This window comes from Aquimarina macrocephali JAMB N27 (assembly GCF_000520995.1).
GTDB classification, from domain to species: Bacteria; Bacteroidota; Bacteroidia; order Flavobacteriales; family Flavobacteriaceae; genus Aquimarina; species Aquimarina macrocephali.
The window spans coordinates 57,672-173,014 of sequence record NZ_JACA01000005.1 but is presented as its reverse complement, the minus strand read 5'-3'; the positions used below and the strand labels follow the sequence as shown (position 1 = coordinate 173,014).

At 32.4% G+C, this 115,343-nt stretch carries 100 protein-coding genes and 1 tRNA gene (2 of these 101 cut by a window edge); 54 read left to right on the top strand and 47 right to left on the bottom strand.

From position 1 onward, the window contains the following. The 21 genes from Z054_RS0105925 to Z054_RS0105825 all read right to left on the bottom strand — a co-directional run. A protein-coding gene (locus tag Z054_RS0105925; protein WP_152538479.1) for a hypothetical protein crosses the window boundary here: on the bottom strand, nt 1-223 show its 5' portion. Its footprint begins 668 nt before the window's first position; 223 of the gene's 891 nt are visible here — the first part of the coding sequence; its start codon is at nt 221-223; its stop codon lies beyond the left edge, outside the window. Between the two features lie 56 nt (nt 224-279). After that, a complete protein-coding gene (locus tag Z054_RS0105920; protein ID WP_024769161.1) occupies nt 280-1,692 on the bottom strand; it encodes an MBOAT family O-acyltransferase in 1,413 nt (470 codons plus the stop codon). A gap of 18 nt (nt 1,693-1,710) precedes the next feature. Next, a complete protein-coding gene (locus tag Z054_RS0105915) occupies nt 1,711-3,114 on the bottom strand; it encodes a phenylacetate--CoA ligase family protein (RefSeq protein WP_024769160.1) in 1,404 nt (467 codons plus the stop codon). A 2-nt stretch (nt 3,115-3,116) separates the two neighbouring features. Beyond that, complete coding sequence (locus tag Z054_RS0105910; protein ID WP_024769159.1) at nt 3,117-4,259, bottom strand: glycosyltransferase family 1 protein; 1,143 nt, start codon at nt 4,257-4,259, stop codon at nt 3,117-3,119. Continuing rightward, a complete protein-coding gene (locus Z054_RS0105905) occupies nt 4,259-5,149 on the bottom strand; it encodes a glycosyltransferase family 2 protein (protein WP_024769158.1) in 891 nt (296 codons plus the stop codon). Before Z054_RS0105905 ends, Z054_RS0105910 begins: the two co-directional genes overlap by 1 nt. Nucleotides 5,150-5,206: 57 nt before the next feature. Next, nucleotides 5,207-6,301 (bottom strand): EpsG family protein, encoded by a 1,095-nt coding sequence (locus Z054_RS0105900; protein ID WP_024769157.1) that lies wholly within the window; start codon nt 6,299-6,301, stop codon nt 5,207-5,209. 20 nt (nt 6,302-6,321) lie between these two features. Beyond that, nucleotides 6,322-7,260 carry a hypothetical protein gene (locus tag Z054_RS0105895; protein ID WP_024769156.1) on the bottom strand — a complete coding sequence of 313 codons (939 nt, stop codon included), beginning with the start codon at nt 7,258-7,260 and terminating at the stop codon, nt 6,322-6,324. 3 nt (nt 7,261-7,263) lie between these two features. Then, on the bottom strand, nt 7,264-8,712 hold the full coding sequence (locus Z054_RS0105890) for an MBOAT family O-acyltransferase (RefSeq protein ID WP_024769155.1): 1,449 nt from the start codon (nt 8,710-8,712) through the stop codon (nt 7,264-7,266). Between the two features lie 8 nt (nt 8,713-8,720). After that, a complete protein-coding gene (locus tag Z054_RS0105885) occupies nt 8,721-8,963 on the bottom strand; it encodes an acyl carrier protein (protein WP_024769154.1) in 243 nt (80 codons plus the stop codon). A 14-nt stretch (nt 8,964-8,977) separates the two neighbouring features. Beyond that, nucleotides 8,978-10,462 (bottom strand): AMP-binding protein, encoded by a 1,485-nt coding sequence (locus tag Z054_RS0105880; RefSeq protein WP_024769153.1) that lies wholly within the window; start codon nt 10,460-10,462, stop codon nt 8,978-8,980. A 30-nt stretch (nt 10,463-10,492) separates the two neighbouring features. Beyond that, a complete protein-coding gene (locus Z054_RS32625; protein ID WP_035090740.1) occupies nt 10,493-11,068 on the bottom strand; it encodes a hypothetical protein in 576 nt (191 codons plus the stop codon). Then, nucleotides 11,065-12,180: a glycosyltransferase family 4 protein gene (locus Z054_RS0105870; RefSeq protein WP_024769151.1), complete on the bottom strand. Its 1,116-nt coding sequence runs from the start codon at nt 12,178-12,180 to the stop codon at nt 11,065-11,067. Before Z054_RS0105870 ends, Z054_RS32625 begins: the two co-directional genes overlap by 4 nt. After that, complete coding sequence (locus Z054_RS0105865) at nt 12,177-13,289, bottom strand: glycosyltransferase family 4 protein (RefSeq protein WP_024769150.1); 1,113 nt, start codon at nt 13,287-13,289, stop codon at nt 12,177-12,179. The genes Z054_RS0105870 and Z054_RS0105865 overlap by 4 nt, the downstream gene beginning before the upstream one ends. A gap of 31 nt (nt 13,290-13,320) precedes the next feature. Beyond that, nucleotides 13,321-14,331 (bottom strand): acyltransferase family protein, encoded by a 1,011-nt coding sequence (locus tag Z054_RS0105860; RefSeq protein WP_024769149.1) that lies wholly within the window; start codon nt 14,329-14,331, stop codon nt 13,321-13,323. 78 nt (nt 14,332-14,409) lie between these two features. Continuing rightward, nucleotides 14,410-15,369 carry a class I SAM-dependent methyltransferase gene (locus Z054_RS29920; protein ID WP_024769148.1) on the bottom strand — a complete coding sequence of 320 codons (960 nt, stop codon included), beginning with the start codon at nt 15,367-15,369 and terminating at the stop codon, nt 14,410-14,412. Between the two features lie 24 nt (nt 15,370-15,393). Continuing rightward, a complete protein-coding gene (locus Z054_RS0105850) occupies nt 15,394-16,359 on the bottom strand; it encodes a polysaccharide pyruvyl transferase family protein (RefSeq protein ID WP_024769147.1) in 966 nt (321 codons plus the stop codon). Between the two features lie 8 nt (nt 16,360-16,367). Beyond that, nucleotides 16,368-17,642: a hypothetical protein gene (locus Z054_RS0105845; RefSeq protein ID WP_024769146.1), complete on the bottom strand. Its 1,275-nt coding sequence runs from the start codon at nt 17,640-17,642 to the stop codon at nt 16,368-16,370. A gap of 6 nt (nt 17,643-17,648) precedes the next feature. Then, a complete protein-coding gene (locus Z054_RS0105840) occupies nt 17,649-19,169 on the bottom strand; it encodes a lipopolysaccharide biosynthesis protein (RefSeq protein WP_024769145.1) in 1,521 nt (506 codons plus the stop codon). Nucleotides 19,170-19,221: 52 nt separating this feature from the next. After that, the gene (locus Z054_RS0105835) at nt 19,222-20,505 is read right to left on the bottom strand and encodes a nucleotide sugar dehydrogenase (RefSeq protein WP_024769144.1); all 1,284 of its coding nucleotides are present in this window, start codon (nt 20,503-20,505) and stop codon (nt 19,222-19,224) included. A 31-nt stretch (nt 20,506-20,536) separates the two neighbouring features. Beyond that, a complete protein-coding gene (locus tag Z054_RS0105830; protein WP_024769143.1) occupies nt 20,537-21,535 on the bottom strand; it encodes an SDR family oxidoreductase in 999 nt (332 codons plus the stop codon). A gap of 314 nt (nt 21,536-21,849) precedes the next feature. After that, complete coding sequence (locus Z054_RS0105825) at nt 21,850-23,856, bottom strand: alpha-ketoacid dehydrogenase subunit alpha/beta (RefSeq protein WP_024769142.1); 2,007 nt, start codon at nt 23,854-23,856, stop codon at nt 21,850-21,852. Between the two features lie 256 nt (nt 23,857-24,112). Between Z054_RS0105825 and Z054_RS0105820 the strand changes: the two genes are divergently transcribed. The 6 genes from Z054_RS0105820 to Z054_RS0105790 all read left to right on the top strand — a co-directional run bounded on the left by Z054_RS0105820 (nt 24,113) and on the right by Z054_RS0105790 (nt 28,957). Beyond that, nucleotides 24,113-25,063, top strand: a complete 951-nt coding sequence (locus Z054_RS0105820) for an isopenicillin N synthase family dioxygenase (RefSeq protein WP_024769141.1) — start codon at nt 24,113-24,115, stop codon at nt 25,061-25,063. Nucleotides 25,064-25,071: 8 nt separating this feature from the next. Further along, a complete protein-coding gene (locus tag Z054_RS0105815) occupies nt 25,072-25,401 on the top strand; it encodes a translation initiation factor (protein ID WP_024769140.1) in 330 nt (109 codons plus the stop codon). A 15-nt stretch (nt 25,402-25,416) separates the two neighbouring features. Then, nucleotides 25,417-26,355, top strand: a complete 939-nt coding sequence (locus Z054_RS0105810) for a DUF1835 domain-containing protein (protein WP_024769139.1) — start codon at nt 25,417-25,419, stop codon at nt 26,353-26,355. Between the two features lies 1 nt (nt 26,356). Then, complete coding sequence (locus Z054_RS0105805; RefSeq protein WP_024769138.1) at nt 26,357-27,235, top strand: nucleoside phosphorylase; 879 nt, start codon at nt 26,357-26,359, stop codon at nt 27,233-27,235. Between the two features lie 384 nt (nt 27,236-27,619). Then, a complete protein-coding gene (locus tag Z054_RS0105795; RefSeq protein ID WP_024769137.1) occupies nt 27,620-28,471 on the top strand; it encodes a substrate-binding domain-containing protein in 852 nt (283 codons plus the stop codon). Between the two features lie 300 nt (nt 28,472-28,771). After that, entirely contained in the window at nt 28,772-28,957 is a 186-nt protein-coding gene (locus tag Z054_RS0105790) for a hypothetical protein (RefSeq protein WP_024769136.1), read from the top strand. Nucleotides 28,958-28,963: 6 nt separating this feature from the next. Here the strand turns inward: Z054_RS0105790 and Z054_RS0105785 are convergent, their stop codons facing one another. Continuing rightward, nucleotides 28,964-29,629 carry a uracil-DNA glycosylase gene (locus tag Z054_RS0105785; RefSeq protein WP_024769135.1) on the bottom strand — a complete coding sequence of 222 codons (666 nt, stop codon included), beginning with the start codon at nt 29,627-29,629 and terminating at the stop codon, nt 28,964-28,966. Nucleotides 29,630-29,717: 88 nt separating this feature from the next. Between Z054_RS0105785 and Z054_RS0105780 the strand changes: the two genes are divergently transcribed. From Z054_RS0105780 to Z054_RS0105760, 5 genes are all read left to right on the top strand, one after another. Then, nucleotides 29,718-31,889, top strand: coding sequence for an endonuclease MutS2 (locus Z054_RS0105780; RefSeq protein WP_024769134.1), 2,172 nt, complete (start codon nt 29,718-29,720; stop codon nt 31,887-31,889). Between the two features lie 7 nt (nt 31,890-31,896). Beyond that, nucleotides 31,897-33,213 (top strand): sodium:solute symporter family protein, encoded by a 1,317-nt coding sequence (locus tag Z054_RS0105775; protein WP_024769133.1) that lies wholly within the window; start codon nt 31,897-31,899, stop codon nt 33,211-33,213. Nucleotides 33,214-33,343: 130 nt separating this feature from the next. Beyond that, nucleotides 33,344-35,842, top strand: coding sequence for a PIG-L family deacetylase (locus Z054_RS0105770; RefSeq protein WP_024769132.1), 2,499 nt, complete (start codon nt 33,344-33,346; stop codon nt 35,840-35,842). A 213-nt stretch (nt 35,843-36,055) separates the two neighbouring features. Beyond that, nucleotides 36,056-37,735, top strand: coding sequence for a sodium:solute symporter (locus Z054_RS0105765; RefSeq protein WP_024769131.1), 1,680 nt, complete (start codon nt 36,056-36,058; stop codon nt 37,733-37,735). Further along, nucleotides 37,735-38,715 (top strand): Gfo/Idh/MocA family protein, encoded by a 981-nt coding sequence (locus tag Z054_RS0105760; protein ID WP_024769130.1) that lies wholly within the window; start codon nt 37,735-37,737, stop codon nt 38,713-38,715. Before Z054_RS0105765 ends, Z054_RS0105760 begins: the two co-directional genes overlap by 1 nt. Nucleotides 38,716-38,919: 204 nt before the next feature. Here the strand turns inward: Z054_RS0105760 and Z054_RS0105755 are convergent, their stop codons facing one another. The 4 genes from Z054_RS0105755 to Z054_RS0105735 form a co-directional block, all read right to left on the bottom strand. Beyond that, nucleotides 38,920-41,703, bottom strand: a complete 2,784-nt coding sequence (locus Z054_RS0105755) for a zinc-dependent metalloprotease (RefSeq protein ID WP_024769129.1) — start codon at nt 41,701-41,703, stop codon at nt 38,920-38,922. Then, complete coding sequence (locus Z054_RS0105750; protein ID WP_024769128.1) at nt 41,700-42,164, bottom strand: hypothetical protein; 465 nt, start codon at nt 42,162-42,164, stop codon at nt 41,700-41,702. Before Z054_RS0105750 ends, Z054_RS0105755 begins: the two co-directional genes overlap by 4 nt. A 318-nt stretch (nt 42,165-42,482) precedes the next feature. Continuing rightward, nucleotides 42,483-43,367: a tail fiber protein gene (locus Z054_RS29915; RefSeq protein ID WP_024769127.1), complete on the bottom strand. Its 885-nt coding sequence runs from the start codon at nt 43,365-43,367 to the stop codon at nt 42,483-42,485. A gap of 819 nt (nt 43,368-44,186) precedes the next feature. After that, a complete protein-coding gene (locus tag Z054_RS0105735; protein WP_024769126.1) occupies nt 44,187-45,029 on the bottom strand; it encodes a DUF2911 domain-containing protein in 843 nt (280 codons plus the stop codon). 121 nt (nt 45,030-45,150) lie between these two features. Between Z054_RS0105735 and Z054_RS0105730 the strand changes: the two genes are divergently transcribed. From Z054_RS0105730 to Z054_RS0105700, 6 genes are all read left to right on the top strand, one after another. Continuing rightward, nucleotides 45,151-45,810, top strand: a complete 660-nt coding sequence (locus tag Z054_RS0105730; RefSeq protein WP_024769125.1) for an MIP/aquaporin family protein — start codon at nt 45,151-45,153, stop codon at nt 45,808-45,810. Between the two features lie 473 nt (nt 45,811-46,283). Further along, entirely contained in the window at nt 46,284-46,640 is a 357-nt protein-coding gene (locus tag Z054_RS0105720) for a hypothetical protein (RefSeq protein ID WP_024769123.1), read from the top strand. 82 nt (nt 46,641-46,722) lie between these two features. After that, nucleotides 46,723-47,217 (top strand): SRPBCC family protein, encoded by a 495-nt coding sequence (locus tag Z054_RS0105715; RefSeq protein WP_024769122.1) that lies wholly within the window; start codon nt 46,723-46,725, stop codon nt 47,215-47,217. Between the two features lie 10 nt (nt 47,218-47,227). Beyond that, nucleotides 47,228-47,926, top strand: a complete 699-nt coding sequence (locus Z054_RS0105710) for an SDR family NAD(P)-dependent oxidoreductase (protein WP_024769121.1) — start codon at nt 47,228-47,230, stop codon at nt 47,924-47,926. Between the two features lie 3 nt (nt 47,927-47,929). Then, nucleotides 47,930-49,237 (top strand): cryptochrome/photolyase family protein, encoded by a 1,308-nt coding sequence (locus Z054_RS0105705; RefSeq protein WP_024769120.1) that lies wholly within the window; start codon nt 47,930-47,932, stop codon nt 49,235-49,237. 96 nt (nt 49,238-49,333) lie between these two features. Further along, complete coding sequence (locus tag Z054_RS0105700; RefSeq protein ID WP_024769119.1) at nt 49,334-49,702, top strand: nuclear transport factor 2 family protein; 369 nt, start codon at nt 49,334-49,336, stop codon at nt 49,700-49,702. Between the two features lie 50 nt (nt 49,703-49,752). On the opposite strand, the gene Z054_RS0105695 is transcribed toward Z054_RS0105700, so the two are convergent. Then, a complete protein-coding gene (locus Z054_RS0105695) occupies nt 49,753-50,631 on the bottom strand; it encodes a LysR family transcriptional regulator (protein ID WP_024769118.1) in 879 nt (292 codons plus the stop codon). A gap of 80 nt (nt 50,632-50,711) precedes the next feature. On the opposite strand from Z054_RS0105695, the gene hutH reads away from it, so the two are divergent. The 30 genes from hutH to Z054_RS29910 all read left to right on the top strand — a co-directional run bounded on the left by hutH (nt 50,712) and on the right by Z054_RS29910 (nt 78,173). Then, nucleotides 50,712-52,292 (top strand): histidine ammonia-lyase, encoded by a 1,581-nt coding sequence (gene hutH / locus Z054_RS0105690; protein WP_024769117.1) that lies wholly within the window; start codon nt 50,712-50,714, stop codon nt 52,290-52,292. Between the two features lie 51 nt (nt 52,293-52,343). Beyond that, complete coding sequence (gene hutI, locus Z054_RS0105685; RefSeq protein WP_024769116.1) at nt 52,344-53,585, top strand: imidazolonepropionase; 1,242 nt, start codon at nt 52,344-52,346, stop codon at nt 53,583-53,585. A 112-nt stretch (nt 53,586-53,697) separates the two neighbouring features. Then, nucleotides 53,698-55,698 (top strand): urocanate hydratase, encoded by a 2,001-nt coding sequence (locus tag Z054_RS0105680; RefSeq protein ID WP_024769115.1) that lies wholly within the window; start codon nt 53,698-53,700, stop codon nt 55,696-55,698. 12 nt (nt 55,699-55,710) lie between these two features. Beyond that, nucleotides 55,711-56,295: a HutD/Ves family protein gene (locus tag Z054_RS0105675; protein WP_024769114.1), complete on the top strand. Its 585-nt coding sequence runs from the start codon at nt 55,711-55,713 to the stop codon at nt 56,293-56,295. A 14-nt stretch (nt 56,296-56,309) separates the two neighbouring features. Next, nucleotides 56,310-57,113, top strand: coding sequence for an N-formylglutamate amidohydrolase (locus tag Z054_RS0105670; RefSeq protein WP_024769113.1), 804 nt, complete (start codon nt 56,310-56,312; stop codon nt 57,111-57,113). A 16-nt stretch (nt 57,114-57,129) separates the two neighbouring features. Continuing rightward, nucleotides 57,130-58,512 (top strand): formimidoylglutamate deiminase, encoded by a 1,383-nt coding sequence (gene hutF / locus Z054_RS0105665; RefSeq protein WP_024769112.1) that lies wholly within the window; start codon nt 57,130-57,132, stop codon nt 58,510-58,512. A gap of 411 nt (nt 58,513-58,923) precedes the next feature. Continuing rightward, on the top strand, nt 58,924-60,165 hold the full coding sequence (locus Z054_RS0105660; RefSeq protein WP_024769111.1) for a serine hydrolase domain-containing protein: 1,242 nt from the start codon (nt 58,924-58,926) through the stop codon (nt 60,163-60,165). A gap of 74 nt (nt 60,166-60,239) precedes the next feature. After that, a complete protein-coding gene (locus tag Z054_RS0105655) occupies nt 60,240-61,121 on the top strand; it encodes an RDD family protein (protein ID WP_024769110.1) in 882 nt (293 codons plus the stop codon). Nucleotides 61,122-61,133: 12 nt separating this feature from the next. Continuing rightward, nucleotides 61,134-61,682: a hypothetical protein gene (locus Z054_RS0105650; RefSeq protein WP_024769109.1), complete on the top strand. Its 549-nt coding sequence runs from the start codon at nt 61,134-61,136 to the stop codon at nt 61,680-61,682. A 142-nt stretch (nt 61,683-61,824) separates the two neighbouring features. Further along, on the top strand, nt 61,825-62,247 hold the full coding sequence (locus tag Z054_RS0105645; RefSeq protein WP_024769108.1) for a helix-turn-helix domain-containing protein: 423 nt from the start codon (nt 61,825-61,827) through the stop codon (nt 62,245-62,247). 11 nt (nt 62,248-62,258) lie between these two features. After that, nucleotides 62,259-62,654 carry a VOC family protein gene (locus Z054_RS0105640; RefSeq protein WP_024769107.1) on the top strand — a complete coding sequence of 132 codons (396 nt, stop codon included), beginning with the start codon at nt 62,259-62,261 and terminating at the stop codon, nt 62,652-62,654. Between the two features lie 155 nt (nt 62,655-62,809). Continuing rightward, nucleotides 62,810-63,685, top strand: coding sequence for an isocitrate lyase/PEP mutase family protein (locus tag Z054_RS0105635; protein WP_024769106.1), 876 nt, complete (start codon nt 62,810-62,812; stop codon nt 63,683-63,685). 22 nt (nt 63,686-63,707) lie between these two features. Beyond that, a complete protein-coding gene (locus Z054_RS31285; protein WP_024769105.1) occupies nt 63,708-63,902 on the top strand; it encodes a hypothetical protein in 195 nt (64 codons plus the stop codon). A gap of 314 nt (nt 63,903-64,216) precedes the next feature. Further along, nucleotides 64,217-64,456, top strand: a complete 240-nt coding sequence (locus Z054_RS0105625; RefSeq protein WP_024769104.1) for a hypothetical protein — start codon at nt 64,217-64,219, stop codon at nt 64,454-64,456. Nucleotides 64,457-64,632: 176 nt separating this feature from the next. Next, nucleotides 64,633-65,070 (top strand): hypothetical protein, encoded by a 438-nt coding sequence (locus Z054_RS0105620; RefSeq protein WP_024769103.1) that lies wholly within the window; start codon nt 64,633-64,635, stop codon nt 65,068-65,070. 35 nt (nt 65,071-65,105) lie between these two features. Further along, nucleotides 65,106-65,555, top strand: coding sequence for a hypothetical protein (locus Z054_RS0105615; RefSeq protein WP_024769102.1), 450 nt, complete (start codon nt 65,106-65,108; stop codon nt 65,553-65,555). Nucleotides 65,556-65,733: 178 nt separating this feature from the next. Further along, nucleotides 65,734-66,348 (top strand): hypothetical protein, encoded by a 615-nt coding sequence (locus tag Z054_RS0105610; protein WP_024769101.1) that lies wholly within the window; start codon nt 65,734-65,736, stop codon nt 66,346-66,348. 199 nt (nt 66,349-66,547) lie between these two features. After that, complete coding sequence (locus Z054_RS0105605) at nt 66,548-67,378, top strand: DUF1963 domain-containing protein (RefSeq protein ID WP_024769100.1); 831 nt, start codon at nt 66,548-66,550, stop codon at nt 67,376-67,378. A gap of 53 nt (nt 67,379-67,431) precedes the next feature. Continuing rightward, complete coding sequence (locus Z054_RS0105600; RefSeq protein WP_024769099.1) at nt 67,432-67,899, top strand: hypothetical protein; 468 nt, start codon at nt 67,432-67,434, stop codon at nt 67,897-67,899. 31 nt (nt 67,900-67,930) lie between these two features. After that, nucleotides 67,931-68,503, top strand: a complete 573-nt coding sequence (locus tag Z054_RS0105595; protein WP_035090732.1) for a hypothetical protein — start codon at nt 67,931-67,933, stop codon at nt 68,501-68,503. Nucleotides 68,504-68,608: 105 nt separating this feature from the next. Further along, on the top strand, nt 68,609-69,169 hold the full coding sequence (locus Z054_RS0105590) for a hypothetical protein (protein WP_024769097.1): 561 nt from the start codon (nt 68,609-68,611) through the stop codon (nt 69,167-69,169). 145 nt (nt 69,170-69,314) lie between these two features. Then, entirely contained in the window at nt 69,315-70,238 is a 924-nt protein-coding gene (locus tag Z054_RS0105585; protein WP_161635247.1) for an SMP-30/gluconolactonase/LRE family protein, read from the top strand. Between the two features lie 108 nt (nt 70,239-70,346). After that, entirely contained in the window at nt 70,347-71,513 is a 1,167-nt protein-coding gene (locus tag Z054_RS0105580; protein WP_024769095.1) for an FAD-dependent monooxygenase, read from the top strand. Between the two features lie 103 nt (nt 71,514-71,616). Continuing rightward, a complete protein-coding gene (locus Z054_RS0105575) occupies nt 71,617-72,177 on the top strand; it encodes an FEKKY domain-containing protein (RefSeq protein WP_024769094.1) in 561 nt (186 codons plus the stop codon). A gap of 168 nt (nt 72,178-72,345) precedes the next feature. After that, complete coding sequence (locus Z054_RS0105570) at nt 72,346-72,852, top strand: RNA polymerase sigma factor (RefSeq protein ID WP_024769093.1); 507 nt, start codon at nt 72,346-72,348, stop codon at nt 72,850-72,852. A 1-nt stretch (nt 72,853) separates the two neighbouring features. Further along, nucleotides 72,854-73,495 (top strand): hypothetical protein, encoded by a 642-nt coding sequence (locus Z054_RS0105565; RefSeq protein WP_024769092.1) that lies wholly within the window; start codon nt 72,854-72,856, stop codon nt 73,493-73,495. 383 nt (nt 73,496-73,878) lie between these two features. Continuing rightward, nucleotides 73,879-74,154: a hypothetical protein gene (locus Z054_RS0105560; RefSeq protein ID WP_161635246.1), complete on the top strand. Its 276-nt coding sequence runs from the start codon at nt 73,879-73,881 to the stop codon at nt 74,152-74,154. Nucleotides 74,155-75,030: 876 nt separating this feature from the next. Continuing rightward, nucleotides 75,031-75,507: a hypothetical protein gene (locus tag Z054_RS0105555; protein ID WP_024769090.1), complete on the top strand. Its 477-nt coding sequence runs from the start codon at nt 75,031-75,033 to the stop codon at nt 75,505-75,507. A 207-nt stretch (nt 75,508-75,714) separates the two neighbouring features. Beyond that, nucleotides 75,715-75,906: a cold-shock protein gene (locus Z054_RS0105550; RefSeq protein ID WP_024769089.1), complete on the top strand. Its 192-nt coding sequence runs from the start codon at nt 75,715-75,717 to the stop codon at nt 75,904-75,906. Between the two features lie 374 nt (nt 75,907-76,280). Continuing rightward, on the top strand, nt 76,281-78,173 hold the full coding sequence (locus Z054_RS29910) for a PAS domain-containing sensor histidine kinase (protein WP_051473680.1): 1,893 nt from the start codon (nt 76,281-76,283) through the stop codon (nt 78,171-78,173). Nucleotides 78,174-78,326: 153 nt separating this feature from the next. Here the strand turns inward: Z054_RS29910 and murA are convergent, their stop codons facing one another. The 8 genes from murA to Z054_RS0105505 all read right to left on the bottom strand — a co-directional run bounded on the left by murA (nt 78,327) and on the right by Z054_RS0105505 (nt 86,921). Continuing rightward, on the bottom strand, nt 78,327-79,643 hold the full coding sequence (gene murA, locus Z054_RS0105540) for a UDP-N-acetylglucosamine 1-carboxyvinyltransferase (protein ID WP_024769087.1): 1,317 nt from the start codon (nt 79,641-79,643) through the stop codon (nt 78,327-78,329). Between the two features lie 47 nt (nt 79,644-79,690). Beyond that, nucleotides 79,691-80,347, bottom strand: coding sequence for a DUF4290 domain-containing protein (locus tag Z054_RS0105535; protein ID WP_024769086.1), 657 nt, complete (start codon nt 80,345-80,347; stop codon nt 79,691-79,693). A 324-nt stretch (nt 80,348-80,671) separates the two neighbouring features. Continuing rightward, entirely contained in the window at nt 80,672-80,956 is a 285-nt protein-coding gene (locus Z054_RS0105530) for a DUF493 family protein (protein WP_024769085.1), read from the bottom strand. An 86-nt stretch (nt 80,957-81,042) separates the two neighbouring features. Beyond that, nucleotides 81,043-81,660 carry a nucleotidyltransferase family protein gene (locus Z054_RS0105525; RefSeq protein WP_024769084.1) on the bottom strand — a complete coding sequence of 206 codons (618 nt, stop codon included), beginning with the start codon at nt 81,658-81,660 and terminating at the stop codon, nt 81,043-81,045. Further along, entirely contained in the window at nt 81,638-82,693 is a 1,056-nt protein-coding gene (locus Z054_RS0105520; RefSeq protein WP_024769083.1) for an XdhC family protein, read from the bottom strand. The genes Z054_RS0105525 and Z054_RS0105520 overlap by 23 nt, the downstream gene beginning before the upstream one ends. A 7-nt stretch (nt 82,694-82,700) precedes the next feature. Then, nucleotides 82,701-84,866 carry a xanthine dehydrogenase family protein molybdopterin-binding subunit gene (locus Z054_RS0105515; RefSeq protein WP_024769082.1) on the bottom strand — a complete coding sequence of 722 codons (2,166 nt, stop codon included), beginning with the start codon at nt 84,864-84,866 and terminating at the stop codon, nt 82,701-82,703. 20 nt (nt 84,867-84,886) lie between these two features. Beyond that, nucleotides 84,887-85,348 (bottom strand): (2Fe-2S)-binding protein, encoded by a 462-nt coding sequence (locus Z054_RS0105510; RefSeq protein ID WP_024769081.1) that lies wholly within the window; start codon nt 85,346-85,348, stop codon nt 84,887-84,889. A 280-nt stretch (nt 85,349-85,628) separates the two neighbouring features. After that, nucleotides 85,629-86,921 carry a PepSY-associated TM helix domain-containing protein gene (locus Z054_RS0105505; protein WP_084050119.1) on the bottom strand — a complete coding sequence of 431 codons (1,293 nt, stop codon included), beginning with the start codon at nt 86,919-86,921 and terminating at the stop codon, nt 85,629-85,631. A gap of 367 nt (nt 86,922-87,288) precedes the next feature. Between Z054_RS0105505 and Z054_RS0105500 the strand changes: the two genes are divergently transcribed. The 5 genes from Z054_RS0105500 to Z054_RS0105480 all read left to right on the top strand — a co-directional run bounded on the left by Z054_RS0105500 (nt 87,289) and on the right by Z054_RS0105480 (nt 91,856). Beyond that, nucleotides 87,289-87,846, top strand: a complete 558-nt coding sequence (locus Z054_RS0105500) for an AAA family ATPase (RefSeq protein ID WP_024769079.1) — start codon at nt 87,289-87,291, stop codon at nt 87,844-87,846. Between the two features lies 1 nt (nt 87,847). After that, the gene (locus tag Z054_RS0105495; protein ID WP_024769078.1) at nt 87,848-89,755 is read left to right on the top strand and encodes a RecQ family ATP-dependent DNA helicase; all 1,908 of its coding nucleotides are present in this window, start codon (nt 87,848-87,850) and stop codon (nt 89,753-89,755) included. Then, the gene (gene fmt, locus Z054_RS0105490; protein WP_024769077.1) at nt 89,755-90,702 is read left to right on the top strand and encodes a methionyl-tRNA formyltransferase; all 948 of its coding nucleotides are present in this window, start codon (nt 89,755-89,757) and stop codon (nt 90,700-90,702) included. Before Z054_RS0105495 ends, fmt begins: the two co-directional genes overlap by 1 nt. Before the next feature lie 187 nt (nt 90,703-90,889). After that, nucleotides 90,890-91,162 carry an HU family DNA-binding protein gene (locus Z054_RS0105485; RefSeq protein WP_024769076.1) on the top strand — a complete coding sequence of 91 codons (273 nt, stop codon included), beginning with the start codon at nt 90,890-90,892 and terminating at the stop codon, nt 91,160-91,162. Nucleotides 91,163-91,295: 133 nt separating this feature from the next. Continuing rightward, nucleotides 91,296-91,856, top strand: a complete 561-nt coding sequence (locus Z054_RS0105480) for a YqgE/AlgH family protein (protein WP_024769075.1) — start codon at nt 91,296-91,298, stop codon at nt 91,854-91,856. Here the strand turns inward: Z054_RS0105480 and Z054_RS0105475 are convergent. Beyond that, a complete protein-coding gene (locus Z054_RS0105475) occupies nt 91,853-92,701 on the bottom strand; it encodes an aminotransferase class IV (RefSeq protein WP_024769074.1) in 849 nt (282 codons plus the stop codon). The genes Z054_RS0105480 and Z054_RS0105475 overlap by 4 nt on opposite strands. Before the next feature lie 60 nt (nt 92,702-92,761). Next, the gene (locus Z054_RS0105470; RefSeq protein WP_024769073.1) at nt 92,762-93,154 is read right to left on the bottom strand and encodes an START-like domain-containing protein; all 393 of its coding nucleotides are present in this window, start codon (nt 93,152-93,154) and stop codon (nt 92,762-92,764) included. 198 nt (nt 93,155-93,352) lie between these two features. Here Z054_RS0105470 and Z054_RS0105465 point away from each other — a divergent pair. Beyond that, nucleotides 93,353-93,426 (top strand) — tRNA-Met (locus tag Z054_RS0105465). A 61-nt stretch (nt 93,427-93,487) separates the two neighbouring features. Then, nucleotides 93,488-93,634, top strand: a complete 147-nt coding sequence (locus Z054_RS31585) for a hypothetical protein (RefSeq protein ID WP_161635245.1) — start codon at nt 93,488-93,490, stop codon at nt 93,632-93,634. Here Z054_RS31585 and Z054_RS0105455 read toward each other — a convergent pair. From Z054_RS0105455 to Z054_RS0105410, 10 genes are all read right to left on the bottom strand, one after another. Continuing rightward, the gene (locus Z054_RS0105455; protein ID WP_084050116.1) at nt 93,631-94,518 is read right to left on the bottom strand and encodes an AraC family transcriptional regulator; all 888 of its coding nucleotides are present in this window, start codon (nt 94,516-94,518) and stop codon (nt 93,631-93,633) included. The two genes, Z054_RS31585 and Z054_RS0105455, sit on opposite strands and share 4 nt — an antisense overlap. Nucleotides 94,519-94,572: 54 nt before the next feature. Then, a complete protein-coding gene (locus Z054_RS0105450) occupies nt 94,573-95,037 on the bottom strand; it encodes a DUF3291 domain-containing protein (RefSeq protein WP_035090726.1) in 465 nt (154 codons plus the stop codon). A 154-nt stretch (nt 95,038-95,191) separates the two neighbouring features. Next, nucleotides 95,192-97,573 (bottom strand): hypothetical protein, encoded by a 2,382-nt coding sequence (locus Z054_RS0105445; protein WP_051473679.1) that lies wholly within the window; start codon nt 97,571-97,573, stop codon nt 95,192-95,194. Nucleotides 97,574-97,862: 289 nt separating this feature from the next. Beyond that, on the bottom strand, nt 97,863-98,369 hold the full coding sequence (locus Z054_RS0105440; RefSeq protein WP_024769069.1) for a hypothetical protein: 507 nt from the start codon (nt 98,367-98,369) through the stop codon (nt 97,863-97,865). Continuing rightward, complete coding sequence (locus tag Z054_RS32405; RefSeq protein ID WP_024769068.1) at nt 98,369-100,282, bottom strand: ADP-ribosyltransferase; 1,914 nt, start codon at nt 100,280-100,282, stop codon at nt 98,369-98,371. The genes Z054_RS0105440 and Z054_RS32405 overlap by 1 nt, the downstream gene beginning before the upstream one ends. A 62-nt stretch (nt 100,283-100,344) precedes the next feature. Then, nucleotides 100,345-105,501 carry a hypothetical protein gene (locus Z054_RS0105430; protein WP_152538477.1) on the bottom strand — a complete coding sequence of 1,719 codons (5,157 nt, stop codon included), beginning with the start codon at nt 105,499-105,501 and terminating at the stop codon, nt 100,345-100,347. Nucleotides 105,502-105,544: 43 nt separating this feature from the next. Further along, nucleotides 105,545-106,888 carry a PKD domain-containing protein gene (locus tag Z054_RS0105425; protein ID WP_035090723.1) on the bottom strand — a complete coding sequence of 448 codons (1,344 nt, stop codon included), beginning with the start codon at nt 106,886-106,888 and terminating at the stop codon, nt 105,545-105,547. Nucleotides 106,889-106,930: 42 nt separating this feature from the next. Beyond that, nucleotides 106,931-110,341: a T9SS type A sorting domain-containing protein gene (locus tag Z054_RS0105420; protein ID WP_024769065.1), complete on the bottom strand. Its 3,411-nt coding sequence runs from the start codon at nt 110,339-110,341 to the stop codon at nt 106,931-106,933. A 3-nt stretch (nt 110,342-110,344) separates the two neighbouring features. After that, entirely contained in the window at nt 110,345-112,426 is a 2,082-nt protein-coding gene (locus tag Z054_RS0105415) for a fibronectin type III domain-containing protein (RefSeq protein ID WP_024769064.1), read from the bottom strand. Next, on the bottom strand, nt 112,426-115,343 hold the 3' portion of the coding sequence (locus Z054_RS0105410; protein WP_024769063.1) for a hypothetical protein. 1,822 nt of this gene lie beyond the right edge of the window; the window shows 2,918 of its 4,740 coding nt (coding positions 1,823-4,740); the start codon falls outside the window, past its right edge; its stop codon occupies nt 112,426-112,428. Before Z054_RS0105410 ends, Z054_RS0105415 begins: the two co-directional genes overlap by 1 nt.

Here is a 115,343-nt window from a genome sequence, read left to right as displayed (position 1 = left end):
GTAACTGTTGCCCCTCTGCCCCAGCATTGTAAGATATTTCACCTAACTCTTTTTCAAAAACTTCGGATACATAATGACGATGCGCATGTGAGCTTCCAAATATCATTACATCTGCATTGGAATCTTCAATGACATGTGTAGTTCTAGCATATTTACCAGTTTTTTGACTATAGAATATTTTATGAGAAATACTCCCCGTTATAAAATCGACAATAAGCACCATAATTGTAAATTTTATAACCTTAAAAAAGGATGTCTTATATGCACTTAGGTTTCTCATTAAAACTGAAAATAAATAAACTGACTTTCTCCAAAGACTCCCAAATATAGGATAAGAAATACAACAATGGCATAACCGCCTAATCGTATGATTTCAAGTCTATTGTTCGATATTGAAAACAGTTGGTTAAAATATTCTTTTTTAATTTCTACCATTACTAGAATGGCAATGGCAACTGCAGCATATATAGAAGCTGCAATATCATCTCCACTACCAATGTACAATCTTCCTGGCGAGGTAACGATAGTTTTGATCATAGACAACGCTTGTTCTATGGTGTTGGCTCTAAAAAAAATCCAAGCAAAATTAATCAACATAAATGTCATCAATACATTAAGGATTCCTTTTCTGTTTTTTGATCCAATAAGTACTTCTATAATAAGATATATACCATTAAGCCCTCCCCAAATAACAAAAGTCCAATTTGCACCATGCCATAACCCACTAATTAAAAATGTAATAAAAAGATTAAACAGCCATCTAGGTTTTACAACTCTATTTCCGCCCAGCGGAATGTATACATAATCTCGAAACCAAGTGGATAATGAAATATGCCATCGAGTCCAAAATTCACTTACTGAAGCAGAAAAATAGGGTCTATTAAAATTGGTCATCAAATCAAACCCAAAAAGTTTGGCAGTCCCTATAGCAATTAATGAATATCCAGCAAAATCACCATATATCTGAAAAGCAAAGAAAACTGTTGCTACAATGTAACTTAAACCTTCATGACTTTCAAAATTATTATAGACCGCATTTACATAAATAGCAGCCCTATCGGCTACCACAAGTTTTAAAAAGAACCCCCAGATCATTAACTTAATTCCGTACGAAAAGGTCTTATGTGTAAACTCTCTCTTGTTCAAAAATTGTGGAAGTAAATTTGTTGCTCTTTCTATCGGACCAGCTACCAATTGCGGAAAAAACGATACAAAAGCAGCGAAAGCAATAAAATTTTTGGTTGGTTTCAGTTTTTCTCTGTAAATATCTATAGAATACGACATTGTTTGAAACGTATAGAAAGAAATTCCAACCGGTAAGATTACTTGCAAGACCCACGTATTTTCTGATTGATAACCAAAATTAGATAACATTTGAATCCAAGAATCAACAAAGAAATTATAATATTTAAAATAACCTAACAGCCCTAGGTTAAAAATTATACTACCCCATAACCATCTCTTTTTTGTAGTTTTTGTATTCGACTTATATATACCAAAACCCACACAATAATCCACTAAAGTACTTAGACCTATTAATGATAAAAAACGCCAATCCCACCAGCCATAGAATATATAACTAGCAATTAATAATACCCCATTTTGAAGCTGAATATATTTATAAGCTATACCCCAATACAACACTAGTATTAATGGTAAAAAAGCTAAAAATTCAAAAGAGTTAAACAGCATGAGGTATTACAATTTGAATTACAGATTAATTGAGAAATTTCTTTTTACAGCATCAAACTTACCATTTGGTCCTAACGGAATATCATCTACTTTATTAATTTGATATTCAACTTTGGTCCCCAATCTATCTTGAAAATTATGTAGTAACATTTTTTCCATGTCGGCATTAAAATCTTCATTTGCAATTAAATTAATTACAATTTCTTTGGGGCTTTCCTGTATAATTTGGCTTTGCACTATACCTTTTAATCCTTTATAAGCGGTATCCATTCTACCAATATATCCTTTTTCTTCGGTCCATAAAATATCATCTTCTCTACCTGTTAATTTTTCAATCATTGGCATAGGACAACCACAATCACATCTTTTTCCTTCTGCAGCCAATAACACAGTATCTTCTATATTATATCGTATCAAAGGAGTCTTTAAATTGGTAAAACTTGTTACTACCAATTGTGCTACCTCTCCCGGTTTTGCTTCTTTGCCTTGGGTATTTATAAATTCAAATACTCCAGAATCCAAATTGAGATGCAAATTCCCTTTGGTACATTCTGTAATAAAAGGACTTCCTTCACTAGAAGCGTATTGATTATACACATGACAGTTAAACGCTTTTTCAATCTCGAATCGTTGATAATCATATAATGTTTCTGCCGTTACTGCAATCGCCTTTGGAGTAAAATCTATCGTATAGTTATTTTCATTAATATATCTACTAAGTATATATATTGCAGAAGGATACCCATCTAATAATATAGGTTTAAAATCATTTAGTTTTTTTATATAATGCTTAAGGTTTTCTTCTTTCAAGTGATAAGTAGACATCAACAATTGATTCTCAAAATAGTTATATACCCAAAATGGTGGTTTTTGCACATCGGGCTTTACCATTAATCTTCCTGAAAAACGAACTTGCTTAACTCTTTTTGTGTCCAAGCCAATAGCATGATGGAATCTACGCCATAATGCGAAAGAGCGATTAATAGACTCTGTATCCAAATAATTAATAGTAGGAGCTCCAGAGGTACCGCTGGTATGACCTATCCCATCGGTAGTACGTTTCGTATTTACAATTTGATCAGGATATGATTTTCTTTCTGATTTTTTAAGAATAGGCATGCTACGCAATACGGAAAAAGGATCTGTTGCTATATCCTTTTTTTCTATACCTAGATCCTTCATTATTTTGCCATACCAATCAGAATATTCTAATGCTTCAGACAACAACAAGGATAGTCTTTCTTTTTGGTACTTTTTAATCTCATTCACATCGGCATCCCATAAATCAATATATTCTTTTAGGAATTTATCAAATTCTTTGGTATATCGTTTCTTACTATTCTGATATGCTTTTACATTGAGCAATAAGAACTTAAAAGGATATGGTAAACTATTGTATATCTTTTCTTGTAATTTGCCCATAGCTATATCACGGTTTGTTTTGTATAAAAGGCTTCTATCATTTTTGTATTAGAAACAATATCATAGTTCCCTTTGATTATTTTATTGGTATTATCACTTTTTTGGGATGAACCATTTTTCAAAATAGTTTCTGCCCAAACAGTTGCTGATTTTTCCAAAGAAAGAAACGTAACATCCTCTGTCAAATGTACTTCTTCAGTGATGGTGTCTGATGCTACTATTTTTACACCTGCAGATTGTGCTTCAATTAATGCAACTGGAAGTCCTTCATAAAAAGAAGGAAATACAAACGCATCAAACATTTGAAATAACTTAGGAATATCTGCTCGTATTCCCAAAAAATAAACCTTATCAGCAATTCCCAATTCTTTTACTTCATTTTCAATTCCTTTACGTAAAGGACCATCTCCTACTAACATCAATACACTATTAGGTTTCTTTTTTACCAAGGAATTAAAAACTTCAACCAAGAAAGCATGGTTTTTCTGGCTGGCAAAACGACCAATATGTCCAATAACAAGTGTATCTTCAAGCTTAAACTGTTTTTTATATTCCAAAGCTATTGCTTCCTCATATACAAACTTACTAGTATCTATCGCATTATTCATCATTGTATACGAAGCACCTCTACCAAACAACCAATCCCCTGCTTTTTCTCCACAAGAAAACAGGTGTGTAGCATCTTTTTTCACTTTCTTTTTTAACTGCAGTTTTATCAACTTCTTAAATGTTTCTTTGATACTCTCTTTACGAGAAAACAGTGAAAAAACACTTATATCATCAATAGCAATATGAGCATGTGCAATCCTGCAAGGTATTTTAAATTCTTTTGCGATTTTTAAAGGGAAGCAACTAAAGGTATTTAAATGAGAATGTATAATTGCATACTCGTTATGTTCTTTTAAAAAGTTCCGTAATTGTTCATAATATGATCCTGGCATCATAGGGTTAATAGGGTTCATACGATAAACTTTGCCTCCTAGACTTTCAATTTCATCATCAAATGCAGCTTTTTCTTTTCTATGTACCAAAAAATCAAATTGTATTTTGTCTCGATTTATTTGTCGATAGTAATTCATAATCATGGACTCTGCTCCTCCTCGATTCATGATAGTAAAAACTTGTAAAACTCGTATTGTAGCCATTAAAATTCGCCTTTTGTTTTATATCTAATATATAGATTGAGTGCCACTCCAAATGGTATTGCAAATAGCGTAATCATTTTTTTGGGAGATTCTTTCAAAAAAGATCCGTTTTTTGTAAAAATAGCACTAGACACATAATGAACTGTATTTTTAAAACGGTCTTTAAAGTTTTTTGCCAATTTCATTCTGCTTTTACGAGAAAACGCAAAGCCTTTTGGATGTCTTCTATATTGTTTTAAGATATTAAGACTTGAGCCATCGGGCATATATTCTACATCACACAATACTTCATTAAGCGGTAGCAGTGTATAATCCTGATCTATTAGCTGATATAAATACCCTAATGGGACAAAACGTTCTCCTTCAAAAATGGGGTAAGAAGGATATTTTTTCACTACCTCTGTACGATATACCAATTTTTTATCTCCCAAAACCTTATGTACATTATATAAATCATATAAAGTAGTCTGTTTAATAGTTTCGGGGATTTTGGTTCCTATTATTTTACCATCTGGATCTGCATCCAACCCTACGATACCTGCATATTCAGGTTTATCTTTTATGGTTTCCCAAGCATCCATAATTTTTTGAATTGCCTCTTCGCCAATATTATCATCACTATCGATACAAATATTTAAGGTAGTTTCGGTAAGTCGGTACGCGGCATTATGTCCTCCATGCATTCCTAGATTTTCTTGGTAATGATATATGATATCAATTTTATTTTCTTTAACCCAAGAAGCGACTAGTTCTTCTGTTTCATCTGTAGAGCCATCATCTATAATCAACCAAACAAAATCCTGATTTGATTGTTTTACTAAACTATCGTAACATTTATGCAAGCAATACGCTCTATTGTATGTAGGTGTAAATACTGTAATTGTTTTCATTAATTCCCATTTTATTGTTTCCTAAATATTCATCTCAAAATACTTCAAAACACATTATCATTTATATATGTAATACATTAAATACGTAAATGAAAAATATGCTAACACTACTTTACCAAGCATAAAATGATGGTTTTTAAACATTTTTTGTTTCAAAAGCGGATAAATAATTATTAATCCCATCATAAACCAAGATAAATACGCAAATCTGTTTGAAAAATTGGCTCGTATCACCAAAACCCAAAATCCATTACATATTAGATATGTATTGAACAGTTGAAAATAGAATTTATCCTCAAATTTTTTCTTATAAATAAAATACCATCCTGCGAATACTGCAAATGCACTATGGAACAAAAAATCCCATCGAAAACCAGTACTTGCAAATGTTCCTTCTTTTACCTCTGCAGTTAAATATCCTGATAATCTATCATCGGCAAAACCAAGACTACTAAATAGTGCTATCCATACACTACCTAACGCCAGAGATAGCGGAATACAAGCCAACCAACCTTTTAAAAATACTTTTGGGTTGTTATAAAAATGAGTAACGATATATGCTAGGATTGGCAAAAACATAGTTTTATGAAAAGAAACAGCTAGTAAAAAAAATACTGCCATAATGACTTTATTTCTATGAAAACTTATACCCATTAAAAAAAGAGAAGTAGCTGCTCCATTACGTATTCCGTTTACGCCATATGTATAAAAAGAAAAAGAAACAATAAACATCAAAAAAGCATAGTACCAATAATCCTTGAATAAGGTTTTTGAAATCTTTGCCATTGGCAACATATAAATGGCAACGCAAACTGTAAAAAACATGGGACCAGATACAACATAAGAAAGGCTTTTCATGTACATATGAAAGAAAATATCTTTGGTACCTAATATTTCCCCTCCATTTTTATACCATTGAAAATATCCATTGTATGTCCTCATGTCCCCAAAATACCTTCCACTAACTGGTCGTTGGCCTAGGTATAGAATAAAAAAAACAAGAATGATGACCCCGACAACATTTATAAATATTACATTTTTTGGGTCATCAATTTTCAATATTAATGTATGTAATAGCGTAAATATTACAAGAAATAGTAATATATTAATATAAAATGGAAAATAGTGTTCTAATGGAATGAAATCAAACATTTCTTATAATATCAATTATTTTAATTACGCCCTTTGGATCTATACATTTGTATGCTATCACATAAAACTTTACTGAAATATGCGCCTCCTGTTTTATCAAGATGATGACCATCATACGTCTTAAAATTATGATGGTTGTTCATTGTATTGAAATTAATATATGGAATATCGTTACTTTTTGTTATTAAATCCATGTCTCTATTAAAGCCCTTATAAAACCGCTCCTCTACTTCAACAAAATCATAATCAATAGGCATTCTTACAACATATACTTCTCCATGATGTTTTAGTTTTTTAATCAGACTATCCAAGTTTTTTAAACGCACATCAGATACTTTGTATTTTTTCTGCATTCTCTCCAAAGACATTATTTGGTTTTTCTTCCATTGGTCAAAAACAGTTCTATCTTTTGATATATTAAGTTCTTCAAGCCACCCATCTTTATGCAAAATAGTATTTTTTCTAAACGCTCCTTTAAAATGGAAGAAGTTAAGATTTTTTATAAAATACTCATAATTAGGATTTACACTAACAAACTGCATATTATGAGGTGGCTGTCCTTTCTCTCTAAACTCGCCTTCCTTATTATTATTTTCTTTTTCTGAACCAAACATCCATGGAGTAACAGAAATGACAAAGAGTCCATTTTTGGTAGTAAGATTTAATTTTTTCTCTATACTTTTATTATACAAAGGGCCAATTGGTGCCTGCGCTATAGTAAAACTATAATTAAACATAGGTAGCTCCACATCAGAATCTTGAAAAAACGTATTAAAAACTCTTGGTTGTATACCTTGCATACTTCTAGAATCCCCAATGATCATAGACCTTGCATCTGGTGTTGTGAATTTTTCATAAAAAAAATCTACAGTGTTACCAGCATATATCAACACTAGAGTAACAATCCCCAAACAAATGAAGAAGAAAAGAGCTAATTTTATAAATACCTTTTTTATCATTTATTAAAATTGAAAATATATAAACGTATTTGCACTTCTTCCAAAGAATAATAATAACACAAAAATCCCAACATAAAAACTCCAACGTATGATTAGAGGATACTTACTAATCTCAAAATCATGTTTTCTTTCTCGATGTATCCATTCAACAACTATAAACAGTATCACTAATAATAGTACAATTAATGAAGTGCCATTGATCAATGCTCCAGGAATATGTATAATTGATGGGGATACTATTCTTCTAAGGTAATCAAATGCTTCTGAAACATTGTTTGCTCTAAAAAAAACATCGGTTAACATAATGAGAACAAACAATGCCATCATTTTACCAGTTTCTATAAACGTTGGATATTTTTTATCTTTTGCTACTGCATACGAGGTACTCATTTTACCAAAATAGACCAATGGTATAAAATATATCCCATGTAATAATCCATAAGAAATAAAGGTCCAATTAGCACCATGCCAGAATCCCACTAGAACAAATGTTCCTAACACAGCGATAATTATTCCTTTTTTTTGATATCGTCTTAAAATAAAAGATAAGGGCGTAAACACATAATCCATCATCCAAGTAGTTAAAGATATATGCCATTTTCTCCAAAAATCTGCAATGTTGGTTGAAAAAAATGGAGTAGAAAAATTACGTGTCAATTCAATTCCAAATAACTTACCTACTCCAATCGCCATATTTGAATATCCAGAAAAATCTGCATATAATTGTATCGCATAAAAAAATGCTCCAAATAGCAAGGTACTAGCTGGTTGATTTTCATAGTCTCCAAAAATGATATTCGTAAGAACTGCACAATTTTCTGCTACTACTATTTTTGTAAACAATCCCCATAAAATTTGCCGTAAACCATCGACAAAAACATCATAATCAAATACTCGTTTTTTTTGAAGCTGCCATATCATTCCTGAAGCACGTTCTATAGGACCTGATAGAATTTTTGGAAAAAACGCAACGAACACAGAAAACTCTAATAAATTCTTGTTTGGTTCTATTTCTTCATTATTAACATCTATTAAATACCCTAAAGTTTGAAAGGTAAAAAAACTAATCCCCAACGGTAATAAGATCTGTAGTGTATCATAATTCAGGTTAGCATCAAATACATTAAGTATATTATAAAATCCTTCAAAAAAGAAATTTACATATTTGAAGTATAGTAGAAGTCCTACATTAAAAACCAATCCAGTATACAAAAACAAATTTCTTTTTTTGTCATTATCACCTGCTTCATAAATCTTTAATCCCAAAAAATAATTAACTATTATGCTTGCTATTAATAGTAATAGAAACCTCCAATCTGCCCAACCGTAGAAAAACAAACTGGTCATAAGAAGCCAGATGTTCTGGTATACGGCTGTCCTTTTAAACACCAACCAATACAAAAACAATACTGGGATGACAAAAGCGACAAAATTAAAGGAATTAAAAATCATGTTATTCTTTAATTAAGTTTACTTTGAATTAAAGCAACTAAAGAGCCTAAATTTTTTAATTTATTTAATTCTCTAAGTTTAAAGCGAATACTAAAATGTTCTTCAATTTTGGTAATAATCATCATATGAGATAAAGAATCCCAACCATCCACATCGGTTGCTGTGAGTTCATCATGAATCTCAAAATTATCATGCTCCAGTACGGTTGTAAGAACCTTGCCAATTTTATCTTTAATTACCTGTATTTCCATAACATCACAATATTTTAATCAAACAACGTCATCAATCTGTTTCTATCTATTTTACCATTTGTATTCAAAGGAAAGTTTTGAACAAATTTGACCTTTGTAGGAATCATATACCCCGGTAATTTTGTTTTCAAATGATTCAAAAGATTTTTATGATCAAATTTCCCTGATTCGATCACTAATCCTATTTCTGTATTTTGAATAGTATTTGTAAAAGTTACTGCAACGGCATTTGTCTTATTCAACTTTTCTTTTACGTGAAATTCTATTTCTGATAGTTCTACTCTAAAACCTTGAATTTTTGCTTGAAAATCTACTCTTCCTAAATACAGAATATCTCCGACCTTATCTTTTGAGCATAAATCACCTGTCTTGTAAAACCTAACAGTATTGCCTTTATATTCTTTAAAGAAAAAAGCTTCTTTGTTTTTTTCTTCATTTTTCCAATATCCGGGAGTAAGTTGTTCCCCGCTTAAACATAATTCTCCGGGTTCTCCAACGGCAACTTCATGACCATCTGTATCTATAATTATAGTTTCCGTATTCTGCATATCTTTCCCAATAGTTAGCACACCGTTATGGGTTTTATTCTCTTCTTCTCTTTTATAGGTATAATCTGTACAAAAGATAGTGCACTCTGTTGGCCCATAAACATTAGTTATGGTAGCGTTAGGCAAACATTGACTCCATTCTTCCGTAACATCCAATGGCAATGCTTCTCCACAAAACAAACTATACTTCATGTCTGGACAGTCTATTTCATCAAAATAAGGCCTTAGATAATGTAATATCGATGGAACCATAAGAGTAAAAGTTAATTTATGATCCTCCATCAGTTCAAAAATATAACTGTACTTTATTTCATTTTTTGGAATTGTATATACACAAGCTCCATGTAAAATAGGACACAAATATGACATTACCGATAAATCAAAAGTAAGATCAAACATTTGAAGACATCTATCTTCTTTTTCTATTGGATATCCTAATGCCCAGAACGATTCTGTAAACGCATCCAAATTACCAAAAGTAATAGGGACTCCTTTTGGTGTGCCAGTAGTACCTGATGTAAAAAATATGTATGCTAGATTTTCTTTTGAAAGTTGTTTTGGTTTCAAGTTAATTTCTGAAGCATCTAATATTTTGGTCAAAACAGTTTTCTGATCATTAAAAATTGGTGTTTCAGAAGAATCAAAAACACAATCAATTGCTCCTATTTTAATAACCATTTTGAGTCTTTCTTCTGGAAAACTAGGATTTAGAGGCACATACGCTTTTCCTTCTAACCATAATGCAAATATCGTTGCATATGTCTCAATATCATCATTGGCAATAAGTCCAACGGTGATTTGATTTTCAGGGATATTACGTTGAATCTCAGAACGTATCCCAGATATTTTTTGTGCTAATTCTTTATATGTATAGAACCTTTGAGAAATACAAAATGCATTACAATTGTAATGTCTTTCTATAGAGTTTTGTATGTCAAAAATCAGATTCACTTTCTAGATACTTCAAATTTATTTTACTGTTCAGGCTATCTTTTCTCCATCTTTTTTGATGATTTTTGCAGGGTTACCAACTACTACACAATTATCTGGAACACTTTTAACCACAACGGAACCTGCTCCAATAATACAATTATCTCCAATTGTAATATCGCCAATAATAATTGACCCAGTATTAACAGACACATTATTTCCTATAGTAGGGCGTTTACCATCAACCTCGCCAACAGTTACTAAATGATTTACATAAAAATTATCGCCAATACTATCGGCATTTAAGATTGTACTATAGGGATGTCCTGTAAGGATTCCTCCTCCGAGCTTTGTGCTTATATCAATTCTAAAATATTTTTCTTTTTTACAATATATATTTAGGATAGCTGCTAGCATTCCATGGTTTCTATGATAGAATATTGACCTAAAATCCGGTGAAACTGCTAGAAACTTAAGCAATAAAGCACCATTTCCTCCTTTTATATTCTTTGCAGATGCCCAGCGTGCAATATCTTTATTTGTTAAATCTTTATTGGCACTCATATGATACATAATCAAATGAGGGATTAAGAAAATTTTGTAAATATTGATTATCAATGACCTCATACTACAGATGTTATATCATTAAACATTGTTTCCCATTGTGTCATAATGGTTTCTAAACGGTATTTATCGGCATTATCTCGTGCGTTTTTTCCTTTTTGATCAATCGTTTCTGGCTGATTCATTAATTCTTTTAATTGATCTGCAAATCTTTCATTTTCATACATCGTCACTAATATTCCTGTGGTCTCATCTATAATATTTCTTGGGCCATAAGGGCAATCAAAAGAAACAATTGGCAAACCACAAGCTTGTGCTTCTAGTAACACCAAAGGAAAGCACTCATTATGCGATGTCATCAAAAATACAGAAGAATCCAACATTTCTTTTTGTATTTTATCTGTACTTCCTTTTAATGTAACCGTATCTCCCAGATTAAGCTCATCAATCTGGCCTTGTAATTTTTGAACATATTCTGGAACTCCACTCCCATAAATATCAAGGTTCCACCCAGTTTCTTTCAATTCTTTCCAGATATCTATTAAAATATCATATCCTTTAACAGGAGCTATTCTTCCTGCAGTAATACACCTTTTATTGGATAGGTCAGAAACTGTATCGGGGTAAAAGGTTAATGGATTTGGAATTACTTGGATATTATTGCTTTTATAATATGCGGATTCATCTTTATTCAAAATAATCAATCGGTCATATTTTGTTTCTACATAATCTGTAAACTTAAAGAACAGTTTCTTAAAAAAGGAAGAAGAAGTACGTTTATTCTTTTCAATAAATCTAGAGTAATGAAACTCTTTAAGTTTTGGAACATTTTTAAAAATAAAAGGAACAAAATACGTATCGACACTATGGCTGCATACCACAACAACCTCAGGGTTAATTTTTTTTAACGCGGATCTAGTTTTGCGAATATGACCTGGCAATTTTAATAAATTAACCGGATGAAAGTAGGATTTTTTTCTATTGTAATTAACCTCCAAGTCTTTAAAAATCACATTATCATTAAATAAATAACATGGATTTTGTTTTTTTTGCTCTGTAGTAATAATATATACCTCATGCTCTTTTTGAGATGCAAAATAATTAGCTTTAATAGAAAGTACTCTTTCTATACCACCATGTAAATATACTTGATCGATGATAAAAGCTATTTTCATAAAGAAGAAGAATTAATTAAACCTTTAAATAATGTATCCCATTGCATTGCAATTTTTTCTGGTAAATATTGCTTTATAGCTTCTCTAGATTTTTTGCCCATTTCGATTCTTATTTTTTCATTCTGAATTAAATAAATAACCGCTTCTGCAAATTTATCAATATCATGATTTTCTACAAGAATTCCATCTTCTCCATCTGATATAATATCTGAAGGCCCATAAGGGCAATCATAAGAAACACAAGGCACTCCGTATGCCATTGCTTCGGTCAATACCATTCCAAAACCTTCATATCTAGAAGACATCGTATAGATAGAAGCTTCTTGATACTTTTCTCCTATATTTTTAACCGGAGGATAAAAATGTACTGAATCCAAAATATCCAAATCATCAGCTAGTTTTTCTAAGCCTTCATTTTCACTATATTTTCCATAAATATCCAGTGTCCAATTAGGATGTTTTTTAACAACTTGTTTCCAACTTTTAAGTAACCGATCATATCCTTTTTGAAAACTTTGTTTTCCTACTGCAAGTACCTTTTTATTAGTTTGTAAACTTTGTTTTTCTGGATAAAACGATAAAGGATTAGGTATTACCTTCAATTTTTTAAATTTCCATTCATTAAGGTTTCCCTTTGTAAGTACTATAAAATTATCATAGTGCTTTCCTCCTAGATTCATCAATCCAAATTTTATATTGCTTGATAATTTATTAAGCCAGGATTGTTTACCGCGTTGGTTTTCTATGTTTTTAGAAACATGCCTTTCATAGATCATAGGACATGGTTTTTTTATAATCAAAGGGACAAAAAAACCTTTTAATCCATCATCACAAACAGAAATTACGGTCGGATTTATTTTTTTTACCATCGTATTAAGTCCCTTGGTATATTTTCTCAAATAATTTATTGGATTACCCGAAACATAGATATTATGGTATTGTATTTTGGAATTGAACTCATAAAAAGGGTTTACTTCTTTTTGATTTAAAGTCAAAATATGCACTTCATAATCAAAATGCTCTGCCAAGTAACTTGCTTTGATAGAAAGTACTCTTTCAAGTCCGCCAGGTCCATTAATATTATTTGTTATGTATAGTAGTTTTATCAAATTCTTAAACTGTTATTTTATATCTATCTAATTATCTACTCCCTGTTATTAAGCGATATACTTTTGGGGTAAATTTTTGTATTAATCGACCCATACCAAAACATATGATCGTTGTAATCAGTGGGGTTATAAAAAAGAGCGCTATTAAAGCCAAATCATTTTCTCCTATTAGTTTTACATAGATTTTTGTGAAGTAGGTAATAGCTAATCCATGAGTGGCAAAAATAAAAAATCGGAATTCATAAATTGATTTGTTTGTAAAATTATACTTGCGATCCAAAAGATCGTATAAACACCAAATTGTTATAAAACCAACAACCATAGTTATTCTTTTAAAAACAATGGTTAACCAAAATGATTCTGCATACCATTCTCTAATATTAAAGTTAAGAACAAGACAAATTATCCAACTTAATAAAATAAGAACATATACTGGGGTTTTAAAACGCGAAATTAATTTAAATCCATGTATAGCGGCATATGCACCACAAGAGAACACAAAAAGGCCATAAAACTGGAATAAATTTATATTATTTATAGATAATATTGAAGGCGGGTCTATAAAGATGAGCCCTCCTAGAATAAGTAAAAAAAACACTCTTAAATATTTAATCCCCAAATAAACAAGAGGCGTTAAAAACACATAAAAGATTAATTCTCTTATAAACCAAAAAGGATAATTAAGAGGCTCTACCAATGCTAACCATATCTGTTTTGATATGGGCATATCATGAATTCGTTCTTTAAAAAATTGACTTACCTCTGGAATGTATTGAATAGCATATATCACAAAAAACCAAAACACGCACCAGATTACATATGGTAATACAAGGGTTTTACATCGTTTTTTTAGCTTTGCAATAAACGTTTTTACTTTTAAATCATGATTATAGAAAAATAGAAAACCCGAAATAAAGAAAAATATTCCTATAAAAGCCCTGGTCATTTCTATAGCAAACAAATATTCTATATAATAGATCCAATCTTTATTTCTTTCAATCCCTAAACCTGTTACATTATACGAATGGCAGATTACCACCATAAAGATTAGGTAAAATGTCAAAATATTTAATTTATTACTCAGGCTTTTTTCCATTTCCTTTTTAATTGAAACCTTTTTCTATTTCTTAATAATTATATCCAAATATGGATAACAAAAACCTTTATCCAATTTTTTATGCAATGATTTCAAAAATCGTATATATCGTAATCCCTTAAACCCTAATTTAAAAAATGAAGTTTTTTCAAATTTCATCAAACTACTTACTACTTTAAGATTGTCAAGCGGAGCAATTGCTACCTCCAGTTCGTGATAACTTGCTCCTCTTCCCCATCGTAAAAATTTCATCATATTTTCATCACTTAACTCACGATACGAATCCTTAAAATTTGCTCTATCCGAAAATTTTGAATAATAAAAGGCAAGGTCATCTGGTATCCAATCATAAAAAGGCATCGCAGCAGTATGAGAATCGTAGTACCACAATCTATTTGGAGTTTCAATAATAACGAGATAACCATCTTTTTTTAACATTTTCCATGCTTGTTCAAGTGATTTTAATCGTTCTTGAACAGTCATATGTTCCAATACGGCATAGTAGATCACATAATCAAAATTTTTATCTCCAAAACGATCTCCAATCTCATCTCCATTAACCAAATGTACATCAGGCTCAAAACCTGCTATTTTCAATCTATCCTTTGCTACTTCCAGCGCACCACCATCAACATCTACACCAGTAACTACAGCCCCTTGTTCCATCATTGCCAAGGTTGAAATACCTGTACCACAACCTATTTCAAGAACACTAGCTCCTTTCAAATCCTTAACTTTATTAAGCCATGGTGCTATTCTGTTTCTATTATAATCAAGGCGGTCAAAAACTTGTCCGCTAATTGCTTTGTTATATTCTTCTGCAGACAATCTATTTTTAGTATTTCCACGATCTAGATAGTTTTTCTCTAGAGAAGCAGTTAACGCTTTTACTTGTTCTTCAGAAAACACCAAATGATTTTTTTTCATTTTGCTCGGAGCTTTATAAAACCCTTCTTTAACAAACTTCTTAATTATTCTTTTCATACTGATCAGATATACTTTTTAAAACTATAATTTTTTTGCTACTTTATCTTTTAAAGCGTTTGCTAATTCATGATGTTTTTCTAGATTCTTTACCATAGTACCCTTGGTCACTTTTCCATTCAATCCAAAATTATCGGTAAACGTTCCTGTTTCACTATTAACATCAATTCTATTGAATAATTCAAGAATTCCATCAAAGCGACAAGAATCCACAAAACTATCAAAACCGTTCACAAAAATTACAGGTGTACCTAATGCCAAACATGGTAAGGCGCAATGAATTCTGGATGTTATTACCAATTTTGCTTTTGCATAATCATTTAACAATTTTTCTGCCATTGCAAACTTCTCCTCATCAGTATATAAATTAGATGGTGGTTCTTGATTTATAAAATGTGCAGATTCTAATAATTCTTTACTTATAAAGTTCTTTAGGTGCTTGTTCTTCTTACCTAACTTAAAAGCGGTTCCGTTAAGAATATTCTTTACAGTATGTTTTGCATTATAAAACACTTTTTCGGATCTAGGGTAATTATATAATGGATCTACAATATAAATATCGTCTCCCCGCTCAGAATCATCTACTTTATAAGAATCTAGTGTCAAGGTTAAACATCCAGTAAAAAAAGCATCTATTCCATTTTCTTGCAGTGTCTTTGCTGTAAACTTATCTCTACAACCTATAGGCTGATGTTTTTTCAAATAGGCAATTCCTTTCTCACTTAACATTGCAGGAGCTGCTGTATTATTCATATGAAAAGACACAAAAACGGGATCAATCTTGTCTGTTGGAACCCAATTATGGATATTGTGCGTAAACCATCCATTCATGATCAATTTTACTGGATCTCCCTCATATTCTCCCAGTTTTTCTCTATTTATAAAAGCATCTACCTGAGGTAAATACTGCTTTGCGGCAAGGCTTTGAATATTGTCACCAACATTAAAAAACCTATTATTCTCTGCATATGTTAATAATCCGTATTTCATACTTTTTATTATTTTATCTTTTTATAAAGATTAACAAGCCAAGGGAATTTATTTCTTATAATAAACCTTGCTTTTTGTTGTTTTTTTACTTTTTCTGAGTGTTTATTAATCATTTGACTAAGATTCAAATTAATAAACGTATTTATTTTTTTACTTTCCTGTTCTTTATCTTCTAAAACGAAAAAATCGTCTACTGCTGTTGCTTTCTCCTGAAGGCATTTCCATTCATGTTTTAAGCCTTCAGTCATTGAATTATTTTCATTAAAATTATTCAATACCAATTCGTATAAATTTGAAGGTGTCATAAATCCAAAATCATTTGGATTAGCTCCAGAAAGAATCAATCCCAAAATTGTTCGCTGGCATTTTGCACAAACATTACAGTTATATCCATCCCTTTTTTCAGAATAACATACTCTTAAATTAATGGATGTATTATTTTCTTTACAATAGGCAACAATATTTTCTATCTTATCTGTACGACGTAAATGATATCCATCATGAACCACCGCACTATTGGCCCATTTCATTTTTTCATCTATTTCTGGGCTCGAGCCCCATCCAAAACTAATCTCTTCGGTATTAGAAGATCCTATAAATATTTTGCTAATTCCTTTGTGATATCCAAGCGGAGCTATTGCTCCAATAAGCGCCATCCCGTGTTGAATTTTTCCCCACCAACCTATATCCACCAACAATTCTAATTGATAGGTATAAAAATCTCTCAAATTGGATTCTATATAAAAAAGGTTTTCATTTTTAACAATTTGTTCTTCTTCATTAAATCGAACAAAATCATTCCAACGTATTGTATCGTCAATAGCTACGTCTGCTCCATGAATAGAAACCAAAATAGGGTCCAAATCATAATTGCGAGTATATGATTCAAAAGAATCCAACCCTCCACTAAACAACAGACCGTTTTTATCACCATCAATAGTATTATTAACAACCTTCTTAACTTGCAAACTTCCTTTCAATTCTTTATCCGGGTGGTGTTTATCAAATTCTTGTTTTAACGCTTCCAAAGATTCCAAGAAAACCTTATCCACTTCTTCTATTTTAACATCGAATCCAACAAACCATGCAATAGGCATAATGTTAGATAAAAATGGAATTACAGCAATACTATAAGGTATATTACTAACATCAACCTGATATTTTGAATATAAAAATTCGTCATTTGTAAAATATTTTTGAACATTGTTTGAAACGACGTATTCATAATTAATCTTGGTTCCTTTATCAGAGTATACTACACGGTTAAGTTCTAGTGTTTCCATAATACGTTATTTTCGTTTCAATACTGAAACTATGGGTTTGACAAACAATCGTTTCTCGTATTCATGAATACCGAATGTATACATTAAAATTCCGAATATAATTGTATAGGAGGTGCCTTTATAAATAAAATTGAGCCACCCTTCTCCTGGTATGTAATTGATACAATACCCTATTGCGATAACAACGGTTAAGACCAGAATTGTTTTGTGGCCTAACTCTTTAAAAAATCTAAAAATGTTTAATTTAATTACTTTGTGATAATAAAAATTCATGACATTTTGCACTACTAACCAACCAATCATAGTACCTGCTATCATACCTATCGCAGCATATTCTCTTGCTAATAAGGCTCCTGCAGCTGTACCAACAATCATAAAACATACATATAACACTGCCTTAAAAGAAAGTTTATTTTTTGCTTCTAAGATGGAGTTCCCAAAATGTTGAACCAGTGGTAAGGTATAAGCGACCATAATCATTAATGCGATTGTCCATGATTGATAGCTTCCTTCTTTTCCTAATGTTTTACCTACCCAAAGGTGAACAAATTGGTTTCCATATAATATAAAAGCTATTAAAATATACATCAAAACAATAAAGGATAATCGACCAATTTTGATCATCATATCTGTTAATTGTTCTCCAGAAGCATTGTTTACAGACATTTGAGTTGCTCTTGGTAAAAATACTCCAGAAATAGCTGTAGAAAACCCTCCATAATAAGTTCCCAGTGTAATTCCGATACCATAAATCGCTAAAATTTCTGGTGGGTAGATACTTCCTAAAACCCAATGTCCAGCTTTCCATTGAAACAAGTTTACCAATGAAAAAATAAAGATCCAAAACGAATATTTTAAAATTTGCTTAATAAAGTTTTTATTAAATGAATGCAACTTAAATCGAACTTTAAGCTTTTTAAAAGTATAAAACGCTGTAACCCCAACCACACCTAAACCAAAAATAGTATCAACAATCACCAGCGCAATAGATCGGCCACCTAATAAAAGTATCCCGACCACTGTAATTGACCTTAAAACATATCGTGTGATGTTAAGCATTTTTGGAAACACAAAAGCCTCATAACCTGAACAAATACCTGTAAAAGAACCTCCTGGGAGGCGAATAGCTAGGTTAAAAACCAAGATAAGGAACATGATCTTGGCAATCCTAAGTTCTTCTGGATTCATTTGGGAGAAATAAGAGTCTATTTGTGTATAAAACACAAGACCTATTAAAACTACTAATATTGATATGATAGAATAAATAATCATTGTAGTAGCAAGAAAGTTTTCTTCTCCTTTTTTATCTTTCTCTGCTCTATATTTGGCGACAAAACGAACTATTGTATTGTTAAGACCAAAATCCAGAATAGAAATTGTACCAACCATTGCACCTATGGTTATAAAAATGCCATATTCATCTTTCCCGAGGTGTTTTAAGATAAAAGGAGTCATTACCAGTCCTACCACATTAATTAGAATAATTGTGATATAATTTAATATCGCTCCTTTTTTTAACTGGCTCAAAATAATTGGTATTAAGTTGTTATTTTATTATGCTACTGTTTGGATTCCCCAATTATAATCTTCCGTGTACGTTTTCTTTCAATATTCCCTTAACATCATATAGAACACCGTTTGGTGAAAGCATAGATTTTAAATCTATATCTAAAAATTCTTTATGTGCAACTGTTAATACCACTGCATCGTATTTTTCTTTTGGTAAATCAATTGTAGTTTCCAGGTTATATTCATGCATGACTTCGGCGGGGTTTGCCCATGGATCATATACAGTGACTTTGGTTCCAAAGTCGCCTAACTGTCTAATAACATCAACTGCTCGTGTATTACGTACATCGGGGCAATTTTCTTTAAATGTCACACCGAGCACTAATACTTTTGCTCCTTTTATATGAATATCGTGTTTCACCATAAGCTTAATTACTTCTGATGATACATATTGTCCCATACTATCATTTAATCTACGTCCAGCCAAGATTATTTCTGGATGATATCCAAATTCTTGCGCACGTTGAGCCAGGTAATATGGATCAACACCAATACAATGGCCACCTACAAGTCCTGGTTTAAAAGGAAGAAAATTCCATTTGGTTCCAGCTGCTTCCAGCACATCATTGGTATCTATATCCATTAAGTTAAAGATTTTAGCCAACTCATTAACAAAAGCGATATTAATATCTCTTTGCGAGTTTTCGATAACTTTTGCTGCTTCTGCCACTTTTATTGTTGGAGCAAGGTGAGTTCCTGCTGTAATAATCGAAGCGTATAAATCATCAACTTTTTTCCCAATTTCAGGGGTAGATCCTGCTGTAACTTTCAGGATTTTTTCAACTGTATGTTTTTTATCTCCTGGATTGATTCGCTCTGGTGAGTATCCTGCAAAAAAGTCTTCATTAAATTTCAGTCCACTTATTTCTTCCAGTACAGGAACACATTCTTCTTCGGTAACTCCTGGATATACTGTAGATTCATAAATAACAATATCTCCTTTTTTTAATACCTTACCAACAGCTTCACTAGACTTATACAAAGGTGTTAAATCTGGTCTGTTATTTTTATCTACAGGAGTAGGCACCGTGATCACATAATAATTACAACCTTTTATATCTTCTATATCAGAAGAACAATAGAGTCCGTTTTCATCTAAATCGTTATTATCCTTCAATACTGATTTTAATAACTCATCTTCTACTTCTAAAGTAGAATCGGTTCCTGAACGTAATTCTTTGATTCTTTTTTCATTGATATCAAAACCTATTACAGGATATTTGGTTGCAAATAATCTGGCTAAAGGTAATCCTACATATCCCAATCCAATGATGGCAATCTTAATATTTTGCATAGTTATTCTTTATTTACTAGAAATTTAGAGTCTATTTTAGATGCTTCCAGTACCACTTTACTGCTTCTTCTAATCCCGATTTAATATCAAATTTTGGAGCGTACCCCAAAAGTGTTTTTGCTTTATCAACAGACGCTAAAGAATGCGGTATATCACCCTTACGTTCTGGTCCATACACAATATCTACATCTGCAATAGCAGCATCATATGTAGATAAGTATTCTTTTAATAAAACCGTTAATTCGTTTAGTGTTGTTCTCTCTCCGTAAGCTGTATTATAGACGTTATTTATTGCTTCTTGATTATCAGAAACAATCGCCAATAAGTTCATTTGGATTACATTATCAATATAAGTGAAATCTCTTGAGAATAAGCCATCTCCATTAATTACCGGGGATTCATATTTCATAAACTGCATTACAAATTTTGGAATAACAGCAGCATATGCTCCATTAGGATCTTGCTTGCGACCAAATACATTAAAGTATCGTAACCCAACTGTATCTAAATCATATGTCCTTTTAAAATTATCAGCATACAATTCGTTAACGTATTTGGTTATAGCGTATGGTGATAATGGTTTACCTATATTTTCTTCTACTTTTGGTAAAGCTTCAGAATCGCCGTATGTCGAAGAGCTTGCGGCGTAGATAAAACGTTTTACTCCTGCATCTCTAGAGGCTACCAGCATATTAAGAAATCCTCCAACATTAACGTCATTAGTAGTAATAGGATCATTGATTGACCGTGGCACCGAGCCTAATGCAGCTTGATGTAATACAAAATCAACCGAATTACATGCTTTATGGCAATCATCAAGATTTCTAATATCTGCTTCAATAAAAGTAAAGTTAGAATTCTTTAGAAGTGGATCGATATTTTTTTGGTGTCCCGTTGCAAAATTGTCCAATCCGATCACAGTACTTCCAATTTCTAAAAGTGTTTCGCAAAGATTAGACCCTATAAACCCTGCTGCACCAGTCACTAGTATTTTTGAAGAACGAAGATGTTCTAGTTGTTTCGCATTCATGAATTATATTTTAACCCCCTGTTTTTTAGTCCAAAAGACTATGCTTTTGCTTAGTCAGCGCGAAATTAAGATTTACTTATAGAACATACAACATATGTTAAAGGGGATTTTACCCCTATTTAAAATTTATAATATTTTGTTAACCTTAAAAACCTCTAATTAGCACAATAATTATCAATAACTCACTGAATATCAGTATTTTAAAAACAAAACACATTGTAAAATTTTAGCAACTAAAATTTTACAATGTGTTAAAAAAAAATAAATGTAAGATTATGTACAGTATCTATTGATTAATACAACTTGTATTAAAACTAGAATTCTAATAGCAATAACAATTCTTCTTCAAATCTGTTTTTACCTAAATATTGGGTTTCTAGGTTAGTATCAAATGGAATTGGAGTTTGTAAACTTGCTACTCGTTTTACCGGTGCATCAAGAAATGTGAAGCAATTTTCCATAATTAATGCCGAAATATCCGAAGCTATACCTCCAAAAAGGGAATCTTCTTGCAAAATAATAACTTTGCCGGTTTTTTTCACTGATTGATATATAGCATCTGTATCCAAAGGTTGCAGTGTTCTTAAGTCAATAAGATCCGCATTGATCTGTGTATGTTTTTCTAACACATCCAATGCCCAATGCACACCCGCGCCATAACTTATGATAGTAATATCTTTTCCTTCTTTTAACATAGAAGCTTTACCCAATGGCAAATTATAATACCCTTCAGGAACTTCTTGACGAATACTTCTATACAGTGCTTTATGTTCAAAAAACAACACTGGATTAGGATCTTCTATTGCAGTAGTCAACAAGCCTTTTGCATCATACGGAAACGCTGGATATACAACTTTAAGTCCTGGTGTTTTGGTAAACCATGCTTCATTAGTCTGGCTATGAAACGGGCCTGCCGCGACACCTGCACCACATGGCATTCTAATTACAACATCTGCAGATTGGCTCCATCGATAATTTGATTTTGCCAACAGATTAACAATTGGATTAAATCCTGAAGACACAAAATCAGCAAATTGCATTTCGACAACAGCCTTATAATTATTAATAGACAGACCATATCCAGCTGAGACAATTCCTGATTCACAAATTGGAGTATTGCGTACTCGTTCTTTTCCAAATGCTTCTAAAAAACCATCTGTTATTTTAAAAACTCCACCGTATTCTGCTATATCCTGCCCCATGATCACAAGCTTATCATATCGGTGCATACTTTCTTTTAAACCATCAGAGATTGCATCAATCAACCTTAGTTCTTTTGTATTGGTATCAGGTTTTATTTCCTGATAATCAAATGATGTGTACACATCATTTAACTCTTTATCCAAATTAACATCAATCGCTTCTTCTGTATTTGCACGCTCCCAATTGGTTTCTATTTCAGTTTTTATAGTGGATTTTTTTTCAAGATCATCTTCTACAGAAATTAGTCCCTGATCAATCAGGTAGTTCTTATAGTTTTCTATAGGATCTTTAACACTCCAACGCTCCATTAATTCCTTAGGCACATATTTGGTTCCACTTGCTTCTTCATGCCCTCGCATTCTGAAAGTTTTAAATTCTAATAAAACCGGTCGTGGATTATTCCTTATACTATTAGCTAAATTACTAACCTTATCATATACTTCTAATATGTTATTTCCATCAATAATATGAGATTCCATACCATATCCCAAACCACGATCCGCCAGATGTTTACAATTATATTGCTCGCTGGTTGGAGTAGATAATCCATAACCATTATTTTCTATACAGAACAATACAGGTAAGTTCCATACCGAAGCAACATTAAGTGCTTCATGAAAATCTCCTTCGCTGGTTCCTCCTTCTCCTGTAAATACTGCAGTAACTTTATTGTTCTTTTTTAAGAGATTTCCCATAGCAATACCACACGCTATTCCCATCTGTGGGCCCAAGTGAGAAATCATACCAACAATATTATAATCCTGTGTTCCGAAGTGAAAAGAACGATCTCGTCCTTTGGTAAACCCATTTGCTTTTCCTTGCCATTGACTAAACAATCGGTATAGAGGAATTTCTCGCGTTGTAAACACTCCTAAATTGCGATGCATTGGCAATATATATTCTTCGCTTTCTAAAGCAGCTGTTACACCTATAGATATTGCTTCCTGCCCTATACCACTAAACCATTTAGATATTTTTCCTTGTCTTAACAACACAAGCATTTTCTCTTCAATAAGCCTTGGTTTAAGCATTTTGAGATATAATGAGATCAGCTGATCATCTTTGTATTTTTTTCGGTCAAAATGTAGTTCTATTTTTTCCTTTGAAATGTGCTTCATAGCAGAAAATTTGTGAAGTAAAAATACTTATTTTTACTTCACAACTCGCATCGCAATTATAATATTATTAAGTAGTTGTTAATTTACCCTAAACAATTCTACGAATTAGTTAAATTTACCATGAATTAAGGTTTATACGTTCTTAATTAACAAATTTGACCGATATTTTACAACAATAAATAAATTTGAAGTGCTATTAGGAGTTTTTGGTCAAATACACCTATTTTAGTGCTACTAATACACAAAGAATAGACTAATGAATAATATACCAAGCGTAGATTTGGCTGATTTTTTATCAAAAGACCCTTCGCGAAAACAAAAATTTGTCAACGAAATAGGAAAAGCCTATGAAGAAATAGGTTTTGTCGCATTGAAAAATCATTTTTTAAGTGACAAACTTGTAGAAAACTTATATCAGGAAATTAAAGATTTTTTTGCGTTACCAACAGATACTAAAGAAAAATATGAAATTGAAGGATTAGGTGGACAAAGAGGGTATACCTCTTTTGGGAAGGAACATGCCAAAGGTAAAAAAGAAGGAGATCTTAAAGAGTTTTGGCATTTTGGACAAGAACCAGATACAGATGCTAAATTAATTGAAGAATATCCTGATAATGTTATTGTCAATGAGTTGAAAGACTTTAATGCTACAGGAATGGAAGCTTATAAAATGCTAGAAAAGACAGGGATATATGTACTTAGAGCATTAGCTATATACATAGGTCTTGATGAGCATTATTTTGATCATTGGGCAAGCAATGGTAATAGTATCTTGCGCCCTATCCACTATCCTCCTATTAAAGAAGAACCTAAAGGAGCTGTGAGAGCTGGTGCACATGGAGATATCAATCTGATTACGTTATTAATGGGAGCTTCTACAGGAGGACTACAAGTACAACATAGAGACGGACAATGGATTGATGCTCTTCCAAAAGAGGACGAACTAGTTATTAATGTTGGAGATATGCTAGAACGACACACCAATAATAAACTTCGATCTACAATACATCGAGTAGTAAATCCTCCTAAAGATCAATGGGGAAAACCAAGATATTCTATTCCTTTCTTTATGCACCCTAGAAGTGATATGAAGTTAAATTGCCTAGAAGAGTGTGTTACCAAGGATAATCCAAAACACTATGAGGATATTACGGCTGGAGAATTCTTGCATCAAAGACTTGTAGAAATTGGATTAATAAAAAAATAGATTTCTTTATGGATTTACAAGATCAATTAAAAAATTTATTTCCTGATCACCAACCAGAAGAGGAAGAAAATGTGCAAGATCACCAAGATCAAATATGGATGCAGGATGATCCTATACTTTGTAAATATGAAAAACGAAAAGGAAAACCCATCACTATATTAGAGGGGTACACTGGTGCAGATGAAGATTTTAAAAAACTTGCTAAAGAATTAAAAACTCGCTTAAGTGTTGGTGGAAGTTTTAAAAATGATGCTATAATTATACAAGGTGATTATAGAAATCAAATTATGGAAATTCTTAAAGAAAAAGGATTTAAAGTAAAACGTGTTGGAGGATAATAATCAATAGATATTTTGGGGAAAAACATATTACATATTACGAATGGGGATAGTCTAACCCAAAGAATGAAAGAGTTAGATCTTGTTACCGGAGAATTTATGACCTGGCGCGAAATGCTTTGCGAAGGGCCTACAGAAATTGAAGTAGAAGCAGAAGATTCTATTAAAAAGCGAGAAGCTTTTCTAAAAAAATACTACAGAATCGATTCTTCTGATTATGAAGAAAAATTTGTTTCACAACTCAAGAAAATAGATAATCTTACTAACTATATCGAAATCATATTATGGTTCGAATATGATTTATTCTGTCATATTAATATGATTGCAGCTATTAGTTTATTACTTCGTAAAGGTATTAAAGACATCCCCGTTTATTTGGTTTGTAGTGGTAGAATTGAGCATGAGAAAAAACTATTTGGACTTTGTGAATTATCTGACAATCAATTAAAAGAACATTATAAAAACAAAGTTTTATTAACAACAGATGATCTTGAATTTGCTTCTCATATCTGGACCTTATACTGCGAATCAAAGCCTCAAAAAATTGCAGGGCAAATTAAGAGAGATTCTTCTTTTGAGTATATGTCTATATGCTTAAGAGCACATTTACAACGTTTTCCTAATATGCTAACGGGACTTAATATTTTAGAACATAATATTCTGGAAATGGTAAATAATTACCACATCAAAAATATTAAACAACTTATGGGATATGCTCTGGAGTATCAAGGATATTATGGATATGGCGACATGCAAATGAAACGTGTTCTTGCTAGACTTTTTCAGTTTTTGGATCAAACAAAAGATAGACTTTTACTGTCCGAGAGAGGAAAACTAGCATTACAACACAAAAAAAACTTTTATAATACACAAATATTAGATTGGTATTATGGAGGTGTCAAAAAATACGATTACTTGTATAATAATGAAACACACACACTGTTAAAACTATAATATGGCTATAGCCGAATCAGAACTTATTCTTAATGAAGATGGTAGTATTTACCACCTAAATCTTAAACCAGAACATCTCTCCCAGAATATAATAACTGTTGGGGATCCTGATCGTGTTGAACAGATAACACAATATTTCGATACTATCGAATATAAAATTCGTAAACGAGAGTTTCATACACAAACAGGGACTTATAAAGGACATAGAATCACTGTAATTTCTACAGGTATTGGTACCGATAATATAGATATTGTATTTAATGAACTAGACGCCTTAGTAAATATTGATCTTATTACTCGTGAAAACAAAACAGAACACACTACGTTACAAATTGTTCGTATAGGAACTTCTGGATCAATACAACCAGATATTCCTATTGATAGTTTTGTGGTTTCAGAAATTGCGACTGGTTTTGATAGCCTTTTACATTTCTATAAAAGTGATCATGTGCAATTACCCGAAATCTCAATAGCTCTGGCAAAACATTTAAACCTAAATCAAAATAAATCAATGCCCTATACAGTAACCTATGATAAAAGCCTGGGAGAACATATGCTAAGTAGTACTGTAGCAAAAGGTCATACATTGACCAATGTTGGTTTTTATGGTCCACAAGGAAGAATTTTAAGATTATCACTACAAGATAATGAGCTCAATACAAAAATAGCTTCTTTTACTTATGAGAATAAAAAAATAACAAATTTAGAAATGGAAACTGCCGGTATGTACGGAATGGCAAAACTATTAGGACACAAAGCTGTATCTATGAATGCAATTGTGGCTAATCGTGCTACTGGAGAGTTTAGTCAAAATCCAAAAGAAACTGTAGATAAACTTATTAAATATACTTTAGATAAAATAGCAAGTTATCGTCTATGAATAGTTTGTTTGTAAAATAAAAAAGAATGAGTAGTAGGTCCTCATTCTTTTTTTATTATTTGGTTAATAATTAGATACTTCTAAAATGTATTAGCCAAATAATATTTTAAGACTAATTAATAAATTAGTAAGCAACAATACTGCAATAAAGACTACGATGCCATTCTCAAGAGAATTATTTTTTAACTTCGCAACCTTTACATATGTATTTTTATTTTTTAAAAAATTCTTTTTCATAGCAATATTGTTTTTATTTGGGGTTAAAACTTTTTAAATATAAATTTCTTTAAAATAGTAATAGTTCAAATATATAAAAACCATTTGTTTTTATCGTTAAAAAACATAAATAATCGATGAAATACACATTTATTAATTTCAGATAGCATGCATACTATAAAAATAGGTGGTGTTCCTGAGCACTTCAATCTACCCTGGCATTTAACTATTGAAGACGGAAGCTATCTAAAAAACAATATACAATTAGAATGGACAGAATATCCTGGTGGTACAGGAGCCATGTGTGAAGCTCTAAGAAACAAAGATATCGATATGGCAATAATCCTTACCGAGGGTATTGTAAAAGATATTATAGCTGGTAATCCTAGTAAAATTGTACAAACATATATCCAAACACCTCTTATATGGGGAATTCATGTAAGTGTTCATTCTAAATACACCCATCTTTCTGAACTTCAGAATACAAAAGCTGCTATTAGCAGGTATGGATCAGGTTCGCATTTAATGGCATATGTAAATGCTCAAAACCAAAAGTGGGATACCTCCCATCTACAATTTGAAGTTGTAAAAAATCTGGATGGAGCAGTTGAAGCATTAACTAATGGAAAAGCTGATTATTTTATGTGGGAACATTTTACTACAAAACCATTGGTTGATAATGGGACTTTTAGGCGAGTTATAGATTGCCCTACTCCCTGGCCTTGTTTTGTGATAGCCGTTAGGGAAGAGGTACTTAATACCAAAAAAGAAGAAATAAAGGCAATTCTGGATACTATAAATACTACCACTACAGATTTTAAGCATATCCCAAGTATAGACAGAACTCTGTCTTATAGATATGATCAGCAATTAGAAGATATACAGAAATGGTTACAACATACAGAATGGAGCCAATCTCTTATCGAAAAGAAAACACTTGTTGAGGTTCAGGATTACTTATTCAATTTACAAATCATTAACAAAAAAATAGCTCCCGAAAAATTAATTTATGACATCTAAGGTCTACATATATTCATATCTAAATAAAAAAAGTAAAAATAAAGGGTAGGGATATCTTAAAATAAAACGTTACTACATAAAGGATATTTTAAAAATTAAGATTAAAAATATAATATACAAAATGCAAAGAATAAACCCTTAGCAAATAATTAATTCTTAAATATCTATAAAGCAAGCATCTATACAAATAAAAAAAATTGTACATTTGCCGGGCCTACCCCCAATGAAATGAACTAATTATTAGCGCATACGCAACCTTATAAGGTTAATTGCATCTAATAATTAACTAACAAATCAATTATGGTAACTTTTTTAATAATACTCGCAAGTCTTATTATCTTCAATTTTATTCTGCTTAAATTAAGTACGCAATCTGTTGATACAGATAAAAAGAAATCAAGAACACAAAAAGTTCAGATTAACTCGGTATCTAACCAGTCTTCAGATGATAAGTCGAAATCTTCTGAAATACCTAACGCGGCATAAGTATATTTACCAACTTATTTCAGTTTGATTGGTTTCAAGCAAATATGAATTGGTCTTACTAAAATGCTTATTTCCAAACCAGTATCCTCTATTAGCACTTAATGGAGAAGGATGCCCACTAGTTAAAACATGGTGTTTTGATCTGTCTATCTTAGTTCCTTTTTTCTTAGCATAACCACCCCATAACAAGAAAACAACATTCTTTTTTTTATCAGATATAGTTTGAATAACAGCATCGGTAAATTGCTCCCAACCTTTATTTTGATGAGATCCAGCCTGATGTGCTCTAACGGTTAAGGTAGCATTCAATAATAAAACTCCCTGTTTTGCCCAACGTTCTAAATTTCCATTTGACGGATATGGTAGTTCTAAATCTGCTTCAATCTCTTTAAAAATATTAATCAGTGAAGGAGGCATACTAATACCATCATTAACAGAGAAGCACAAACCGTTCGCCTGCCCTACTCCATGATAAGGATCCTGACCAATCACAACCACTTTAACATTATCAAAACTACAATGATCAAAAGCAGAAAATATCTCACTTCCATTTGGGTAACATGTGTTATTTTTATATTCTGTTTTCACAAAACCCGCTAATGAACCAAAATATGGCTTGTCAAATTCTTCCTCAAGTTGCTGATTCCAAGAGGGTTCAATATTTACATTCATATAGATGTCAAAAAATTATAGCAATTGTGTACTTTTGCCCTGTTCTAAAACTGATCGAATATAACCCAAAAATAGGGTAAAAAAAAGTATGATTCGTATTTCTAAAAAAACACTAGACGACCTAGAATTTGATACTGTGCAGAAACATGTTGCAGAACAGTGTAGTACAGATTTTGGTAAATTGAAAGCATTACAAATTGTTCCTTTCGATACTGAAGAGCAACTTCATATTGCCCTACAAGAAGTATTCGAATATAAATCTTCATTATTAAATGATACTCGTATACCCAATCATGGATTCGATAGTATTAATAAAGAAATTCAATTATTAAATATTGAAAATACATTTTTAGAAGCTTTAAATTTAAAACGATTGGTTTCTATTAGTACTACTGCTAATGATTTGCTATATTTTTTCAGGAAAAATGCAGAGCTATACCCCACGCTCTATCAAACATCTTCGAGAGTGGTATTTACTAAAGAAATTATTAATCTAATCGAAATCGTGATTGATAAGTTCGGAGAGGTTAAAGACAATGCTTCTCCTGTATTACAACGTCTTCGAAAAGATATTCATAGTGTGCAAGGGAAACTAAATGGAAGCTTTGGAAAAGACTTATCTCGATATAATAGCCTGGGATATCTAGATGAAATTAAAGAAAGTGTAGTAGATAATCGAAGAGTTCTAGCGGTAACTGCCATGTATCGGCGTAAAGTAAAAGGTGCCATCATGGGGAATTCTAAAACCGGAAGTATTGTTTATATAGAACCCGAGGCCACTTTACAATATAGTCGTGAACTTAGTAATCTTCAATATGAAGAACGAGAAGAAATCGTAAAAATACTGAAAGAACTAACTAATAAATTACGACCATTTACTGAGCTATTAGAGCACTATCAAGAATACTTAAGTGATATAGATGTTGTTTCTGCTAAATCAAAATATGCAGGCCAACTTAACGCAGTATTACCAAAAATCACTACAGATAGAGAGCTAACACTTAAAGATGCATATCACCCATTACTATATCATACCAATAGAATAAAAGGAGAGAAAACCTTCCCTCAAACCATAACATTAAATGAGAATAATCAAATCATTGTTATTTCTGGCCCCAATGCCGGAGGGAAAAGTATTACTTTAAAAACTATAGGTCTACTACAAATAATGTTACAAAGCGGGATGCTCATTCCTGTACACGAATACAGTAGAATGTGTTTATTTGACGTTATTCTTACTGATATTGGGGACAATCAATCTATAGAAAATCATCTAAGTACATACAGTTATCGTTTGAAGAACATGAATTATTTCTTACGAAAATGTAATAACAAAACGCTATTTCTAATTGATGAGTTTGGAACAGGTAGTGATCCAGAACTTGGTGGAGCACTAGCCGAAGCTTTCCTGGAGGTTTTCTATGAAAGAGGATCTTTCGGGATTATTACAACACATTATGCCAATTTAAAAATGCTGGCTAATGAGTTACCGGATATGAGTAATGCAAATATGTTATTCGATTCAAAAACATTAGAACCTCTATTTAAATTACACTTAGGTGAAGCAGGAAGCTCTTTTACTTTTGAAGTAGCTCAAAAAAATGGAATCCCTTATAGTCTTATCAATAAAGCAAAGAAAAAGGTAGAACGAGGGAAGATTCGTTTTGATAAAAGTATTGCCAATCTTCAAAAAGAGAGATCCAAATTACAAAAAACTACGGCTGGACTCAAAACCAAAGAACAAAAAGCAGAGGAAGAAAAAGATCGCCTAGAGAAGACCAACCAGCGTATTCAACGTAAGTTGGAAAGCTATCAGGAGTTATATGATGGTAATCAAAGAATGATCTATCTGGGGCAAAAAATCGATGATCTTAGTGAAAAATACTTTAACAATAAGAAAAAAAGAGAGTTAATCAATGAATTTATAAAAATCGTTGAAGTAGAAAACTCTAAACGAAAAAAACAGAGTGTAAAGCAACGAAAAGTAGAAAAAGCCAAAGAGGAAAAAGTCGTAAAAGAAGTTATCGAAAAAGTACAGGTTATTCGTAAAAAGAAAAAGGAGGAGAAAAAGAAAGAAGAAAAAATCGAAGCAGCAAAACCAAAAGTGACTTTAAAAATTGGTGATCGAGTACGAATGATTGATGGAAGATCTATAGGCACTATAGATACTTTAGAAAAAGGAAAAGCTATTGTTAATTATGGAATTTTTACTACTAATGTAAGCATTGATCAATTAGAATTTGTAGAAAGAAAAAAATAAGCTCTGAATGGAAATCTATCTTTACTTAAGTACTTATATTATCTTAATTATTGGTTTATCGATATATATATCCAGATCATCATCAAGTGAAGATTTCCTTATCGGAGGGAGAAATAAAAGTGCTTATGCCATTTTATTCTCTAAATTCGCAGGTGCAATTGGAGTGAGTACTCTAATTACATATACGGGTTATGCATATAAATTTGGCTGGGGGCTTTTTGCCATGTCTATAGGATCAGTAGTTGGTTATTTTTTATTTGCATTTTGGGCTGCGCCTAAAATAAAAAGATTATCCACACAAGGTAAATTCTATACACAAGGAGACCTACCCGCTTTTGTTACGAGTAACAAAAACACTGGTATCATTACCAACGTTATAACCATAGTAGTTCAGTTTTTCTGGATATTACTATCCCTGGCAGGTGGTGCAAAGATCATTGCATTTTTCGAAATTCTGCCTTATGAAACCGCATTACTAATTACAGCAATGGTAGTTATGGTGTATGTATTATTTTCTGGTTTTAAAGCTGTAATCGTTACCGATGTTTTTCAGGCAGTAATTATAATCGTATTTCTCTGTATATTAATTTACGGAATGTTTGATGTTAAGGATTTTGGTACTATTCTTAGCAGTTCTACAGGTCAAAATGTAACTATAGGTAGCATTATAGGTTTAGTTCTTTACGGAGGGTTATCTGTTTTTGGGTTAGCAGATCGATATCAGCTTTGTTATGCCGCTAAAGATGAAAAATCCTTAAAGAGAGGATTGAGTCTTGCCATTATTCCTGTCTTAGGTATCGTTTTCCTATTGCTTTTAATCGGACTATATACCTATATTCAAAATCCCAATATAGATCCCGATACTGTATTCGTTTATGCCATGCAAAACTTTATAACACAATCATGGCTACCACTTTTACTTGTACTTTTTTTTGCTGGTTTAATGAGTACTGCAGATACTTCTATTTTTGCAGTGGCTTCTCATATTGTATCTAATACTAAAAAAGAACAAAAAGTAAAATCTTTACGATATGCTACTATTATGACTGTTATTGTTGCTTTTATAGTTGCCTTATTTTGGAGAAGTATTGTAGATATTACCATTGTAGGGGCTGCATTGCGAATGACACTTTCAGTAGCGATGATCTATGCTATCCAGCAAAAAAGAAATAGCGGGCGATTTATCGCAAGTGCATTAGGAGGTATTTTAGGGTTAATAACCGGTATACTAGCCTTTGGTCCTACTCCTACCATTGCCATTACCGTACTTTTAGGATCATTACTAGGGTTAGTTTATAGATCCAAAAGTCAAAAAGAAATATAACTTTATAAAGTTATGTGTCCGAAAGATAATTGATACAGGACTTCCTGTTAAAGTATCCTTAAACCACAATTCTGAGAATTTTATCTTTTTATATTTGGAGAAATTCAACTAAAAATTGCACCAAGAAATTATGCGAAAATTATTTTTTATAGCCTGTATTGGTATACTATTCCCATATATTATACAAGGACAACAACCTAATAAACCCAATGCAGCAGAAATTCATCAAGCTATAAAAAAACTTAATTTTTTAGGATCTGTATTATATGTTGCAGCACATCCTGATGATGAAAATACACGACTTATATCTTATATGTCTAATCAGGTAAAAGCAAGAACAGCTTATTTATCTCTTACCCGAGGAGATGGTGGGCAAAATTTAATAGGCCCAGAGATTAGAGAATTATTAGGGGTAATTAGAACTCAAGAGTTATTAGCGGCTCGTAGAACAGATGGAGGAGAACAATTATTTACACGTGCTAATGATTTTGGATATTCTAAGCATCCCGACGAAACCCTTTCTATCTGGGATAAAAAAGAAGTATTAAGCGATGTAGTTTGGGCAATACGAAAATTTAGACCAGATGTAATTATTAACCGTTTTAATCACAGAACTCCTGGTAGTACTCATGGCCATCATACTTCTTCGGCTATGCTAAGTGTAGAAGCTTTTGATTTAACGGGAGATAAAACTGTTTATCCCGATCAGCTTAATTATACAGAAACCTGGCAACCAAAAAGATTATTCTTCAATACTTCATGGTGGTTTTATGGTAGTCGAGAAAATTTCGAAAAAGCAGATAAAAGTAAATTATTAGAGTTTGACACAGGAATATATTATCCTTCTCTAGGACTTTCTAATAGCGAAATAGCTTCGTTAAGTCGTAGCCAACACAAATCTCAAGGATTTGGTAGTACTGGTAGTCGTGGACAACAAAGCGAATACATAGAACTCATCAAAGGGGAATTGCCAAAAGATAAAACGAATATTTTTGAAGGAATTGACACTTCATGGAATCGTGTTAAAGGAGGAAAAGCTATTGGTGATATTTTATATCAGGTAGAAAAAGATTTTGACTTTAAAAATCCCTCTGCTATTATTCCACAATTGGTAAAAGCATATCAACTAATTCAACAATTAGAAAATAACCATTGGAAAGCAATTAAGACCAAAGAGATCCAGGAAATTATTGCTGCTGCTTCGGGCTTGTATTTAGAAGCTGTTGCAACAGAAGCAAATACTACTAAAGGGAGTGAAATTACGCTAAAAGTAGAAGCAATTAATAGAAGTGCAAATACTATGACTTTGCAATCTATCAAAATTGCTGCTGTTAATATTAATGATATTTCTGAAAAAGTATTAAAAAATAATATCCGAAATAACTTCGAATTTAAAGGTAATATTCCAACTAATTTTGATTTCACTAATCCCTATTGGCTTACCAACAAAGGTACATTGGGAATGTATAATGTTAGTGACCAAAAACTAATAGGAAAACCAGAAACAGATCATAAAATCAAAGCTTTGTTCACAGTAACGATCAATGGAGTATCAATTCCTTTTTCTAAAGATGTTGTATACAAAACAAATGATCCTGTTAAAGGAGAAGTATATAAACCATTTGAGGTCATCCCTACTATTTCTACAAGTATCAAGGATAAAGTAATTATCTACGCTAATGGTGCATCAAAACAAATTCCTGTTACTATAAAAGCCGGAAAAGCGAACTTAAATGGAAAAGTTACTCTTGCACATCCAGAAGGTTGGCAGGTGACTCCAGCAGCAATTAATTTTAATCTCTCTCAAAAAGGAGAAGAAAAAACAATCACTTTTACTCTTACATCACCCCAGACTCAAAGTGAAGGTTACATTTCACCCAAGATAGAAATTAACGGGACCTTATACTCTAAAGAGGTCGTTACTATTGATTACGACCATATCCCATATCAAACTGTAGTATTACCATCTGAGACTAAAGTTGTGCGCTTGGATATTAAAAAGAAAGGGCAAAATATAGGGTACATAGAAGGAGCAGGAGATGTAGTGCCAGAAAGCTTACAACAAATAGGTTACCAAGTAACTACAATTGATCCAGAATCTATTTCTACAGAAAGTTTACAATCTTTTGATGCTATTGTAGTAGGAATCAGAGCATATAATACTGTAGAGCAGTTAAAATTTAAACAACAGTATTTATTAGAGTATGTAAAAAATGGAGGAAACCTTATCATTCAATATAATACCAGTCATAGATTAAAAGTAACTGATAACTTAGGTCCTTATCCTCTTAAGCTATCTAGAGATCGGGTAACCGATGAAAATGCAAAAATCACCTTTTTAGCACCAGAACATCAGGTATTAAATTCACCCAATAAAATCACTGCCAATGATTTTAAAGGATGGGTACAGGAAAGAGGATTATATTTCCCAAAAGAATGGTCAAAAGAGTATACCCCTATTTTAGCGGCTAATGATAAAGGAGAGTCTGAAAAAAAGGGGCCTTTACTAATAGCTAAATATGGTGAAGGACATTATATATATACCGGACTTAGCTTTTTTAGAGAGTTTCCGGCGGGAGTATCAGGTGCATATCGTCTTTTTGCCAATATGCTATCATTAGGAAAATAAATACCCAGAATATACTACAAAATATAATCTAACAATTTTTAATATGGAAGAGAAAAACGAAAAAAGAGAGTGGAAAAAATTATATAGTGCAGTATTAATCGCTAATGCAGTTTATATACTACTATTCTATTTTATCACTAATTCTTATTCATAATTCTTTTAAAAAGAACAACCTCAATCATCAATCAATAAACTAATTTAATCAATCAACTTATGCAAACCATAGATTGGATCGTACTACTAGGAACCTTACTATTTATAGTACTATATGGTGCCTGGAAAACCAAAGGCAGTAAAAATGTTAAAGATTATATACGAGGAGGCAATGATGCACATTGGTGGACTATTGGCCTATCGGTAATGGCAACACAAGCAAGTGCTATTACTTTTCTTTCTGCACCGGGACAAGCTTTTCATGACGGAATGGGATTTGTACAATTTTATTTTGGGGTACCTATTGCCATGGTTGTCATTTGTATGGTTTTTATACCAATGTATCATAAGCTAAATGTCTACACAGCATATGAATATCTCGAAAGCCGATTCGATCTCAAAACCAGAAGCTTAACAGCTATCCTATTTTTGGTTCAAAGAGGGTTAGCTGCAGGTATAACTATTTTTGCACCAGCTATAATATTATCATCTGTACTAGGTTGGGATTTAGTAACCTTAAATATCATCATAGGTATACTTGTGATCATATATACTGTTTCTGGAGGAACAAAAGCTGTTAATATTACCCAGAAGCAACAGATGGGTATTATTTTTATCGGTATGCTGGTAGCCTTTTTTATTATAATAAGCTACCTTCCAGAAGGCATTACATTTTCTAAAGCATTGGATATCGCAGGGGCTAGTGGAAAGATGGAAGTTCTTGATTTTTCATTTGATTTTGATAACCGTTATACATTTTGGAGTGGAATTATCGGAGGAACATTTCTGGCCCTCTCCTACTTTGGTACAGATCAAAGTCAGGTACAACGGTATTTAACTGGTAAATCTATAAAAGAAAGTCAGCTAGGGCTTTTGTTTAATGGATTGCTCAAAGTACCCATGCAGTTTTTTATTCTCTTAGTTGGAGTTATGGTATTTGTTTTTTACCAATTTAATGCCTCTCCTTTAAATTTCAATCCAAAAGGAAAAGAAGCTATACTTAATACAGAATATGCAGAACAATATACAGAACTAGAAAACAAACTTGCCGAAATTCATAGCTCAAAAGATGCTGTAATTAAAGGCTATCTGGCAGAACAAAAATCAGATAATAAAAATTTAATTCAGGAGCTAAACAAAAATGAAAAAGAAATCCGTGAAGCTGCTAAAGCATTAATCAAAAAGGCAGATATAACAGTAGAGACAAATGATAAAGACTATGTATTTATCCATTTTATTTTAAACAATCTGCCAAGGGGGCTTATCGGTCTGCTTCTTGCTGTTATCCTATCTGCTGCCATGTCTTCTACAGCTTCAGAATTAAATGCCTTAGCTTCTACTACCGCTATTGATTTATACAAACGAAATGTGGCTGAAGAAAAAAGTGATCAACATTATGTATCCGCTTCCAAATTTTTTACTCTTGGTTGGGGTATTTTAGCTATCATAGTGGCATGCTTTGCTAATTTATTCGATAATCTTATTCAATTGGTAAATATTATTGGTTCAATATTTTACGGAAATGTGCTAGGGATATTCTTATTAGCTTTCTTTATCAAATTTGTGCATAGTAATGCCACCTTTGTTGCAGCACTTATCACCCAGGTAATTGTGATTATTGGTTGGTATTATGACTGGATGCCTTACTTATGGCTCAACCTATTCGGGTGTGCATTAGTAATGACAATAGCAATTATCATACAACCATTTTTGGGGTCAAAACCTAAAATTACAGCCTAATGCATCTTAAAAGAAGTATAAAATGGGGAATTATTGGTTGTGGTAAAATAGCACATAAGTTTGCTAATGATCTAAAAGCAGTTCCTAATGCAATACTATACGCCGTTGCAAGTAGAGATCTAAAAAAAGCTCAGGATTTTGGGAAGAAATACCAAACCTCTACCTGTTATGAAAACTATGAAGCGTTAAGCATAGATCCCAATATTGATGTCATATATATTGCAACCCCTCATGTTTTTCATTATGAAAACACTTTGATGTGTCTAGCTAATAAAAAAGCGGTTTTATGTGAAAAACCGTTTGCTATGAATACTGCTCAAGTTGAAGAAATGATTACGGCGGCAAAAAAGAATAACGTATTTTTAATGGAAGCACTTTGGACGTATTTTCTTCCGCATTATACATATGTTTTAGATGTTGTTACATCCAATGAGCTTGGAAAAGTAAAAATGCTAAAAGCTGATTTTGGCTTCACCACTTCTTTCGATCCCGAAGGAAGGGTATTCAATAAAAAACTTGGAGGAGGAAGTCTGCTCGATGTAGGAATATACCCATTATTTGCTGCATTAAGTATTTTAGGGTACCCAGAAGAAATTAATGCTCAGGCTACCATAGGAAAAACAGGAGTTGATGAAGATTGTAGTATTCAGCTTCAATATAAAAATGGAGCTACAGCCTCACTATTTAGTGCTGTTACCAAAGAAACCGATACAACCGCTACTCTAGAATTCGAAAAAGGAACCATCATCATCAATAGTCGTTTTCACGAACCTTCTTCTATAACCATCCTAAAAGAAGGAAAATCAGAACGTATAGAATTTAAGGTTACTACAAATGGTTATAATTATGAAGCCATTCATGTACAGGAAATGTTGCTTCAAAACCATAAAGAAAGTACAGTCATGAGTTTCGAAAAAAGTCTTCAATTAATCAACCTCTTAGATACGGTTAGAGAAAAAATCAAATTACATTATGACTAGTTGTAGTTAAGATTTTATTTTGAATTCAACAAGGATTGACATACAGGGGTTTTGTTCACTTGCATAATTATGATTCTAGATTGGAATAGCACCCCAATAGTTTGTAACTCTATATACGCTTTCCTATACAAGGTTACAAACTAATAGACTAAATGAAAATGCGTTCTATTATCATAAAACTAAGTAGTTAGTGATTCTGTACTCTTATTCTATTAAAATTCTTTTAATAACTTCATTATTATTAATCATCAAAATCTTTACGAAATAAATACCTTTAGGGTATCTACTAAGGTTAATATCAATTTCTTTAGCATTTTTGAAATTTAGTTCATTTGATGATAGATCTAATTTCCCAAGCAAATTATAGATAACTATATTTTGAATATTATTATGTTTTGATCTAATATATAGGTAACCATTATTAGAAGGTATTGGATATACTTTAAGTGATGGCGAGTATATTCCATCTTGATTATTTTCTTCATTTATCAATCTCAATCCTTTACCATCTTGTTCAATAAAAACATTACTCTTGTTCTTTGAATATAAGATCGAATTACAAGCTTGATCCTCTACCTTAAATAGCACCTTCGAACCTGATTTGATTTTAGTCCCTGGTTTTAAAACTACAGAATTTCCTGCATAAATATTCCTCTCTACTCCATCAAACGTAATGTTACAATCTTCTCCAAAAACAACATCATTAGCATAATCTGTTGTCTTCAATTTAGGAACAAAACAAGTATTTTCTTTATAAAATGCTGAATTATAAATATAGCTATCACTATATCCCTTCGCCGATAAAATATCATTTATGTTATATATATTAATTTTCTTATCATATCCTAAACCTGAGTACAACAGATTTCCAAAAATCTCATAATCAGACTCGTCATTTACATTAGGACATTCTAAATTAAGGTTTTTATCCTCCCATTCGGGGAAAGAAGAGTTTTGTCCATACTTTTTATTACTATAGAATAAATAGTTATTATCTCCATATTCACCAGGACCAAAAATAAAAAACTGATCATCAAAAACTTTTAATTCTCTAATGTGGTTATTATAGCTAAATGTCTTTAAAAATTGCTTTTTATATGATATATTTCCTGTGAGTGATGCTTTTATATTATCTGGTTGAATTGGTATTGAATAAAGATACATATTATAGAATCCCGAGCGAGGTTCTATTCGTTTAGATGTTAATATATAAAGGTACTTATTAGATAGTTCTGAGGTCACTACACCTTCATCTGAAGGAATAAAATCAGTCTGTATTGTTTGAGACAAATACCATTGATTACTATTGTTTAATTCTAAAACACCAAATAATTTATTAGTTAATGGAAAGAAAATTTCATTCGAATCATAACCATTTCTTTTAATTTTTGAATAATTTAAAATTGTATAGTACCCAAAAGTGGCTGGTATACTATACCCAGAAATAGATAGATTTTGATGAAACTGATAACTACCATTACTTCCTTTTACATATATTCTTAAGATATTATTGCCATCAGCTGCTTCCGTTATAAACAAAAAGTCATTCAACACAAAAATATCATACCCTACTTTACTCGTTGATGTACTATTTTGAATTGTTTGCTTTAAATACCATTGATCATTTACTACATTATAATTATAAACATAAACTATATCATTTTTCCAAGAAGATACAATTATCTCATTATCATTAAGCACTAATCCTTCATTAGCTGTTATTCCCCAGTAAAAATCAATACTGAAATTTTGTTTTAGATTGTAAGCACATCCTTCTCTATCATATATCAATAACAAATTTTCTTTTGCATCAATAGCAACCAACCATTTATTATTCACTTCTATCCTCCCCCCAAAAAGATTATCATTGACATTTATATCCAATTGATGTGGTGCATAAATGGTTTGAACTGGTATATTATCATTACTATTATTATTACATCCATTCGATGTTCCTCCACCAGTATTAAAGCCACAGCTAGCATTTAAATTTGGGTTATCATATAATAACGGTCGATAAAAACTTGAAACTTCATGCATCTTTTTAACTTGAAGCTCAGTAAAAAAAGTACTATTGCTATAATAATCCATAAAATTTCTTGGTGATACATATCTTGGCAATACATAATTACCATTTTCACATGAATTTCTTAAAAAAGATACATTATTAATATTAACATTTCTTGCAGACTCATCTAATGGGGGAGTATCACAAATTCCATCACCATACTCACCATCACATGGGTAACCATCAGTATTTTCTAATCTACATGAACCAGGTAAAAAAATATGATAAAGACCTAACCAATGCCCAACCTCATGAGTTAACGTTGTACCATTATCATACATGTTTCCACCAACAAATCTATAATTTAATACTATCCCATCTCTTCGGGATGAAAAATGATGTGGAAAATTTGAATAGCCCCCAAATGTTACATTAGTAACATCTGATGCAGGTCTTATATCCGTTATCCAAATATTTAAATAAATATTTGGATTCCAATAATTACTTTTAATATTTAAGTCCTCGGAGAATTCACTGTCTAATAGATAATAATCCGGGCCATACTTTCTAGTAATTCCATTTGTTGGACTTCCAAAAGGAGATGTTTGAACTCTACAAAATTCAAATTTTGCATTTGTAGGTGTTCCAAAACCAGCTTCATGAGTACTCAAAGGATCACCAAACGAAGCATTTAATATTGCCAATTGTTCATTAATTTTGGTTTCAGAAATATTTGACCCAGTACCTATAGACTCTCCATGATGAATTACATGAAAAACTACAGGTATCCTAATTGGAGTTGTTGGCATTGATAACTCAGTACTTTTGTTCTTGAAGGATTTAAATTCTTCAAGAGATTTTTTATATTTTTCAGGGTATAATTTTTTCAATTGTTCATTATATGCATCTGTACCACATTCTTGACTATGTATACTTGATGATACAACTAGAACAACTAAGAATAAGATTATTTTTTTCATATAATTTTTCTTAAAACAAAAGTTTGAATATTAGGATGGCTATTCTCAATTAACAACAGTTCTTTATCACTGTTAATAAACAATAATAATTCATTAGAATTAAAGGTTTTTAAAAACTCATCGGTTAATAGTGAATGAAAACGAATAACATATACATCATCATAATTATGTTCCGTATCAAAATTCCCAGAATCTATTTCTTTAGAATTTTGATAAAGAAAGAATTTATTTTCTATCAATCGAATCTGGCAATTTTGCTCATTTACTTTAGGATTTGTTTTATTAGAAATATAAAGCCTACAGATTGTAGAACGAGATGATTCAATTAGCTCCCAACTTCCTTGTAAAGTTCCCAAAATATTTTGTGAAAATAAGCTACTATTTGACAATAGAAAAACAAACAGTAAAGCAACTATTCTAAAATGAATTTTCTTTAAAATATTTACAACAATTATATCCATTTATTAAAGCTTTTATTTAAAACATAATGATTCATTTGCTAAAAACTTCCTATCTCCCTATTAGTTTAGTCTGATATTGATTTTCCTGTAAGAGCTAAAATTGACTTATTGCAAGAATTAAGAATAAGGAAATCTTAGCTATTAAATCAAAACCAATCCCGATTTTATGCATTCTTAAATAATTAGAAACTGAGGTGTTAAACATATTAAGTTATTAATTCATCTTTCTTGAAGTATCAATTCGTTATATAAAATTGAGATTATTATCAAAGCAAGATTACATCATTTTTGTAGCTTACTTGAATAGTCATAAACCCTTTATTCTTTTGATTTAAGTAGTTTCTTAACAAGGGATTTTAATTCTTCAATTTCTTTTTGTTGTTGGATTGTATAAAGCGTTAATTCTTCAATTTTTTTAAGAAGATTCATATCCATTTCTGCTTGCATCACTCCATTTTGTTCAAATTCCTTTGCAGATGGTATTTCTGGTAAATGACTATTTTCTATAATAAATTTCTCCACTTCCTCAATACTTCTCAAATTATAATCCTTTTTAAAAACATAATCAGGAGCAGGTACGTTTAAGTCGATTAGCACCTCTTCTGCATGGATGTTTCCTTTTACCGTCAACTTCATATCAGGACTGGTTGTTCCTATCCCTACATTACCAGCACTATCAACTCTTAGCCTTTCTACCCCATTATTAGTTCCAATAGATACTCCATTTGTTCCATTAATTCTAAGACCATTATATGTAGCAAACCCATGTTGAGCAGTTACTATAGCAACATCTGTTACTGGTTGGCCTTGTCTAAAATTTAAATGCCCCTGTGTAGTTCCATGATATATATTTAAAGTAGTATCCCCATTTACATGTAGTTTATCATTAGGGTTAGTCGTTCCAATTCCTATTTTTCCATCATTCTTTAAAGACATAAGAGCTCCATTTGAACCTGTAAATTCATGAATAACGCTAGTTCCTCCTGTTATTATATTATAATATTCTGTTTTAGAACCATCTCTTCGAAATCCATTGTAAGACTTACCGTCTCCATAATCAAAAGAGATTCTTCCATTAACAACAAGAGTCTGATCGGGAGTAACTGTACCAATTCCAACATTACCATTAGATAATTCAGTGATTTGTGCATTAAGTCCTAAAGTAATTCCAAATAGTATAATCGATATTACTGTTTTTTTCATTTCTCGGTTTTATTTTCTAATTTATATTTATGATACTTAATTTAATGTTTATGTCTTAGTTATTGAAAATGTTACTTACAGTTTGATGCTTTTTTGATTGATTTTAATAACGAAGATATTTTTTTTCATGAAGAATTATACAACTAATTGAGAAAAGTATAAATTATTTCCATATATCTTTACATAAAACAAATAGATTATATGTTTTATGCTCTGGTATTTTCTCCAATATATCCTTAAAAAAGTAGGGATTTATGTTATTAATTTTACAAGTAGCAAAAAAAGAATAGAACATTGCTGATTTCTGAACTGCCTTATGAGACTCCGAAAACAAATAGTTCTTTCTTCATAGAGCTAAAGATCTTATTATGTTTTCTATCAAATTACTGTCAATCTGATAACACCCATCTATAGGGTGTAATTTTTAAGCTTAGTCCATAGTTTTAAGGAATATGCAATTGCTTTTCCAGTAGAAATTTTACGAAGCACTTGAAAGTTTTGTAATTTCAACCATTTCCACAACATTTAAAATAAGTGTTGTATATACCTATTGCGATATTTTTTCTATACTTCATAATTGCTATCTCGCTCTTTTTCTTGTTGATCTATACCATATAAGCGTTGGATTTGAGTATAAGGCAAACCGATTAATGCTATGGAAAAGGATAAATATGTAACATCAACAGTTTTGGTTTTAAAAATTGCCAGGCTTTTCAAAAAACCTGTCGAAGATATTTTCTTTTTAGAAGAAGAAGATTAGAAAACAAAAAAGCGTTCCTAATGGAACGCTTTTTATGATTTGTGTGTGAAAAAGAGTGTTTATTTGGCTCCCCACTCTGCAAGGGAATCTTTATTCATTTTAACGTAGTCGGCATTTTTTGCCTTCTCTGCTAACTCTAACGAAGTTTTTGCTGCTTTTATTGCCCCATCCTTATCTCCAGATAGAGAATAAATCAAAGATTGTTGTCTATGATACCAAAAAGCAGGCTCTTTACGTAGTGAAACTGCTTTATCAATATGCTCTTTCGCTTTAGCAAAATCTCCAGAATCTTTATAAAAAGTAGCTGCCAGATAGTGATCTCTATCCGTTGGACCAGCCATAGTTTTTTCGATACTGGCAACCGTTTGTGCTTTTGCAGGAGTTTCTATAGTAACCGCTGCTTCTGTATTTGCCCAAATAAAATTCATAACTGCAGAATCCATTTTAAAATCACTAAACATGATTGTAAATGTTTCTACATTCATAGGTATAGTACTAGATTTTACAGTTGCTGTAGCTGCTACTTTGGTATCATCCCATTTTTGTGGAGTCCCCCAATTGCTTGCATCACTGTAAAAAATTACTTCCCAATTTTCTTTACCTGGTTTTGTAAAAATTGCATAAGTCCCTTTTTTCAACTCTTTACCTGCAATTTTTACATCATCACTAAATGTTATTTTTGTATTTGCATTAGCCCCTGTTCTCCATAACTTGTCATAAGGCACTAAATTTCCAAAAATGGCTCTTCCTCGCATACTAGGACGTGAATATTCAACAGAAACGTCTGTCAATCCAATAACCTGCTCTATTTTAGAAGAAGGACTTGGTTGTGGTGCTTTTACCTGAGCTTCAATTCCTAAAGAGAATAAAGCCATAGAAAGAAATAAGATGATCTTTTTCATTGTAGTTAGTTTAGTTTAGTTTGTTTTACTTAATGACGAAAATAAGGATTACAACATACATTAAAGGTTAACAAAAACTTAAAATAAGTAATAGTATATTTGTGATCATTTTAAAAAAGTAATGAGAAAATATATTTCTGAAAGTATAGGGACTTTTAGTATGGTATTTTGTGGTACCGGTGCTATGACTATTAATGAAGTAACTGGTGGAGATGTCACTCATGTAGGAGTTGCAATTACCTGGGGACTTATTGTAATGGCAATGATTTATGCTTTTGGAGAAATATCCGGAGCTCACTTTAATCCAGCGGTTACCATTGCATTTGCATATGCCAAAAAATTTGAATGGAAAGAAGTACCAAAATATATAATTGCTCAATGTATTGGTGCAATAATAGCCAGTAGTACTCTACTCTTTTTATTTCCCGAAAGCGAATTTCTTGGCGGGACCCTACCAGCTCTAGATGATCTAAGAGCATTCGTCCTAGAAACATTACTTACTTATTTTCTTATGGTAGTTATTATAAATGTTTCTACAGGCTCTAAAGAAACTGGTACTATGGCCGGGATAGCAGTTGGAGGAGTTGTACTACTCGAAGCAATGTTTGCAGGCCCAATGACTAATGCGTCAATGAACCCTGCGAGATCCTTAGGTCCTGCTTTATTATCTGGTCATTGGGAACACCAATGGCTTTATTTTATTGCTCCTGTTCTAGGTGCTCTATTGGCTGTATTAACCTGTAAACTAGTAAAGCCAGACAACTGTTGTACAGACTGTTAAAAGATATTTTGTTTAAAATTGTTATATTTAGCACGAAATATTAGCGCACCAACATGCTTTGGATATACATAGATATTATAATTCTTCTTTTACTATCATATATAAATTATAGAAAATATAAATTCTCGACAGAATTTAATATTAAACAAAATACTGGGTTTGCAACAATCTTCTTTGTTATAGTCTTTTTTGGGATTACGATACCCGCAATCACTTTTATGATAGTCAAATTTTCTGATTCCGAAGTTCAGTTTTTTGATATCTACAAAATAAGATATCAATTATATTGGATACTAGGTTTAGTGCAATTGATTTATTTATTCTGGATTAATACCAAAATTAAATCTAAGAACATTTAAATTTTTATTATCAGTTACTTCACCACCGCAAACTGTATTTTTTGGTATGATACTATACATAAGTCACTCTTTTTAACATATATTTACAATTTATAACAATACCCATATCCCCCAATGGAGCATTTTTCTAATGAATTTTGTAAAATAGATCTATACGATCAATATGTCATACTTACTATCAATGAAAATGTACATTTTACACTTAATAAAGCTTCAATACTTAGAGACAAACTTAGAAAGCATTATGAAACAGAAGGTTTTGTAATGATTAGTCATCGTAAGTTTGAACATAAAGTCTCTCCAGAGATATACAAACAAGGCTTATTAAACAATATGAGAGGGTTGGCAATTGTATCTAGTAATGATAAAGAAAGAGATAAAGCAATTATGGAACAACCTTTATATGGGAAATCCTTTGCGTTCTTTAACACACTCGAAGAAGCAAAATCCTGGGCAAAAAGCTTTTTTTGATAGCATTATTGTTTTGTTTAACAAAATTCATTTTATATTAAACAAAAAATATCTTACTTTTGATAGTATAATTTCGTATCCTATGAAAATATATACATTAAAAGCGAAACAAAACCTTCCTATATCAATAGAAAAAGCTTGGGAATTTCTTTCGGACCCCAAAAATCTGAAAACAATAACACCAGAATATATGAAATTTGAGGTTTTATCAGGCGCTGATCGTAAAATGTATCCTGGTCAAATTATACAATATATTGTTACTCCAATTGCTGGTATTAAAAATAAATGGGTAACCGAAATAACACATGTTAAGGACAAAGAATATTTTGTAGATGAACAAAGATTTGGTCCCTATTCGTTATGGCATCATAAACACTTTATAAAAGAAATACCTGGCGGTATTGAAATGGAAGATATTATCGATTATAAAATACCCTTAGGGATATTAGGACAATTGGTTCACCCGATTATTGTAAAACCAAGATTAAAAGAAGTGTTTGAATATCGTAAAAAAAAATTAATCGAATTATTTGGAACATTTGAAACCAAAGCAGATAATGAAATTATATTTGTTTAAAACTTAAATAATGAGAAAAAATATCCTACTCATAGGTGGAAGTCATGGAATTGGTTTTGAAATTGCTCTAAAACTGTATAATGAGCATAATATTTTTATTGCCTCCAGAACTTCAGAAAATCTAGGTAATTTAGAAGTAACCCATATTCCTTATGATGCATCGAAGGATGAAATCGATACTTCTACCCTTCCCGAAAGAATTGATGGTTTTGTATATTGTCCTGGCAGCATCAATCTCAAGCCTTTCAAAATGTTGACTCCAAAAATATTTGAAGAAGATATGCAGATCAATTTTATGTTTCTGGTCAAAATCATACACACCTTACTTCCCAAATTAAAAAATTCGGAGCAAGCAAGTTTAGTATTTTTTAGTACCGTAGCCGTAAAAGTCGGAATGCCTTTTCATACAAGTATTGCCGCTGCAAAAGGTGCAATAGAAGGGTTTGCAAAAGCATTAGCGGCAGAATATGCTCCAAAATTTAGAGTTAATGTTATCGCACCATCATTAACAAATACTCCCCTTGCAAAAGGATTACTGAGTAACGAAAAAAAGAAACAACTCATGGATAATCGTCACCCAATGAAACGCATCGGGCAAGCAGAAGATATCGCAAATATTGCGCGATTTTTGTTAAGTGATGATAGCAGCTGGATTACGGGTCAGGTTATTGGGGTAGATGGAGGTATGTCTACTCTTAATGTAAATTAATATATGAGAAAGAAGGTCACTGTATTCTGGTTTAGAAGAGATCTTAGATTAGATGATAATACAGGATTTCTTGAAGCACTAAAAGGAAAGTATCCGGTCTTACCGATTTTTATTTTTGACAAACATATTTTAGAACATCTGCCAAAAAATGATGCCCGGGTAACCTTTATTTTTGAAACGCTGCAAAAAATCAGATTAAAGCTTCAAAATAAATACAAAAGTTCTTTATCGATACACTACAGTACTCCTAAAAAAGTTTTTGAAACTCTAATTTCTCAATACGAAATACAGCAGGTATATACCAATCATGATTATGAACCTTACGCAAAAGAGAGAGATACTCTAATCAAAAATATCTTAGAGGGCCATAATATTCAGCTACATACACGTAAAGATCAGGTTATATTTGAAAAAGATGAAATTGTAAAAAAAGATAGCAAACCATATGTAGTATACACACCCTACAAAAATAAATGGAAAGAAATATTTGACCCCGTTCAATTAAAAATCCATTCCACAAAGTTATATCTTAATAATTTGGTTAAGAATACTGATCTTCCTAATGTAGCATTACAGGAAATGGGATTCGTAGCATCATCTATCAAAGTTCCAGATTATGATATCTCACCAAATCTTATTCAAAACTATGAGGCTACCCGAGATTTTCCATCAAAAGAAAACGGAACTTCAAAAATAGGACCTCATCTACGTTTTGGGACTGTCGGGATACGATCGATTGTCAAAAAAGCGATAGCAGAAGAAAATGAGGTTTTTTGGTCGGAACTAATCTGGAGAGAGTTTTTTATGCAAATCCTATGGCATTATCCACATACTAAGGACTCTTCTTTTAGGCCTAAATATGATAGAATCGAATGGAGAAATAACGAGCAGGAGTTTAAAAAGTGGATGGATGGCCAAACAGGTTATCCATTGGTAGATGCAGGAATGCGCCAACTCAATCAAACAGGATATATGCATAATCGTGTACGAATGGTAGTTGCCAGTTTTCTCTGTAAACATTTATTGATCGACTGGCGATGGGGTGAGGCTTATTTTGCAGAAAAACTATTAGACTATGATATGTCTGCTAATGTAGGTAACTGGCAATGGGCAGCCGGTTCTGGTGTTGATGCAGCTCCATATTTCAGAATCTTTAACCCTACTACACAAATCACTAAATTCGACAAACAACTTTCCTATATCCATACCTGGGTAAAAGATAGTAATGAGTTTACCTATCCACAACCTATGGTAGAACATAAAATGGCACGTGAGCGTTGTCTTACAATTTATAAGAAAGCCGTCGGTTAGGTTAAAAATTATAACATTTTTTTAAAATTACCAACCCTATTTTTTTTGTATTTTACACATATCACAAGTCATTTATAAACCAATAATTTTAACACCATGAACACACAAGAAGTGGCCACACGCTTAGTAGAACTCTGTCGTCAGGGAGAAAACATGCAAGCTCTTAAGGAATTGTATGATCAAAATATAGTAAGTAAAGAAATGCCAGGAATGCCAAATGAAGTAACCTCGGGTATCGATGCTGTTATTCGAAAAAGTGAGGATTGGCATGCTTCTGTCGAAGAGTATCATGGTGGAGAAATATCTGAACCCGTAATTGCAGAAAATCATTTTAGTTGTGCCATGAAAATGGATTGCACTTTTAAAGAGCAAGGCCGTATGCAAATAGAAGAAGTTTGTGTGTATCAAGTAAATGATGGTAAAATTACCGAAGAGCAGTTTTTCTATTCTATGCCAAACGAGTAAATATATATAAACTACAGAAAAGTCAGATGCAATATGCATCTGACTTTTTATTATAAAAACTTCAAGATTTGCTGTAGTGCCGGATTTCGGTTGTCTTTTTTCCAAATAACAGAAAGTATTGCTTTTTGAGATATTTTCGGAATCTCTAAAAACTTAACCCCCAGATCAAAACCCTGTTGTAATGATGTAGGAACAATTGCAACTCCTAACCCACTCTCTACCAGTTTAAAAATGGTTTGCGCATGCACCGATTTATGAGAAACGATAGGAGAAAATCCTTTATCCTCGCAAATACTCATTATCTTATCATAATATACCGAACTATAATCAGATGAGAACAAAATAAAATGCTCATCGGCAACCTGTTTTACACTCTTAAACGTCTTCTCATTTAAATGATGATTCATAGGTAAGACCAAAGAAAATGTATCTGTATGTACCGTTTTTATTTCTATTCCATCTGGTACTCTGGCTAATCTTACAAAACCAAGATCCAGTTGATCCTTAACTATCCCCTCTACCTGAAGATAATTAGACATCTCTTCTAAACTAAATTGTATGTTAGGATATTCTTCATTAGCCTTTACCAGCAATGCAGGAATAATAGTCTGTATTGCCGAACCTAAAAAACCTATTCGAATTTCTCCATCACTTCCTTTATCAATCAAACGAGTTTGTCTTATCGTAAAATCAATATGATTAAAAATATAATCCAACTCTTTTTTAAGATACACTCCTGCAGCAGTTAGCGTCACCTTTCTTTTGCTACGTACAAAAAGGGCAACACCTATTATTTCTTCCATCTGTTTAATCTGTCTGCTTAATCCTGGTTGAGAAATAAACAATCGATCCGCAGCTTTTCTGAAATGTAACTCCTCGGCTACCGCCATAAAATAAGTAAAATGACGAAGCTCTATTTGATAACCCATAGTTATTAATTAATGACCAAATTAGTATTTCTAATTATCAAAAATAGGTATTATTTTAGTAAAAAAATAGAAATACGTATATGTCAACAACAACACACCAATTTTCATTTGGAGAAGACTACCTAACCGCAGGTATGGCAATACAAATTGCTCGTGGAGAAACCACCGGAATTATCTCTGAGACTTCTCGCAATAAAGTAAAAAAAAGCCAGCAGGTAGTAGAAAATATTGTAGAAAAAGGAGAACCTGTATATGGTATCAATACTGGATTTGGGCCACTTTGTACTACAAAAATATCTAAAGAAGAAACTAATATCCTGCAAAGCAACATCTTGCAAAGTCATAGTGTCGGTGTGGGAGATCCCATAGATACCGAAATTGCTAAGCTCATGCTAATTCTTAAAATACAGTCTCTGGCAAAAGGATATTCTGGTATTGCAGAAAAAACATTAGATAGAATTCTATGGCATATTAATAACGATGCTATTCCGATTGTTCCCTGCCAGGGGTCTGTTGGAGCATCTGGAGACTTAGCTCCACTCTCTCATCTATTTTTACCTTTACTTGGATTGGGGAAAGTAGAATATCAAAATAAAGTAATTACTACCCAAGAGCTATTTGACATCACAGGATTAAAACCACTTGATTTAGGGCCAAAAGAAGGATTAGCTTTAATAAACGGAACCCAATTTATTGCTGCTCATGCGGTACAGGTAGTAGCAAAACTACATAGTTGTCTTACGCAAGCTGATATTATTGGAGCAATGATGATCGAAGGATTGCAGGGCTCTGTAAAACCATTTTTTAAAGAATTACACCAATTACGACCTTATAAAGGAAATATCCATGTCGCTTCCAGAATAAAATCTTTACTAAAAGGTTCTGAGATTATGGAAGATCATATTGATTGCGATCGAGTTCAGGATCCTTATTCTTTGCGTTGCATGCCACAGGTACACGGTGCATCAAGAAATGCATGGCTACATTTAAAAGAACTTCTGGAAGTAGAATTAAACTCAGTTACCGATAATCCTATAATTATAAATGAAGAGCTAACTATTAGCGGAGGTAGTTTTCATGGGCAACCACTAGCTATGGCTATTGATTATGCATGTTTAGCAGCTTCAGAACTCGGTAATATCTCTGATAGAAGAATTTACCTTTCATTAGAAGGTAATTCTCCTGGTGTTCCTAAATTATTGATGGAAGATACAGGTATCAATTCTGGTTATATGATACTACAATATACCACTGCCGCACTGGCAAGTGAAAACAAAGGATTATGTTTCCCTTCAAGTGCCGATAGTATTCCTACTTCTCTGGGGCAGGAAGATCATGTAAGTATGGGATCGATCGGTGGTAGAAAAGCATTAAGAGTAATTGAAAATCTGGAAAAAATATTAGCCATAGAGTTATTAACTGCAGCTCAGGCTTTCGAATTTAGAAAACCTTTAAAATCTGGAATCATTCTAGATGAAATCCATAAAAAAGTACGAGAAGCCGTATCTTTTGCAGATAAAGACAGGGTATTTGCTGATGATATAGAGAAAGGAATCAAAATCATCCAAAACAAAACTATAATTACTACTGCTAATCAAGTATCCTTAAAAGAACAGGTATCTCTAGAAACACAGTTTTCTAGTGAATTTGAAAAATATTAGTCAAAAAATTAAATAGTTCCCTTAGCTCGATTCAAAGGAAAAAAATATAATATGACAACATATAAATTAATAGGTCCGATCACGCAACTCATACCTATGCAAAAATCTGGTATTAAAGGTGCTATAAAGGATCATAACCTCGACATCATAGAAGATGTAGGTATTCTTATTGAAGGTGAAAAAATCCACACCATTGGTACTTTTTCAGATTTAAAAGAAAAAGCCAATGCTCTACATGCAGAAATCATAGAATTAGATACCGATTATGTATGTACTCCCGGATTTATAGATGCCCATACACATATCTGTTTTTCTGGATCCAGAGCTAATGATTATGCCATGCGAAATGCAGGAAGGTCCTATTTAGAAATTGCTGAAGCTGGTGGTGGTATCTGGGATACAGTTACCCAAACCAGAAAAGCAGAACAGCAGGTACTTGTTTCTGGTGTTATAGAAAGAGCAAATACATTACTAAAAAGAGGAATTACCACAATCGAAGTAAAAAGCGGATATGGTCTTTCGGTTACAGAAGAACTTAAAATGTTACGTGCTATAAAAACTGCAAATAGTAGTACAACAGCAGATTTAGTTTCAACCTGTCTTGCCGGGCATATATTGCCTAAAGATTTTGATGGAGATCATAAAGCATACCTCGAAGAAATTAGCACTACTCTATTTCCTTTATTAAAAGAAGAGCAACTTACAAATCGAATAGATGCTTTTGTTGAGCAAGGAGCATTTCTTCCTTCTGATATCTATCCCTATTTTGAAAAAGCAAAACAAATGGGATTTGATATTACCGTTCATGCAGATCAGTTTAATACAGGAGGTAGCGAAGTAGCTGTAAAAGTAGGAGCAATTAGCGCAGATCATTTAGAAGCCAGTACCGAGAATGAAATACAAATGTTAGCCCAAAGTAATGTGATTTCGGTTGCTTTACCCGGTGCTTCCATTGGATTAGGATGTGATTTTACACCAGCTAGAAAAATTTTAGACGCAGGAGGAGCATTAGCTATCGCCAGTGATTGGAATCCTGGTTCGGCTCCTATGGGTGATTTGCTAACACAAGCTTGTATTTTGGGTACATTTCAAAAATTAAGTAATGCCGAAATTCTTGCAGGAATTACCTGTAGAGCAGCTGCCGCACTTAATCTAGACGACAGAGGAAGATTAGTTCCTGGGATGATAGCAGATTTTAACCTGTTTCCAACAGAACATATCAATGAGATCTTTTACCACCAGGGAAAACTAGTTCCTTCTAAGGTATGGAAAAAAGGAAAGTTAGTATCCTAATCAAACTGTTTCCTTTTCTGTCATCTCGCGCGGAGTAGAGAGATAGTCAAGCATCGTATTTAATCACATTTCGACTCCGCTCAATGTGACAGTAATTACAATTCAATATATAATGAACTTCAAAGAACAAATACTTCAAGGAATTCCTAAAACAATGCCTCCAAAGAAATCTTTGGATTCTAAAATTAGTCGTGCTCCCAAACGAAAACAAATCCTTTCTAACGAAGAAAAAAAATTAGCACTTAAAAATGCATTACGATATTTCCCAAAAGACTGGCATAAAGAACTCGCCAGTGAGTTTTTAGATGAATTAAATACATTCGGACGTATTTATATGTATCGCTTTATGCCAGAATATGTGATGTATGCTCGTCCTATTGATGAATATCCTGCAGAAACAAAACAAGCAGCAGGAATCATGCTCATGATTCAGAATAACCTGGATCATGCAGTCGCACAGCATCCATACGAATTAATAACTTATGGAGGCAACGGAGCTGTATTTCAAAATTGGGCACAATATGTATTAACGATGCAATATTTGGCTACGATGACCGAAGCACAAACTTTACATATGTACTCAGGGCATCCCATGGGATTATTCCCTTCTTCAAAAGATGCTCCAAGAGTTGTTGTAACCAACGGAATGATGATTCCTAACTATTCAAAACCTGATGATTGGGAAAAACACAATGCTCTGGGTGTAACGCAATATGGGCAAATGACCGCAGGAAGTTATATGTATATTGGTCCTCAAGGTATTGTGCATGGTACGACCATTACTGTAATGAATGCTTTTAGAAAAACATTGAAATCTGGAGAAACTCCTGCTGGTAAAATCTTTTTAACTTCTGGATTAGGAGGAATGAGTGGTGCTCAACCTAAAGCCGGAAACATTGCAGGATGTATTACTATTTGTGCCGAAGTAAATTCAAAAGCAGCCCAAAAACGTCATGAGCAAGGTTGGGTAGATGAAATTCTTGATGATTTAAATGATTTGGTAACCAGGGTTCAAAAAGCTATGGATCAAAAAGAAATCGTTTCTATTGCATATCAAGGTAATGTTGTCGATATCTGGGAACGATTCTATGAAGAAAACATCTATATTCAATTAGGATCTGATCAAACATCATTGCACAACCCGTGGTCTGGAGGATATTACCCTGCAGGGCTAAGTTATGAAGAAGCCAATACCCTGATCAGTAATGATCCAGAAGCGTTTAAAAACAAAGTTCAGGAATCCCTTCGCAGACATGCCAATGCAATTAATAAACATACTGCAAGAGGTACTTATTTCTTTGATTATGGAAACGCGTTCTTACTAGAAGCTTCTCGTGCAGGAGCAGATATCATGGCAGAAAATGGTATTGATTTTAAGTATCCGTCCTATGTACAGGATATTTTGGGCCCTATGTGTTTTGATTATGGATTTGGGCCTTTTAGATGGGTATGTACCTCTGGGAAACCAGAAGATCTGGACACAACAGATCAGATTGCCTTAGAAGTAATGGAATCTATTAAGAAAGTTTCTCCAAAAGAAATTCAACAGCAGATGCAGGATAATATTACCTGGATCAGAGAAGCCAAACAAAACAAACTTGTTGTTGGTTCTCAAGCTCGTATTTTATATGCAGATGCCGAAGGTAGGATCAAAATCGCTGAAGCGTTTAACAAAGCAATTGAAAGTGGAAAAATTTCGGCTCCGGTTGTTCTGGGGAGAGATCATCATGATGTGAGCGGTACCGATTCTCCTTATCGGGAAACCAGTAACATTTATGATGGCAGTAAATTTACTGCAGATATGGCTATCCATAATGTAATCGGAGATAGTTTTAGAGGAGCTACCTGGGTGTCTATCCACAATGGTGGTGGTGTTGGCTGGGGAGAAGTAATCAACGGTGGATTTGGGATGCTACTCGATGGCACTACAGAAGCTTCAGAAAAACTAGAACGTATGTTATTTTATGATGTAAATAATGGAATCTCAAGAAGAAGTTGGGCTCGTAATGAAGAAGCATTATTTGCTATAAAAAGAGAAATGGAGAGAACTCCGCAACTTAAAGTAACATTGCCAAATCTGGTAGATGAAGAATTCTTAGAAGGTTTTATTTAAGCTCACCGTATTATGGAGGTTACCATCATTACATCAGATACATTTAAAACCAATACCTGGTCTGGGGGAACAACTACTCAGTTTTTTATGTATCCCAAAACTGCAAATTATCCGGAATTAAATTTTGATTTCAGGCTAAGCATGGCCACGGTTTCAATAGAGGAGTCTGTTTTTACTTCACTTCCTGGTGTATCAAGAACACTACTGGTTTTAGATGGAGAAATAACATTGCAACACGAAAACAGATACACAAAACAACTTTCTAAATTTGATAGTGATGGATTTGAAGGAGGTTGGAAAACATCCTCTATAGGAATGTGTACAGATTTTAACCTAATGACAACGGGTAATACGGTTGGTACACTAGGTGTATTTACCCCTAAAAAAAACGAAAACATCCAATACCCTATTAAAAACAAATGGGATTGGGTGTTTATATATAACTATTCTGGAGAAGTTACTATTGACATCAATAATCAAGAGTATACGATACACCAATCTGATGTATTGGTTATACAACAACCAATTGCAACTACTATGCGTATTAATGCAATTAAAGATAGTACCTTAGTTTTCTCTGAAATAGTAACTAATTAATAAAATCTAAACGTGTGAATCTATTTAAGATTACAGAAGCCAAAGCACCTATAGTTCCTATAATTATAAGTGTACCTCATTCGGGAACAAAATTTCCTTCAGCGATAAAAAAGCAGTATAAAAAAAGAATGCGTACCCATCTTGATGATACTGATTGGTTTGTACATCGACTGTATGAATTTGCGCCGTCTCTGGGGATAACTGTAGTTAAGGCAAATCTAAGTCGATGGGTAATCGATCTTAATAGAGATCCTAAAAGTGTACCCTTGTATACTGATGACAGACTTATTACAAGCAATACACCAATAACAGATTTTTACGGAAATAAAATTTATAAGTCTCAAGAATTCGAACCTGATCAAAACGAAATTAAGAGAAGATTAGATACCTATTACTGGCCCTATTACGAGCAACTTAAAACTCTGATAGAAGATAGAAAAAAGCAGTTTGGTAAAGTTTTACTTTGGGATGCGCATTCTATCCGCCATAAAGTAAGTACGATTCAAAAAGATCCTTTTCCAGATATGATTTTAGGAAATAACGATGAGAAAACGGCATCTCCAGAACTCATTACATCGGCTTTACATGGGTTAAAATCAGGAGCATTTGAAATTAATCATAACTCCCCTTTTAAAGGAGGACATATTACCCGTTACTTCGGAAATCCAGAGAATAACATTCATACGCTTCAGCTGGAAATGAATAAAATTTTATATATGGATGACAATGAAGTTACTTATAATGAGGAAAGAGCAAAAAAAGTGCAGGACGTATTACAACATACCATGAAACGTTTAGTTGAAACTCTACAAAAATAAAATTCTGAAACACACTATGAAAACCTATTGTTTTAAGGGAATACTACAAAATACCGGCTGGAAAGAAAATACCGGGTTTACTGTAAATAATGAAGGTATCATTACAGATATCTCTTCTTTTGACCCGCAAAATACATCCAATAAAATTATTGATGGTTTTGCTATTCCCGGGTTTCAGAATGCACACTCTCATGCGTTTCAATATGCTATGGCTGGTTTGGCAGAAAGGCATGAAAACACTACTTCTACCCCGGATGACTTTTGGGGATGGCGAGAAGCTATGTACCAATTGGCATTAACGATGAATCCAGAGCAAATGGAAGCCATAGCAACGATGCTCTATGCAGAAATGGCTCGTCATGGATATACCAATGTAGCCGAATTTCATTATGTACATCACGATAAAAATGGAGTCCCCTACTCTAATCTTTCCGAAATGGGAAATAGTCTTATTTCCGCAGCAAAAAATGTAGGTATTGGAATTACGCTAGTTCCTATTTTTTATCAAAAAGGAGGTTTTGGACAAGAACCAAATGACAGACAGCGAAGGTTTATCTCTCCTACTATTGATGAATATTTAAAATTATTAGAATCAAGCAAAGAAGCTTGTAAGCACTACCAGCATGCCAATATTGCTATTGGTATACACTCTATGAGAGGAGTTGAACCGTCTGATATTGCCGAGATTGCAAAATCCGGACCTCAGGATATTCCATTTCACATTCATGTCTCAGAACAACTAAAAGAGATAGAAGATTCTGTCAAATATCTAGGGAAACGTCCTGTAGAATGGTTATTAGATCATGTAGATATGAATGATAGATTTCATTTGGTACACGCAACACACCTAACAGATGATGAAATCGAGGGAATTGCAAAAAGCAAAGCTAATGTAGTGCTCTGCCCAAGTACTGAAGGTAACTTGGGTGATGGATTATTTCCGTTAAGAAAATACCAGGAAAATGGTGGAAAATGGAGTATTGGCACCGATAGTCACATAGGTCTTAATCCGTTAGAAGAACTACGTATTTTGGATTATGGACAACGCTTAATTTCTCATAAAAGAAACACCTACTCCTCTAATCAACAAGGAGATTCTGGAATGTATGCATTAGAAATGGCTACAGAAACGGGAAGAAAAGCGATGAATAATTTTAACAAGGATTTCTTTAAGGTTGGAGAATCACTAAATGCCTGTATTATTGATGCTTCATCGCCATTATTAACTACCGCTTCTACAAAAAATCTTACTTCGACTATTGTATATGCAACAGATTCAAACATGCAGCTAGGAACTATTGCTAACGGAGAAATGATTGTTAATAACCAAAATCATACAAAGTATCAGGAGATAAAAGAAAAGTTTGCAAAAACCATCGATGCATTAAAAAACAGGTGATAATTATAACTTATATACTTCATATACAAAACCCTCTAGCGTTTTCACTAGAGGGTTTTACACATTTAACCACTTAAATTACAATCATATAAACTCAACTTAGTATAAAGATAATGTACTATATAATACGATTATTACGGGTTTCCGCAATAGGTATGATTAATTCTTATAAATATAGTTTTAGCGCTTATTGATAGTATGTTTATTACATTAGCATATTTTGACAAAATAGGCTATTATAACTCATCGAACGACTTATTTTTTTAGGTATTAGAAAGGAAAAAATAGCGTATTGTAATTATCCTGATCTTAGGCTAAGAATATAATAGTAATTGCTATTACATTATTATTGTCTGCAAGTTGATAAAAACTGTAGTATTATAAAATTATATATCTTTAATATAAAACTTAATGAATAAGATACTAGTAACTCTTTTGGTAATTTCTGTAATTACCTCCTGTAAACAAAAACCAAATTCTACTAAAGAAATTGTAAACAATCTACCAATCAAAGATAGTTTGACATTAGAAATTGAAAAGTTAAACAAAAACTATTTCAATGGGTTGGCAGTTGCGATAGTTGATTCTACAGGAACCATATACAAAACAGGAATTGGCTTCGCTGACATAAAATCAAAAAAACCTTATACATCAAATACTATTCAACCAATTGCTTCTGTCTCAAAGACATTCATCGGTATCGCTTTGATGAAAGCACAAGAAAAAGGACTTTTAAATTTAGACGACCCAATAAATAAGCATCTTCCATTTAAAGTTCAAAATCCTAACTTCACAAACCAACCAATTACTATAAGACAGTTAGCAACTCATACTTCAACAATTGTTGATACCGAGAACTATATGGGTAGAGCTTATGTATTAAAAGATGAAATAGACAGTACATCATTCAAAATTGAAAACATCCCTCAAAGTTTCAATCCAAATAACACTAAAATTCCATTATCCCAATTTTTAGAAAATTATTTATCTGAAACAGGAAAATGGTACAAAAAGGATGCTTTCACTAAAAATAAACCAGGACAATTATTTGAATACACAAATGTAGGAGCTTCATTAGCTGCATATATCATTGAGCTTGTTTCAAATCAATCGTATTCAGAGTATACTACCGAAAACATTCTGAAACCTTTAAAAATGAATAACTCAGGTTGGAATTATAGTGATTTTAATATGAGTAATGTTTCAACTCTTTATTCCAATCCTAAAACAACAGTGCCATATTATTCATTAATCACGTATCCTGATGGAGGTTTTTTAACAACTATTAATGATCTAAGTATTTACCTAAATGAATTAATAAAAGGATATTCTGGAAGCGGCACATTACTCTCAAATAAAAGCTACAACGAGCTTTTTAAAATACAATTAAAAGAAGAAAACTTCACAGAAAGAGACCCAAATCATCCGTATAGCGACGAATACAATACTGGAATATTTATGGGTACTTCTGCTATGAATAATATTGGGCATACGGGAGGAGATCCGGGAACTTCAGCTTTAATGTTTTTCAACGCAAAAGATAAAATAGGCAGAATTTTATTAGTAAATACAAATATTGAAAACCAGGAAGGTGTTAACGCATATTATGGAATTTTTAATAAACTAGGAGAGTTTGGTCATAAATTAGAATAAAAGTCAGTGTCGCAAAACCCATTACTTTTCATATACTGAACCATTGCATACACATAAAAAAGAGGTAAAAACAAATGGCAAAAGAACAGAAAATAAGTACTGGCCTAAGAATTGCTTCAATGCTCTTTGACCACATTGTAATGACATTTATTGAGATGTTCTTTTTTATTCCGGGGATGATTTCGGGGTTTTTGACAGCTTTTGAAATAAGTCATGAACCAACTACCTTCGATATTTTTGGTTTAAATTACATTACACTTATTGGCTTTGCGCTTTATTTCTGTAAAGACTGTATAAATGGACAAAGCATTGCAAAAAGAGTTCTAAAACTTCAAGTCGTAGAAAACTCAAGCGGTAAAGTGGCTTCGCCAATTAGGTGTTTTATTAGAAATATATTTTGTATCTTTTGGTTTATAGAAGTAATTGTTACCCTGGTAAATCCTAATAGGAGAATCGGTGATATGGTGGCAGGAACAAAAGTAGTTCCATTTAATCCTGAGCTTAAACAATCAAAAATTAACGTTGGACAAATAGTACTTTCAATAATTCTTGCTTATGGGGTTATGATGCTTATAATGCTACCATTTGAAGCCTGGAAATCAAGAATAAAAAGTAATCAGGTAACGTATGTAACCAGTTCGTTGAATGAACAAGCCGCAAGTGAAACCGAACAACTTTTTGCAGATAGCCTGGGAACACACTTGACTTCTGATGTACGTGTTTATGATCAACTTGAGCAAAACAAAGACTTAAAATATGTTTCTGTTATACTCAGACTTAACGAAAACTACTTAGAGAATGACAACAATTACGAAAAAATCAAATCTGTCACTGTGCCCCTAATTTTGGCACAGTTTCCAGAAGGAACTTTTGTGGGTCAGATTCAATATATCTATCAACAACCACGTAGTATAAGAACGCGTACATTGACACTAGATTGGAGAAAAAAGGAATAAAAAACTTATTAAATGGAAACTGTTCAAAAAAAACACGAATACAAACTTGATAAATATACCTTTCAACAACCGTATGAAACCATAACAGTTGTGGATAACGCAGTTTTAGATATCTTATCTTATAATTATGACACCACTATTAATACTAATAGTAGTTATCTAGAAAAGGTGCAGCTAATTCTAAGTTTCTTAAAACTAGAAAACATATTTGAAACCGTTTTGATACACGAAAATACTCGTAAAAACACGTTTACCGAACTTCGGGGAAAAAGTGGCTATGCGGTATTGGATAGCTTCTTACGAATTGAGTTCGTTTCTGATCACACCGATAAATACCAGATTTATGAAGGGTACAAGAAGTTTAATGAGTATGTTTCTAGTTTTGAAACAGGCCTTAAAACAAGATATGAATCACAAAATAAACAGGTAGCCAGAAAATGGAAAAAGAAGCAAGAACATGAAGTTGAAGAAGAGTATAAAAGTGGGATGGCTGTTCTTATAATTATTGCTATCGTGTTTTTTGCTTCAATATATGGGATCATTAGCTACATAAATGGTTAGAGTTTTATCTTTTTTAAAAACTGTACAGGAAGCCATATCTATCTATTGAAGAAAATAAAATATCTTAAAAAATATATTTAGCAAAGATATTAGTAACGATAACTCGATGTGTATTTTGATAGTAATGTAAGAAAACGAAATAATGACATTTTACGAAAAAGAGCTTTATAGAATTCGTAGCATTGTTTATTCAAATGAAGGACAAATTAACACCGTAATTGGAATTCGAAACTATATCGAAAATAATTATGATGCCAATTTAAATTTAGAATTATTATCTCATATTCAGTTTGTTTCCAAGTATCACTTGTTACGCTTGTTCAAAAAATATTATGGCTTAACTCCAAGACAATACTTAATTGACAAACGAATTGAGAAATCTAAAGAGCATCTGATAAATGGAATGTCGGTAACTGAAACCTGTTTTGCTGTTGGTTTTGAAAGCTTAGGTTCGTTCAGTACTTTATTTAAAACAAAAACAGGAAAATCGCCTTCAGAATTTCAAAAAGAGCAACTTTCAAGAAGTAAAATAGATTTGAAGTTCGGAACTTTGGAGCATGAATAAATAAATTAAAGATGAAAGTAACACTAATTAGCATTCCAGTACGAGACCAAGAAAAAGCTTTAAAATTTTACACAGAAAAACTGGGCTTCATAAAAAAGAAGGATCTACCATTAGAAGGTGGAAATAGATGGCTGACCTTAGTTTCAAAAGAAGCACAGGATGGACCAGAATTATTATTAGAACCAGCCCCTAATCATTTTGAACCGTCTAAAGTCTATCAAGATGCATTGATGGAAGCAGGAATTCCATACACCCAATTTGATGTTCAAAATGTTGATTCAGAATATGAACGATTAACGAAATTTGATGTAGAATTCAGTATGAAACCAACCAAAATGGGAACTGTAAAAGTTGCAGTTTTTAACGATACCTGTGGAAATAATATTCAACTAGTGGAGGAATTATAAAAACACTACTGTCAACAACGTATATAATTCATTGCTAGTAATTGCGAAACCGAAAGGTTTGTGACTATTTATAAAGATCGCCAAAATGTCGTAACATTTTGCAATACTACGACACATATACTATGAGTTAGTAGCAATTAAAACCAATGTTAAAAATGATTTCACAAAATCAAATAGACAAGGCTTCAAACTTTTTGAAACTTCACAAAGAAGAAAAGATACTTACTCTATTAAATTCTTGGGATCCAGGAAGTTCTAAACTAATAGAAGCAAGTGGTTTTGAAGCAATTGGAACAACAAGTATGGGCATTTCTGCTTCATTAGGGTATCCAGATTGTCAAGCAATTCCGTTCCAGGAAATGGTAGATGCCGTTAAAAGAATAGTAGAAAAAGTAACCTTACCTGTTACAGCGGATATTGAAGGTGGATATGGTAAAAATATAAATGAAATTGTGAATAGTAGTAGGCAAATTCTTTTAACAGGAATAGTAGGGATTAATATTGAAGATAGTTATGACTTGAATCCCAAATTGGTTGATTCAATTGAATTTTGTGAGCGAATATCTGCTATTCGAGAAATGGCAAAATCTCTTGGAATACATCTAGTCATCAATGCAAGAACGGATGTTTTCATTACGTCTTCTGGTTCAGAAAATGACAGGTTGAAAGAATCTATTGATCGAGGTAATAAATATCAAGAAGCGGGAGCAGATTGTATATTTATTCCAGATGTTTGGCAAAAGGAAAAAATAAGAACTTTAGTACAAGAAATTGATGCACCAATTAATATTCTTTCAAATCCCACAAACGGAACAGGGTTTCCTCCTTCAATAAAAGAATTAGAAGAAATTGGTGTTGCCAGAGTAAGCTTAGGTTCTTCCCTAATGAAATCAACCTTGGCTTCAATAAGGAAAATTGGACAAGAAGTAATTGAAGAGGGAACATATAAAAGATTATCTGAGCATCTCGAACCAATCTCTGAAACATTATTGGCATATAAAATGGCAACCGAAAAAAATAAAAGTCACTAACAAACAATGTAGTAAAAATGTAATGAGGCGAAATAAAGTAATAGGAGTTCTAATGATTTTAATGGGAGTTTTAGTTCTTTTATATAAAAATGATGGTTTTTATGGTTGGGGTCGTTATATTGATAAATCTTGGGAGAATATTATAATCAGTACTGTAATAATTGTGATTGGTGTTTTATTTATTAAAAAAGGAAAGAAAAATCAAAAAGCAAGGTAACAGTAACCCAGCTGCGACACAAATATTAAACGTTAGCAGTAATTAAAACCAACTACTACAAAAAATTAATTCAGAATTAATATCTTTATAGCCTGTTATACTAATTCAACATATTACCTGAGTCTTACTAAAAAGACATTCTCTATAAAACGAGAAATTAATACATAAAATTCTTCGGATTTTACAATGTACAGGTAATCATATCCAATTATTTTATCAAATCTTAACAATAGTAATCGATTAGAAATCAATTGCTTTATCACTTTGTAATGCATTTTGCATTTCGAAATGTGATGATAATACAGTGATTAAAAATGAATAGTAAACAGTTAATAAGCAGAAATAAAGAACAATATTATAAAGCATTAATTGCAGATAATGGTAAGTTGAATGAAATTGATCTTGGAGAAAAACTCGGGCTTGATGAAAAGGAAACCAGAGAAATAATTGTTCTACTTCTATCTGAACATAAAATTGAATATTTAGAAAATGGAGTTTGTGAATATAGTTGTATGAAAATAGTGAAAAGGAAAAGGAAAAATAAAAGCAGGTAACGATATATTCTATGTAAGGCACTTTCCAAAACCTTAGGCTAAAATATGTGGTTTTCTTCAATGAATATAAGGATAAACTTAGTAATTTGGATTGTTAAATAAACATAAAGAATATAAAAAGGATATATGTGTATTGGCACATATATTCTTTTGTTGTGTGTCATATCGAAAAAACAATGCAGAGAAAAATAATTATCATATTACTTCTGACTATATCCTTTAAAGGATTCAGTACGAAATTGGATACTTTGGACTACTGGCACGTTTATCATAACGACAAAGTAATCGCAAAATTCAATTCTGTTTCTAAAGATTTGAATATTAAAATTGACAAATCTAAAATCAAAAAATCTGATACAATTTCAATTAGATATGGAAAAGATACTCGATGTTCGAATTGTAAGTACATTTTATTTGTTCGTGATGAAAAAAAGAGAAAATTAAGAATAACGGAATCTAACAAGTTTTGGAGTAAATTATCTTTCGGACTTTATGACTTGACCGAATCCGGGCGAAAAAATAAGAGTAAACGTTACGATTTTTATTATTGGGAAAGAGATAGTGATGGAAAGAATAAACCAATGAAATTAGTATTACAAATGACGTTGGAATAATGATGACAATTGTAATGACAAGAACTATTGAATAAATGGACATAAGTTTTGACCTTGACAGTACATTAATTCCGAACGGAAAGGAATTTGAAACAGAAAAGAGAAACCGAATTGCTAAACTGTTCGGAATTGAGGAAGTGCGAAAAGGAACTCATGGATTGGTTTCGGACTTGCAGAATCAAGGACACAAAATCCATATTTATACAACATCATTTAGATCTAAAGGAAAAATAAGACTGACTTTAAGATATTATGGAATAAAAGTCAATCGAATTGTAAACCAAACAGAAAATCAACGAGTTTTAAAGTCTCGGAATATCAACTCTTCTAAATTTCCGCCAGCATTTGATTTTGATTTGCACATTGATGATTTAAAAGGTGTCGGAATTGAAAGTGAGAGATTTAATTTCAATGCAATTATTGTTGAACCTACTGACAAAAATTGGGTTGAAAAGATAAAGAGTGGGATAAAAAACGCTGGATAACACTACATATGTGATCATAATTAGTTAATCGATAGGTTTTTATATTTTTATGGTGGCACCAGTGATTTAGATAGAAAAAGGTATAAAATCTGTGCCGATTTGTCGATGGTCTGGTAACTTTTCGCACAGTTATGACATATATTTAAAGTTGTAGCATATCATGTAAAACAAAATACGTATGAATAAACTCTGGAAGCTTTCTGAATCAAAATACGACAAGTTAATTTTTATTAAAAATCAAACTATTTACAAAGGGAATCTTGATCCGGAAAAAATAAACAAATTCAATCTTAATGTAGAGACTTCTTCTAATATTGAAATTGAAAAGGAATTGTTTAGTATACCATATAAATACATAAAAAAAATAATTAATCAAAAAGGGATTAAACACATAAAAATATTCTTTGGAAAGGATTCTGAGGAAGAGCTTAATGTGGAGGATGAAAAAATCAAAAATTTCATTTTTCATTTTTTAAAAGATGATATCAAAGGGTTAAAATACAAGTCTGAATTGCCTACTTTTTTAAATTACTGTAAAGCTCAAATCTTTGCCCTACTAATTTTAACTGGAGTATTTCTATGGAGTATGTATTATGCAATTGAAATCGCTAATGGAACTATTTTCGAATTACGTGGAGGAGGTCGTCTAGGATTAGGCGGACTAGTTTTTATCTTAGCCAGTCTAGGAAAAACAAAATTAATTCTTGGGTATTCTTTATTTATAGGAATCACTCTTTTATCCCTGTTTCGGAAATTAAAATCTAGAACTGAAAGACAAATTCTACATAGATAAAAACGAATGCCAACACCAAGTATGATGTCATAGCGGTTAAGTGATTAATCAAAGGTTCTTGTATATTTGTTACGATATAAAGATCTCACGGTGAGGAAGTTACAAAATCAAAGCAGATTTATCAATAACTAGGTAACACTTTGCACTGCTACGGCACACATATTACACGGTATATACCACACAAAACAAACTACTGTAAATGAGCTTTTGGAGAAAATTATTTAAAAAAAAGAATGAACAACCTAAAAAAGATTCCCATTTTGACAAATATAGAAATGAACTTAATAAATTAGGTGCTAAATCATTTACTGATTTAGAGAATTTAGTAAAACCCATCATTAGACCCGCTACGAAAATAGAGGTTTCACCTGCTTCAAGACCTCCAGAAAATTCGCAGTTAAACTCCCATTTTGGAGGACAACCGTATTTTGAAAATGGAGAAAAATGGCCAACTACTAAAAAAGGAGAAAGTTTAGAGTTTATTTTTCAAATATTCAATAATTCAGGCATTCAACTACCTGAAAGTATTGAATTAATTCAATTTTATTACGATTGGGATGAATTTCCTTGGGACTCTTCAGATGATGGATGGTTAGCCAAAATCTATAAAAAAATAGACAGGGAGAATATGAAACTAATTGAAAAACCAAGTAAATTAGGTAGATCAAAATATTGTAAAATTAGATTCAAATCGACGTTATCCCTACCCGATTGGGAAGGAATTGATTTGTATTCTTATAATGCATCTAAACTATCTTGTGTACTTAACGAAGATGAGCCTTGGGATAATTACAATCAAATAGTCAATAAATTAATCGGAGAGCAAGACTATCAAAGTCAGCTTGGAGGGTATCCAAAATGGGTTCAGGGAGAAAGCACTCCTAAAAAGAGTGACGGAAACACAATGAAACTTTTATTCCAAATTGACTCGGAAGAAAACGCTGGGTTAATGTGGGGAGATGTAGGCTTGATATATGTTTTTTATGAAGAGAAAACTGAAAGAATTGATTTTAGTCTGCAATGTCATTAACAAAAATACGGTATACACGATGTATAAAACACAGTTAATAAGTGTTAAACAGGATGAAAAAAACACCAGATTTTATAGAAGATAGAATTAAGTGGAGAGCTTCTCAACGTAGTTTGCCAAATAAAAATGTCTTCTTATTTGAAAACTTGAATGATAAAGTTAAAATGAAATATTTAACTCATTTTGATGAAGAAAATAGCGGAAAAATAATCTTACTATTTACGGATTCAAAGAAAAACTGGACAGCATTAGGAACAAAAATGATTATAGGATATAACGGAGCTAAATTGAACTCGATAAAATTAGACTCAATTCAAGATGTAATCTCTAAAAACTTGAAAGAACAATATCTTCAAGCAGAAGCTGGTGAAACAAAACTTAAAAAAATAAAAAAACGAAATGAACGTGAATTATCTGTTATTGACTTTAATGGAAATGAAACAGTATTTATTACTAAGAAAGGAAATGATTTCTTCTCACTATGGAATATTGTACTTATGATTACCCGATTAAATAAATAAACTGACTACAATCATGTAAAACAAAATACGAATGAATAAAATTATAGTTCTATCATTGTTATTGGCAATTGGATTTATATCCTGTAAAACTTCTGAAAAAGAAATTGACAAACTTGAAATTGCAAAACAGTACTACAAGGCTCTTGACAATTCTGATGATTCTGGAATAGTAACTCTATTGACCGATAGTCTTTTGACCAAAGAAAGAGAGTATGACTATGAGCAAACATTTTCTCTGAAAGAATATGTTGAATGGTTGAAATGGGATTCTGTATTTGACCCGACGTATGAGATCCTTCAAATTGAGCTAGAAAACGGAATTGTCAAAGCAAAGATTTCAAAAATAGACAAAAGAATCTTTTTTCTTCACGAAGAACCAATTGTCACTAATCAAATTATTCGATTTGATAGTGGTAAAATAACCAGCGTTGAAACAACTAAATACGTGATTTTTAATGATACGACGTTTGTTAAAAACAGAAGTGAATTTTTAAATTGGATAGACAAAAATCATCCTGAGTTAAATGGGTTTATACATGACCAAACTGAGACAGGTGGGCTAAAGTATCTAAAAGCCATTGAACTATATAAAAATAGAAAATAATGCACTACAACACTATTATATAGCGAATAGGACGATTAATGTTTAATCAAAAAGTTGTTGACTATTTGCAAAGTCACCATATATTTAACGTTGGCATTCATTAAAATGACGAAAAAGAAACAGAAATTTATTTGGTACTATGTATTAATCGGATTAGGAATTTTAATATGGACTTATAGCAGATTTAATGGCATTAAAGAAGAAGTCACTCATGTAGAGAATATAAAAATTCAACTTAATTCGAACATTGAAAATGTAACCGGTAGGCGAAACATTGCCGACTACAGGTTTTATGGAAAGGAATTTAAAGCAAGGTTTATAATTTTAGATGGAGCGGTTAATAGTGAACATAGACAATCTATTTCTGACTTAAAAAAGGGAGATACCATAAATATTAAAATTGGTAAATCCGATTTGAGTAAATTGAATTCAAATGAAGATATAAGAGTTTATGGGATACAAGTTGATAATCAAATTTTACTCAGCGTAATAGATTATAATTCAAATAGACATAAATACTCAAATAGATTAAATATATTATTCACATTTATTGGATTATTAGCAATCCTAAAAGGAATAAACATATCAAATAAAACAAAATGGATTGTCTTTATTGGCGGAATAATCTTTTTTATAATAGCTAGAATTTTTGATGTTGGATATTAAAGAAGGAAAATTAAAAAAATGGCTAAGTGCTTAATCAAAAGTTCACTACTTTTAATTCCTATACTAACCATAACCTAGACCTTAGCTATTATTTACAAAGCACATGATTAAAAGTAAAAAAATGCTAAATACTAAATCAATTTTTATGTGCTTGATTTTACTTGGACTCATATCATGTATAGGTAAAAAATCAGAATTGATTGAACTGAATTTTGAAAAGGATTTAGTGCCCGAAGGTATCGCTATCGACGGCAGTACAAAAAAGTTATATTTAAACAGTCTAAAAAATAATAAAATAGTAAGTAGTTCACTTGATGGCAGTAATCCTGCAATTTTTCTAAAAACCAACAAACATAACTATTTAGCTGGTTTTGGAATGACAATTAAAGGAGACACTTTATATGCTCTTGGTAATAGCCTAACAGAAGATAAAAACAAATCAATCCTTTTACTTTTACAACTTTCCTCTGGAGACCTAATTGATTCTTATTCAATTAACGACTCCAATTTTCACTACTTGAATGATTTAGCCATTAGTTCGAATAATGAAATTTTCATTACTGATTCAGAAAGTAACAAAATCTATAAGATTAAAAGACCAAATAAAACCATCGAAATCTATTTGGATTCTGAAGAGGTTTCCAACTCTAACGGAATCACAATCTCCGATGATGATGAATATTTATATTTGGCATCAAACAACGGGATTTCTATTGTCGAAACAATATCAAAAAAAATAATAAATAAACCCAAAGAAGGTTATTCGGGTATAGATGGTATAAAATATCACAAAAATAACCTGTATGGAATAGTAAACGGCTGGAGGGACAAATCACAAAATGGACTGTTCAAATTTGAACTTAACAAAATTGGGACGGAAATTCTAGAAAGTAAAAAAATAGTCGAATTCACCGAAAATTTTAAAATCCCAACCACTTTTGACATTTTCGACGGAAACATTTATTTTGTAATCAACACCCAAATAGACAATTTTGACGAGAATACAAATGAGATTCTCGACTTGAAAAAGTTAGAATCGTATACAATGATGAAAACCAAAGCTGAATAAAACAATGCTAACAGTTCCTATAACAAATAAGACGGTAAGTACAGATTTAGTTACTCTGAACCAATTTGATGTACAAAAAACTTTTCTAACAAGATAGATACATAGCAAATGAAGACAACAGGTAAAATTGCAATCATAGGAGGAGGAATTGGAGGTTTAACAATGGCATTAACCCTAAAAAGAAATAATCAAGGGTTCAAACTTTTTGAAAAATCTAATGAATTCCAAGAAGTTGGAGCTGGAATTGGAATCGCTTCTAATGCTTTAAAAATATTTGATAAACTTAACATAGGTAATGAACTAAGAGAAAAAGGACATTTACTCAAAAAGACAATACTTGCTACCGAAAAATTAAAAATTCTAAAAACAGTTCCCTTTCCAGAAGAGGTCTATTGTATTCACAGAGCTTCAATTATAGATGTAATTTCTAATGAGCTGGACAAAAACTCTTACGAGTTAAACAAAGAAGTAGAAAGCATTGAGAATCAAGAAAACGTAAAGATTAAATTTAAAGATAATACAGTTTCAGAATTTGACACCTTAATTGCGTCTGATGGTATTAATTCAACAGTGAGAAAATCAGTTTTTCCTGAAATAAAGACAAGACATACACATCAAGTCATTTGGAGAGGGATTACAAAATTTGATATCAACGCTGATTTAAAGCATACCTACTACGAGCTTTTTGAAGGTAGTTTACGATTCTTATTTTTACCATTGAATGATACCGAAATGTTTTGGCTGGCTGTTCAAGAAAAAAAGAATTTCAGTAAAGATTCATCTGCTTCTCTAAAATCCTATTTATTAAAAACATATAGCGAATTTCATCCCATAGTATTGGATTTGCTCAATAGAACAATGGAAAGCAATATCCTACAAAATGAATTGGCTGACATTGAACCCAATTATAAGAATTGGTTTAAAAATAATACTGTTTTTATTGGTGATTCTATTCACGCTACTACTCCAAATCTAGGACAAGGAGCCTGTCAAGCAATTGAGGATGCCTATACTTTAGGGCTTTGTATAAAAAATGACATGAATACTTCTTTTTCTGATTATCAAAACGTAAGATTTAAAAAAGTCGAATACATTGTAAAACAATCTTGGAAAATTGGAAAAATGTCACTGATCAGTGGGGGTTTACAAAAAAAACTACTCCATTTATTGTTGAGATTCTTTCCCGAAAAACAATATCAAAAAAGGTTTAAGCGGATAATCGATATTGAATATTTGAATAAATTAGAAAACACTACCGCTAACAATATGCAATAAAACATAGCTAATAAATAAATCAAAAACATTAATTATAAATAACCAAACATGAAATATAATAGCAATTGCTATTATAACATTGTTACCACACATTTAAGATAATTTGAACTCTAAAACAAAATGCATACTTCTGACTTTAGCAATTTCTGTAGTTGGATTGTTGGTTTTCAATAGCTATAAAGCATATTATTGGTATAGTATTGTTCCTGAATTGGAATATTCCAAAATAATATTCGGAATTGGAATTCTAAGTTTTGGATTATTTTATTTCGCAAAAAAGTGGGGAAATGGCTTGACCAAAATTATGTTTGTAGCATTTGGAATTTGCTTGATTCTAAACCTATACTTAATTGTTGAATATTATAAGACTTTACAAACTCAAAATCGACTTTCCGAATACTACGAATTGGAAACCTGTAAAAAAATGGAAAATCGATTTGCTACCGACTTAAAAAAAAGAGAGATAAAATACTTTCATTTTGGTTTAGGTTCAATAATAGGAATGGAAAATGTTATGAAATCAAATTATAATATAGAATACTATTCAATGGGTTGCCTTTTACGTTCAGAGATGGAATGTTATAATAAATTAGTTGATGAATACTTAAAAGAAAATTATAATAAGTCTATATCCGATATTCATAAAGAAATAGGACTTGAATAAAAACGTGTGGTAACAACACCTATGCGATAATGCGGTTTATGGCATAATCGAAAAGTCATTGCTTATTTGGTTTGTCGCCAAAGTATTAAACATAAAAATAATTCAAAATTCTTGTCATATTTTTAGAGTTCTTGTCACTAAGGTTAATAGAGACAGATAAAATATCAAATGCAAAATCAAGACCAACTAATTTTTAATCAAATTCTGGAAGATAATAAAGATACGATTTACAGAATTTGTCGTATTTATGCCGTTTCGCCAATTGAACCACAGGATCTTTTTCAGGAAGTAATAATCCATATTTGGAAGTCTTATTCAACTTTTAAAGGTAAATCTAACATTAGTACATGGATTTATAAAATTTCACTAAACGTTTGCTCTCGTTCTAAAATGAAATTTGATAGAAGCAATGATAAGCTAGTTCAATTTGAATCTATACAATTTTTATTAACCGAAAATATTCCTGATAATAATCAACAAGAAAAGTATCGAGTACTACACGATTGCATTTCTACATTAAATGAAAGTGACAAGGCTATTATTATTCTGTATTTAGACGAATTACCTTACAAAGAAATAGCGACGATTACTGGTTTGACTGAAAACCATATTGCTGTTAAAATGAAAAGAATAAGGAAGCTGTTATTTAATTGTATAACTCCTAAAATAAATTAAAATGTTAGAACAAGAATTAAAAGAAATTTGGAAAAATTCATCTGAAACTGAAAGAATAAAATTCGATTTATCAAAACTAATGATAGAATTAAATGACAAGATAAACAGGTTTGAAAGAGCTTTTCGTAGAAGAGATAGAGAAGAGCTTATTACGGCAATAATTAGTATTCCTATTTTCGGATATATTGCGTATCTAATTCCATTTCCGATTACCAAAATTGGGGTTGTTTTGGCTATGATTGGCTTTATCTGGGGTATTTTTGAACGTAGGAATCACCGAAAGCAGAAGGCTCCAGTTAATCTTATATTATCCTTTCAGGAACAGCTTAAAAATCAAAAAAACAATATACATCGAGAGGTCAAACGATATGATACTGTATTATATTGGTTTCTTATACCCAATTTTATACCGTATACAATATCAATTATAGGCTTAGGTGACCCTACGGAGTATGGTTTATCAAATACTATTCTTAACCAGTTATTACCCATTTCGTTTATTTATAAAATAGGTTCTCTGGTTTTTGCAGTAGTTATCTTTATAGCCATATTCTGGGCATACAAACGTGTAATTAGAAAGCAGTTTAAACCACTCATTGAAGATATTGATAAAGTGATGCATCAATTAGAGCATGAGAATTAAATGTAGATATGGGAAATATTGATAAACTATGTTTTGGATAAATTAGAAAACACTACCGCTAACAACATGCAATAAAATATAGCTAGTAAATGGTAAACCCAAAAGTTCTCTCCTATTTATTGAGACCATCAAACCTTTTTAGATTACTCGTTAGGGAAATGTGAAATAAATTTGATTAAGTGCAGAATCGAAAGTTTATTGATTTCTACCGCCCTACTATACTAAACGTTAGTAAACATTCTATGAAATTCAAACTCCGGAGTATAATTTACATCTTGATTTTAGGAACATTCTTTGGCTGCCAAAATAACCAAAATATTCTGGGCAATTATTCTGTTTGTGAAAATGGAGAATATACAGAAGTTTACTTTAAAAAAGACTCAATGAGAATTGCGGCGGACAACGATTGGGTCAAATTGTCTAAATGGAGAAAAGTCGAAATTAAAAACGATACTCTTTACTTCGAAACATTCGGAGAATGGAGAGATTCTTTGAAAGCTGAAATAAAATATGTTGGAGTGAATACAATCGAATTGCGTATCTCGAAAAGTGGTGAGAACCATAACCTGATACCTATTGACGAAAATCTGAACTTTGAAAAACCAAAAGAATTCTGGAACGGATTTTATAATCGACAGCATCTCAAAAATTGTGAATGAGACTAATAAAAATGTTGGCTAACACCAAGTATATACTATATCAGGCTTTGGTGTTTTATCAGAAAGCATACAATAAGTGCTTTGATAGTAATAATTGGAGCACCTGCAATCGGAATCACATATTTTATGTTGCATACTATAAAGTCATACTACTACTAAGATTCTAATCCAAAGTAATAATCTTCTCATACACCTCAACTCTTACATAAATAGAGAAGATGCATTTCCGTTTTAAGCACAAAAAAAGGGATTACCAAAAAATAATCCCTCTCATAGATTTAAAAAACAAATGCCCAAAATTTGTTATATCTCTATTACTTACGAATTGCATAACTAGAAGCCTTAGGAAGTTCTCTTAAAAAATTTACAATAGTCTTAAAATTCAACCCAAAAGTGGAATAAAAATGATTCATGATTGTGTGATTTAAGGTTAATTAACTCTAATATAACAAGTTATTAACAACAAACCAAATTATTTGTTCATTTAATGTTAATAATTTGTTGAAAACAATTAAAAATCTGTTATATTACACAATTTATTCATATTTATAAATAATTAACACGTAGAAACCTACTTTTATTGTTAATAACTTTGTTAACAACTCTCTCAACCCTTATTTATCAACAACTTAGACATCAAACAGTTATCCAAAAAAGTACAAAAATATAAGACCATCTAAGCACCAAAGGGTCAAAAGATCGATATTCTATGATTGTAAGTTAAAAGTGAGTTCACCATTTGTAACTATTGTTTTATTTAAATTGCATACATGAAATAAGCCATTGTTATTTGGTAATAATACCCAAATGACTATTGTGATTTTATATTGATCTACATGTACACATGTATGATCCTAAAACACTTAATACCAATAGATGAAAACCGCCACTGTAAAAGAGCTAAAAACCGAATTAACAGATCGTTCGCATCAGGAGCTTATAGAACTATGTCTTCGTCTATCACGATTTAAAAAAGAAAATAAAGAACTACTTACCTATTTATTATTCGAATCAACCAATGAAGAAGATTATATCATAAGTATACAGAGGGAAATTGATGAGCAATTCGAAATGATTAACACTACATCATATTATTATATTAAAAAAAGTATTCGAAAAATTCTACGAACTATAAAGAAGTACATTCGGTACTCAAAAAACAAAGAAACCGAAATAGAATTGCTTCTTTATTTTTGCGAAAAATTAAAAAATTTCACCCCTTCTATACAAAACAATACTGTTATCAAAAACATGTATCATCGCGAAACATCTGCTATCAAAAAAAAGATTACTGTATTACACGAAGATTTACAATACGATTACAAATTAGAATTACAAAAACTATATTTTTAAGTAATTACATAATATACAACCATTTATATTACCTAATTATGGCCACCTAAGAATAATCGAGAATTGATAAATTAATTATTTTATACCTATATTAGCAATAAACACTTAAAAATCATGTTAACAAGTAAAGTAAAAAACATCTTGATGATGATCATTTAGATATTTGGCGTTATCTTTGATTTTTATTAACTAATTTAAATTTCAACAATGAACAAAGGAACAGTAAAATTTTTCAACGATGCCAAAGGATTTGGATTCATCACTGAAGAAGATTCTAACAAAGAACATTTCGTACACATCTCTGGACTAATCGATGAAATTAGAGAAGGTGATGCAGTAGAATTTGATTTACAAGAAGGCAAAAAAGGATTAAACGCAGTAAATGTAAAAGTAATTTAATATATACTACTTAATTTTTTAAAGCACTACAACCTGTCAAAAATGACAGGTTTTTTTTTATTTATATCAAAACCAAAGTCCAGGTTTGAGCACTTGCACCAGATATAAGCTCATCTTCTCATTTTAAAAAAATAAAAACAAACATAGCTAAAGCAAAAACAAACTGTAAATCAATCTAATATATATATCAAAATCCCTTTTTTTTGTTTAACCTTAAGTAATAATTCCTAATTAAAAATCGTTTTTTCGGGCTTTATATATCTAATGTTTTAACAATTGTTCGTAGCTTTAAGGGGCTTAAAACATAAACGCTATGCACAAATAGGTTAACCAAAGAATCTAAAAACGCCTATTAAATGTAGCATTAGACTCTTATGGACACACTAATTTTCTATCAAATCTTAATTTTTCTTTTTCAAGGATTTGTTGTTGCCTTCCTAATATTATTACTGTTTCGTTTACGAACGATAATAGGCTTGGGAGTGCTATTCGCTTCTTTGGGATTGTTTCAATTTGTACAGGTTTTTATGGCCAGTACGCTCTATTTTAAAATATCTGATGCCATTGTAGTTTCTCCTGGTTCATCTGTTTTATTTTCTGCTACACTTTTTGCAATACTTTTAATATACATTAAAGAGGATGCAATTACTGCTCGAAAACTAATCTATGCATTAGTTATAGCTAATATTATATTATGCTTTCTTCTACTAGCTTTTAGAATGAATATGGAAGGAGCCTATAGTTATAACCCTTTTGAAATTTCTACAGATTTCTTCTACACTAATGTATTGGTATTATTTGTCGGAACAGGAGTACTTTATCTAGATGCAATATTGATCATATTTCTATACGAGTTTATCTCAAAACACACCTCTAGCCTACTCCTTAGAGTAATGTTCACCATGGTATTAGTCCTCAGTTTTGATGCTGTCTTTTTTACATTAGGTTCATTTTGGTATTTTGAAAACATACCAAAACTTCTGTTTTCAGGTTTGTTATCAAAGGGATTTATGGCTGTTTTCTATAGTATTATATTTACTATATATCTAAAATATTTTGAAAAAGAAGCCTACCATGTTAACTATCATGCTTTTAAAGACATTTTTCATTCCTTAACATACAAGCAAAAATACGAAGTAGCCGAAAAAGCAGTTCAATTCACCAAAGGTAGGTACCAAACTTTGACCAACCTTATACCGGTAGGCGTATTCATGACCCAAAGTGATGGAAAAACCATATTTGTAAATCCCAAATGGTGCTCCATCTCTGGACTATCACAAGAAGAAGCTTTAAATGATGGCTGGCTTAATGCAGTGCACCCAGAGGATAGAAAAAAACTAAAACAAGGATGGTATGCAGCTACAGATAAAAGGAAAACCTCTGATGCCGAGTACAGATTTCTTAAACCCGATGGCTCTGTTACCTGGGTATTAGGTCGAGCGATACCAGAGTATAATGATAAACATCAAATTATTGGGTATGTTGGCACCCTTACAGATATTACAGATATCAAACTATATGAAATTGAATTAAGTCGATTAAAAGAAAAAGCCGAAGAGAGTGATCGACTTAAATCTGCTTTTCTTGCAAATATGAGCCATGAAATAAGAACCCCTATGAATGGTATTCTTGGTCTTGCAGAACTCTTAAACGAACCAAAACTAACTGGTGACGAACAACAACTTTATTTAGACCTTATTAAAGAAAGCGGAGCACGTATGCTTAATATTATCAGAGATATTATCGACATCTCTAGAATAGCTGCAGATCAAGTTAAAGTCTATATCGAAGAAGTTGATATCAACAAACAAACCAAGCATCTATTTAACCTCTTTAAGCCACTAACAGATAAAAAAGATATAGTACTATCGTTATCAAATGATTTACCAACAGAAGATGCAATCATAAAAACCGATAAAGAAAAATTTAATGCCATTCTTTCTAACTTGATAAAAAATGCTATTAAGTATACCAATGAAGGAGGAATCGAATTTGGATATCTAAAAGATGAAGAGGTTCTTCAATTTTATGTAAAAGATACTGGTATGGGAATCGCTAAAGACCGTCAAAAAGCTATTTTCGAACGATTTGTTCAGGCAGACCTTGAAGATCGCTATGCCCTTGAAGGTGCCGGCATTGGATTATCAATTGCCAAAGCTTATGTTGAAATGCTAACAGGAAAAATTTGGTTAGAAAGTAAAAAAGGAAAAGGATCTACATTCTATTTTACTATTCCGTACATCAAAGCATCTCAAACAACAGTTTAATTAATAGAATTCAAAAACAATACATTTCTGAACATATATGAGTACTGAAGCTCTTTTATTTGGCTTTACAGAATCGTTTTAAGCGATAAAAGATGAGTGAAGGATTAGACAAAAGCCTTACAGCTAATTATTAAATCTTGTATCACAAATACATCACACCTCAACTCTAGTAATTTTAGCTCCTATTGCTCTAAGGCGTTCATCAATATTCTCATATCCACGATCAATTTGTTCGATATTATGAATAGTCGACATTCCTTTGGCGCTTAATGCAGCAATTAATAAAGATATTCCTGCTCTAATATCAGGAGATACCATTGTAGTCGCTTTTAATGTAGATTGAAAATCATGACCTATAATTGTAGCTCTATGTGGGTCGCATAATATAATCTTAGCTCCCATATCAATAAGTTTATCAACAAAAAACAAACGACTCTCAAACATCTTTTGATGAACCATTACTTCTCCTCTGGCTTGAGTAGCAATAACCAGAACTATACTCAATAAATCGGGTGTAAATCCAGGCCAAGGTGCATCGGCAATAGTCATAAATGAACCATCAATATAACTTTCAATCTGATATCCATCAGTATGTGCAGGAATATAAATATCATCCCCTACCCGCTCTAATGTAATACCTAATTTTCTAAACGTGTTTGGAATCAATCCCAGGTTCTCCCAGCTTACATTCTTAATAGTGATCTCACTTTTTGTCATTGCAGCCAATCCTATCCATGATCCAATCTCAATCATATCAGGAAGTACACGGTGTTCACATCCTCCTAGATTTTTAACTCCATCAATTACCAATAAATTAGAGCCAACACCAGAGATTTTTGCTCCCATAGCATTAAGCATCTTACATAATTGTTGTAAATAAGGTTCACAAGCTGCGTTATAGATTGTAGTTGTTCCTTTAGCAAGTACAGCTGCCATTACAATATTTGCAGTACCGGTTACCGAAGCTTCATCAAGCAACATATACGTACCTGTTAAACCTTCTGGTGCCTCGACACCATAAAAACGTTCTTCTTTATTATATCTAAATTCTGCACCAAGATTAATAAATCCTTCAAAATGGGTATCCAAACGTCTTCTTCCAATTTTATCACCTCCCGGACGCGGAATATACCCTTTACCAAACCTTGCTAATAAGGGTCCAACAATCATAATAGATCCCCTAAGACCACTTCCTTCTTTCTTAAACTGTTCACTCTCCATATATTCTAAATTGAGTTCATCACTCTTAAAAGAATATTTCCCTTTTCCTAATTTTTGGACTTTTACACCCAAATTCCTAAGAATATCTATTAATTTATTTACATCTCGTATATCAGGAATATTAGATATTATAACTTCTTCTGGTGTCAATAATACTGCGCAAAGAATTTGTAAGGCTTCATTTTTGGCGCCCTGAGGCGTGATTTCCCCTTTGAGCTGATGCCCTCCTTCTATCTGAAAAGTACCCATGTAATCGTTAGTTCGTTAGCGGTTAGTAATTTGGTAGTTGATTAATTTTAATAGCGTTTTTTACCACGGTTGCTTCGGTAATTCTTTTTACCACTATTATTACTATTTGTTGTAGTATGTTTTTTCTTTTTTCCTCTCATCAAGTTTGAAGAATCTGTAAGATTTTCATCACTTCCTTTAAGATCTATTTTACCATCACTTAGTTCAAAAAGATGATTAAATATTGCACTATCCTCTACTGTATCTTTATTCCAGTTCAGATAGCACTTTTTCATATGATTTGCAATTGTTAAAGTAAGTGCATTTTTCAAATCGCCATCTTCCCAACTATTTGCAACATCAATCATTCGTTTAATATTGTTTCCATAAAAACGATATTTTGGAAAATTCTGAGGGTATTCAAGAGGTTCTGGTCTTTCCTGTAATTTTTCTTTAGTCAACACAGGAAAAGGAGTATCCACATCTAATTTAAAATCACTCATTATAAATAACTGATCCCATAACTTATGCTGAAACTCTGGTACATCTCGTAAATGCGGCTGCAAATTACCCATTACTGCTATAATAGACTTAGCAACCTTATTACGTTCTTCACGATCTTCGATAGCAACCGTATGGTTTATCATTTTCTGCATATGACGACCATATTCTGGAATGATGAGCTTTTCGCGCTCAGTATTGTATTCTATATTATATATATCCATAAAATGTATGTGAAAATTGTGTAGAGATAGCCTAAAAAATCAATATGTAAAGTGTTGTGAATATAAGTCTTTGAAAACTATTTATAAGTAATTATGTATAACCTCTTTAGATTCAGTTTGACAATTGATTACTTTTCGGACTATTCTATAATTTGTTTCGCAAAATACTAAAATAAAATAAGTAAGCTACTGTCATTACTATATTTTATTTATTAATCAATGGTATTTAACAAAGAAAAACAGGTATTAAACGCATCTCAAGTTTTATACTTACCCGAGAATTTGTCATTCTAACACTTTATAGTATCTTTTTTTAAGTGGTTACTATAACGAAATTACCCCCTCTACTTTTTCAGCAACTTCTTTATATTTATTAATCACCTGATCAGGGTTTTTCATTCTAACATTGATAGACACACTGGTATACTTAGCATTTTTAGATTGTTTTGTATGAATTACCGCACCCAGATTATCAAAAATTACTTCGATTTGTTCAATCTTTTCAGCATTTGTAGGTACAATAAACTTATATAAATATGAAGTTGGCCAAAGTGATGTGTTTGCCAGTTGTTCTTTTAATTTTTTATAAAACTCTTCAGGGTCTTTCATAGTATCATTTATCAAATCAAAATTTAGACCAAAGATACATTTATGATTTATAAAAACGAAGTTACCTATAAACTCCTTTTACTTTTTTAAGAAGAAAAATTGCTTTTTACCATAGCAGTATATTGTGCTATCGTATCAATATCTATTCCTTTACCAATAGCATCAACTGTATTTATATTATCTATATGTTTTTTAATAAGGTATCGCGCGCCAAAATCTGCTTGTAATTGCGATAATTCATAGAAGTACTTAGAAGGAATAATTGCAGGAACCCCAATACCAAAGCCCAAATCTGTGGCGATAATGGCACTTGGTTCTTCGCTAAACTTAGTAATTAACGAATTAAAATGAGTTGTATCTAATAATGGTTGATCTACCAATGAAATCAAAACTCCATCATACGGTAATTTGTCCTGTTGTATTGCCATAACCCCAGAACGTATTGTAGATCCCATTCCTGATTGCCATTTTGTATTTCTGAGTATTGTAACAGGAAAATGACAAATTTCTTTATATATAGTGTCATAATGTGCTCCCAAAACCACATAGATTGCTGTTTTTTGTACTAATAATGCCTTTTGTATTGCATGGCCAATTAATGTAGTGTTATTCCACGGCAATACTTGTTTTGGTTCTCCCATTCTACTCGAGGAACCTGCTGCAAGGATAAGTTGTGCTATTTTAGGTTTTGGTAGAAATGACATTTATTTTTTTCCTTTTAGGATCATCGTGAATCGCTCCTTTTTTCTCTTGTAATGGTATCGGGTTTTGGCCTCTAATCACAGATAATATTTCGGCAATTATAGAAATTGCGATTTCCTGAGGAGTTTCTGCTCCCAGATTTAAACCTGCAGGGCCATGAACAGTATCCAAAAATTTATCTGTAACCTCGGGAAAATACTCTATAAAAGCAGACAATAATTTTTCTCTGCGTTGTGCTGGTCCTAATAATCCAATATACGTCGGTTTGGTTTCTTTTAACGCTTGGAGATATAATAAATCTTTAGCAAAATTATGAGACATTAAAACAATAGCTGTCTGATCATCTATATGATCCATACTTAAATCTTCTGGAGCACTATGTATCACTTCTTTGGCTCCGGGAAAATCTTCTAATCTCTTAAGATGTTGTGGAGAGCCAACAATAGCTACTTCCCATCCAGTAGCCGATGCTAACTGACATAATTGTACAGCATCATGTTCTGTACCTATAATTATCAACCTGAAACAAGGTTGTATTTCCCTTATAAAATCATCTAAGCTATTATCTGGTTCAATTTCATGCGAAAAAGAGAGTGCCTGGCCTCCTTTAAATTGAACAATCGATCCCATTATAGAAGTTACCTCATCCATTTTAGAATACCAGGAGGTAATCTCAAATGGCACTCGGGATTTTAAATGTTTCTGTATGGCCTCGATCCCAATATAGCTAATATCAAAAGTCTCAATCAAAATATATAGTAATCCTTCACACCCTAATCTATATTTACCATCATAAGTCATCATTTTTGATTCTCCGGATGCAAATACAGATTGTGATTGTCGTAGTACTTCTTTTTCAACACATCCTCCACTTACAGCACCTGTCATTTTTCCATTTTGAAGAATTAGCATACCAACCCCTGGTCTTCTATAAGAAGACCCTTCTACATCTACTACAGTAGCCATAACAGCAGGTATTCCCTGCTGTTTGGCTTTATGATAAGACTCTATTATTTCTTTGAATTCGTGTGTCATAAGCGTACTATCCCAATGGCGCTTTGGAGTTCATATTTTTAATAAAAGGTTGCTTATATAATCGTATTCCTTTTGCAGCCTTAATTGCATTTGCTACAGCAGCTCCTGCAGGAGGCAATGTAGGTTCTCCTAATCCTGTTGGAGCAATATCACTTTCTACAAAATGTGTTTCGACCACAGGAGTTTCATTAATACGAATTAAACGATATGTATCAAAATTCTTGTCTTGCGGCACCCCATCTTTAAATGAAAAATCACCATACATCGCATGACCTACTCCATCAATAACTCCTCCTTCAATCTGGTTTTTAGCCCCTAGCGGGTTCACAACGATTCCACAATCTACCACGCAAGTAACTTTTTTAACTACAGGAATATCATTCTCTAATACTACATCTGCTACCTCTGCTACATGGGTATTATGGCAATAATATGCACTAAACCCCTGATAAGTTCCTTCTTTTGCTTTTCCCCATCCTGATTTATCTACAGCCACTTGTATTACTTTCTCTAATCGTTCTGGTGAATACTGGATTCTATCGTCTGTGGTTCCTTTTACTTTCTGTAGTAAGTCCAAACGAAGTTGAATACGATCAATTTCTAATAGTTCGGCCAATTCATCAAAGAAGCTTTGTTCTGCAAAAGACAAGAAATTAGTATACGGGGCTCTCCACGCTCCTGTTGTAATTTCACTATTGTAATTAGCGACATCTACCTGATAATTTTCAATAGCTCCAGCTGGAAAAAAATTAGGGATCAACCCATACATATTCGAATTTACAGAAGCTTCCTTAAGATGATATCCACTAATTTTACCATCTTTAATTGATGCACTGATTTTATATTTTATTGCCGGACGATATATCCCTGCAGACATATCATCTTCTCTAGAATATACTACTTTGACAGGTTTTTGGGCAATTTTTGATATTTCTGCTGCTTCCAAAGCAAAATCCCCATAGAGTCGTCTTCCAAAACCACCTCCCATTCTGGTCATTTCTACAGAGACATCTTCTGGGTCGCGTTCTAACAAACTGGCAACCCTACGCGCTGTACCTGCCGGTGTTTGTATAGGCCCCACTAAACGAATTTTTTCTGGAGTAACATCTGCAAAGAAATTCATAGGCTCCATACAATTATGGGGTAAGAACGGAGATTCATAAGTTCTCTCGATCACCTGATCTGCCTGAGCAAATGCTTTTTTAACATCCCCATCGGAACGTAGTGTGTTAAATTCTTTACCATTAAGAAGACCTATCAATATTTTATCATGATCTTCTGTATTTTCTAATTTTGAATCTGAAGTCCAATTAGCTTTCAATGCTTTTTTTCCTTTCATTGCGGTCCAGGTATCTTTTGCTAAGACTGCAATTTTATCCCCAAACTTAACCACATCATGCACTCCTGAAATTGCTCTAACAGCAGTATCATCAAAATCAATCAACATTTTACCAAAAGCAGGAGGTCTTAATACCGAAGCATATACCATTCCGTCTTCTTTATAATCCATTCCGTAAAGAGACTTTCCGGTAATAATCTTATCAACATCTACATTAGGAATATCTTTTCCTATGATTTTAAAATCTTTAGGGTCTTTTAATGTTATATTTTCTGGTACTTCGAGGGCTGCTGCTTCTTTAACGACTTCTCCATATCCAAGTGTATCGCCATTGGCATTTATAATTACACCATTTTCTGTTTTACATTCTGAAGCATCTACTCCCCATTTGGCTGCTGCTGCATTAACTAACATCTGTCTGGCTGTAGCTCCTGTTTGGCGTAGTGGTTCCCACCCTTGTCTAAGAGACTGGCTTCCTCCAGCTACTTGTCTTGTAAAGTTTTTGGTATCCAATGCACCTTGAGCTACATGAACATTATCCCATGACACATCAAGTTCTTCTGCAATAAGCATTGGCATAGAAGTCTTAACCCCCTGCCCTATTTCTGGATTTGGAGAGAAGATAGTTACCATTCCATTATCAGCTATCTTGATAAAGGCATTAAAATCATTAAAGTTTAATTGAGAAATATCAATAGGTATATCAACAGGTGGTGTTGCTTCAGGTTTACATGCCTGAAATAAATTAAACCCAATTAACATTCCGCCACCAGCCAATGCCGATGTTTTTATAAATGACCTTCTACCGAATGAAGGTGATGCATTATTTTTCATACGTTTAAAATTTAAATGGGTTAACTCATTTTACTGGCAGCAACTTCTACAGCTTCTTCTATTCTGTTGTAAGATGCACATCTACATATATTACCGCTCATTGCATCCCTGATTTCTGATTTATTCGGGTTTGCATTTTGTTTTAAGAAAGCAGCGGCAGACATCATTTGTCCCGCCTGGCAATACCCGCATTGTGGTACATCTACTTCTTTCCAGGCTTGTTGAACGGGATGTGAGGCATCTTCAGATAAGCCTTCGATCGTAGTAATTTCCATATTTTCTACCATAGAAACCTGAAGCAAGCAGCTTCTATTAGCAGAACCGTCTACATGTATAGTACATGCACCGCATTGACCTATACCACAGCCAAATTTGGTGCCAACCATATCAAGGTGATCTCTTAATATCCATAAAAGAGGAGTATCCTGATCCGCCTCAACACTGTGAGATTGACCATTAATTTTTAAATTATAAACAGGCATGAGTATTAATTTTTAAGATTTGTATTTAACTAGTCTAAATAAAGCAAATGCATATCAATTGCTATTGAAGTTACTAAAAATTCACTTCGTTGATCCAACTTTAACAGATCATTACAAATTATTATGATTCCTGAGAATCATTTTATATACATAATATTCACTTCTTATTAATGTCGTATATATACTATATCATTCTATATATAAAATTCAGCATATCAAAATCCATCCGTTTTCGATTTAGCATTTACGAACTGTATTTTATAGCACGATATGGAGTAACCTAATTAATTTTGTTTTCTACACTTCTCGTTTTTCTTATTTTAAAAACTAATAAATAATATAATAAAGCAAATACTGCTGTCCAGAAAATAAAGATTACACAATGGGCCAAAATAGTAGCTTCGTATCTTGTATGTAATCGTTTTAGCATAAAGTAAAACAAACAACTAGTAATTATTGTATTTATAGCGTTTACAGATATTTTTTCAATCATACCTTTCTGTTTCAATCGAGCCTTTCTCTTTAAAGAAATATAGATACCAGAAAGTATCAAGATTGAAATAAAAAGTCCAAAAATGAACCAAATTATTTTAGTTGTTATCCCTCCCCAATACCCGAAGTGCAAAGGATCTACAATATCATTAATCCACATAATAGTAGTACTGGTTGCGGCGTTTTGTATATGTTCTATTTTATAATTATATGGATTGATATACACACGGTTTGCTCTTTGCCTAACTAATGGAACATTACTATTTCCCATTAAATATATTGTTTCGGTAGAATCAATAGCAGGAGAAATATTTTTTACTTTAAGATGAGGAATAGCTTCTTCTGCAATCTTAACTGCCTTATCATAATCTATATTAAAAGGAAACGAACTCTTCTCCTCTTTTTGATAATTAAGAATATCTAATTTTATATGTTTAGGGTTTACCATTGGTTTAATACCCGCAATATTTGCACGTTCTGCAAAATACCAGCTACTAATGATCACAATAAGAAAAATAAAAGGAATAGTCCATAAACCAACTACCCTATGTAAGCTTCTACTAAATTTATTTGACCCTTTTTTTATATCAAGTGTAAAAAGCTTTTTCCACCAGGATTTATAAAAATAAAGAGCAGAAATTACCGAAACAAGCATGAGAAATCCAAAAAGTAAGACAATGTAATTTCCTATCTGAAAAGGTATAAAGAGATAATAATGTAAATCCCTTAGATAAAGTTGAGCCATAAGACTAGTTTCTCCCTGAATCTCTCCTGTATAAGGGTTTGCAAATACAAACGAAAGCTTATTATCCTCTTCTTTATACAACAAATCACATAGGTAAGGCTCATCATGTCGTATCCAATAGGTGATTTTAGCTTTTGGATATGTCCTCGCAAAATTATTTGAAATAACATTTCTTGAAACAAAAGTTGATTGTGGTGTAGCTCTATAATTTGATTGAATTAACCAATCTAACTCATGACTAATAGTAGAGATTGTTCCAGAAAAACAAATTATAAAAAAGAGTATGCCTAATTGATTACCAATCCACCCATGTATTAAAAACAACTTCTTTTTCACTTTTTTCTAATTCTTAAGTACATACTATATTACACGTTCTAATGCCTTCTATCATTAAAGTAAAACAATCATGCTCTCTACATAAAATCTTTTTGCTGAATGACTTGATTATTCCTTCAAATTGAATATCCATTTCGACATCCTGTTAAAAACTCAATATTTGCATTTCATCGAGGTGTAGATGTTATTGAGAGAAAATAACGATCGATTTTATCCCAATACATGTAAAATATAATTTTATCTATTTGATTTTAGCAACTACCATACTATACATCAAATTGTTTCTGTTTGTTAGAATATAAAAACTTTAAACAACTTCTTTTCAAAATCCTTTTATAATTACGAAATTTGCACCAAAATTATTCCTTTGACAAAGAAAAGAATTGTAATTACCGGAGCACCCGGAACAGGGAAAACCTCGGTTATCCATAAACTTGAAGAAGCAAAATTTTTCTGTTTTCATGAGATTATACGAAGTATGACTAAAGAAGCTTTAAAAAGTGATGATTCTAAAGTTATTGTTTCTAATCCCATAATTTCTGTTTCTGATCCTTATCAATTTAATACACAAATCCTTAACGGAAGGGTCGATCAATTTAAAGATGCCATATCCCAAAAAGAAGATCTCACATTTTATGATAGAGGCATACCAGATGTTTTGGCCTATATGAACTATTTTGACCAGCCCTATAGCGATGATTTTATAAATGCTTGTAAAAAGCATATGTATGATCAGGTATTTCTACTACCACCATGGGAAGATATTTATGTATCCGACAATGAACGCTATGAGAGTTTTGAACAAGCAGAAGAAATTCATCATCATCTGTTAGAAATTTATAATCAATTAGGTTATGATTGTTTTGAAGTACCTTTTGGAACTGTACAGGAACGTTATGATTTTATCCTCAAAAACATAAAATAATTTGCTAAAGTCTCCTCTTAAAATATTACAGCAGTATTGGAAACACGATAGCTTTAAGCCATTACAAGAAGAGATTATAGCTTCGGTATTGGAAGGAGAAGATACTTTTGCATTGCTACCCACAGGTGGAGGAAAATCAATTTGTTTCCAGGTGCCTGCTTTAATAATGGAAGGTATCTGCATTGTTATTTCGCCATTAATTGCATTAATGCAAGATCAGGTACTGCATCTTCAGCAAAAAAATATAAAAGCAATTGCTCTACCTAGCGGTATTAAATATTCAGAATTAGATACTTTGCTTGATAATTGTATTTATGGCAATTATAAATTCCTATACCTTTCGCCAGAACGTCTTCAGCAAGACATTGTGCAAGAGCGATTAAAGCAAATGAATATTAATCTTATTGCAGTAGATGAGGCTCATTGTATTTCACAATGGGGAAATGATTTTAGGCCATCTTACAAAAAAATAGAAGTACTAAGAAAAATACATCCTTCTGTACCTGTAATTGCATTAACCGCTTCTGCCACCAAAGAAGTAGTAGATGATATTGTACTAGAACTGGATCTTTTTCAACCCAAAATATTTAAACAATCATTTTTTAGACCTAATCTGGGATACAGGGTAGAAAATGTAGTCGATAAAAATCATAAACTCACTCAGATTTTAGATAAATACCCGGGAACATCTATCGTTTATGTACGAAATAGAAAATCTGCGGTTGAATTAAGTGATTTTCTTAATGCAAGTGGATATTTGGCAACATACTATCATGGTGGTGTGGATGCGCAAGAAAAAACTAAACGTTTTAACCAATGGTTAAAAGAAGAAATTAGAGTAATGGTTGCTACAAATGCCTTTGGAATGGGAATCGATAAACCCAATGTGCGGACAGTGATTCATTATACAACCCCAGAAAGTATAGAAAGTTATTTTCAGGAAGCGGGAAGAGCAGGTCGTGATGGCAAGCAATCTTTTGCCTATCTTTTAAAAAACACAAATGATAATCAAAGATTACACAATCAATTTATAAAAGTATTACCCGATGTAGATGAAGTAAAACTAGTATATCGAAGACTGTGTAACTATTTTCAAATATCATATGGTGAAGGTGAGCAAACTGTTCATAATTTTGAATTCAATACGTTTTGTAAAACTTATGAGTTAAATACGCTCATTGCCTACAATACGTTACAATTTTTGGATCGCTGTGGTGTAATTAGGTTTACGCAACGATTTACCAAAAAAAGTAGTGTTTATATTCTTACGACGGGAAATCATCTTTTAGAATTTCTAGAAAATAACATAGAGTATCAACTAATTACCAAAGCTATTCTTAGAACTTACGGCGGTATCTTTGATGAAAAAGTGACAATTAATCTGCCTTTGATTGCTTCAAAAGTAGGGAAACCCGAAGCAGAAATAGTTAATGTATTAAATAAACTACAAGAAGCCGAATTACTAGAGTTTATATACAAAATTTCTGATGCAGAAATTATTTTCTTATTACCAAGAGAAGATGACCATACAATCAATCGCATTAAACACCATCTAATAAAACAAAATACTTCAAAAACAAAGAAGGTAGAAGCGATATTAAGATTTACAGGAAATAATACTGAATGCAAAAGCAGGCAATTACTTCATTATTTTGGAGAAAAAGATACTACAGATTGTGGTATCTGTAGTTTTTGCATCACTAAAAAAAGTAATTCCACTTCAGCAGATCTCTATAAAATACAAGAAGATATTATAAGACTTTTAGAAAGAAAAAACTTATCTTCAAGAGATTTACTGACACAGTTAGCATATCCCGAAAAATTAGCATTACGAGTATTGCGGGAAATGAACGAACACCAAATTATAAGGATTAATCACGATAACCACTATCAATTAGTACAAAAATAATGAGAGACTTACGAATCCTGTTTATGGGGACACCGGATTTTGCTGTTGAGACCTTAAAAACAATAATAGAAAACAAGTATACTGTAGTTGGTGTTATTACTGCCCCCGATAAACCGGCGGGAAGAGGTAGAAAACTTAAAGCATCTGCTGTTAAAGAATATGCGTTATCCAAAAATCTAAACGTTCTTCAACCAACAAATCTAAAAGATGAGCATTTTATTGAAGAGTTAAAAGCTTTGGGTGCTAATCTTAATATCGTCGTTGCATTTAGAATGCTTCCGGAAATAGTTTGGAGTATGCCCGAATATGGAACTTTTAATTTACACGCATCTCTTCTTCCTGATTATAGAGGTGCAGCACCGATTAACTGGGCTGTTATTAATGGAGAGCAAAAAACAGGAATTACTACTTTTTTTATTGATGAAAAAATAGATACCGGTCATCTTATTTTTCAGAAAGAAGTTGAAATAAAAAATGATGATACCGCAGGAGTACTACATGATAAACTAATGGAAAAAGGTGCCGATCTGGTATTAGAGACTATACAAGCAATAGAAAATGATTCGGTAACGGTAAGCCCACAACCAAAAGACAGTGCTTTTAAAACAGCATATAAACTAAATCGTGAGAATACCAGAATTAATTGGGAAGAGGACATATATACTATTCATAATCTGATTAGAGGATTAAGTCCCTATCCTGCTGCCTGGTGTGAATTGTACAATAAAGGGGGGTCTGAAAAAATAAAAATATACAATGCTCAACCTATTGAAGAGGCTCATACATATGATATAGGTAAAATTATTATCGAAGATTCGACAATCAAGATAGCAGTAAAAAAAGGATACATTATATTGAAAAAACTTCAACTGCCCGGTAAAAAAGCAATGGAGTCAAAAGCATTATTGAATGGTTATGTCTTTTATAGAGATGCAAAAATGTGTTAGCCCCTATGTAATATAGGGTTTAAAAATCTATCTAAAACAACATTGGTTATTAACAATCGCATTGAGTTATCAACAAATCCCTGTATTTACTGGGCCAATCCTTGCATGAATCATAAATCCGTATAAATTTGTAAAGCGTTTAACATAATAGATTGGTTTAACCAACAATTAATTTAAAAACAGAATTATGAACAAAACAGAATTAATCGATGCAATGGCAGCTGACGCTGGAATTACTAAAGCAGCGGCTAAAAAAGCCTTAGAATCTTTCTTAGGAAACGTTGAAGGTACTCTTAAAAAAGGAGGACGTGTTTCTTTAGTAGGATTTGGATCTTGGTCAGTTTCTAGAAGAGCTGCAAGAGAAGGTAGAAATCCACAAACTGGTAAGACTATTAAAATCGCTGCTAAAAACGTTGTTAAGTTTAAGGCTGGTGCTGATTTATCAAGTTCGGTAAACTAATCAGTTCGTTTTCGATATTATTTAAAAGCTCCCAAATTTGGGAGTTTTTTTTATGATTTTTCGGCAAAAAACTCCTAACTACTTTGATTATTAGAAATAATTATTTAGATTTAAGATAAGTTAAATTGTTAGTATGATATCACTACAACCATCAAAAGGACATTTATTAATCGCTGAGCCGTCTATTATAGGAGATGTGTCTTTTAACCGTTCGGTGGTCCTTTTGGCTGATCATAGTGAACAGGGGTCCATTGGCTTTATAATGAACAAACCACTTGAGTATTTTCTTGCTGATCTGGTTCCAGAAATTGAAATAGAGTTTAAGATTTATAATGGTGGACCAGTTGAACAAGATAACCTATACTTTATACATAAAGTTCCCGATTTAATTCCTAACAGTGTAGAAATATCTGGCGGTATTTATTGGGGAGGAGATTTCTCTATTGTCTCCCAGCTTATTGTTGAAGATAAAATCACTCCAAATGAAATCAGGTTTTTCTTAGGATATTCTGGTTGGGATTCTAAGCAACTTAATCAAGAACTTGAAGCCAACTCATGGGTAATTGTAGAAAATAATTACAAAAAGAATATTTTCGGAAAGTCCTGTGATACTTTCTGGAAAGAAAAAATGATAGAACTAGGAGGAGAATATGTCCTTTGGTCTAATGCTCCAGAGAATCCTACATACAATTAATCCCCTAATCTTATCCTGGTATTTAATATTCCTAATAATCTCTTACTTGTTTTAGAAGTATACTCCTTTTTCCTAAACTTGGTAATTGGTAAAATTCCTGTAATTACATTAGTAATAAATAATTCATCTGCTTTTTGTAACTCAAAAGGAGAAATAGAAGCTTCCTCTATTTGATATTCTGGTAATTTCTCAAGAATTCTTATCAACTGAGTTCTTAGTATCCCTTTTAGACACCCATCTGCTATTGGAGGTGTCTTTATTGTATTACCTTTTACAAGAAATAAATTTCCGTTCAAAGCTTCAATAATCATTTTTTCAGAGTTGATTAACAAACAATTATCAAAGCCATTTTCTTTGGCAAAAATTCCACCAAGAACATTAACCAGTTTATTTGTTGATTTTAAAGTAGATAGGATATCTGTATTGATATAATGATCTTTAAAAAGAGTAACTTCATACTTCTGATCAGGAATCGTATAGAAACTGGATTCTAACTTAGAAACCAATATATTGTATTCGATATCGTTAGAAGCGGGCGTATATAGCCCGCCAGAGACTCTATTCACCATTAATTTTATCCTTACCGAAGAATTTGTTAACCCATTTGCAGTGACAAGATCTATGATTTCTTTTTCTAAGAATTCTGGAGTAAATGACATAGGGATTTGCATTCTAAGAATACGCATTGAAGCCATTAATCGAAAATAGTGATCTTCCCAAAATAAAATAGTACCAGAATTAACTCTGATAGTTTCAAATAAAGCGTCTCCATATGCATATCCTCTATTATCAATAGCCAATACTGCTTTATGATCTTCTAGTAAATTTCCGTTGATATTAACCATAAAAAATTCCCATAAATTTTAATGTTTATGGGGTATAGATTTTTATTATAAAAAGAAGAATTATGCTGAGCCTAATACCTGTTTTAGATTCCCTATCATATTATCCCATAACATTTTACTTTCGTCCATTTCATCATCTTCAGAATAATCAGTAACCATAAGAGAAACGTCTTTGGTTATTTCATCAACCTGAATACGCATTTCAAAGAAATAATCATTTCCATCATTTTCATCTTCTACCCATCTAAATTTTATTCGCTCACCACTTTTTTTGCTTAAAAGTTTTGCTTCCTCTTCAGAATCATCCCAGATAAATGTAAACAACTCCCCTCTTGAGTTTACATTATCAGAAAACCACTCTGAGAGACCAGAAGGAGTAGATATATATTGATATAATAGTTGCGGCGACGACTGTACCACAAATTCAAGTTCATATTTTATTTTTTCAGACATATCATTAATTGTTGGTAAGCCAATATATAGATTAATTATCGACTTTAAAAGTACATTGAAAAAAAAATTAATTATGCATTATTGTTTGCGTCAATCCATTTTGTTTTTATATTTGCACCCTCCTTAGGAGTACTACAAAAAGTGTTCTATAAAAAGAAGCTGTTTTAAATAGTTTTTTTATACTAAAATAAGGAATATGGCGAGGTAGCTCAGTTGGTTAGAGCGTCGGATTCATAACCCGGAGGTCGGGGGATCGTGCCCCCCTCTCGCTACAGGAATAAAAAAGGAAAAGCTGACTTATATAAGTCAGCTTTTTTTTATTTAATTCAGAAAATGTATTTTTATGTTGTGGGGATATTTACCGATCATAATGCCGATATTGTTCAGATCATAAGCCTTCCTTTGGAAGTTATTGGGTTTACTCTGGCATTTATTGAAGTGCGTAAGCCATCTCTAGCAGCACATCCCATTACTAATTAATGTTTTTCTCTAAAAGATTTTGGAGAAATAGATACATATTTCTTGAAAAACTTCCAGAAATAGGCAGAATCTTCAAAATGTAACTCAAAAGCAATCTCGGATATACTTTTTTTGCTAAAAATCAGAAGTCGCTTAGCCTCTAAAACAACACGTTCTCTAATCAATTCTCCTGCTGTTTTTCCTGTTGATTTCTTTACTGTATCGTTTAGATAGGTTGGTGTAATATGTAGTAAAGAAGCGTAATAGCTAACGCTTCTTTCTTTTTTATAATCTTGTTCGATTAACTTTTTAAAAGACTTCACAATCATATTACCCGATGTACCATCTCCAAAACTCTGATCATTATGCATCTGTCGTTGGATATGGATCATCAAAATATTAAGATGATTTTTAATGATCTGATCTTTCTCAACATAGTCATTAGTAAATTCTTTCCAAAGGGCTGTAATACTACTACTAATCATTTTTTCTTCCTTATTAGTTTGCACTACTAAAGATGTATTATGTATTGTCATATTTATAATTTCAAAACTGGTATTCGCTCTGGTATGTGATAACAAAACATCTGGTGAGAAATGCAATACAAATCCTTTAAAATCATTAGAATTTTCGCATGCATGAACTACCCCTGGGTGAATATAAAATAGTGTTCCTTTCTCCATTTTATACATTTCTTCATCTATCATGATGTTTCCACACCCATGGGTTACCCAAATGATCTGAAAGAGATTAAAATGTCGATGAGGATGATGCGCCGTAGTATTAAGGCCATTAGATGATTCCTCTAGGCGTCTCATATTAAAAAATGAGGCAACCTCACCTTCTATCTTATCACCATACAAATGGTAATTTGGTATCTTTTCTATTGCTTTTACAGACATCATATATCCTTATTCATTACTTTATTCTCTCATCAATATAAACATAAAATCATAAACTTAAATTTCTTCACCTATACTATTAAAAATCTTTTTAAAATTAAAGGCGTCAGAAGTCTGTCCATATTCTTCTAGATGTTTCAATTTAGATAAGGCTTCTTCTGTTGTTGGTATATGATCACGATCTATCCACCATAATACCATGTGTGGGCTTTTCATTCTTTCAAACCATTTTCTACCATCCCTCACAAAATAGCTATGCACAGTACCGTAGGCAAAGTTTTTAAGAGATGTAAGATCTTCCCAAACAGACATGTTAATAAGCATCATATCATCTTCTAAAGGAGATTCTATATTTGCGGCAGAACTGCCATCATCATCCTTTAATCTCCATACAAATCCTGGGCTCTCATCAGCCAGTTTATTAATCGGTTCTAGAAAATCTACAAATTCTTTTAGTAAAGGAGAATCCAGCGGAGCTTTCATTTTGGCAATATTAATTTCTGCAATATACTTTTTACTCATAATTTTAATTTTTCACTGCATTGTTACAGTATCAGTATTCAAAATTAGAGATAGGTAGTTTATGAATTTATATAAGGATCACAGTTCTTTCTGTACTTTTCACAGAATTCTATCTTTAGGTTATAAAAATGAGGCCTGAATATTAGTGTCGAAACTAGTTTTCTTCTTTTAATAGTTTATGAAATACATCTGCCAATCGTATTTCGATAAACTTTACGATATCTCTTTCTGGTTTCTCATTTTGATACATAGAGAAGACTTTTGATGCATTGTGTCTTTTTAGTGTCTTAATATCTCCTTCGGGATATTCGATATCTTCTGGTTTTAAATCCCATTTTAATAATGATTGTAATAGTTCGGTATGGGATTCGTAGCGCTTCTCTAATACTTTCTGTCTATCCAGATCTTCCTGGTTTTTTTCTTCTGCACTATTGATTCTTGCACTCAATACGGTAAACTCATCCCTGATTTGGCGATCAATCTCCTGTGCTTCACGAACTAGTTTTAGGTACGATTCATATATTTTCTCATTGTAAAACTCTGCAAAATCAAAATAAAGATTCATCGCCTTAAGGTAACTGATAGCAACCTCTTTGTATACTCTTTTATCCTTCTGCTCGGTTTCTTCTAGTTGTTCTCCCAGGTCGCTTAGCCTCCCTCTTTTATCTTTGATGATATGTGCAAAACCTTCTTTCTCGGGTAGTGCTAATAACTCTGGTGTGATATCTATTGGGAGTCCTTCATAACGATATTTTCTATACTGAATCTTGATAGAATCATTAGCCTCTTTTGCCTTTTTAGGTTTTTTATTGAAATTGATTTTAGGCTTCTTTAGTCCAAATGCATAATTATAACTAAAAGTAGCTGTAAATTCACTTAATTGTCCATTATTACCTCCACTTCTAAATAACTGTACGGCATTAAGGTTGAAGTTGTGCCTCTCTTTTAAGGTATAGGTCACAGCTCCTCGTAGATTGGTAACACTTGTAGTAGATGTAGTACTTGTAGAACTATTATATCCTGCAGAAAGTTGGGTGTTCAGTGTTTTTTTAAAATACCGCTTACCAACACTCAAGGTAGGTCCCCAGGTCGTTGCTTCTTCTCTGCCAATAGTATTATAAGTCCCGTTAACCGAGGTGCTGATATTTAGGCTTCTTTCTGAAAAATCTATCGTATGACCCAAATTCATATTATGAAAAGTAGAAGCATCTCCTAATCTAACCACACCGCCTTGTTCATTTGAGACATCATTGAGTGCATAATTCATCGTGAGATTCTGGCGAGAGGTCTTTTTTCCTGAAAGTACATAGTTGATCGTTACCGTAGCGGTTTGCGATAATTGTTTGTAATCCAACTCCTCTATCTGTTCATCCAAAAGGTCGGCATCATTAATCTCATCAAATTGATTGGGTTTGATATTGGTATATGTGCTAAAGTTAGAGTACATACCAGAAATATTTAATCTATCTGATACAGAAAGGGTCGCATTTAACGAGCCAACTGTACGATTGGTGTTATTGGCCTTTAAGTTATCCAGATCATCTCTTTGATAGCCTATATTAAGAGCTAAGGTCAATCTGTCTTTAAAAAAGGTATTAGAGGCATCTAAGGTGATGTTTTCAAAATCATTATTAAAATAATACGCTCCCAGGGTTTCATATCCAGGTTCGATACGTTCGTATCCCAATCCAAGGTTTACTCGCCCTACACCATAGCCTAAACGTGTTTTTATAGCGGTATAATATTCTGTAGAAGCTCGATTATTAAAAAAAGTAGCGATCGGGGAGATATCCGTATTATCGGCTTCTTCGGCTCGGGTATCTTTGGTAATCGCGGTAGAAGCATATTCGGCTTGAAGACTAAAACTTTTTCCTAATTTAACTTCTCCTTCTATACTCACTACCAGATTTTCCTGAGGTAATACGCCTTTGGCTTCGGGAATCGAATCAATAGAGGTTTGATTATCCTTGGCATAAAAACCAATAATTCCTATTTTATAACGCTCTTTTTCAAAACTCGTTTTTAGTCCATATCCCATACGATCATATGAAGGAATTGTTCTTGCATCTTCATTATCCTCTACTGCTTTTAGCAAACGACCACTCATAGCACTTATTTTGAAGGCTCCTGGGGGAGTAAGGTCGACTCCTCCACCGGTAAACTGATGACCACTTAAGGTATAAGGAGAAAAGGTCATACTTATATTACCAATATGACCAGTTACCCATTTGTATTTGGGATATAAACTAATACGATTAAAATCAAAGGGTAATTGATAGCCCAGATTCTCTCCCTGATTCGAAAAACTATAGGATATTGGTAATGAAAAACTATAAATATTGATGTTAAGGGCGCCTTGTAAAAAATAGGTAAAGGGTTCTCTGTTATTATTTTGGTTAGAACTATAATACACTCCACTGGCAGAAACCTGACCACTAACTTTTAAAGGTTTACTTTGAGTAATTGTTTCATAATCGAGTGTTTGTGCAATAGAGAAAAAAGGAAATACCAAAAACACTAATAATAGCTTATTCAAAAACTTTATTTTAGTTGGTATACTCAAAAATGATTTTATATTAAATTTCCCCACAATTCTCTTATAACATGAATAAGATTATTTTTCTCTCTTTTTTAAGTATACTCTGCCCTTTTATTTCTCTGAAAAAAAAGCATTGATCTAACCCCTTTTATTTGGTTCTAACTATACTTTTTAGTCAAATTATTATACTACAATATTACTCTTAAAAAAAGAAAAACTATTCACGGTTTTCAGTGATTTTATGGATGAGATTTTAAAAGGTTAGATGTAAATTTTGTAATAAAAATCATTCTATTTTACCAGATAATTCTTTGATCTTTTTAATGAATTCTGAGAATTCTGTTTTTTGTTCTAAAATATCTAAATATTCTTCTTGGATATTATATTGAAAATCTTTCTCATCTAGATAAACATAGATTTCAGCTATTTTTTTATCCTTTTTTATCTGAGGCTTAATCTTATCCAGTAATTTCAAATATAACTTACCATACTCTGCTTTTATCTTGTTATTATTTTCATCATAAAATTTCATCATAAAATCAATACCATTTATACGTCTCTCTTTCTTTTCCTCATTACTTAGTAACATTCTATTTAAAACAACAAGTTCTTTTCTGTATGGTAGCATTTTGTTTCTTAAATCCGATAATTTTTGTTTTATAGAATCATCCAAGTTTTTTAAATCTTTATTTATACCAAGACTCTCCTCAATTATTTTTCGATATTCTTTTTTAATTGGGTTAAGTTTATTTCTCAGAAATAAAATTCTCGTATTTATATCTCTTTTATTCATTATAGTTCAATCAATTCTATTACTCTTATCATGTCAAATTCTTTATACGCTCCATCAAACTTAATAATATCATCTATAGAACTATATAAACCTGTTTCTAACAATATATGTTCCTCTGTATAAATTTTATTTACTTTAAACCTTGTATTGGATTTAAATAAAACCTCTTTCTCTATAGCAAACGTTGATAAATCTTCAATTAATTTTCCATTTTTACCTTTAATTCGTATCAAAACTGTGTGAACACGATTATCCATAGCTGATTTAATAGCATCTCTTGAATAAGTAGTGGAATAGAATCCTTTTTTAGTGATTATATCTCCTTTTTTATAAATTGTATTAATTTCATCATTTGTTAAGTTTTCTATTCTATACAAAAGATCATCTGCCTGATTATATGATGAATTTGGCAATTTGGCTAAAGCTTGATTCATTAATTTTTCTTGAGCTATAAACTCTTCCGTCATTTCGATTTCACTTCTTAATGCTTTATTAAGGTTTTTATACCCTGGATTAGTAGTATAAAATATCAAGACTGCTTCTTCCTCTATAGACAAAACATCTTTAAATTTTCTTTTTGAGGGGTTATTTAGTAAACCGTCATAATGTATTTTAAACTTTTCATTCTTTGATAAGACTTCTAAAAATTCACTTTTCACTTCGTCGAGCAATTCTTTTATGGTCTCACGAATTGGTATTCCACCAGGTGCAATAGGGTTTTGAATTCCATTACCTCCATTAGTAAGGGGCATATCTAAAAATACAATTGGACGCTTAGGATCCTTGGTCAACATGAAATCACCAAGATTAGTATCTCCTAAGATTTTCCCATCTCTAGCCAGTTGTTCTAAGATATCATCGAAGGCTTTTAAATGAGCTGAAGTGATTTTAATAGGAAGTATTTCTTTGTTTTTTTGCTTACTATAAAGAGCAAATAAATCATAACCATCAATTGCCTCCATGGCAACGGCATCTTGCCATACTCCATTAGGTTCCTGTACCCTTATGCGGCTATAAAATTTGGCTCCTCCATAAGGTTCTAACCCTTTAGTTACAGTTTCTATTTCACCAATTGCATCATAATCTACATTACGGTCAAATTTGAATCTAGCTGGAATTAGCTTACCATCAAACTTAAATTCACCCAAAAAATGAGTTCCCAAACCACCACTACCATTGGTAACATCTTTTCCTTTAACAATGGGTAATTTAAATACATTCTCTGCATTTTTTATTGCATGTTTAAAGTGCTTATGATCATGAATAAGGTGATTTCTACGTGCTTCAATGAGGGTCCTTGCATATTCTACTAATTCGGGATTATCAGATTTTGATAAAACATATAAATCTTTCCCTCCACTACGTAAGATATCCCTATATATAGAAAAATCATCAATTTTATCTATCTCAAGTATAATAGTCTCGGGAATACCAAAAGTGTTAAGCTCATTTTTTACACCTGCTATAAGTTCATCTTTAGTTAAAATGTCATCAAAGTACTGTTCAAATTTTTTCAAAACCCGTCCATCGAGGTTTTCTAAATCCAAATTAGGTAAGAACATTGTTTTCTTAAAAGCGATATACCCCCCAGCATCCTCAATTTCTTTAACGATAACATGAGGTGCTTTTTTTGAACTCGTTATATAATCAGCAAGTTCTGTAAGATTAGTAAGATCAAAACGATCAACATTCTTATCTGCTTTATATAAAACTCTCCAGGCTTTGTAAGCATTTGTAGTGTTATCTTCAAAATACTTTATAAGGTTTTCTGATCCATTTCCTGATATTTTTTCAGCAAACTCTGTTTTAAAAATATTAGCCAAACATTCATTACTACATTCTGCTTTTACCGATACCAACCCAATAAAAAGGAAAAGGATAGTAAGTATGACCTTTGATATATTTGCTTTCATATTCTCGTTTTCAATACTAATTCTTATAAGAATCAAACTGTAAAAATTAAACACTACCAGTTTTATTTACAATTAGGGTTATTCTTTTTGATTTTTGCTATGATATTATCAACTCTAATTTCTAATTCACTCTGCTTTATTACATCAGAATTCATTCCTTTTTTAATGTTTTCTATATGTTCATCCAAAATTTGTTTCGATGAATTACTAAGCCCCGCATTGCTACTAATTTTATCATCTAAGGCCGTTATCATATCATCAACTTTTTTTGATGTAGTAGCCAATAATGGTACAGAAGCTATTATTGACAACATGTTTAATTGAAATCTTGTTTCCTCAGAAATGGCATCCTCATTAAGTGCGTTAGCCAAAAGACCAGCTGTAGAACCTAATAAATCGCTGGTAACCACTGCTTTCCTTACTGCATTACCAACACTAAACAGGATTTTGATACTCCCTACTCCGACAGCTAGTGAAACAACATCAACAGCTACCCAAGCTCCTTTTTCTAAAACTATATTTCTATTGCTGTTACTCATTGCAAATGCCTGAACCAATGGCATATGTAAAACACTTCCTTTTTTAAATTTTTCACCCAAAAAAGTAAAACTACTTTCTACATAAACAGGAACCATCCGGTTGTAGCTAAGCTCTTCTTCTTCTCCTTCCAGAGTTATTTTTATTGTTTTCTCCCCTATTTCATCTATAGAAAAGTTTTTAAAATTAAAAAGATCTGCTTCTAATGCTAATACCCCTTCTTTATCTTTTACAGTTACATCATCATCTTTAAAAAAATCTTTTTTCCTTAACGGTTTTTGATAATTACTACTTATAATTTGAGATCCCATCCAAGCTAAAAACTTACTGAGTCTTTCTCCATATAGTTTATCATAAATCACATTTAATCCTATCTCTTTTTCTATCCCTTTTAATACTTCAGAACTGGTAGGCTTAAAACTGACTACCAATTTAATAAGGGCATCTTCAGTATTCTTAAAAACCGCGTCAGTATCAGAAACACCAAACCAATTACAAGTAAACATTTGTTCAAGTAATTTCATCTTTTTATCAAATGCTACCTTTTTAAGAGATGCAGTATTCTCATTAGCGTTTATATGATCAACTATTACTTCTCTGTTATCACAATCAATCGTTTTTATGCTGTTCCAAAAGCTATCATTATCCCCTTGAGCATTATCCAGATAGATAGATGCTTGTTCTAATAAGGTTTTAAAATACTTTTGTGGATTAGAGTCCAGTAAATCTGTTATGTGCTTATTTTTATCTTCGTTCAAAAATTTTGACCAAGCATAAAACTTACTTAACTCACTTTCTTTAATTTCACGTTCATCCTTATAGAGCTCTTTAATAATAAAAATCACAGGGTTTACCCACGAAAACTTTTTCATTTCAGCTTCGACTTTAGCCCTTACTTTCTGATTTTCTATTAGCACTGTAGATTCTGATTGTGTAAAACCTGCAAATAACTCTCTGTTAGAGTTTCGTGTTTTGGCAATGTCAAAAATTATTTTATACTCTTTTAATGTCTCACAATCATCAATAAGCATCTCGAAAAATAATGCACTGATGGCAGGGACATTACCAACTATGTCTGAGTTTTCATTCATTGAGGATAAAACCTTTACAATCCCCTTCTTTTCAATATTTTCTAAATTACCATAATCGTTATTTATTATGTAATTTACAATTTGCCATTTCTTTACATCATTACTTAGTTTAGATGTGATATCGGTTAACACATTGATAAAACGAGTGTAGTTATTCTCTCTTCCTTTCCAAAGAACCCCTACTCCTTCATCATCTACATCTGTAAATAATTCTTCTAACACTTCAGCATTTTTCTCCAAAAAATAGCCCAAAAGCTCATTATAAAAATCCGTGACATTATTTAAAGGAGGTGTTTCTAGAAGATCAAGTATTAAATCTTCATAATACTCTGTGATACTCTCATTTTTAACTATTTTAGATATAATGAGATATCTCTGTTCTGCTGTAAAATATTGTACTCCACAATTAGCTATACCTTTTAACCTTTCAAAATCTTCATCAGTAAATTCGCTCTTGTTAAGAACTGCTGTCAAAATCTCGTCAGCTTCTTTTTTAAACTGTGATTTATCTTCAGGAAAGAGGTATTTACGTATTCTTTCTAACTCTACAGGATCTGATCCTGTACTGTATCTTGGTGTATATATTTCTACATTATTATACTGTAAACTATAACGCCAAGTTTGATTCTCTTTATTATTTTTTCCTATCTCTTCAGGTACAGATGAAGCCTTTCCTTTAAAACTACCTTTATCAATCTTGATCCATATTTTATCTCCTTTCCATTCTGTATGAAATGTTCCTAATTTTCCAAAAACTGATGTGTCAAAAGAAATATCTTCATCGATATCAGAATTTATATAAGCGCATCGTATGATTTGAAATATCTTATCTACAAACTCTGTATCCGTATATTCTCCCTCTTCATCATCCTGAAATGGATATAATTTAAAATCAGGATTATGAATTTGTGCCCAATCCAAATGTGATAATTCTATCCCATTACCATAATCCATAAGCCAATTGGTAGCTCCTTTTGATGTTTTCAGCTCTGTAAATGGATGTTCTAATCCAAAAACGCCATGACCAAGTTCATGAGAAATAGTTCCTTCCAAATTATCTTTACCCTCCTCCTCTTTTGAAAGGTTACTATTAAATATAAATCCAAATTGTCTTTTAATTGGCATAAAACCAGCAACACCACTTCGGCTAGGTTGTATATTATTTCCGAAAACAAAAAGGTAGTACGATTTAATAGACGTAGTTGCTTTCGATTTATAAGCATTGATAATAGATCTCTGGTCCTCTGTATAATTTGTAAAGAAACCACTATCTCCCATCTGTACTGTATCTCCTCCGTAAAGAGATTTATCTACCTTAAAATCACTAGCAATTGTAAAGTCAATATTAACCGATGCTTTACCAAAGATTGCATTGATCTTTGATGAAAGTTCTGATTCACTAGGTAATGATACACCACTAACCGGTATGATTGTTACATTAACATCCTTTTTAGATAAATGCCAAAGAGAAAATACACCTGCTATTGTTTGCTGTTTGGTATCTCCCTTTGGTTGTATTGTTGCATATATATTTTCATGCTCAAAGGTATAATGCCCATTAAGTTCTACTATAATCTCATTTTCCCCTGATACTCTTTCATATCTAACAATCTCACCTTTGCCAGTTTTAAGCACAAGATCCTTAATCGAAATGTTACTATCGGTAATAGTTACTTTTGCTTTTATTTTATCTGTGGCCCCATTTCCTACTGCTTTATTGATAATCTTATATGCTTTTCCTTTTTCATCTTTTATCTGCTTATAATACTTGGCTAATTTTTCTTGTCCATCTGGTATCGCATCAAAACCATAAGCATAATTGTTATCATCTATAAACTCTACTTTAATTCCTTTTGCAGAAAGTTGAGAGACATCTCCGTTTTCATCAACTCCAGATGTATTTTGTGGATCCACACCTCCTCCATCTGCCAATGGCTCTCCCTGTCTAATATTACCATCTTCGTCAACATGATATATATCCCCATTACTATCAATAATAACCACATCATCTCCACCAGGATACTTAGAAATTGCTCCTGTTACCGGATCTGTAACGGTTATAGTACCATCATCATTTACTCGAATATCATTAATCGTTATATCATAATCAAGCTGTACAGCTTCTAGATCATTATCTCCTTCAAAGACCTCTGTCACATCATTAACAGATTCAATTCCTTCCCAGTTTTCATCATAGTCTGTAACTACAATCCCTTCTAAAAGTTGATAGTCTGTATTGATACTAATATTATCAAAACTCACTTTTAACTTAGTATCCTGTAAATACGGAACCACAATATATCCCCATCCCGAAAAAGAGCCATTATCTCCTTTGACTTCTTTTACCGTTACCGGAAAATCTCCTGCAGTAAATACTTCGTTTGTTACCAACCTTTCTAAAGGATCCTGATTGGTAATAATAATCTCGGGGGTAATACCGCAATTATAAGTTGATTCTTTGTCTTCTGCCAGTATGGTGGTAAACTCATAGATTTGAGAATAGGTAAACGGACCATTATCCAGGCATTGTCCCCCAACTCTAAACTCATAAGTCGTTGCAGGCTCCAGGTTATAAATAGTTGTATAGTCATTAATAGTACCTCCTTCAAACCAAATCGCATTTTCTGTATCCTTTTTACGATATTGCACGTTATATCTCAAGTGATCTACTCCTTGCCATAAAATCTTTTCGCTGGTTGTATTTTTTGCCTCTGCCAATATATATTCTGGTTCTGCACATTTACCGGTATAGGTAAAGTAATAGATTTCACTATACCCGTCATTTTTAAACACAGAGGTTTCACTGATCCCATCACTTATCATGGCGCGTACTCTCCATCCATACGTTTTATCTGGCAGTAAAGAAGTTTCTGCAGGTCCATACAACAAAGTAGTAGCAAAAGTATTGGTTTGATACAATGGTCGACTAGCCAAGAATGCGGCTTGCGGATCCATTTGATTATCCCAAAGCTCTGCCAATGTAAACTCATATTCTACATTTGTAGCATTAAGATGACGAGGAGTCCACTGAAAAATAATATTTTGTGGATCTCGCATCAATACTTGTTCTCCTCGATTAGGTAGATTTAAAAATGGCGGATCATTAAGCACTAAATAAACTGTAGCACAGCTTTTTCGAGAAATCTGTTGCCCCGATTGCGCGTCATATACTTCAAAACAAAAACGATACAAGCCTTCTGGTAAAGGCACACTATATTGCTGCGGGTTAATTCCTCTTAAATTCTGAAGGGCAAAATAAGGTTGTAAATCTAAATTAGTTAATCGTAATGGTATCCCACCATCCAGGAAAATCGGATTAGCTCCGATCACTACATCATTACTTTGGATAGACAAACCTGCATTATTTTCTACAAAGAATTTTAAACGCACTTGTCTATTAGATTCTGTAATATCGGTTAGTAGTAAATTAAGTATTAACTTATCTGATGAGGCTGTATTATACTCTGATAGTTTTAAGCTATATGGAGGTATTATTTGCGGAGTAACACTTACTGGGAAAACCTGTGCCTGTAATGCATAAGAAAACAAGAACACTACTAGTATACTATAATATCTGTGTGTTTTAAGCATAGCTGAACTCTTTATCCTATTTATCATACTTATACTCATACAATTACTCTTTTTGAACTTTAATATCCACCAGTATGTAGGAATTCTGTCCATCCTCTACAAAATTCTTAATCTTAATAGCTCCTTTCTTTCCTTCCTTAGTTTGAAAAAGAACAATTCTTGGTACCGTCGTATTATCAAAATCTTGTAACCCTCCCGGGGTTTCAGTTATCACCAGATTATTTAACAATGTATCATCCTGCATAGCATCAAACTGTACTGGTGTTAATGAAGCAGAACAACTGCACAATTCCTGAGAATTAATGAAAATTGTGTTTTTGGGGCTTTGTAATTCATCAAAAGTAGTTCCTGATAATTGATCAGGACTCACAAATCGATTGCGATTAAAAGTGTTGCTTAAACCAAAGAAAACCAAATCAATATCTTGTTCAACACCTGGTGTTATCTCATTAGCTGTAAATAGTATACGCTTTGCTATGGTATAAAAACTGCCTCTTGTATTCGCAGTATGAGCTGTATTAATCCCAAACCTAATATCATTTAATTCTCTAAGATTTGTATTTGTGAAAAATTCGATCTGTTTAGTGATGGTCTTTGTATCTTTTCCATTAAAGGCCGTTAATCTTATAGTTTGGGCCCCTTCTTGAGTAAATATTATCTCTGGATTTTCTTCTGCGGAAGAAGAAGAAACAGTTCCTTCAAAAGTCCATTGATATGAGGTAGCACTAATTGAATTATTTTGAAATTGTACACGAGCAGGTATTTGAAAATCGTCGTCATCAAAAGCTATCTGATACTCGAAATCTGACACTAGAAATGGAGCAACAGTAATCGTTTTTTGCAAATCATACGTTTCTCGCCCGTTACCTACTTCTAGTCTAATCACATGATCTCCAGGCTCTGTAAACACTACTTCTCCCGGATCGCGATCGGTAGAGCTTGCCGGAGTTCCTCCTTCAAAAGTCCAGGAAAAACTATCCGCTCCAGAAGAGTTATTTTGTATTGTATAACTAGCCGGAGAGAAATTATCTACCAGATTTGTGATTTCAAAATCAATAACCACCGGATCATCAATTCGTATTTCTAAAGTTTTTGTACCTTGTGATCCATCCTGATTAGTTGCTGTAAGCTCAATAGTATACACTCCTTTTGCATCATATTGAATGACTCCCGGATTACGATTTACAGATCTGGAAGGTACTCCTCCTTCAAAAGTCCATTCATAATCTTCTCCTCCTTTTGTTCTATTAAAAAAAACAACCTGAACTGGTATTGAAAAATCATCATTAAAAACTTCAAATTCGAAATCAGTAATGACGGGTATTGCCTCTTCTTTGGCACAACCAAAAAGGCAAAGTATAGATAATATGTAGATTATTTTATTCATATCATAAAAGCATTTCAACAAACTCTTCGTAATAAAAAAGAATTACTCAAACACTAGTTTACGGGTTTCTGATCCTTTTGGAGTTTCTAATAACATCAAATACACTCCTGTGGGTAGTGTAAGAGAATAATCTAGTAAAAAATCAAGGTTGTTTTTTTCTACACGTTCATGCATTGTTGCGCCCGACATTAGGTTTACTATTTTTAATGTGATATTAGACTCTTCTGCCAAACTGATCTTTGTTTTAAAAGAACCTCCATTAGGGTTAGGATAGACTATAAACTCTTCTATAAATTCCCCTTGAGAAGCAAATTGTTCTGGAGCTTCTATAGCCGGTTGAACCAAAATAGTTTTTGTAAAGTCTTGGTAGCAATCTATTTGATACGATCTTAAATTAATATCATATGGGCCTTCTTTCTCAAACTTGAGTATTAATTTTTCTTTGCTTTCTAAAACAACTTCTACTCCTTCAGGAATTGTCCACTCTACAGTTTCTCCTATAGGCTCACTCACATTAACTAATATTACCTCTTCATCGGTATATGCTTGTGTTGTAATTAAGAAATCAGAATCTATTGGGGTATCAAAAACCTCAACTTCTATATCTCCGATTCCTATACATCCAAGACTGCTGGTAATTGTAGCTACATATCTTCCTGCCTCTGTAATCTCGACAGTACTTGCTGAACTTGTAAATCCATTTTCGCTAAACCATGAATAGGTTGCTCCAGGGTCATTGATCGCAATATCAAGAATAAGTGATTGATCCTTACAGAGTGAACGTTTTTCTTCTAAATTCACTATAATAGGATCGGGATCTATTAACTTTTCTTCATAAAATGCTTTACATCCTTTATTATCTGTTACCTCTATTCTATATGTTCCTGAGGATAATCCATTAATAAATGTAGAAGTACTACCTGTACTCCATGTATAATTATATGGTGGATTCCCTCCTTTAATCTCTACCTCGATTTGCCCATCATTACCTTCAAAACATGTTGGAGATATTACCGATATGGGGTTTATTTCAAGTCCGCCAGGCTGATCGATTTTTACGCTTCCTTCTATTTGACAACCCTTAGCATCTGTAACAAAAATCAAATATGTTCCTGCTATAAGATTGGTTATTGTTGGAGTAGTTTCTCCATTACTCCATTCGTATGTATATGGCGGTGTTCCTCCAACAACAAAAGTCGTTGCTTCTGCATCGTCTCCATTAGCACATGTGACAACCGTATTTGTAAAAGAAATCCCTAGTTTATCGGGTTGTGATAAATATTTTGTGCTATCAATAGCCTGAACTAATCTATATTGTCTGGTACCATCTACATCTGTATATGCCTCATAGGTTCCTAATACAATACCGTTTTTATCTTCTACATTTAAAGCATAATTGCCTACACTTTGATTCTCTATAATACTATCATTTACTGCAATATTTTGCCAAACACCTCCTACATTCTTTTTCCATCGGTAACAATATGGCATAAAATTAACTCTACATTCTCCTGGATTAGCAATGGTATTATCAAATTTCACACCTCCCTTTGCATGCACCACCAGTGCTCCATCCTGAAATTGATCTGGAATTCCCAGAGGAGTATTAAAATCAAAGCCATCACTATATTCGTTATCAATATTACATGAAATAGGATTATAAATTTCTATGGTTACCTCAAGTGGTTCGGGTTGTTCCAGATTATATTCAATATTGGTAAAGAAGCATCCATCTTTGTATGTGGCAGCATTATAGTTAGCATCTCGTGCACTTAAATTATATACTCCCTCACCAATGGAATGTAATATTATCTGATATCCCTGGTTTCCTGGCAATACACTTGTTGTCGTAGTAGTTAGTATATTTCCAGAATTATCTTTCCATTCAAAAGTATAACTATCATCATTTAATGCGGTTCCTCCAAAAATTCGAACTTTAAAAAAACCATCTAAAAAACCATAGGCTGTCGGTTCTTTATATTCTAACAATTCTACCTGTAATGGTTCACCTGGTTCTTCTATGATTTCAGACTCTACGATATCGTCTCCCAGTCTAATTTCTCCTGCAACATTTATTTGTTCTCTGGCGACACAATATACATTTCCACCTCTAACCTTTTTACGCACCTGCACTTCATAAGTAACCGGTTTTAAACCTGTTATAATATGGGTACTAGCATTTACAAAAGGTAGCCATGTTAAAGAGGATGCTCCTGCTTCTTTTATAGCATATTCATATTGTCCCGTACCACCTCCAGCCGCACTTAGATGTATTTCTCCATCAGTATTATTATTAATATCTGTATCACCATCATTACACCATACATCTACGATTTCTGTAACTTCAAAAGAAACCGGGGTAGGTTTATTTATATTTACAATAGCCGTATGACTTGTATCTCCTGTGTAATATACAAATCCGTTATACCCTCCTATCATATCTAATTTAAAACCGGCAGTACTAGGTGGAAGCCCTGTTAAAACGTAGCTGTTAGTCCCATCAAGTGAAATATTAGAATATGATTTTACAGCAGCATAAATTGTATTACCATCTGGATCAGTTCCTATTGGCCTTGACATATCGCTTACAGCTATTCCCAAATTATCTCCTGGTTCTAATGCTCTGTCAAAAGTTACTCTTACTTCGCCATCAATACTATCATAACAACTAACATCTGTAGTTGTTGGAGGTGAAACAATATGAGGCGCAGATCTTCGCAATCTAAAGCTAACAATATTTTCTGATGGTTTATCTGCACAGGGTAAAATCCTAAAATATATATTTTGCCCTATTGCGGATTTTGGTAAAAAATCCTGTGGTATTGCTCTAAATACATTTGGTATTGCTGGCAAAGGAATATTTTGCCATGTGCCATTAGGATTAACAGCACCAGACGATAATTGATATTGCCATTTATAAACTCCAGTATTAAATCCGGCAGTTGCAGTTACTTCAAACGAATCTTCATATCCTATAATATCAGAAACTGCAGAAGTATTTAATGTAATAATGGGTCGTACATTTATAATAGCATTTCCAGGTACAGCAGATGGAGTTGGTGAAAACTCACTAAAATTGTAATCTCTATAATAACATCCAGTAATATTAATATTACCATCTCTTCGTTTAGATTTACAATTACCTATTGAGTTTCTTCTTCGTTTATTTGTATGAAAACGTAAGTGTACAATTTTATTGTTTTCATTAAAAGTAACCGGGGTCATTACTAAAGGTTTATTCTCATACACTCCCGGGTCAAAAATTCTTGTTTTCGTTCCATTTGCATATGTTGCTTCTATATATTGCAACCCTTTGGAGCCAGAACCACAACTTGTTCCAGGGCTACCATCTCCAACATATCCTCCTATTGTAAGCTCATAACTTTGAGCAATACCAGAGGTTCCTAATAATAAGAAAAAAGTCGTAAAAAGTATATAAACTATCTTTTTCATCTCTTAATATTTTATTTTAATCGTTTCCATAGTAGCATAGCCTCCTGCTTTTAGGAAAGGTTTTATATGGTATACATAGGTATTGTTAGGAGAAATATTAGTGTCTATCAAATTTGTTTTTGATGACAAAAGTTGTTTCCACAATACAGGTGTCTCATTCTCTTTTGATTTATATATCAATACCTCATGCACTTCTTTGGTTGTTACACGCCACGATAAGTTAATTTTCTTGCTTACCCTATCTACCGTTCCCGAAAATCCTTTAATTACCTCATCTAAATCAACATTCTTAATCACAACGGTAATCGGTACAGAAGGTGCCGATACTAATCCACTATCATCCTGGGCGAAAATAGCATATCGATACCTTTGATTTGATTCTAGCTCTGTATCGGTATATGAACTAATGGTATCTGTTTCGAATAATAACTGCCATCCTTTATCGGCTTCATTTGTGTTTTGGCGATACAATTGATGATGACTAACATCATCGCTTGAGCTATTAATCCATTTTAGAAATACCCCTTTATCAATTACTTTATATTCTTCGAATACTGGAGAAGAAGGTGGCACAACATCTGGTTTTTTTAAGGTAAGTTTTTCAGAATACTCAGACATATTAAAGCGCTGATCTACAGCAACAATCTGGTAATATACTTTTTTATTTAAAGATTTTACTTGAACTGTATCCTGAAACGAAGTACTTTCTATAGGAGAAATGGTTATTTGTGTTACTTCTTCATTTTTCAGATTTCCTCTAAATACGCGATACCCTAACATATCTTTTTCTGTATTTGCCTGCCACTTTAATTGTACTACTCCCAAACTATCTACGGTACCTACTAATCCAATAGGTGCTGACGGAGGAATACTATCTATAGTTTGAACGAATGCACTTAATGAGGTACTTTTTTGATTATTTTGCCCATGAGCTGTAATCTTAAAATAATTAGAAGGTTCTGGTTTTTTAAATGTTGTTTTACGGGCATTTGGGCTAATATTAGATACTACAGGTTTATATGGACCAGCCTCCTGGGCTGCCCAATTTAATTCGAAGCTAGTAATCTCTTGTTCTGCTTCTTTTAAAAAATCCCATGTAATAATTACATTTCCTTCTGTATCAAACGCATGTTTAGAAATATGCGGTGTTGCTGTTAATTTTTTAACTCCCTTAGCAGAAGCAATTTTAGAAGCTGGACTTTCTTCTCCAAATGGTGAAATCCCAATTACCCGATAGTGATATGTTTTATTATTTTGTGATATGGTATCTACATAAAACATTCGTTTTGCAGGATGGCCAGGTTTATCATTAAGGTTGACTAAAGGTATATCTCCTAGTCTATTAAAGTCTGAACCATTTTCTGAGCGTTCTACAAAATAAGAAGTAAAAACACTTTTAAACATCTCATATTCCCAGGTTAATAAAATACTTTTATCATCAGGAACAGCAATAAGATCGATAGGAGATGGTAAAGGTTCTGAGTGCACCGTATTAACAATAACCGAACTTGATATCTCTTTTATACTTTTTGTTTCAGGAATTCTGCTTTTTATACGGTACAAATATTCTTCTCCCGAGGTTATTGACTCATCAACGTATCCTAAAGCAGCCATTTTAGCACCTTCAAAATTCATATCTGCCGCGTATAATGAAAATGAATATCGCTGCTCTATCTCTGCAGATTTATTAATGATCTGAGCCACTCCTCCTTCTTGCATGTCTTCTACTTGAAAACCTTCACCGTATATAGCTTGAGCAATAATAGCTGCGTAATCATTTTTATGAACTATATCTTCCCATTCTTCTACAGGTCTGGGGCGAATAGAATCTTGCAAAACAACTCTTTCATATGGTGGTGTTAAGAGTTTTCCTTGTTTTTTAACTGTAAATCTCTCTAAAAGATATCCATATTTATTACCTTTTAACCATACTCCAGCAGCAGTTGGTGCCCATCGTAATAGGACTTTACCATTTTGAAACCTGGCAATGATCTGAACTTCATTTTGAGAAGTATCTTCATTACTCTGGCCATAGCCCAAACTAGTTATTCCAAAAAATACTATTATGTATAAAAGCCTTTTCATTAACGTATTTTCATTGGGTTTTTAAATTTGTAATATGCACTACTTCCCGTTATTCCGCCAGGAAGCTTATAGGTAAGTTTCACATTATAGTTTCCATATCTAATAAATAGATATTCACTATCCAATATTCGTAAAGCAGGATCATTAGCAGGAATAATGCCGTCTACATAATCATTCATTACCTTATTTCTTACATCTAAATAATCAACCTTATACACTTCTGGTAAATTGTATCGATACGGAAAATTAATCGCTCTCCAGTTTAGATCCACTCCGTGTTCCAGACTAGTAAGATAATTTGAACTAATGGGTAGAGCTCTTTTGGGTATAAATCCTAAGATCGAAGGATCTCTGCTAATCGTATACTTTTTACTTATTCCATAATATCGATATAATATAGGGTCTATATCTTCTATCAAATAATCATCTTTTAATGTAGATTCTACTACTACCAAAGATTTCTTTTCTGAATATTTATTTCCTCTAAGTTCTACAATATCAAAACCTTCATGATTTTTTATCTTAGACGTTAGGTATACTACATCAGAAGTAATTTTGCCCCAATCATTATCCGTAATACTTATATCTTTAACTTTTGCTGCAAAAGTTTTATACTCACTTGATTTAAATTCATAACTCAGCCTTTCTATTTCTCCTTCTTTTATTACATCTTGAGCATTGTTTTTCCGAATTTCGAGTGTATTATTTTCTCCCAGATCTTTAGTCTCTGTACTGGTATTATCCTGATTCGAATCTTTTGAAGATTTGGTAGTACTTACTATAGTCATTAAATACTTAGTCTCTTTATCTGTTTTAGGTATAGTATAACTTACTTTATTCCCCGAATTATTATAGTTAAAAGCAGATTCCTCTATTCTTCCATTATCATCTACATATTTTACTATACTTTGCCATTGCGCATTATCAAAAAGATAATCCTGCCCTCGTTGTAATTGTATATACCCGGTATTATGTTCTCCAGAATAAAATAATTGTTGATCTACTACTGGATAGGAATATTGTATATTATGTAAAGGGATATGATCGGGAGCTGTTCCTGTGATAAAATTTCTCTCTTCAATCTCAATCACTTTTTGTCCATCTTCCAAAATAGTTTTGAAGACACCATCTATTTTTTCCTGAAAGCTTACTTCTACAGTAGCTTTTAATTTAGTTGCCGGAGGTAAAATATCATCAGAGATAAATGTTGCTCTATCATTCATATACCCCCACTCTAATTCTCCTATAATCTCTTTTTCGGTTTCGTCAACAACGGTAAACCTTTCTAGAATAACTTTATATGTTTTATCGCCATCATCTTCTGGAATTACAATAGGTTGATTTACTTTCATTGCAAATGTTGCTTGCGGAGCTGCAAAGACATCTACATCATTATCTCCATCTTTGGGTGTAAGATCAGTAATCATTTTTATACCTCCTAATGGTGCGGCATCTTCAAACTCACATTCTTTACCTAATGTGATCTTAAATCGATAACTTCCTTTTACCAGACCTCCCAATAAATCAAAATATCCTCCTGCATACCCTCGCATCCAAAACGGATTTGGTCCTTTGGCTTGCATTAGTATTGCTGTTCCTCCTTTTATAATCGGAATCTTTTTCTTTATAAAAAATAATTTGATTCGAATCCCTAGCTCTCCCTGCAGATATGCATATGCTTGTCCGTTAGCATACCATCCATTAATCCCAACTTCATCACCTGTATTTACACAGCGAGCATCTCCATAATCCTTAAGCATGATATCGAATCCTAAACCAGCCTGAAAACGTGCATAAAAAATAAGGAATCGTAGATCTCCAGTATCAAGTTTAAAATCACTTCCAAAGGCAAAACCTCTACCATCTCCCAATGCATTTTCGTCTCGCATATAGTCCAGAACTTCTGCTTCTACTCCAAGTATTTGAGCTACCTCGGGTGGTGGTGGTGGGCTACCGGGTATTCGATCCCCAGTCATAAAATACCCTCCTGTTTCCATAGAAAGAGGGCCAATTCCCATTTTTAGACCTAATCTATCTGTTGGTGTCCCCATATGAACATACCATTCATCTGGAGATATATGTACAACACCCCATCCCGCACGACCTCTGGATGCTCTTCCTACGATAACACTACCTACATTAACATATAGATCCAGTGTAGCATGAAATGACTTATTAACAAAATCAAGTTCCATAGCTAATTTTGCACTAATTGCTACTTCTCCTACAATTTCTTCAGGATATTCTTCTGTTGCTTTATCCATGAATGTTTTGCCTGCTTTGGTGTCCATAATGCCATTTACCATTTCATTATCTACCATTCCACTAAGCTTTTCAGACAGTTTTGCTACAGGGTTTTCAAAACTAAATGCTTTCATGGCCTGTGCTTCTCCATAAAATCCAAGTCGATTTACACCTCCACTTTTATTAAACTCTATTTCAAAACCGGCACTTACTGCAATTGCGCTTTCATCTCCGATTGCTGCAAAAACAGCTGCTTTTACCCCCAATCGTGTAGATTCATCAGGAATATAAGAAAGCCCAGAAGGTGAGAAATCAGGTCCTGCATTAGGTCTTCTACTCATTCTATAGAATGCACCACCGGCAAATCCATTTATTTGAAACGGTCCAGCTTGTATTTTTAAACCTTTTATCGCAGCATCAACATACCAATATCTAAATTCATTTTTTCCAAAAATCGCTTTACAACTCAGTGGTCCAAAACTACCAAACGTACCCGTGATTTCTGCAGAAAAACCATCTCCATACACAGGGTCATTGTCCATTAACAGTAAAGAACCTTCTAATTGTATGGCTCCCATGTCTGCTATAAGATGAATTTCAGAAATATCTAATCTGTCATATTTCCATCGTTGCTTATACTCTTTTTCTTCAAATTTTCCGAAAATTCCTAAAC

Bases quoted from the DNA above. Each gene is read 5' to 3' on its own strand.
- Z054_RS0105920 (WP_024769161.1), bottom strand. From the start codon at position 1,692: ATGCTGTTTAACTCTTTTGAATTTTTAGCTTTTTTACCATTAATACTA.
- Z054_RS0105915 (WP_024769160.1), bottom strand. From the start codon at position 3,114: ATGGGCAAATTACAAGAAAAGATATACAATAGTTTACCATATCCTTTT.
- Z054_RS0105910 (WP_024769159.1), bottom strand. From the start codon at position 4,259: ATGGCTACAATACGAGTTTTACAAGTTTTTACTATCATGAATCGAGGA.
- Z054_RS0105905 (WP_024769158.1), bottom strand. From the start codon at position 5,149: ATGAAAACAATTACAGTATTTACACCTACATACAATAGAGCGTATTGC.
- Z054_RS0105900 (WP_024769157.1), bottom strand. From the start codon at position 6,301: ATGTTTGATTTCATTCCATTAGAACACTATTTTCCATTTTATATTAAT.
- Z054_RS0105895 (WP_024769156.1), bottom strand. From the start codon at position 7,260: ATGATAAAAAAGGTATTTATAAAATTAGCTCTTTTCTTCTTCATTTGT.
- Z054_RS0105890 (WP_024769155.1), bottom strand. From the start codon at position 8,712: ATGATTTTTAATTCCTTTAATTTTGTCGCTTTTGTCATCCCAGTATTG.
- Z054_RS0105885 (WP_024769154.1), bottom strand. From the start codon at position 8,963: ATGGAAATACAGGTAATTAAAGATAAAATTGGCAAGGTTCTTACAACC.
- Z054_RS32625 (WP_035090740.1), bottom strand. From the start codon at position 11,068: ATGAGGTCATTGATAATCAATATTTACAAAATTTTCTTAATCCCTCAT.
- Z054_RS0105870 (WP_024769151.1), bottom strand. From the start codon at position 12,180: ATGAAAATAGCTTTTATCATCGATCAAGTATATTTACATGGTGGTATA.
- Z054_RS0105860 (WP_024769149.1), bottom strand. From the start codon at position 14,331: ATGGTGGTAATCTGCCATTCGTATAATGTAACAGGTTTAGGGATTGAA.
- Z054_RS29920 (WP_024769148.1), bottom strand. From the start codon at position 15,369: ATGAAAAGAATAATTAAGAAGTTTGTTAAAGAAGGGTTTTATAAAGCT.
- Z054_RS0105850 (WP_024769147.1), bottom strand. From the start codon at position 16,359: ATGAAATACGGATTATTAACATATGCAGAGAATAATAGGTTTTTTAAT.
- Z054_RS0105845 (WP_024769146.1), bottom strand. From the start codon at position 17,642: ATGGAAACACTAGAACTTAACCGTGTAGTATACTCTGATAAAGGAACC.
- Z054_RS0105835 (WP_024769144.1), bottom strand. From the start codon at position 20,505: ATGCAAAATATTAAGATTGCCATCATTGGATTGGGATATGTAGGATTA.
- Z054_RS0105830 (WP_024769143.1), bottom strand. From the start codon at position 21,535: ATGAATGCGAAACAACTAGAACATCTTCGTTCTTCAAAAATACTAGTG.
- Z054_RS0105825 (WP_024769142.1), bottom strand. From the start codon at position 23,856: ATGAAGCACATTTCAAAGGAAAAAATAGAACTACATTTTGACCGAAAA.
- Z054_RS0105820 (WP_024769141.1), top strand. From the start codon at position 24,113: ATGAATAATATACCAAGCGTAGATTTGGCTGATTTTTTATCAAAAGAC.
- Z054_RS0105815 (WP_024769140.1), top strand. From the start codon at position 25,072: ATGGATTTACAAGATCAATTAAAAAATTTATTTCCTGATCACCAACCA.
- Z054_RS0105805 (WP_024769138.1), top strand. From the start codon at position 26,357: ATGGCTATAGCCGAATCAGAACTTATTCTTAATGAAGATGGTAGTATT.
- Z054_RS0105795 (WP_024769137.1), top strand. From the start codon at position 27,620: ATGCATACTATAAAAATAGGTGGTGTTCCTGAGCACTTCAATCTACCC.
- Z054_RS0105790 (WP_024769136.1), top strand. From the start codon at position 28,772: ATGGTAACTTTTTTAATAATACTCGCAAGTCTTATTATCTTCAATTTT.
- Z054_RS0105785 (WP_024769135.1), bottom strand. From the start codon at position 29,629: ATGAATGTAAATATTGAACCCTCTTGGAATCAGCAACTTGAGGAAGAA.
- Z054_RS0105780 (WP_024769134.1), top strand. From the start codon at position 29,718: ATGATTCGTATTTCTAAAAAAACACTAGACGACCTAGAATTTGATACT.
- Z054_RS0105775 (WP_024769133.1), top strand. From the start codon at position 31,897: ATGGAAATCTATCTTTACTTAAGTACTTATATTATCTTAATTATTGGT.
- Z054_RS0105770 (WP_024769132.1), top strand. From the start codon at position 33,344: ATGCGAAAATTATTTTTTATAGCCTGTATTGGTATACTATTCCCATAT.
- Z054_RS0105765 (WP_024769131.1), top strand. From the start codon at position 36,056: ATGCAAACCATAGATTGGATCGTACTACTAGGAACCTTACTATTTATA.
- Z054_RS0105760 (WP_024769130.1), top strand. From the start codon at position 37,735: ATGCATCTTAAAAGAAGTATAAAATGGGGAATTATTGGTTGTGGTAAA.
- Z054_RS0105755 (WP_024769129.1), bottom strand. From the start codon at position 41,703: ATGAAAAAAATAATCTTATTCTTAGTTGTTCTAGTTGTATCATCAAGT.
- Z054_RS0105750 (WP_024769128.1), bottom strand. From the start codon at position 42,164: ATGGATATAATTGTTGTAAATATTTTAAAGAAAATTCATTTTAGAATA.
- Z054_RS29915 (WP_024769127.1), bottom strand. From the start codon at position 43,367: ATGAAAAAAACAGTAATATCGATTATACTATTTGGAATTACTTTAGGA.
- Z054_RS0105735 (WP_024769126.1), bottom strand. From the start codon at position 45,029: ATGAAAAAGATCATCTTATTTCTTTCTATGGCTTTATTCTCTTTAGGA.
- Z054_RS0105730 (WP_024769125.1), top strand. From the start codon at position 45,151: ATGAGAAAATATATTTCTGAAAGTATAGGGACTTTTAGTATGGTATTT.
- Z054_RS0105720 (WP_024769123.1), top strand. From the start codon at position 46,284: ATGGAGCATTTTTCTAATGAATTTTGTAAAATAGATCTATACGATCAA.
- Z054_RS0105715 (WP_024769122.1), top strand. From the start codon at position 46,723: ATGAAAATATATACATTAAAAGCGAAACAAAACCTTCCTATATCAATA.
- Z054_RS0105710 (WP_024769121.1), top strand. From the start codon at position 47,228: ATGAGAAAAAATATCCTACTCATAGGTGGAAGTCATGGAATTGGTTTT.
- Z054_RS0105705 (WP_024769120.1), top strand. From the start codon at position 47,930: ATGAGAAAGAAGGTCACTGTATTCTGGTTTAGAAGAGATCTTAGATTA.
- Z054_RS0105700 (WP_024769119.1), top strand. From the start codon at position 49,334: ATGAACACACAAGAAGTGGCCACACGCTTAGTAGAACTCTGTCGTCAG.
- Z054_RS0105695 (WP_024769118.1), bottom strand. From the start codon at position 50,631: ATGGGTTATCAAATAGAGCTTCGTCATTTTACTTATTTTATGGCGGTA.
- hutH (WP_024769117.1), top strand. From the start codon at position 50,712: ATGTCAACAACAACACACCAATTTTCATTTGGAGAAGACTACCTAACC.
- hutI (WP_024769116.1), top strand. From the start codon at position 52,344: ATGACAACATATAAATTAATAGGTCCGATCACGCAACTCATACCTATG.
- Z054_RS0105680 (WP_024769115.1), top strand. From the start codon at position 53,698: ATGAACTTCAAAGAACAAATACTTCAAGGAATTCCTAAAACAATGCCT.
- Z054_RS0105675 (WP_024769114.1), top strand. From the start codon at position 55,711: ATGGAGGTTACCATCATTACATCAGATACATTTAAAACCAATACCTGG.
- hutF (WP_024769112.1), top strand. From the start codon at position 57,130: ATGAAAACCTATTGTTTTAAGGGAATACTACAAAATACCGGCTGGAAA.
- Z054_RS0105660 (WP_024769111.1), top strand. From the start codon at position 58,924: ATGAATAAGATACTAGTAACTCTTTTGGTAATTTCTGTAATTACCTCC.
- Z054_RS0105655 (WP_024769110.1), top strand. From the start codon at position 60,240: ATGGCAAAAGAACAGAAAATAAGTACTGGCCTAAGAATTGCTTCAATG.
- Z054_RS0105650 (WP_024769109.1), top strand. From the start codon at position 61,134: ATGGAAACTGTTCAAAAAAAACACGAATACAAACTTGATAAATATACC.
- Z054_RS0105645 (WP_024769108.1), top strand. From the start codon at position 61,825: ATGACATTTTACGAAAAAGAGCTTTATAGAATTCGTAGCATTGTTTAT.
- Z054_RS0105640 (WP_024769107.1), top strand. From the start codon at position 62,259: ATGAAAGTAACACTAATTAGCATTCCAGTACGAGACCAAGAAAAAGCT.
- Z054_RS0105635 (WP_024769106.1), top strand. From the start codon at position 62,810: ATGATTTCACAAAATCAAATAGACAAGGCTTCAAACTTTTTGAAACTT.
- Z054_RS31285 (WP_024769105.1), top strand. From the start codon at position 63,708: ATGAGGCGAAATAAAGTAATAGGAGTTCTAATGATTTTAATGGGAGTT.
- Z054_RS0105625 (WP_024769104.1), top strand. From the start codon at position 64,217: ATGAATAGTAAACAGTTAATAAGCAGAAATAAAGAACAATATTATAAA.
- Z054_RS0105620 (WP_024769103.1), top strand. From the start codon at position 64,633: ATGCAGAGAAAAATAATTATCATATTACTTCTGACTATATCCTTTAAA.
- Z054_RS0105615 (WP_024769102.1), top strand. From the start codon at position 65,106: ATGGACATAAGTTTTGACCTTGACAGTACATTAATTCCGAACGGAAAG.
- Z054_RS0105610 (WP_024769101.1), top strand. From the start codon at position 65,734: ATGAATAAACTCTGGAAGCTTTCTGAATCAAAATACGACAAGTTAATT.
- Z054_RS0105605 (WP_024769100.1), top strand. From the start codon at position 66,548: ATGAGCTTTTGGAGAAAATTATTTAAAAAAAAGAATGAACAACCTAAA.
- Z054_RS0105600 (WP_024769099.1), top strand. From the start codon at position 67,432: ATGAAAAAAACACCAGATTTTATAGAAGATAGAATTAAGTGGAGAGCT.
- Z054_RS0105595 (WP_035090732.1), top strand. From the start codon at position 67,931: ATGAATAAAATTATAGTTCTATCATTGTTATTGGCAATTGGATTTATA.
- Z054_RS0105590 (WP_024769097.1), top strand. From the start codon at position 68,609: ATGACGAAAAAGAAACAGAAATTTATTTGGTACTATGTATTAATCGGA.
- Z054_RS0105585 (WP_161635247.1), top strand. From the start codon at position 69,315: ATGTGCTTGATTTTACTTGGACTCATATCATGTATAGGTAAAAAATCA.
- Z054_RS0105580 (WP_024769095.1), top strand. From the start codon at position 70,347: ATGAAGACAACAGGTAAAATTGCAATCATAGGAGGAGGAATTGGAGGT.
- Z054_RS0105570 (WP_024769093.1), top strand. From the start codon at position 72,346: ATGCAAAATCAAGACCAACTAATTTTTAATCAAATTCTGGAAGATAAT.
- Z054_RS0105565 (WP_024769092.1), top strand. From the start codon at position 72,854: ATGTTAGAACAAGAATTAAAAGAAATTTGGAAAAATTCATCTGAAACT.
- Z054_RS0105560 (WP_161635246.1), top strand. From the start codon at position 73,879: ATGAGAATTGCGGCGGACAACGATTGGGTCAAATTGTCTAAATGGAGA.
- Z054_RS0105555 (WP_024769090.1), top strand. From the start codon at position 75,031: ATGAAAACCGCCACTGTAAAAGAGCTAAAAACCGAATTAACAGATCGT.
- Z054_RS0105550 (WP_024769089.1), top strand. From the start codon at position 75,715: ATGAACAAAGGAACAGTAAAATTTTTCAACGATGCCAAAGGATTTGGA.
- Z054_RS29910 (WP_051473680.1), top strand. From the start codon at position 76,281: ATGGACACACTAATTTTCTATCAAATCTTAATTTTTCTTTTTCAAGGA.
- murA (WP_024769087.1), bottom strand. From the start codon at position 79,643: ATGGGTACTTTTCAGATAGAAGGAGGGCATCAGCTCAAAGGGGAAATC.
- Z054_RS0105535 (WP_024769086.1), bottom strand. From the start codon at position 80,347: ATGGATATATATAATATAGAATACAATACTGAGCGCGAAAAGCTCATC.
- Z054_RS0105530 (WP_024769085.1), bottom strand. From the start codon at position 80,956: ATGAAAGACCCTGAAGAGTTTTATAAAAAATTAAAAGAACAACTGGCA.
- Z054_RS0105525 (WP_024769084.1), bottom strand. From the start codon at position 81,660: ATGTCATTTCTACCAAAACCTAAAATAGCACAACTTATCCTTGCAGCA.
- Z054_RS0105520 (WP_024769083.1), bottom strand. From the start codon at position 82,693: ATGACACACGAATTCAAAGAAATAATAGAGTCTTATCATAAAGCCAAA.
- Z054_RS0105515 (WP_024769082.1), bottom strand. From the start codon at position 84,866: ATGAAAAATAATGCATCACCTTCATTCGGTAGAAGGTCATTTATAAAA.
- Z054_RS0105510 (WP_024769081.1), bottom strand. From the start codon at position 85,348: ATGCCTGTTTATAATTTAAAAATTAATGGTCAATCTCACAGTGTTGAG.
- fmt (WP_024769077.1), top strand. From the start codon at position 89,755: ATGAGAGACTTACGAATCCTGTTTATGGGGACACCGGATTTTGCTGTT.
- Z054_RS0105485 (WP_024769076.1), top strand. From the start codon at position 90,890: ATGAACAAAACAGAATTAATCGATGCAATGGCAGCTGACGCTGGAATT.
- Z054_RS0105480 (WP_024769075.1), top strand. From the start codon at position 91,296: ATGATATCACTACAACCATCAAAAGGACATTTATTAATCGCTGAGCCG.
- Z054_RS0105475 (WP_024769074.1), bottom strand. From the start codon at position 92,701: ATGGTTAATATCAACGGAAATTTACTAGAAGATCATAAAGCAGTATTG.
- Z054_RS0105470 (WP_024769073.1), bottom strand. From the start codon at position 93,154: ATGTCTGAAAAAATAAAATATGAACTTGAATTTGTGGTACAGTCGTCG.
- Z054_RS31585 (WP_161635245.1), top strand. From the start codon at position 93,488: ATGTATTTTTATGTTGTGGGGATATTTACCGATCATAATGCCGATATT.
- Z054_RS0105455 (WP_084050116.1), bottom strand. From the start codon at position 94,518: ATGATGTCTGTAAAAGCAATAGAAAAGATACCAAATTACCATTTGTAT.
- Z054_RS0105450 (WP_035090726.1), bottom strand. From the start codon at position 95,037: ATGAGTAAAAAGTATATTGCAGAAATTAATATTGCCAAAATGAAAGCT.
- Z054_RS0105440 (WP_024769069.1), bottom strand. From the start codon at position 98,369: ATGAATAAAAGAGATATAAATACGAGAATTTTATTTCTGAGAAATAAA.
- Z054_RS32405 (WP_024769068.1), bottom strand. From the start codon at position 100,282: ATGAAAGCAAATATATCAAAGGTCATACTTACTATCCTTTTCCTTTTT.
- Z054_RS0105430 (WP_152538477.1), bottom strand. From the start codon at position 105,501: ATGCTTAAAACACACAGATATTATAGTATACTAGTAGTGTTCTTGTTT.
- Z054_RS0105425 (WP_035090723.1), bottom strand. From the start codon at position 106,888: ATGAATAAAATAATCTACATATTATCTATACTTTGCCTTTTTGGTTGT.
- Z054_RS0105420 (WP_024769065.1), bottom strand. From the start codon at position 110,341: ATGAAAAAGATAGTTTATATACTTTTTACGACTTTTTTCTTATTATTA.
- Z054_RS0105415 (WP_024769064.1), bottom strand. From the start codon at position 112,426: ATGAAAAGGCTTTTATACATAATAGTATTTTTTGGAATAACTAGTTTG.